The 115343-nt window shown below is 37.7% G+C and carries 108 protein-coding genes and 1 other annotated feature (2 of these 109 running past the window's edge); of the genes, 98 read left to right on the top strand and 10 right to left on the bottom strand.

The annotated features are described in order from the left end of the window. On the bottom strand, window positions 1–708 hold the 5' portion of the coding sequence (ytvI, locus tag ACE1TG_RS06535; protein WP_375051554.1) for a sporulation integral membrane protein YtvI. It extends 351 nt beyond the left edge of the window; only the first 708 of its 1059 coding nucleotides appear in the window; it begins with the start codon at window positions 706–708; its stop codon lies off the left edge, out of view. Between the two features lie 177 nt (window positions 709–885). Next, window positions 886–1251: a YugN family protein gene (locus ACE1TG_RS06530; protein ID WP_375051553.1), complete on the bottom strand. Its 366-nt coding sequence runs from the start codon at window positions 1249–1251 to the stop codon at window positions 886–888. 157 nt (window positions 1252–1408) lie between these two features. On the opposite strand from ACE1TG_RS06530, the gene ACE1TG_RS06525 reads away from it, so the two are divergent. The 8 genes from ACE1TG_RS06525 (at window position 1409) to coaD (ending at window position 6967) form a co-directional block, all read left to right on the top strand. Beyond that, window positions 1409–1837, top strand: coding sequence for a CBS domain-containing protein (locus tag ACE1TG_RS06525; protein WP_375051552.1), 429 nt, complete (start codon window positions 1409–1411; stop codon window positions 1835–1837). Window positions 1838–2100: 263 nt separating this feature from the next. Then, window positions 2101–3165, top strand: coding sequence for a CAP domain-containing protein (locus tag ACE1TG_RS06520; RefSeq protein ID WP_375051551.1), 1065 nt, complete (start codon window positions 2101–2103; stop codon window positions 3163–3165). A gap of 497 nt (window positions 3166–3662) precedes the next feature. Then, complete coding sequence (gene ylbD / locus ACE1TG_RS06515) at window positions 3663–4061, top strand: YlbD family protein (RefSeq protein WP_375051550.1); 399 nt, start codon at window positions 3663–3665, stop codon at window positions 4059–4061. Between the two features lie 10 nt (window positions 4062–4071). Next, entirely contained in the window at window positions 4072–4305 is a 234-nt protein-coding gene (locus ACE1TG_RS06510; protein WP_375051549.1) for a YlbE-like family protein, read from the top strand. Between the two features lie 57 nt (window positions 4306–4362). Then, window positions 4363–4806, top strand: a complete 444-nt coding sequence (locus tag ACE1TG_RS06505; protein ID WP_375051548.1) for a YlbF/YmcA family competence regulator — start codon at window positions 4363–4365, stop codon at window positions 4804–4806. A gap of 68 nt (window positions 4807–4874) precedes the next feature. Then, window positions 4875–5150, top strand: coding sequence for a YlbG family protein (locus ACE1TG_RS06500; RefSeq protein ID WP_375051547.1), 276 nt, complete (start codon window positions 4875–4877; stop codon window positions 5148–5150). 766 nt (window positions 5151–5916) lie between these two features. Further along, window positions 5917–6471 (top strand): 16S rRNA (guanine(966)-N(2))-methyltransferase RsmD, encoded by a 555-nt coding sequence (gene rsmD / locus ACE1TG_RS06495; protein ID WP_375051546.1) that lies wholly within the window; start codon window positions 5917–5919, stop codon window positions 6469–6471. 16 nt (window positions 6472–6487) lie between these two features. After that, window positions 6488–6967, top strand: a complete 480-nt coding sequence (gene coaD / locus ACE1TG_RS06490; protein ID WP_375051545.1) for a pantetheine-phosphate adenylyltransferase — start codon at window positions 6488–6490, stop codon at window positions 6965–6967. A gap of 304 nt (window positions 6968–7271) precedes the next feature. Here the strand turns inward: coaD and ylbJ are convergent, their stop codons facing one another. After that, a complete protein-coding gene (gene ylbJ / locus ACE1TG_RS06485) occupies window positions 7272–8477 on the bottom strand; it encodes a sporulation integral membrane protein YlbJ (protein WP_375051604.1) in 1206 nt (401 codons plus the stop codon). A 214-nt stretch (window positions 8478–8691) separates the two neighbouring features. Between ylbJ and ACE1TG_RS06480 the strand changes: the two genes are divergently transcribed. Further along, window positions 8692–9714, top strand: coding sequence for a SepM family pheromone-processing serine protease (locus tag ACE1TG_RS06480; protein WP_375051544.1), 1023 nt, complete (start codon window positions 8692–8694; stop codon window positions 9712–9714). 154 nt (window positions 9715–9868) lie between these two features. Here the strand turns inward: ACE1TG_RS06480 and ACE1TG_RS06475 are convergent, their stop codons facing one another. Continuing rightward, window positions 9869–11080, bottom strand: a complete 1212-nt coding sequence (locus ACE1TG_RS06475) for a nucleotidyltransferase (protein ID WP_375051543.1) — start codon at window positions 11078–11080, stop codon at window positions 9869–9871. Between the two features lie 297 nt (window positions 11081–11377). On the opposite strand from ACE1TG_RS06475, the gene ACE1TG_RS06470 reads away from it, so the two are divergent. The 4 genes from ACE1TG_RS06470 to ACE1TG_RS06455 all read left to right on the top strand — a co-directional run bounded on the left by ACE1TG_RS06470 (window position 11378) and on the right by ACE1TG_RS06455 (window position 13571). Beyond that, on the top strand, window positions 11378–11908 hold the full coding sequence (locus ACE1TG_RS06470; protein WP_375051542.1) for a YceD family protein: 531 nt from the start codon (window positions 11378–11380) through the stop codon (window positions 11906–11908). 47 nt (window positions 11909–11955) lie between these two features. Continuing rightward, window positions 11956–12129 carry a 50S ribosomal protein L32 gene (gene rpmF, locus ACE1TG_RS06465; RefSeq protein WP_092493049.1) on the top strand — a complete coding sequence of 58 codons (174 nt, stop codon included), beginning with the start codon at window positions 11956–11958 and terminating at the stop codon, window positions 12127–12129. 113 nt (window positions 12130–12242) lie between these two features. Beyond that, window positions 12243–13001 (top strand): enoyl-CoA hydratase/isomerase family protein, encoded by a 759-nt coding sequence (locus ACE1TG_RS06460; RefSeq protein WP_375051541.1) that lies wholly within the window; start codon window positions 12243–12245, stop codon window positions 12999–13001. Between the two features lie 87 nt (window positions 13002–13088). Further along, window positions 13089–13571, top strand: a complete 483-nt coding sequence (locus tag ACE1TG_RS06455) for an RsfA family transcriptional regulator (protein ID WP_375051540.1) — start codon at window positions 13089–13091, stop codon at window positions 13569–13571. A gap of 156 nt (window positions 13572–13727) precedes the next feature. On the opposite strand, the gene ACE1TG_RS06450 is transcribed toward ACE1TG_RS06455, so the two are convergent. After that, the gene (locus tag ACE1TG_RS06450) at window positions 13728–14201 is read right to left on the bottom strand and encodes an N-acetyltransferase (protein WP_375051539.1); all 474 of its coding nucleotides are present in this window, start codon (window positions 14199–14201) and stop codon (window positions 13728–13730) included. A 196-nt stretch (window positions 14202–14397) separates the two neighbouring features. Here ACE1TG_RS06450 and ACE1TG_RS06445 point away from each other — a divergent pair, with 196 nt between their 5' ends. From ACE1TG_RS06445 to pyrE, 39 genes are all read left to right on the top strand, one after another. Further along, window positions 14398–15276 (top strand): 2-dehydropantoate 2-reductase, encoded by an 879-nt coding sequence (locus tag ACE1TG_RS06445; protein ID WP_375051538.1) that lies wholly within the window; start codon window positions 14398–14400, stop codon window positions 15274–15276. 2 nt (window positions 15277–15278) lie between these two features. Continuing rightward, window positions 15279–15659 (top strand): DUF3397 domain-containing protein, encoded by a 381-nt coding sequence (locus ACE1TG_RS06440; protein WP_375051537.1) that lies wholly within the window; start codon window positions 15279–15281, stop codon window positions 15657–15659. 1267 nt (window positions 15660–16926) lie between these two features. Continuing rightward, window positions 16927–18552 (top strand): bacillithiol biosynthesis cysteine-adding enzyme BshC, encoded by a 1626-nt coding sequence (gene bshC / locus ACE1TG_RS06435; protein WP_375051536.1) that lies wholly within the window; start codon window positions 16927–16929, stop codon window positions 18550–18552. 266 nt (window positions 18553–18818) lie between these two features. Further along, entirely contained in the window at window positions 18819–19250 is a 432-nt protein-coding gene (gene mraZ / locus ACE1TG_RS06430) for a division/cell wall cluster transcriptional repressor MraZ (protein ID WP_209482098.1), read from the top strand. A gap of 66 nt (window positions 19251–19316) precedes the next feature. Next, window positions 19317–20297, top strand: coding sequence for a 16S rRNA (cytosine(1402)-N(4))-methyltransferase RsmH (rsmH, locus tag ACE1TG_RS06425; protein WP_375051535.1), 981 nt, complete (start codon window positions 19317–19319; stop codon window positions 20295–20297). After that, window positions 20294–20668, top strand: coding sequence for a cell division protein FtsL (gene ftsL, locus ACE1TG_RS06420; RefSeq protein WP_375051534.1), 375 nt, complete (start codon window positions 20294–20296; stop codon window positions 20666–20668). Before rsmH ends, ftsL begins: the two co-directional genes overlap by 4 nt. A gap of 16 nt (window positions 20669–20684) precedes the next feature. After that, the gene (locus tag ACE1TG_RS06415; RefSeq protein WP_375051533.1) at window positions 20685–22898 is read left to right on the top strand and encodes a penicillin-binding protein; all 2214 of its coding nucleotides are present in this window, start codon (window positions 20685–20687) and stop codon (window positions 22896–22898) included. A 135-nt stretch (window positions 22899–23033) separates the two neighbouring features. After that, on the top strand, window positions 23034–24968 hold the full coding sequence (locus ACE1TG_RS06410; RefSeq protein ID WP_375051532.1) for a stage V sporulation protein D: 1935 nt from the start codon (window positions 23034–23036) through the stop codon (window positions 24966–24968). A gap of 137 nt (window positions 24969–25105) precedes the next feature. After that, window positions 25106–26575, top strand: a complete 1470-nt coding sequence (locus ACE1TG_RS06405; RefSeq protein WP_375051531.1) for a UDP-N-acetylmuramoyl-L-alanyl-D-glutamate--2,6-diaminopimelate ligase — start codon at window positions 25106–25108, stop codon at window positions 26573–26575. Between the two features lie 2 nt (window positions 26576–26577). Beyond that, a complete protein-coding gene (locus ACE1TG_RS06400) occupies window positions 26578–27945 on the top strand; it encodes a UDP-N-acetylmuramoyl-tripeptide--D-alanyl-D-alanine ligase (RefSeq protein ID WP_375051530.1) in 1368 nt (455 codons plus the stop codon). Window positions 27946–27999: 54 nt separating this feature from the next. Next, window positions 28000–28968, top strand: coding sequence for a phospho-N-acetylmuramoyl-pentapeptide-transferase (gene mraY, locus ACE1TG_RS06395; protein WP_375051603.1), 969 nt, complete (start codon window positions 28000–28002; stop codon window positions 28966–28968). Continuing rightward, window positions 28965–30314 carry a UDP-N-acetylmuramoyl-L-alanine--D-glutamate ligase gene (gene murD, locus ACE1TG_RS06390; protein ID WP_375051529.1) on the top strand — a complete coding sequence of 450 codons (1350 nt, stop codon included), beginning with the start codon at window positions 28965–28967 and terminating at the stop codon, window positions 30312–30314. Before mraY ends, murD begins: the two co-directional genes overlap by 4 nt. 78 nt (window positions 30315–30392) lie before the next feature. Next, window positions 30393–31505 (top strand): stage V sporulation protein E, encoded by a 1113-nt coding sequence (spoVE, locus tag ACE1TG_RS06385; RefSeq protein WP_375051528.1) that lies wholly within the window; start codon window positions 30393–30395, stop codon window positions 31503–31505. Between the two features lie 465 nt (window positions 31506–31970). Continuing rightward, window positions 31971–32771: a cell division protein FtsQ/DivIB gene (locus tag ACE1TG_RS06380; RefSeq protein WP_375051527.1), complete on the top strand. Its 801-nt coding sequence runs from the start codon at window positions 31971–31973 to the stop codon at window positions 32769–32771. A 523-nt stretch (window positions 32772–33294) separates the two neighbouring features. After that, window positions 33295–34578 carry a cell division protein FtsA gene (ftsA, locus tag ACE1TG_RS06375; protein ID WP_375051526.1) on the top strand — a complete coding sequence of 428 codons (1284 nt, stop codon included), beginning with the start codon at window positions 33295–33297 and terminating at the stop codon, window positions 34576–34578. A 129-nt stretch (window positions 34579–34707) separates the two neighbouring features. After that, window positions 34708–35847, top strand: a complete 1140-nt coding sequence (gene ftsZ, locus ACE1TG_RS06370) for a cell division protein FtsZ (RefSeq protein ID WP_375051525.1) — start codon at window positions 34708–34710, stop codon at window positions 35845–35847. Window positions 35848–36701: 854 nt separating this feature from the next. Next, window positions 36702–37622 carry a sigma-E processing peptidase SpoIIGA gene (spoIIGA, locus tag ACE1TG_RS06365; RefSeq protein WP_375051524.1) on the top strand — a complete coding sequence of 307 codons (921 nt, stop codon included), beginning with the start codon at window positions 36702–36704 and terminating at the stop codon, window positions 37620–37622. A 68-nt stretch (window positions 37623–37690) separates the two neighbouring features. Beyond that, window positions 37691–38410, top strand: coding sequence for an RNA polymerase sporulation sigma factor SigE (sigE, locus tag ACE1TG_RS06360; RefSeq protein WP_209482070.1), 720 nt, complete (start codon window positions 37691–37693; stop codon window positions 38408–38410). Between the two features lie 124 nt (window positions 38411–38534). Continuing rightward, window positions 38535–39314, top strand: coding sequence for an RNA polymerase sporulation sigma factor SigG (gene sigG, locus ACE1TG_RS06355; protein WP_375051523.1), 780 nt, complete (start codon window positions 38535–38537; stop codon window positions 39312–39314). A gap of 630 nt (window positions 39315–39944) precedes the next feature. After that, window positions 39945–40220, top strand: a complete 276-nt coding sequence (locus ACE1TG_RS06350) for a YlmC/YmxH family sporulation protein (protein ID WP_375051522.1) — start codon at window positions 39945–39947, stop codon at window positions 40218–40220. Between the two features lie 53 nt (window positions 40221–40273). Further along, window positions 40274–41083: a peptidoglycan editing factor PgeF gene (gene pgeF, locus ACE1TG_RS06345; RefSeq protein ID WP_375051521.1), complete on the top strand. Its 810-nt coding sequence runs from the start codon at window positions 40274–40276 to the stop codon at window positions 41081–41083. Between the two features lie 27 nt (window positions 41084–41110). Further along, window positions 41111–41788, top strand: a complete 678-nt coding sequence (locus ACE1TG_RS06340) for a YggS family pyridoxal phosphate-dependent enzyme (protein ID WP_375051602.1) — start codon at window positions 41111–41113, stop codon at window positions 41786–41788. Between the two features lie 12 nt (window positions 41789–41800). After that, window positions 41801–42232, top strand: a complete 432-nt coding sequence (locus ACE1TG_RS06335; protein ID WP_375051520.1) for a cell division protein SepF — start codon at window positions 41801–41803, stop codon at window positions 42230–42232. Window positions 42233–42238: 6 nt separating this feature from the next. Beyond that, a complete protein-coding gene (locus ACE1TG_RS06330; protein ID WP_375051519.1) occupies window positions 42239–42514 on the top strand; it encodes a YggT family protein in 276 nt (91 codons plus the stop codon). A gap of 11 nt (window positions 42515–42525) precedes the next feature. After that, window positions 42526–43302, top strand: a complete 777-nt coding sequence (locus ACE1TG_RS06325) for a YlmH family RNA-binding protein (RefSeq protein ID WP_375051517.1) — start codon at window positions 42526–42528, stop codon at window positions 43300–43302. Window positions 43303–43409: 107 nt separating this feature from the next. After that, window positions 43410–43916, top strand: coding sequence for a DivIVA domain-containing protein (locus tag ACE1TG_RS06320; protein WP_375051516.1), 507 nt, complete (start codon window positions 43410–43412; stop codon window positions 43914–43916). Window positions 43917–43977: 61 nt separating this feature from the next. After that, window positions 43978–44202, top strand: a binding site (T-box leader). Between the two features lie 54 nt (window positions 44203–44256). Next, entirely contained in the window at window positions 44257–47013 is a 2757-nt protein-coding gene (gene ileS, locus ACE1TG_RS06315) for an isoleucine--tRNA ligase (protein ID WP_375051515.1), read from the top strand. 174 nt (window positions 47014–47187) lie between these two features. After that, the gene (gene lspA / locus ACE1TG_RS06310) at window positions 47188–47658 is read left to right on the top strand and encodes a signal peptidase II (protein WP_375051514.1); all 471 of its coding nucleotides are present in this window, start codon (window positions 47188–47190) and stop codon (window positions 47656–47658) included. After that, on the top strand, window positions 47655–48563 hold the full coding sequence (locus ACE1TG_RS06305; protein WP_375051513.1) for an RluA family pseudouridine synthase: 909 nt from the start codon (window positions 47655–47657) through the stop codon (window positions 48561–48563). The genes lspA and ACE1TG_RS06305 overlap by 4 nt, the downstream gene beginning before the upstream one ends. A gap of 230 nt (window positions 48564–48793) precedes the next feature. Continuing rightward, window positions 48794–49336: a bifunctional pyr operon transcriptional regulator/uracil phosphoribosyltransferase PyrR gene (pyrR, locus tag ACE1TG_RS06300; RefSeq protein ID WP_375051512.1), complete on the top strand. Its 543-nt coding sequence runs from the start codon at window positions 48794–48796 to the stop codon at window positions 49334–49336. A 152-nt stretch (window positions 49337–49488) separates the two neighbouring features. Continuing rightward, entirely contained in the window at window positions 49489–50871 is a 1383-nt protein-coding gene (locus ACE1TG_RS06295) for a solute carrier family 23 protein (RefSeq protein ID WP_375051601.1), read from the top strand. Between the two features lie 13 nt (window positions 50872–50884). Further along, window positions 50885–51805 carry an aspartate carbamoyltransferase catalytic subunit gene (locus tag ACE1TG_RS06290; protein ID WP_375051511.1) on the top strand — a complete coding sequence of 307 codons (921 nt, stop codon included), beginning with the start codon at window positions 50885–50887 and terminating at the stop codon, window positions 51803–51805. Next, entirely contained in the window at window positions 51768–53051 is a 1284-nt protein-coding gene (locus ACE1TG_RS06285) for a dihydroorotase (RefSeq protein WP_375051510.1), read from the top strand. The genes ACE1TG_RS06290 and ACE1TG_RS06285 overlap by 38 nt, the downstream gene beginning before the upstream one ends. After that, the gene (locus ACE1TG_RS06280) at window positions 53044–54144 is read left to right on the top strand and encodes a carbamoyl phosphate synthase small subunit (RefSeq protein WP_375051509.1); all 1101 of its coding nucleotides are present in this window, start codon (window positions 53044–53046) and stop codon (window positions 54142–54144) included. The genes ACE1TG_RS06285 and ACE1TG_RS06280 overlap by 8 nt, the downstream gene beginning before the upstream one ends. Further along, window positions 54137–57337, top strand: a complete 3201-nt coding sequence (gene carB, locus ACE1TG_RS06275) for a carbamoyl-phosphate synthase large subunit (protein WP_375051508.1) — start codon at window positions 54137–54139, stop codon at window positions 57335–57337. Before ACE1TG_RS06280 ends, carB begins: the two co-directional genes overlap by 8 nt. Next, a complete protein-coding gene (locus ACE1TG_RS06270; protein WP_375051507.1) occupies window positions 57334–58086 on the top strand; it encodes a dihydroorotate dehydrogenase electron transfer subunit in 753 nt (250 codons plus the stop codon). The genes carB and ACE1TG_RS06270 overlap by 4 nt, the downstream gene beginning before the upstream one ends. Next, on the top strand, window positions 58083–58997 hold the full coding sequence (locus ACE1TG_RS06265; RefSeq protein ID WP_375051506.1) for a dihydroorotate dehydrogenase: 915 nt from the start codon (window positions 58083–58085) through the stop codon (window positions 58995–58997). Before ACE1TG_RS06270 ends, ACE1TG_RS06265 begins: the two co-directional genes overlap by 4 nt. Continuing rightward, window positions 58994–59704 (top strand): orotidine-5'-phosphate decarboxylase, encoded by a 711-nt coding sequence (pyrF, locus tag ACE1TG_RS06260; RefSeq protein ID WP_375051505.1) that lies wholly within the window; start codon window positions 58994–58996, stop codon window positions 59702–59704. Before ACE1TG_RS06265 ends, pyrF begins: the two co-directional genes overlap by 4 nt. Further along, window positions 59691–60305, top strand: a complete 615-nt coding sequence (gene pyrE / locus ACE1TG_RS06255; protein ID WP_375051504.1) for an orotate phosphoribosyltransferase — start codon at window positions 59691–59693, stop codon at window positions 60303–60305. Before pyrF ends, pyrE begins: the two co-directional genes overlap by 14 nt. A gap of 54 nt (window positions 60306–60359) precedes the next feature. Here pyrE and ACE1TG_RS06250 read toward each other — a convergent pair whose 3' ends face one another. Beyond that, window positions 60360–61130: a class I SAM-dependent methyltransferase gene (locus tag ACE1TG_RS06250; protein WP_375051503.1), complete on the bottom strand. Its 771-nt coding sequence runs from the start codon at window positions 61128–61130 to the stop codon at window positions 60360–60362. Window positions 61131–61243: 113 nt separating this feature from the next. Here ACE1TG_RS06250 and ACE1TG_RS06245 point away from each other — a divergent pair, with 113 nt between their 5' ends. Together ACE1TG_RS06245 and ACE1TG_RS06240 are read left to right on the top strand one after the other, a co-directional pair. Further along, window positions 61244–62104 (top strand): LysR family transcriptional regulator, encoded by an 861-nt coding sequence (locus ACE1TG_RS06245; protein ID WP_375051502.1) that lies wholly within the window; start codon window positions 61244–61246, stop codon window positions 62102–62104. 787 nt (window positions 62105–62891) lie between these two features. Continuing rightward, a complete protein-coding gene (locus ACE1TG_RS06240; RefSeq protein WP_375051501.1) occupies window positions 62892–63314 on the top strand; it encodes an organic hydroperoxide resistance protein in 423 nt (140 codons plus the stop codon). A gap of 32 nt (window positions 63315–63346) precedes the next feature. On the opposite strand, the gene ACE1TG_RS06235 is transcribed toward ACE1TG_RS06240, so the two are convergent. Continuing rightward, window positions 63347–65053, bottom strand: coding sequence for an Rqc2 family fibronectin-binding protein (locus ACE1TG_RS06235; protein WP_375051500.1), 1707 nt, complete (start codon window positions 65051–65053; stop codon window positions 63347–63349). Window positions 65054–65465: 412 nt separating this feature from the next. Between ACE1TG_RS06235 and ACE1TG_RS06230 the strand changes: the two genes are divergently transcribed. From ACE1TG_RS06230 to spoVM, 15 genes are all read left to right on the top strand, one after another. Further along, window positions 65466–68120: a calcium-translocating P-type ATPase, SERCA-type gene (locus ACE1TG_RS06230; protein WP_375051499.1), complete on the top strand. Its 2655-nt coding sequence runs from the start codon at window positions 65466–65468 to the stop codon at window positions 68118–68120. Between the two features lie 819 nt (window positions 68121–68939). Next, on the top strand, window positions 68940–69860 hold the full coding sequence (locus ACE1TG_RS06225; protein ID WP_375051498.1) for a YicC/YloC family endoribonuclease: 921 nt from the start codon (window positions 68940–68942) through the stop codon (window positions 69858–69860). Between the two features lie 130 nt (window positions 69861–69990). Next, window positions 69991–70251, top strand: a complete 261-nt coding sequence (remA, locus tag ACE1TG_RS06220; RefSeq protein WP_092493004.1) for an extracellular matrix/biofilm regulator RemA — start codon at window positions 69991–69993, stop codon at window positions 70249–70251. 15 nt (window positions 70252–70266) lie between these two features. Continuing rightward, window positions 70267–70887 carry a guanylate kinase gene (gene gmk, locus ACE1TG_RS06215; RefSeq protein ID WP_375051497.1) on the top strand — a complete coding sequence of 207 codons (621 nt, stop codon included), beginning with the start codon at window positions 70267–70269 and terminating at the stop codon, window positions 70885–70887. Then, window positions 70884–71093 (top strand): DNA-directed RNA polymerase subunit omega, encoded by a 210-nt coding sequence (rpoZ, locus tag ACE1TG_RS06210; RefSeq protein ID WP_375051496.1) that lies wholly within the window; start codon window positions 70884–70886, stop codon window positions 71091–71093. Before gmk ends, rpoZ begins: the two co-directional genes overlap by 4 nt. Window positions 71094–71252: 159 nt before the next feature. After that, window positions 71253–72461, top strand: coding sequence for a bifunctional phosphopantothenoylcysteine decarboxylase/phosphopantothenate--cysteine ligase CoaBC (gene coaBC, locus ACE1TG_RS06205; RefSeq protein ID WP_375051495.1), 1209 nt, complete (start codon window positions 71253–71255; stop codon window positions 72459–72461). After that, window positions 72458–74869, top strand: a complete 2412-nt coding sequence (priA, locus tag ACE1TG_RS06200) for a primosomal protein N' (protein WP_375051494.1) — start codon at window positions 72458–72460, stop codon at window positions 74867–74869. The genes coaBC and priA overlap by 4 nt, the downstream gene beginning before the upstream one ends. Window positions 74870–74885: 16 nt before the next feature. Next, the gene (fmt, locus tag ACE1TG_RS06195; protein ID WP_375051493.1) at window positions 74886–75827 is read left to right on the top strand and encodes a methionyl-tRNA formyltransferase; all 942 of its coding nucleotides are present in this window, start codon (window positions 74886–74888) and stop codon (window positions 75825–75827) included. After that, complete coding sequence (gene rsmB, locus ACE1TG_RS06190; RefSeq protein WP_375051492.1) at window positions 75828–77183, top strand: 16S rRNA (cytosine(967)-C(5))-methyltransferase RsmB; 1356 nt, start codon at window positions 75828–75830, stop codon at window positions 77181–77183. Window positions 77184–77223: 40 nt separating this feature from the next. Next, window positions 77224–77979 (top strand): Stp1/IreP family PP2C-type Ser/Thr phosphatase, encoded by a 756-nt coding sequence (locus ACE1TG_RS06185; RefSeq protein ID WP_375051491.1) that lies wholly within the window; start codon window positions 77224–77226, stop codon window positions 77977–77979. Continuing rightward, window positions 77979–79979 carry a Stk1 family PASTA domain-containing Ser/Thr kinase gene (gene pknB / locus ACE1TG_RS06180; protein WP_375051490.1) on the top strand — a complete coding sequence of 667 codons (2001 nt, stop codon included), beginning with the start codon at window positions 77979–77981 and terminating at the stop codon, window positions 79977–79979. The genes ACE1TG_RS06185 and pknB overlap by 1 nt, the downstream gene beginning before the upstream one ends. Continuing rightward, entirely contained in the window at window positions 79980–80864 is an 885-nt protein-coding gene (gene rsgA / locus ACE1TG_RS06175) for a ribosome small subunit-dependent GTPase A (protein WP_375051489.1), read from the top strand. 2 nt (window positions 80865–80866) lie between these two features. After that, entirely contained in the window at window positions 80867–81529 is a 663-nt protein-coding gene (rpe, locus tag ACE1TG_RS06170; RefSeq protein WP_375051488.1) for a ribulose-phosphate 3-epimerase, read from the top strand. A gap of 4 nt (window positions 81530–81533) precedes the next feature. Further along, window positions 81534–82202 carry a thiamine diphosphokinase gene (locus ACE1TG_RS06165; RefSeq protein WP_375051487.1) on the top strand — a complete coding sequence of 223 codons (669 nt, stop codon included), beginning with the start codon at window positions 81534–81536 and terminating at the stop codon, window positions 82200–82202. A gap of 120 nt (window positions 82203–82322) precedes the next feature. Beyond that, a complete protein-coding gene (gene spoVM, locus ACE1TG_RS06160) occupies window positions 82323–82406 on the top strand; it encodes a stage V sporulation protein SpoVM (RefSeq protein ID WP_164670369.1) in 84 nt (27 codons plus the stop codon). Window positions 82407–83599: 1193 nt separating this feature from the next. On the opposite strand, the gene rpmB is transcribed toward spoVM, so the two are convergent. Continuing rightward, a complete protein-coding gene (rpmB, locus tag ACE1TG_RS06155; RefSeq protein WP_092492992.1) occupies window positions 83600–83788 on the bottom strand; it encodes a 50S ribosomal protein L28 in 189 nt (62 codons plus the stop codon). A 237-nt stretch (window positions 83789–84025) separates the two neighbouring features. Between rpmB and ACE1TG_RS06150 the strand changes: the two genes are divergently transcribed. Together ACE1TG_RS06150 and ACE1TG_RS06145 are read left to right on the top strand one after the other, a co-directional pair. Further along, the gene (locus tag ACE1TG_RS06150; RefSeq protein WP_375051486.1) at window positions 84026–84388 is read left to right on the top strand and encodes an Asp23/Gls24 family envelope stress response protein; all 363 of its coding nucleotides are present in this window, start codon (window positions 84026–84028) and stop codon (window positions 84386–84388) included. 312 nt (window positions 84389–84700) lie between these two features. Further along, window positions 84701–86365 (top strand): DAK2 domain-containing protein, encoded by a 1665-nt coding sequence (locus ACE1TG_RS06145; RefSeq protein WP_375051485.1) that lies wholly within the window; start codon window positions 84701–84703, stop codon window positions 86363–86365. Between the two features lie 395 nt (window positions 86366–86760). Here the strand turns inward: ACE1TG_RS06145 and ACE1TG_RS06140 are convergent, their stop codons facing one another. Further along, on the bottom strand, window positions 86761–88044 hold the full coding sequence (locus ACE1TG_RS06140; RefSeq protein ID WP_375051484.1) for an NCS2 family permease: 1284 nt from the start codon (window positions 88042–88044) through the stop codon (window positions 86761–86763). A 235-nt stretch (window positions 88045–88279) separates the two neighbouring features. Here ACE1TG_RS06140 and sdaAB point away from each other — a divergent pair, with 235 nt between their 5' ends. The 9 genes from sdaAB to rnc all read left to right on the top strand — a co-directional run bounded on the left by sdaAB (window position 88280) and on the right by rnc (window position 96752). After that, window positions 88280–88942: an L-serine ammonia-lyase, iron-sulfur-dependent subunit beta gene (gene sdaAB, locus ACE1TG_RS06135; protein WP_375051483.1), complete on the top strand. Its 663-nt coding sequence runs from the start codon at window positions 88280–88282 to the stop codon at window positions 88940–88942. A gap of 26 nt (window positions 88943–88968) precedes the next feature. Next, window positions 88969–89844, top strand: coding sequence for an L-serine ammonia-lyase, iron-sulfur-dependent, subunit alpha (gene sdaAA, locus ACE1TG_RS06130; RefSeq protein ID WP_375051482.1), 876 nt, complete (start codon window positions 88969–88971; stop codon window positions 89842–89844). A gap of 14 nt (window positions 89845–89858) precedes the next feature. Continuing rightward, entirely contained in the window at window positions 89859–91892 is a 2034-nt protein-coding gene (gene recG / locus ACE1TG_RS06125; protein WP_375051481.1) for an ATP-dependent DNA helicase RecG, read from the top strand. A 418-nt stretch (window positions 91893–92310) separates the two neighbouring features. Beyond that, complete coding sequence (gene fapR, locus ACE1TG_RS06120; RefSeq protein WP_375051480.1) at window positions 92311–92892, top strand: transcription factor FapR; 582 nt, start codon at window positions 92311–92313, stop codon at window positions 92890–92892. Further along, window positions 92889–93890 (top strand): phosphate acyltransferase PlsX, encoded by a 1002-nt coding sequence (plsX, locus tag ACE1TG_RS06115; protein WP_375051479.1) that lies wholly within the window; start codon window positions 92889–92891, stop codon window positions 93888–93890. Before fapR ends, plsX begins: the two co-directional genes overlap by 4 nt. Continuing rightward, window positions 93887–94828, top strand: a complete 942-nt coding sequence (fabD, locus tag ACE1TG_RS06110; RefSeq protein ID WP_375051478.1) for an ACP S-malonyltransferase — start codon at window positions 93887–93889, stop codon at window positions 94826–94828. The genes plsX and fabD overlap by 4 nt, the downstream gene beginning before the upstream one ends. Continuing rightward, window positions 94828–95568, top strand: a complete 741-nt coding sequence (gene fabG, locus ACE1TG_RS06105) for a 3-oxoacyl-[acyl-carrier-protein] reductase (protein WP_375051477.1) — start codon at window positions 94828–94830, stop codon at window positions 95566–95568. Before fabD ends, fabG begins: the two co-directional genes overlap by 1 nt. Before the next feature lie 163 nt (window positions 95569–95731). Further along, window positions 95732–95968, top strand: a complete 237-nt coding sequence (acpP, locus tag ACE1TG_RS06100) for an acyl carrier protein (RefSeq protein WP_092492981.1) — start codon at window positions 95732–95734, stop codon at window positions 95966–95968. A 100-nt stretch (window positions 95969–96068) separates the two neighbouring features. After that, complete coding sequence (gene rnc, locus ACE1TG_RS06095) at window positions 96069–96752, top strand: ribonuclease III (RefSeq protein ID WP_375051476.1); 684 nt, start codon at window positions 96069–96071, stop codon at window positions 96750–96752. Between the two features lie 395 nt (window positions 96753–97147). Here the strand turns inward: rnc and ACE1TG_RS06090 are convergent, their stop codons facing one another. Next, window positions 97148–97372 (bottom strand): DUF1128 domain-containing protein, encoded by a 225-nt coding sequence (locus ACE1TG_RS06090; RefSeq protein ID WP_375051475.1) that lies wholly within the window; start codon window positions 97370–97372, stop codon window positions 97148–97150. Window positions 97373–97544: 172 nt separating this feature from the next. Between ACE1TG_RS06090 and smc the strand changes: the two genes are divergently transcribed. From smc to dprA, 18 genes are all read left to right on the top strand, one after another. Continuing rightward, window positions 97545–101111 (top strand): chromosome segregation protein SMC, encoded by a 3567-nt coding sequence (gene smc, locus ACE1TG_RS06085; RefSeq protein WP_375051474.1) that lies wholly within the window; start codon window positions 97545–97547, stop codon window positions 101109–101111. A gap of 16 nt (window positions 101112–101127) precedes the next feature. Then, a complete protein-coding gene (gene ftsY, locus ACE1TG_RS06080) occupies window positions 101128–102126 on the top strand; it encodes a signal recognition particle-docking protein FtsY (protein ID WP_375051473.1) in 999 nt (332 codons plus the stop codon). A gap of 50 nt (window positions 102127–102176) precedes the next feature. Then, window positions 102177–102497, top strand: a complete 321-nt coding sequence (locus tag ACE1TG_RS06075) for a putative DNA-binding protein (protein ID WP_375051472.1) — start codon at window positions 102177–102179, stop codon at window positions 102495–102497. A 13-nt stretch (window positions 102498–102510) separates the two neighbouring features. Then, window positions 102511–103854, top strand: coding sequence for a signal recognition particle protein (gene ffh, locus ACE1TG_RS06070; RefSeq protein ID WP_375051471.1), 1344 nt, complete (start codon window positions 102511–102513; stop codon window positions 103852–103854). Between the two features lie 260 nt (window positions 103855–104114). Then, window positions 104115–104387, top strand: a complete 273-nt coding sequence (rpsP, locus tag ACE1TG_RS06065; protein WP_092492974.1) for a 30S ribosomal protein S16 — start codon at window positions 104115–104117, stop codon at window positions 104385–104387. Between the two features lie 14 nt (window positions 104388–104401). Further along, window positions 104402–104629, top strand: coding sequence for a KH domain-containing protein (locus tag ACE1TG_RS06060; RefSeq protein ID WP_375051470.1), 228 nt, complete (start codon window positions 104402–104404; stop codon window positions 104627–104629). 83 nt (window positions 104630–104712) lie between these two features. Further along, on the top strand, window positions 104713–105102 hold the full coding sequence (locus ACE1TG_RS06055) for a YlqD family protein (RefSeq protein WP_375051469.1): 390 nt from the start codon (window positions 104713–104715) through the stop codon (window positions 105100–105102). Between the two features lie 11 nt (window positions 105103–105113). Beyond that, window positions 105114–105629, top strand: a complete 516-nt coding sequence (rimM, locus tag ACE1TG_RS06050; protein ID WP_375051468.1) for a ribosome maturation factor RimM — start codon at window positions 105114–105116, stop codon at window positions 105627–105629. Then, a complete protein-coding gene (trmD, locus tag ACE1TG_RS06045) occupies window positions 105629–106360 on the top strand; it encodes a tRNA (guanosine(37)-N1)-methyltransferase TrmD (protein WP_375051467.1) in 732 nt (243 codons plus the stop codon). The genes rimM and trmD overlap by 1 nt, the downstream gene beginning before the upstream one ends. Before the next feature lie 135 nt (window positions 106361–106495). Next, window positions 106496–106840: a 50S ribosomal protein L19 gene (gene rplS / locus ACE1TG_RS06040; RefSeq protein ID WP_375051466.1), complete on the top strand. Its 345-nt coding sequence runs from the start codon at window positions 106496–106498 to the stop codon at window positions 106838–106840. Window positions 106841–107379: 539 nt separating this feature from the next. Beyond that, on the top strand, window positions 107380–107940 hold the full coding sequence (gene lepB / locus ACE1TG_RS06035) for a signal peptidase I (protein WP_375051465.1): 561 nt from the start codon (window positions 107380–107382) through the stop codon (window positions 107938–107940). A gap of 12 nt (window positions 107941–107952) precedes the next feature. Beyond that, complete coding sequence (gene ylqF, locus ACE1TG_RS06030) at window positions 107953–108801, top strand: ribosome biogenesis GTPase YlqF (protein WP_375051464.1); 849 nt, start codon at window positions 107953–107955, stop codon at window positions 108799–108801. 81 nt (window positions 108802–108882) lie between these two features. After that, complete coding sequence (locus tag ACE1TG_RS06025) at window positions 108883–109653, top strand: ribonuclease HII (protein WP_375051463.1); 771 nt, start codon at window positions 108883–108885, stop codon at window positions 109651–109653. Window positions 109654–110201: 548 nt separating this feature from the next. Beyond that, the gene (locus ACE1TG_RS06020) at window positions 110202–111989 is read left to right on the top strand and encodes a hypothetical protein (RefSeq protein ID WP_375051462.1); all 1788 of its coding nucleotides are present in this window, start codon (window positions 110202–110204) and stop codon (window positions 111987–111989) included. Beyond that, on the top strand, window positions 111986–112267 hold the full coding sequence (locus ACE1TG_RS06015; protein WP_375051461.1) for an EscU/YscU/HrcU family type III secretion system export apparatus switch protein: 282 nt from the start codon (window positions 111986–111988) through the stop codon (window positions 112265–112267). The genes ACE1TG_RS06020 and ACE1TG_RS06015 overlap by 4 nt, the downstream gene beginning before the upstream one ends. A gap of 214 nt (window positions 112268–112481) precedes the next feature. Continuing rightward, on the top strand, window positions 112482–113642 hold the full coding sequence (gene sucC, locus ACE1TG_RS06010) for an ADP-forming succinate--CoA ligase subunit beta (RefSeq protein WP_375051460.1): 1161 nt from the start codon (window positions 112482–112484) through the stop codon (window positions 113640–113642). A gap of 64 nt (window positions 113643–113706) precedes the next feature. Continuing rightward, window positions 113707–114609: a succinate--CoA ligase subunit alpha gene (gene sucD, locus ACE1TG_RS06005; RefSeq protein ID WP_375051459.1), complete on the top strand. Its 903-nt coding sequence runs from the start codon at window positions 113707–113709 to the stop codon at window positions 114607–114609. A 68-nt stretch (window positions 114610–114677) separates the two neighbouring features. After that, window positions 114678–115343 carry the 5' portion of a DNA-processing protein DprA gene (gene dprA, locus ACE1TG_RS06000; RefSeq protein ID WP_375051458.1) on the top strand. The gene runs 228 nt beyond the window's last position, so the window shows 666 of its 894 coding nt (coding positions 1–666); it begins with the start codon at window positions 114678–114680; its stop codon lies beyond the right edge, outside the window.

The following is a 115343-nucleotide window of genomic DNA, read 5'->3' as shown; positions in this document are numbered from 1 at the left end:
TGCTATTAAAAATAAGCCTAATAAAGTAGCAATAAAAATAATGATGCTGACAAGAAATTGTGCTTTGAGAAATCCGAGTACAACACTTGCAAGTCTGTTATTCATAAAGGAAACCTTTTCAGCTGTTTCTTTTGTCATTAAATTATACAATTTCGCTTTAAGCAGCGGTAATTCGAGCATGAATAAAAACAGTGCAATTATGTACACAAGGAAACTGATAAGATACTGCGGTACTTGTGCAAAGATTTGTGCTATATTCTCAATAGTTATTTTTTCTTTTGCTGCATTACTTAAATTAGTGAGGTGTGATTCTATGCTCCCGGAAATCTGGTTTATAAATTCAGGTGGTAAACTTTGTGTGTAACTTTCAAGACCTGCTTCCCATTCTCCATAAACAGTATTAAGTTCATTAAAGTGTGAAGGGATATCTTCTACGAATGTAACAACTTGTGTAACGGCTTTTGTTACGACAAATGACCCCGAAATCCCCATGAATATTAAAAACAATAGGAACACGACAATTACTGATGATTTCCGGCTGATTTTAACTTTTCGTTGTAGAATCCTAACTAAAGGGTTAAGAATTAAGGCTGTAACTAATGCGACAATTAAAGGTATAGAGACTGGTAGTATAAAGTAAAAGACTAGTATTAGAAATATCGTTAAAAAAATTAATGTCCATTGGCGTTTAGATATAGATCGAAACAATTTGAATTGATGTCTCCTTTCTTTAATTAGGATAATTATGTATATAAAAAATATAGCACTAATTACGTGGTTTGAACAGATAAATATAGCGATATAAGTGATAAAAAAACCAACTGCTCTTATTATTTTTAGCAGTTGGTTTGGTTTAATAGTACTTGTGTATTGTCTGTTACCTGTTTATTTTTTGTATTTGTCAATTTCTTCTTTGACTTTTGATACCAGGTTAGTTGCACGTTCCACTAGGTTTTCAGGGAAATTTTCCTGTTCACCATATTCTACTCCATGTGGGTAATAATGTTTACCGATTAATGGTGTTGTAAGTTTAATAACAGCGTTTCCACGGTCGACGTCACCTTCGACTGCATAGCCAAAAATACGAATATAATATGTAATGTTTTTTTCTTTCGAACCGATTTTATAGTCATAAGTGACACGTTCGTAATCCCACTGGCCACCACGAATAAAAGCGTGTTTTGCCATTAGGTGATCTAATGGTTTCACATCAACAATAGAATCTTCAATGCCTGTATTTTCTAATCTCATTTTATCCACCTCACATCTTTTTCCTCACATAACAATAATAATACGAAATAGCTCAAGTTGCAATCGAAAAGAAAATTCAAAGAATGGATGAAAGTTATTTAGGAAATTGGGAATGAATAATAGGTGATACGATAAAATCAACTAAGGAGGAAGCGTTATGAAAGCTACTAAAGAAATAATGAGTACGGACATAGTTGTTTGTCGAAAAGATGATACGTTACATGATGCAGCTATGAAGATGAAAGAGAGAAATGTTGGTGTGATACCTGTTTGTTCTGATGAAAAGGAACTTCTAGGTGTAATAACCGACCGTGACTTAGTTTTAAGAGGGTATGCTGATAAGAAACCAGATACAACAAAGATACAGGAAGTTATGAGTGATAAACTGCATTTCACTTCACCAGATACTTCAGTAGAGGAAGCGAGTAATTTAATGGCTGAAAAGCAAATCCGACGTTTACCCATTGTCGATAATGGTAAACTAGTAGGTATTGTTTCACTGGGTGATCTTTCACTTGAGGATAAATCAAATGATGCAGCAGGTCATGCCCTTGAAGAAATTTCGGAGCGGCCAGAACTTCATTAATGTAGTATAATGAGAACAGCCGTATAAGTTTATACGGTTGTTTTCAATTGGAAGCTATAAAGTAAAAATCCTATCTTACTCCATAAAAGCAGCTAGTTTTTCACACCAGAATGTGAGGATTCTTAGCAATCTAAATACGTTTTAATACTAGTCACATAACGAGAAGCTAAGTAAGTTTTCTAAAAAAATAGAGAAAAGAGAATGTACTCGGAAACTCTCACATACAGTTAATAATAAAAGGTTGAATAGAAGGGGAAGCATATATGCGGTTTATTCGAGTAATTGCACTGCTAGTTTTAATTATAATCGGTGGTTATTATCTTTATGAAAAAAATCATCTGCCTTCCCAAAAGGCAATAGATGATTTTAGCAGTACTTTGGAAACTAAGGGAAATATGCAAAAAACCAAGCAAATACCTGAGGAGAGATCAACTATTCCGTTGGAGGGGGATATTTTTAAGTGGATAGATAAGTCAACGGATGAGTTAACTGAAACTCTCGGAGAACCAGTGAGAAGAGACAGAAGTGGATATGGATATGAATGGTGGGTATACAAAGATCAGCATAAACAATACATTCAATTTGGAATAGATGATAATGAAATTAGAACAATATATGCTGTTGGAAAGGATTTATCACTTGAACCTATTGAAATAGGGCAGGACTATGAATCAATAAAACAGGAGTTCTCTATTACAAATGAAGTTTCATATCATAAAGGGCTTGCTTCCTATACATTTCGTTTAAAGGATGAAGAATTACAGGCACGACCATTAGTAAAGCTAACGGACGATATATTTATGCAGCTCTATTTCGATACATTTACAGAAAAGTTGTCATCCATCCGGATATTATCTGCCGATTTACTCTTACAGCATCGTCCTTATGAGATGGAGTATCGAGGTGATTTGCCTGAAAAACCTAACCTCACTGATAAACAATGGGAAAAAGTGGAAACAGGAATGGAACAGCAGGTTTTTGATATAACAAACGTTATCCGGAATCAATATGATGAACCCTCATTAAAATGGGATAAAACCGTTAGTACTGTTGCTTATCTTCACAGTAAGGATATGGCTGTGAATAATTACTTTTCCCACTATGGCCTGGATGGGGATGGTTTAAAGGAGCGATTAGCAACAAAAGAAGTGTTTTATCAGGCAGCTGGTGAGAACATAGCTGCACAGTATCCGGACGTACCATCAGCTATGCATGGTTGGCTAAACAGTGAAGGACACCGGCAGGCATTACTGAAAGAGGATTATACACATTTAGGGGTAGGCGTTTATCGATTTTATTACACACAAAACTTCTTAAAAAAACAATAGGTAAGAATTGAAAAAACGCATAAGACGATGCGTTTTTTTATTTCTTTAGGAACTATAAAATTCAAGTGCTGTGTATAACTGGAATGCCGAATCAGTCACGTCCAGCTACGACGTACAGGACGTGGCGTTCTCAACGGCCAGCGCCGTATGGACTTCCCTCCCCGTGTCTACGATAAAGAAATAAAGGATGTTCGACTAAAACCACCACATCCTGTTGCAACGTCGACCCACCCGCAGCGATGAGCACAGTTCATACGGCGCTGAACAGGCGCTTGCGCTTTTGTGCTTGACAGTTAAGAAAGTCTCTTTATTAGATCATCAAAGCTATTTGCCATTAAGTCCTAACTCTAAGAATTTATGCATGAAAAAAATTCCCTTTTACAATTAGCCAAGTTATCTGAGGTAGAATATAATTGTGCTTCTTTGTTCTACGCACAGTGTTTGATTAAACTACATAAAATAATTAGTAACAGATAACTATGATGAGGTGAAAAGTAGTGAGTGATGATAAGCTCCACCCTAGTGTTAGGGAGTTTAAAGTATTTATGAATAAGCATCCATTGCTTATTGAAGAAGTCCGTAAAAGCGGAAGAAGCTGGCAAGAATATTACGAGAAGTGGGCATTACTTGGTGAAGATGATCCGTTTTGGGATAGCTATAGGAATAATCAGAAAGAAGAGGTTGGAGGCAAGTCAAAAGAAGGAAAAGCTGAATTGTTTGGTCAGTTGATGAAACTATCGGAAAATGTCGATTTAGATAAAGTGCAAAAGCAGGTACACCAATTAAGTAGTACCATTACAACAATTCAAGATGTATTAGGCCAATTTCAGACAAAAAAAACCCCTCCGCAGCAATTCAGGAAACCAGATAATCCGTTTAACTGGGGTCGGGATTAGAGGTGAAACAATGCAGACATCAACATATCAATACTTGCAACAAAATCCCAAACTAGCTAATTTTGTGCGCTATAATCCGGTGTGGTATCGATATCTTTCAAGAGATCCTTATAGGGTTAGTGAGCTCCACAAGGAATCAAAGAAATTCTATGGAAAAACAATTCCTCAACAAGTTGAGAAAATAGGTAATCAAGTACAAATGGTCAATATGCTTATTCAATTTGCAGGGGCAATGAAAGATTAACCGAATAACGTTTTCATTAAGGGAATTACATGGTAAAATTAAGTAGGAGGTGAAAAAATGATTGGTACAATGGAATATGTAGATATACTTGACCATTCTGATATAGTCAGTGATATGATTCAAAAGTCAGATGTTATGGAAGCCTACGAAGATTCCCTTAATAATGTAAGAAAAGATGATGAAGCACAACGGCTTATAAAAGCGTTTAAAGATACAAAAGGTCATTATGAAGACGTTCAACGTTTTGGAAGGTATCATCCTGACTATAACCAAATTATGAAAGAAGTCCGTTCTACAAAGCGTGAAATGGATATGAATGACAAGGTTGCAGCGTTTAAGATTGCTGAACGTAACTTACAAAAGCTGCTTGATGAAGTAAGTGAGTATATTGCTTTTAGTGTAAGCGATGATATTAAAGCACCGAAAGACGGAGCAGCATTAAGTGATGGCGGCTGTGGTCACGGTCACGGAAGCGGCGGTTGCGGTTGTAAGGCTTCTTAATAATTATTGATGTATACGTTATTATCTGATACACTTATTTGCAAACATAATGTTAGCGGGGATATCCGATGATAACGAAACGTCAAGGGTTAATTGTTTGGTTTCAGCATATGAAAAACTTAAAACAGATAAAGCGTTATGGACACCTAATATACTCTTCCAGAAAGTTAAAGTATGCAGTAATTTATGTGGATCAGGAAGAATTGGAAATGATAGAGACTAAATTACTGAAGCTTTCTTTTGTATCCAAGATTGATCGGTCATATAAACCTTTTATACGAACCAACTATGAAAATGCTAAACCTGATAAGGCTAAACAATATGACTATAAAATGGGAATTTAAACCTTTGCGGTGATACATAAGGTGACCGCAAAGGTTTTGTTTTGGTATATAGGAAATTATAAAAATTAAGTTCTGTGGATACTGGACATCAGAATCAGCGACATCCAGCTCCGACGTACAGGACGTGGCGTTCTCACCGGCCAGCGCCTAGCGCCTAGTGGGCTTCCCTCCCCGTGTCTACGATAAGAAATAAAGGATGTTCGACTAAAACCACCAGATCCTGTGGCAACGTTGACCTACCCCCACGTCCTGTGGGGCAGCTTACGCTCTTCGTGTATCCTTTATCTCACACGGGAAAAGGAAGATCGACTAACACCGCCGCTTTGCGCGGCAACGTCGACCCACACGCAGCGCTGAGCGCAGTCCATTCGGCGCTGAACAGGCGCTTGTGCTTTTGTTCTGTTTAGGGGTTAGTTAGAAAATTGGGCATATCGCCAAGCCTATATTGCACTTATACAGTAAGATAGTATTTATACTTTCTTATCTATCAAAAGAAAAACCTGCAGATATTTTCTGCAGGTCCCTTTGTTTTCTTGTTAGAAAACAAAAAGGCAAAGGGAGAGGAGAAACCGGAGGAAGAACTTATGGGGAAGTGTAAGTCTTCTCCGTGTTTTGAAACAACCAAGCTAATCTTAGCTGTCTCACTATGCTATTATGTACATGGTAATAAATTATATACACGCTTGCTTATATTTTTTAAATTTATTAGTTTATAAACTTGCTCTTTTGTTTTGTTAGGATTAATATGGTTTATTGAGGTGGTCATATGCGAGTAGTAGCAGGGATGCATAAGGGCAGACAATTGAAAGCGGTGCCAGGTAAAACCACACGGCCAACTACAGATAAAGTAAAAGAAGCTGTATTCCAAGTTTTAGGGCCACTGTTTAAAGATGGTATGTTTCTTGATTTGTTTGCTGGCAGCGGATCATTAGGGATTGAAGCTTTAAGCAGAGGGATGGAAAGAGGAATTTTTGTTGATAAACACCCAAGAGCGATACATACTATTCATGAAAATGTTAGATCATTAAATTTGGATGATAGGGTTGAAGTTTATAGAACAGAAGCTTTTCGTGCCATTAATGCAGCATCAAAAAGGGAGTTACAATTTGATTTGATTTTACTGGATCCACCCTATAAAAAGATAAACTATGGAACGTTATTAGATGAAATTGATAAGCTTCAGCTGCTGAAAGAAAATGGCATGATTTATTGCGAACATGATACAGCAGAAGAATTGCCAGGTGATAGTGAACGTTTTTCCGTAGTAAAACAAGATCATTATGGTGGAACAATCGGCATTACAATCTATAAAAAGAACTAGAAGGGAGAGCTTTTCTTTGAGCAGATTAGCAATTTGTCCAGGCAGTTTCGATCCGGTTACATATGGGCATCTGGATATAATAGAACGAGGTGCCAGTGTTTTTGATAACGTCATAGTTGTCGTATTTAATAACCAATCAAAAGCTCCTTTATTTACAGTAGAGGAAAGGGTAGCTCTTTTAGAGGAATCCACAAAGCATTTACCTAATGTTACAGTTGATGAATCAAATGAATTATTAATCGATTATGCTATGCAGCAAAAGGCACAAGTGGTATTACGCGGGTTGAGGGCTGTTAGTGACTTTGAATATGAGATGCAAATCACATCTATGAACAGAAAGCTTAATGAAAAAGTAGAAACATTATTTATGATGACAAATAATCAATATTCATTTTTAAGTTCAAGTATTGTAAAAGAAGTAGCCAAATACAAGGCTAATGTATCTGACCTCGTACCTGAGCCAGTAGAAAGAGCATTAAAGAAAAAGTATAGCTAGCATAAAAAGATGTTGTTCAGTGAGATGATACAACATCTATTTTATTTTTGTCTAGAACCTAAAAATTAAGTGCTCTGGATAACTGGACTCCCGAATTAGCCACGTCCAGCTCCGACGTACAGGACGTACTAGTGCCGTCACAGGACGTGGCATCACCGGCCGAAGTCTAGTGGACTTCCCTCCTCGTGTCTACGATAAGAAATAAATAATGTTAGCGTAAAACCACCACATCCTTTGGCAACGTAGACCCATTCGCAGTCTTAGCACAGTCCATACGGCACTGAACAGGCGCCTGCGCTTTTGTTTATGTTCTAAGCCTATTGCTTAGAATAATGAAAGCAATTAGTAAAAATGTAATGGTTATTATTGGTCCAAACTCCTTTAGGTTGTATAGTATTGCCAGCCATGAATCTTGTGGAACCCCATTCGAAACAGGGACCCCCTTAAAGTCGAAAGATGTTCGATTCAAATATAGTGGCTTATATAGAAGGATTGTTAGAATACTAGCAAAAAAACCGTGCAGGATGCGAGCGAAAAAATAAGGCGAAAATCGGATATCCGTAGGAGCAATAATACTTGCAACCTGTGCCTGAATAGAAAATCCATTAAAACCTAATATAAAACTTACGACAATAATTTTTGCCAATAAACTGCCGGTCTCTGTTTGCGATATTGCTCTTGCCCCTTGTGTTATCTCGAATAACCCTGAAAACAACGGTAGTGCTAAATCAATTGGCAGTGTGAATAATTGTAAAATATACTCAAAAATGGTGGAGATTGCTGGTGAAAATCCGATGATAAACATTAGCTTTGTTAAAACGGAAAAAAAGATAATAAAGCCACCAACCATTACTAATGTTTGAATTGAATTTAAAACTGCATCTCCAACTACTTTTCCAAATGGACGTGGGTCATTCATTCGAGCGCGGTGCATTTCTCTGAATGCCTGGACGATAGAAACTTTTTGTTGCTTAGGTTTCTTGACATTCTTTTCTTTCTCCCTGCCGTAATACCGCATGCATATACCTACTAGCGCATTACCAATATAATGGGCAGAAGCTAACAAAATGCCAAGTTTTACGTCGTAAAAAAATCCAACTGATACAGCTCCAAATATAAATAGGGGACTTGAAGCGTTTGTGAATGAAACAAGACGTTCTGCCTCGATTTGTGTGAGCTGACCTTCTTCTCGAAGTCGTGTAGATATTTTAGCACCGGTAGGATACCCACTAGCCATTCCCATGGCCCATGCGAAGCTCCCCGCACCAGGAACATTAAATAACGGTCGCATAATCGGTTCACATAATATTCCTATGAACTTTACTACTCCGAATCCGATTAATAATTCAGCAGTTATGAAAAAAGGTAATAGTGATGGAAACACGATTTCCCACCACATCTTTAACCCTCTTATACTAGCTTCAAATGATTGGTCTGGATATTTTATTAGACAAAAAGCAATAAAGACAGTAATACTGGAAAATAGGATTGTTTTGACTTTTTGTGTCAACATAAAGCCCCCTAGTGAATAGCTAGCCCTGTACTTCTTTTTTTGATAGTAGTAGAATGATTCTAGCTTGATTTATAAATTTTATTAGTAACATAATAATTAAATTTGTACGAGTCTATATCAATATACGCACATACATCATGTTTTTATGCCATACACTTTTTATCATATTTGGAATAATGGTGTTAATAGGAAAGGCGAAAGGGGATTAACGGTGAAATTCACAAAAAAGCATATAATTTATTTGCTAATTGTAATCGCAATAGCATTTTTCATTTCAACATATCAACTCCCATATTATGTATATAAACCAGGTAGCGCTGATGCACTTAATCCAATTGTCAATGTAGAGGGAGGATACGAAAGTAAAGGAGATATGCATCTTGTAACGGTTCGAGGAGGACAAGCGACACCAGTTCAATATTTATGGGCAAAAGTATTGCCCAATCATGAGATTTATCCTCTTAACGAAGTCAGACCTGAAGGTGTGTCAGAAGATGAGTACTTCCATGCACAGCTCCAGATGATGGAAAGCTCGCAGGAGGCATCTAAGGTAGTTGCATATAAGGCGGCTGGTGAGGATATTACAATTAATTATGATGGTGTTTATGTAGTTGCGGTCGTAGATGGTATGCCCGCTGATGGAAAATTAAAATCGGGCGACCGTATCACTGGTATAGACGGGAAAGAAATAAAGGAATCCAAGGATTTAATTAATTACGTGGAAAATAAACAGGCAGGAGATTCCATCTCATTAGAAGTTGTGCGTGATGAGAAACAATTAACAAAAGAAGTGAAACTTGAGAAATTTAAAGAGGCTGATAAAAAAGTTGGTATTGGAATCCGACTTGTTACCGATCGAAGCGTGAAAGTTAATCCAAAGGTTAATTTCTCGAGCGGGAGTATCGGCGGTCCGAGTGCAGGGTTAATGTTTTCATTGGAAATTTATGATCAATTAAACAAAAATGACTTAACAAGTGGTTATCAGATAGCTGGAACTGGTGAAGTGGACTACAACGGAAATGTCTTACCGATTGGCGGAATTGACAAAAAAATAATTGCTGCTGATCAGGCAGGCTGTAATATCTTTTTTGCCCCTAATGAGGATGGAGCGAAAGGGTCTAATTATGAGGTTGCAAAGAAAACAGCTGAAGAAATAGACACCGACATGAAAATTGTGCCGGTAGATACATTCGAAGATGCATTGAAGTATTTAAAAAAAATAGAATCGAAATAGTAAAAAACCTGTCTTGTGCTTACCGAGCATAAAACAGGTTTTTTCTACGAGTTTTTTAGTGAAGGGTTGATGTTGATAAAAAGCCTTAGATTTACCATTTAATATCATAGCTGCACTTATGCAGTATGAAGGAGATATATTTTCTAAAAGAGATTTACTTTAAGATTGGCGGTTGAAGTTCCTGCCTATGAAAGGCTCGTTTCTTTTTGGCTGGAAGTATACTATAATAGGCCCTTGAGGCTTTCTCTTCTATTGATAGCATAGAATCTGTATTACGACTTAAATTTGCTACAAGGGGTACCTTCATATTCTTTTTTTGCTTATTTAAATAAGTTTGTCCAGTTTCTGTCATACCTAAAATACGGACATATGGAACAGATGATGAATTTTTTGCAACTTCCATATCTGCTTTTGTTGTATTTGTTAATATATGAGCAAATATTCGTTGTAATCGTGTCCATGTATATCGTTTTGTCTTAATCTTCTCAACCCATTCGTTAAACGAAGTGACATCATTAGCAGTCCTTTTAATACGATATTCCAGTCCCTCATCAACACCGTGAATTCCAGCAAGCTCATTTGGTGACATTGTTAGCACACGATAATGAACAAGGTGAAAATAATGTTCCCATTTATGCCAGGTAGTTGCTTCATGTTTATATAATTGGAGCTGATTTACGGTCTCTGACGGCAAAGTGTCCCTAATTTCTGTTGAGATAGCCTTGTCGATAAATAGTTTGTTTCGAATACTTGTGGCGGATGCAATTGCTCCTGTTATCGCTTGGTCGTGATAACCGCTTTGTGTTCGTGTTATTGTTAAAGGATCAATAGTTAAATTATTATCAAAAATTGCCTTAATATAGCTGAAGCCAAGTATATTGTTTGGTTTTGACAAATCCATTTCCGTAGTGGTTAAGCCTATCATCTCATATGCTTTTCTGCTTGCCTCGGGAAAAGACAGACCTTGGTTTAGATTGCTTTTAAGTGTTTCCTTATAAGTGGACTTATGCTCTTCATAGGTTACATAGCCTTTAGTGAAATGGGATATATCACCAGATTCACTTCCAAAACAGATACTTGATACGCCAATCTCATTTAATGTATGTACAGAACCTTTAGCAAACATATCACTGCTTTGGACAGCGTATGGATAGGGTAATTCCAATACAATATCAATTCCAGCTGACAACGCAGCTTTTGTCCGGTGAAATTTATCAATAATAGCCGGTTCTCCACGTTGCAAGAATGATCCACTCATAACAGCAATTATACAATCGGCATTAGAGACTTTTTTCGCTTCTTGTATATGATATGCATGTCCATTATGAAACGGGTTATATTCGACGATTAAACCACAAGCTTCCATACGCTCATCCCCTATATGTTGAGTTGGTATTAATTGTATCAAAAAACGTAAGCAGACGCATTATACATAAATATGATTATCAGAAATAGGAAAGGGAACACTAAATATATATAAGTTTTATAAGCAGGTAAGAAAATATAACTGCTTTTTTATTGCATAATTTTAACTAATTCTTATCTAAATTAAAGGTTGGCGAAAAGCAAAGTTTTCTAAACAATTATTAATCTGTAAAGAAAATATGTTGACAAAAGTTCATTTTCCTTTTAAAATAACTCTTGTTGCCTTGAGGTGATAGAAATGAAATTTACATTAGGTCAAATTAAAAATAATGCCTATAGTGAGCCCTTTGCGTTCGATAATTGGGTTAATGTTTCCGAGTTGGAAACAATGAATAATGATATACGCGAAATTGATTCAGCTCATGTATATGGTATAGCATTCGATCAGGGGAACGAAATTGTTTTTTCATTTACAATTAGTGGAAAGATGATTTTACCATGTGCCCGTACATTAGTCGATGTCCCATATCCCTTTGAAATAAAGGCAACTGAGATTTTTTCTGAATCAACCTATTTTAGCGGAGAAGAATCAGAAGATGAAATTCATCCTATAGATGGGGAAGTACTTGACTTAACCCCATATATCAAGGAAAATATCTTACTAGAGGTTCCTTATCGTGTTTTTTCGGATGATGAAGTAGCCAAAAGACATGCTCCTGTAAAAGGAAATGATTGGGAATTTATTTCAGAGGAAAAAACCGAAAAGAAGATTGATCCACGTTTGAAAAAACTGGAATCATTACTTGAAGATAACGAGAAAGAGAAATAGGAATATTAATTCTGATTTTGCTTTCGTATTTGAAGGAGGTGTAAGTCATGGCAGTACCAAAAAGAAAAACATCTAAAAAGGTTAAAAATCAACGTCGTACTCATAAAAAGTTACACGTAACTGGCATGGTAGAATGTTCAAATTGTGGTGAACTAACCAAGTCACATCATGTATGTAAATCATGTGGACATTATGATGGAAAAGAAGTAGTTAACAATTAAATTGTTCTAATAGCCTATAATTAACAGATCACTGCTTAGTGATCTGTTTTTATATGTAAAACAACAAATTATGCTACTATGGATAGGAATAAGTGATAAAAGGGGATTCCATAATGGAAACAATTCAATATAATACATATGAAGATGGTTACGGTGTAATACAGTTACATCGTCCTGAAAAACTCAATGCTGTTTCAAATGAGATGGTTAGTGAACTTAAGACGGTATTGGAAACTGCGAAGCAAACGCCGATAAAATTTCTGGTAATCACAGGAGATGGAACTCGGATGTTTTGTGCGGGCGGGGACCTGGAGAATCTGCATGGAGAGTTAAGTACAGATGAAGCTTTCTCAATGTTGTATGCAATGAAAGAAGTTCTTTATGAGATTGCCTCGTTTCCGGTTCCAACTATTTGTATGCTAAATGGAGACGCGTTAGGCGGGGGATGTGAAATCGCAACCGCTTGTGATTTCAGAATCGCAAGAGAGAACACCCAGTTTGGATTTGTGCAAACGAAATTAGGAATAACCCCTGGCTGGGGTGGAGGAGCACTTTTATATGAAAAAGTTCATCCAAGCTTTGCTTATCAATGGCTGATGGAAGGTGAAGTATATAACGCATCCTTTTTACAAAAACAAGGCTGGCTGCATAAAATTGCTTCAGAAGAATTATGGCATGATCACCAAAAACTATTAAAACCTTATATATCAAAGTCATTGGATCAAATGACTATATTAAAAATGCAATATAGAAAGAAGCTATCCATATTAGGTTTTTCTGCGTTGATGGATGATGAAGTTAGAAATTGCGCTAAATTATGGGAATCAGAGGAACATAAAGAAGCTGTACAACAATTCAAGTACCGGAAATAATGCAAACTATTCACAAAAATAGTGAAATTTATTCTATCACCCCTACTTTTTGCATACATTTATAGCAAATGTGTAAGGAGGGATGTTATGAATGCAACACGTCAAGATGCATGGACCCAAGATGAAGATATAATATTAGCAGAAACTGTACTTCGCTATATTAGAGAAGGTAAAACACAGCTTGAAGCGTTTAAAGAAGTTGCGAAACAACTATCACGAACATCAGCGGCATGCGGTTTTCGCTGGAATGCTTCAATTCGGAGGCAGTACCAGGAAGCTATTGATTCTGCCAAGGAAGAACGCAAACAAGGCGGAAGGCAGAAATCATGGAATTATACAGATTCAAGATCCATGCAAGAGGATGATCCACTCAATACTGCGATTTTGCTGTTAGAAAGAATGAAGACTAATTTTGCTAGCGAAAATCAATTGTTTCAGCAAGAAGAGGAAGAGGCAGTAAATAAATTAAAGAAGGAAAATGAATTACTTAAAGCACAACTGAAGCGTTATGAAGAGGCATGGAGAGAAATGGGGAACCTCTGGAGTTGGGTGAAGGAAAATAAAATGTAACAGCCAAAAATGCGAAAGAGTTTGATTTATTTAAACTGGACGTGGCTTATTCTGAAGAGGAGTTATTCATTATAATATGCCAATTCTACTTTTCCAAAGTGTAACAAAAGACATGAATGATTATATATTACATTCATGTCTTTATCTTTGTATTGTTTATTCTTTTTCCTGAACACCTTCAGGCATCCAAATTAGCGGATTTGCACCAAGGTCCCGTTCCATATCATATTTTGCTTTTTGAAAGCCCATCTTCTCCCAGAAACCATGCGAATTGATTCGCGGGTTAGTTTTTATAGGCAGCTGATAACTCTTCGCAAAATCGACCAGCGCTTTTCCATATTCCTGTCCTCTATAGTCTGGTAATACCTCAAGTTTCCATAGCTCCAAGTAATCCTGGGGTGGCTCAAAATATGCATCATATTTAGCGGTAACCTTGTAAAGACTCATTCTTGCGATTAAGTTATTGCCAATGTAAATTCCATAAAATGGTGATTCGCTGTCGTTCTCAACAATATTACTTTGCAAGTCCTCCAGCATTGATAATTCCTGGTTGCCATACTCCTTAAAACGCTTGAACTTTTCGAGTGTCTTATAATTGATTAAAAGTTTTTCAACTTTAATTTGGTTCATGCTATCTCCCCTTAAAATCAGAAGTGTTTTTCTATATAATTTATTATAATACAAAAAAATTAAGATTGAAATGACAGATACAATTAATCTTGGTTTTATTATACTGTATATTATATAGAATTTATACTTTAAATACATATTGTGTTTATTCTGCTACAATTAGTTAAAGGAAAATTATAGAAGGGCGAATGCAAGTATGGATATCGGAATAATAGGCGGAGGCTCAACAGGACTGTTACTTGGGAGTTATTTAGCAAAAGAACATAACGTAACTATTTATGTTAAAAGAGAACAACAAAAGAGAGTTTTGAATAAAAATGGGATTTCCACACCGGAATTAAATGAATCAATATCAGTTAAGTCATTTCTTATCAGTGAGATGCGAGGAGAGGATTATTTAATTGTCTGTGTAAAACAACACCATGTTTCACAAGTTGTTCCATTTATTAACCTGAAAAATAAAGAAGCTACAGTTATCTTTTTGCAAAATGGCATGGGGCATATTCCATTATTACAGGAAATGTCCCAGCCGGTCTTGGTTGGAGTAGTTGAACACGGGGCTTTGCGAATAAATGACCATATTGTTGAACATACAGGAAGAGGTGTTATTAAGCTTGCAAGTTTCTCAGGAAATCAAGATAAACTTGAATCTGTTGCTTATGATTTGGATCAGCAGCAGTTCTCTTTTAAAGGTTTCTCTGACTGGAAGGATTTACTTAAGGAGAAGTTGATTATTAATGCTGTAATAAATCCAATAACTGCGCTATTTCATATTAAAAATGGAGACATATTTAAGAACCTGTATATTCAAAGTATAGCTTGTGAGTTATGTCGTGAGGCTGCGGTAGTTTTAGAATTAGACTATGAGCAACAATGGGAACGGGTACAGGAAGTCGCCGAAAAAACAGGAAATAATATATCTTCAATGCTAAAAGATTTACAAGAAAACAGAAAAACTGAAATTGAAGCAATATGTGGCTACTTAATTAAAAAGAGCAACCATTCCATTCCATATACGACATTTCTTTATACTAGTATAAAGGGTTTGGAAGAACAGAAGGGGATTAAAGAATAGGCATGTTGGACTTTATTATTTACTTTATCGGACTTATTGTGACAGCACCTATCCTAGCAACATGGGTTGTTTATTTAATCTCCGTTAAGATGTACAGGCATAAATGGAAAGCAATACATAATACTGTGAATTGGACAACTTTACTTTACATAATTGCCGTTGGGACATTAGTAAAAGAAATTTTTGGGATTTCATTCTTTGGTATAATTCTGGTTATATTAATTAGCATATATACCATTATCGTAGTTGCTCATTGGAAAATTTATACTGAAGTTATTTTCACTAAAGCATTTAAAATGTTTTGGCGGATTTGTTTTCTACTGTTTTTTATACTTTATATCTGTCTGGTTTTAATTGGTATTTATCTGCGTATCTATTACTAATTATTCAACTTTCGCAGCGTTAAATGAATGCCTATATCTTGAAGGAATAAGAAAGGCTGAAGATACACTACATGAGTTGGATTTAAATCAACGGTATGTATTTGATGTAAAATACGAAGTAGTGAGCAATTTTTAGCCTTTCCTAAGTTCTAAAAATGGTAGAGTGCTTAGAATCGTTCCGGCAGAATACTTCGCTTTCACCGCTCCGGATACCAATGCGACATCTGCTCAAGCTAACGCTTTTGCAGTGTCTTATTAGCCATGGGCACGACCTCAGCCTCCTTGCCCCGGCAAGGGGTATGCCGACGTTGTCCGCAAAGGACGGTTTTAGTCGGCCTTCATTTAGTTGCTTCTTCCGGGGTCTTCGGAACGTGCTGTTCCCATAGGAGTCTACGTATTCTGCCTTCACTGATGGAGATTACCTGCTTAGAGAATGATGTGTTCCCTATGGATAAGAAGCACTGTTACAATAGGCATTGATTAATTTCTGGGATAAAGTGAGCAAACCCAGCGGAGGTAATACATGGAGACTCCCGCGGAAACAGCAACAGCTGAAGGTCCCGCAGGAAGCGGTTTTGGCTTCCGAGGAAGCTGAAGCGTTGCCCTAGGTGCGCGTAATGTATTTCCATAGCGGTGTCATAGCACTCAGCTAGTTTTTCCATGTTACTTCGCAGTTTATATCTTATGTGGACAAAAAACTTTTATCAATGTTGTTTAGAAAACTTGGCATTCACCAAGCCTTAATATAGATAAGCCTTAGTTGCACTTATGCAGTAAGAAAGGATTTAATACTTTGTATGAAAATACCGTTCTACTTGATTTTAGCGGACACAGGAGACGCTATTTCAATGCAAAAGTAACCTTCTCGAAGTTATCCGAACACAGAAGCCCTTATTTCACATATATCATGGTTATTTGACTGTATTTGTGTGAAATAAGGTCCCTGGTGTCCGCGAACACCACCATTTTCGTGGATTTCTGTCAAATAAGGTCTCTGGTGTCCGCAAAACCTCAAATTTGCTATATGGAAAATAATTTTCATGATAGAAGATGGCTGCGTAATCAGCAGCCATGGTGGTTTCTTAACTGTCAAGGCAATATTAAAAACGTTCTAGGATTATCAGTATAGCTGTTTGAACTTATCCTATAGATGCGAAAGTTTAGTAATTTTGTGACTGGGTTAAAACAGATTAAATGAAATTAACACCAGTTTTATGTACAATACGTATTGGATATATTTCATTACGTTAAAAGGAGCATGTGATCTATGCGGATCGATCCAATTAAACTACAGAACCAAAATGCACTAATAGATGATTATAGGAATAATAGGGAAAGCATTATGCAATATTTTGAATATAACCCTTATACAGACGCTACCTATCAAAGTAGATTTCAAGCGTTGCAAAATAGAAAATTTGATCGTGAGCAGCTTACAGATACACTATTCGAAATTAACCGGCAATGGGATGCTCCTGAATCTACATACTTAAACATTGAACGTCTGAAAAAAGATGATAGTGTTGTGGTTATTGGGGGCCAGCAAGCGGGATTATTGACGGGCCCCATGTACACAATTAATAAAATTATTTCTATTATACAATTTGCCAGACAACAGGAATTAAAGCTTCAAAAACCAGTGATTCCTGTCTTTTGGATTGCAGGTGAAGATCATGATTTTGATGAAATCAATCATATCTATTTACCGGAACCGGCATCCATGAAAAAATACAAACTGCTGCAGCGAGTTGTGGAGAAAAGGTCCGTTTCCGACATTCCAATTGACGAAACATATGCAAATCAATGGGTGAATCGGTTATTTGAACAAATGGAAGAAACACAATACACAAAAAATCTTCATCAAACAATTAAAGGGTGTTTAAAGAATTCTGGTACATATGTGGATTTTTTTGCACGCGTCATTTATCAATTATTTGATGATGAAGGTATTGTGCTGGCTGACTCTGGCAGTCCAAAAATGCGTAATCTGGAGAAGGATCATTTCTTAACATTAATTGAAAATCAGACTGAAATTAGTACAGGTGTACACGAGGCATTACAGCAAATTAAGCAAAAAGGCTATTCTGTGTCTTTGGATGTGGAACTTACTGATGCACATCTTTTTTATCATAAGGATAATGAGCGAATTCTGCTTGTTCGAAATGACAAAGGGGAGTGGGAAGGGAAACAGAACGAAATCTTGCTGACGAACCAAGAACTTTTGAATGTTGCCAGCAACAATCCAGAGTTATTAAGCAATAATGTCGTGACTAGACCAGTCATGCAGGAGTTATTGTTTCCGACACTGGCATTTATTGGCGGACCGGGTGAAGTAGGCTATTGGTCACTATTAAAACCTGCATTTAAAGCAGTAGGGATTAATATGCCACCAGTACTGCCACGGTTATCGTTTACATTCCTCGATCGCAATGTGGAAAAACTGCTAAGTAAATACGCAATAGATGAAGAAAATGCTGTTAATTATGGAGTAGCAGATAAGAAGGCAAATTGGCTCGCATCACAAAGTGATCCGCCAGTACAACAGGTTGCTGCAGAAATTAAGCAAGCGGTTGATAAAGCTCACAGCCCTCTTCGAGAAATAGCTAAAGATACACGTGCAGACCTTGGTGAATTAGCTGATAAAAATCTTTATTATTTACAGTGTGATATTGAGTACCTTGAAGGAAGAATTATTAAAGCGTTAGAAGAGAAATATAAAAAAGAACTGTCTGAATTTGATTTGATCGAAATCGCTATACGGCCAAATAAGGGACTTCAGGAACGGACATGGAATCCGTTGCCGTTACTGAATGAAAATGGGCCATATTTTATAAAACAGCTAGCTAAGGAATCCTGTTCATTTGAAGAAGATCACCACTTAATTCATATATAACTAAATTTCAACCACTATCCCCCACATTTTTATTAAATGTGGGGGATAGCTATATTATTATAGAATAAACCACTGTAAAAAGTTGATGTACCAGTATACATCAACTTTTTTTGTATGTCCCCTTTCTTTGGATATCCTATAATTTCAGGAGATTTCATCTAAAGCAAAAGACCTATTTTAATAATATGAACAAAAATATTGAAAATCGAGTGGTGAAAAGTGGAGGAATGTGGTAATATATGAAATATGAAAGTGGGGATAGCTTTATGTTCATGGGTGAATTTCAACACAACATTGATACAAAAGGTCGAATAATTGTCCCTGCTAAGTTCCGTGAAGGGCTTGGCGACAATTTTGTTGTTACTCGTGGACTCGATAAGTGTCTGTTTGCCTACCCAATGGACGAATGGAAATTACTCGAAGAAAAATTGAAGAAGCTCCCTTTAACTAAAAAAGATGCACGGGCTTTTACGAGGTTCTTTTTCTCCGGAGCAGTTGAATGTGAAGTGGATAAACAGGGAAGGATAAATATTCCCCAGCCACTGCGGAATTATGCTGTGTTGGATAAAGAGTGTGTTGTAATTGGTGTATCTAATCGAATTGAGTTCTGGTCAAATGAGAACTGGGAAGATTATTTTAATGACTCCGAAGAATCATTCGGTGAAATTGCCGAAAATCTTATGGATTTTGATATTTAATTTAGCAATTTTTAAAGAAATTTCAAATTTGGCGTTAAGACAAGCTTTCTCGAAGTAGGTGTGACAATGTTTGATCATTACAGTGTACTAAAAGAAGAAGCCTTGGATGGTATAGCTATTAAGCCTGATGGTACATATATTGACTGTACTGTTGGTGGTGGTGGTCATTCAGAACAGATTGCGTCCCGTCTTGGGGAAAATGGATTATTGGTTGCCTTTGATCAGGATTTAGATGCACTTGAAGCAGCTAAATCAAGACTGCGCGACTATCATGATCGCATAACATTTATTCATGCCAACTTTAGAAAACTAGAAGAAGAATTATCCAATCATCATATTGAAACTATTGATGGAATTCTTTTTGATCTTGGTGTTTCATCCCCGCAGTTAGATCGTGGTGACAGAGGTTTCAGTTATCAGCACGATGCAAAACTGGACATGCGAATGAACCAGGACCAGGATCTTGACGCACATGTAATTGTTAATTCATGGCCGTACAACGACCTGGTAAAGATCTTTTATAAATATGGTGAAGAGAAATTTTCCAAACAAATTGCGAGGAAAATCGAAGCGTTCAGAAAAGAACAATCAATTGAAACAACGCATCAGCTGGTAGAAATAATTAAAGACGGTATTCCCGCACCTGCACGAAGAAAGGGAGGGCATCCGGCGAAACGTATTTTTCAGGCTTTGCGAATAGCAGTGAATGATGAGTTAGAAGCATTTAACGACGCATTACACCAAGCCGCAAGAGTCGTTAAAGTTAACGGAAGAGTGGCTGTTATTACATTTCACTCACTTGAAGATAGGCTTTGCAAACAAGCATTTAAGAAATGGAGTACAGCGAAGGAAGTGCCGAGGAATCTGCCAATAATACCTAAAGATCATCAGGCACCATTTAAGCTGATTAACAAGAAACCAATTTTACCAAGTATTGGTGAATTGGACGTAAATCGCAGGTCAAAATCTGCTAAGTTACGGATTGCTGAGAAAATAAATGAGTGGAATGAAGATTTCACATTTGAAGAAGGGTGGAAAAAATCATGAGTGCAAGCCATGCGCGCAGTTGGGAACAAACTTACACATCACATGCACCACAAAAAGATAAACAAATTTCTGTTAAAGTACATAAAAAAGGCTGGATAACAAAAGGCGAAAAAGTTTTGTATTCAGTAATTGGATTTTGTTTGATTATAGCTTGTGTTTATATTGTTTCTTTTTCTTCTTCAACGGACACTTTAAACAGAAAATTACAATCTTTAGAGCAAACTGTACAGAAACAGCAAGTAGAAAATGAAGGGTTAGTATACGAGAAAAAACAATTAAGCAGACCTGAACGCATTACAAGGATTGCTAAAGAAAATGGCTTGAAAATTCAGGATGCAGAAGTGAAACAAGCAACAGCTTTTAACAACTAAGTAAGGTGGATATGCTATGAAAAAAAATAAAACGACCCATTTCATGTCTAGCATTCTAATTCTTATTTTTGTTGGCATATTTTTACTTATAGCAGGCAGGTTTCTATACATTCAGGCTACCGCAGAAATTAATAACGTTTCACTAGAAAAATGGGCAAAAGAGAAACGGACTGCATCCTACACGCTTGATGCAGAGCGGGGTAAAATTTTTGACAAAAATGGGATGACGCTAGCTTATGATCGTCCCACATTCCGTCTTCAGGCAATTGTTGAAGAATCATATACGCAAGATTCAGAGGAGCCACTGCATGTTAAAGATCCGGAAAAAACTGCGGAAATGCTGGCTCCTTTATTAAATACTGATCAAGGGTATCTATTGGAACGACTGAAAAAAGGTATTAAAAATGATCAATTTCAAGTAGAGTTCGGGAATGCTGGTAAGGAATTATCTCAGCAAACCAAAGAGAAAATAGAGAATCTCGATCTACCAGGTATTACTTTTGAAAAAGAAGCTGTGCGATTTTATCCAAATGGTATGTTTGCGTCAAACATTATAGGATTTGCTCGTAAAGGTGAAGATGGGAAGATTAATGGCGTAACCGGTATCGAAAATGAAATGAATGATTTACTGAGTGGAAAGGCCGGCCATATTTCCTACCAACGTGATAATTATAATAAGAAATTATTGGATCCAAATGAAGTTATTAAGAAGCCTGAAGATGGCGAAAATGTATATTTAACCATTGATCAAAAAGTTCAAACATTGCTTGAAGACGTTATGTCCCAAGTCAATAAAGAATATAAACCAGAACGAATATCAGCTGTTGTCATGGACCCTAAAACAGGTGAAGTATTGGCTATGGGTAACCGTCCAAGTTATAATCCAAATAATCCGGATGTTGAAAACTGGTATAATGATGTGATTTCTTCACCGTTTGAACCAGGATCGACTATGAAGATCTTTACATGGGCTTCTGCTATAAACGCAGGTGTGTATAACGGCAATGAGTGGTTAGAATCAGGAAGCTATCGTATAAGTGAAAATATAGCTCCTATTCATGATTGGAGCAACAACTGGGATTCAATAACTTATGATGAAGGATTTGCACGATCATCGAACGTCGCTGCAGCAAAATTAGTCTGGGAGAAAATTGGTACAGAAAAGTATTTGGATTACCTAAATGCATTTGATTTTGATCAGAAGACTGGTATTGATTTGCCCGGTGAGAATGCAGGTAACCTTGTTTACAACTACCCGCGTGACAAAATGGCTACGGGTTTTGGTCAGGCTAGTACTGTGACTCCAATTCAGCAAATGAAAGCCGCAACCGCCATTGCCAATGATGGCAAGATGCTAAAACCATATGTTATCTCAAAAATAGTAGACTCAACTACAGGACAAACAATCAAGGAAAAGTCACCTGAAGTAGTAGGTAAACCAATTTCAGAAGAAACATCAGAGCAAGTCCTAGATTTGATGGAGTCTGTAGTTTCTTCAGACTATGGAACAGGAAAGCCATACAAACTTGAGGATTATTCAGTCGCCGGTAAAACAGGAACAGCTCAGGTGTATGAAGCAGAGAAAGGTGGTTACCTAACTGGGCATGGTAACTATATTTTCTCATTTTTAGGTATGGCACCAAAAAATGACCCGCAGCTAATGATGTATGTATCGGTTGAAAAACCAGAATTAGAGGGTAATACTCCTGGTTCAACACCTGTTTCATTTATATTTAAAAATGTCATGCAAAACAGTTTGCATTACATGAATATTAATCCTGACAAAGACAGTTCCAAACCAGTTGAAGCTATTGAAATACCGGAGTTAAAAGGTAAGAGTAAAACAACAGTTAAGAAGTCCCTGGAAGCGAAGGGTTTAAACGTCTCTGTAATTGGATCTGGTAATACGATAACAAAAGCAAGTGCTGCAGAAGGTGACGAATTGCTTCCGAATGACCGTCTTCTACTTGTCACTGATAAGCCAACGATGCCAAGTATTATTGGATGGTCGACAAGAGATGTATTGCAATTAGCGGACTTACTTCAGTTAGATATAGAAATACTCGGTAATGGATATGTTAAAAGTCAAAGTATTAAAAAAGGTTCTACTCTTAAAAAGAATGATTACTTGGCAGTCGAATTACAGCCACCTGATACTAAAAATAACAATAATGAATCGGATGAAGGGCAAACAGGTGAACAGACTGATGAACCAAGTGAAGCGCAATAGATAGCCCTTCCGGTATCAATTCAAGTCAGACTTCGCTAAACAGGAACATAAGCTTTTCTGCCATAAACAGTGTTCTATTCATTTTTTTTCATTCATATAGTGGATACAAGCCTACCTATGAAAAGGGGATGGAGAATGAAACGTGTATCTGCCGTGACTGTAAGAAAAAGAATAGTTACTGTTTTTCTTTTTGGACTGTTATTTTTTGCTATAATTGATGTTCGCTTGGGATATGTTCAATTTGTAATTGGTGACGAACTGATGGAACTTGCGAGTGAATCCTGGAGCAGGGATATTACTTTTGAGCCTGAACGGGGTAACATATTGGACAGGAATGGTGACGTGCTGGCTGAGAATGTCTCGGCACCCTCTGTTATCGTCGTTCCTCAGCAGGTGAAAAATCCTCAGGAAACTGCAGCCAAGATAGCTGATATATTAAATATATCAGAGAAAAAAGCGTATGAATATGTGACCAGAAAAGCCGTATATACACGTGTACATCCTGAGGGAAGAAAAATTTCAGAAGAACAGGAGAAGAAATTTCGTACGCTTAACCTGGATGGTGTCTACCTTGCTAAGGATTCAAAACGCCATTATCCGTATGGTAATTACTTATCACACGTATTAGGATTTGCTGGTATTGATAATCAGGGACTAATGGGCTTAGAAAGGTACTATAATGATAAACTCGAGGGTGAAGAAGGCAGTTTATCATTTTACTCGGATGCCAAGGGGAAAAAAATGGAGCAGATTGCCGATGAATATAAGGCACCTGAAGATGGGTTGAGCTTAAAAACAACGATTAATTCAAAAGTTCAAACAATCATTGAACGTGAACTTGATTTGGTAGTATCCAAATATAACCCAGACGGTGCTCTGGCGATTGCAGTTAATCCGAATACTGGCGGAGTGCTTGGGATGTCTTCACGTCCTAATTTCAATCCAGAGAAATATCAGAAAGTAGACCCGGACATATACAATCGTAATTTACCAATTTGGAGCACATATGAGCCTGGTTCAACATTCAAAATTATTACACTTGCTGCAGCCCTTGAAGAAGGGGCTGTAGATCTTGAAAAAGACCATTATAATGATGATGGTGATATCTCTGTAAGTGGAACAAAGCTGCATTGCTGGAAGAGCGGTGGCCATGGTAAGCAAACATATCTGGAAGTTGTCCAAAATTCGTGCAACCCGGGCTTTGTTAATCTGGGGATGAATTTAGGGGAAGAAAAATTGTTTAATTATATTAAAGATTTCGGCTTTGGAAAGAAAACCGGGATTGATTTAGAAGGTGAAGGGAATGGGATATTATTTAAACCCGAAAATGTAGGTCCTGTTGAACTTGCAACCACTTCATTTGGACAAGGTGTTTCAGTAACTCCTATTCAGCAAGTAATGGCGGTTGCAGCGGCTGTAAATGGGGGTGAATTATATGAACCTCATATTGCAAAAGAATGGATAGATCCTCAAACTAATAATGTCGTCGAAAAGATTGAGCCCAATTTGAAAGAAAATATTATTTCAGAGTCAACATCTAAAAAAATTCGTCAGGCATTGGAAAGTGTTGTAGCTAAAGGAACAGGGCGTCCAGCTTATGTTGACGGGTATCGTGTTGGTGGTAAAACCGGTACTGCCCAAAAAGTTGGACCTGGAGGAAGTTACTTAAAGAACAATTATATACTCTCATTTATTGGATTTGCTCCTGCTGATGATCCTGAAATTGTAGTATATGTTGCAGTAGATAATCCAAAAGACACTGTTCAGTTTGGGGGAGTAGTTACTGCCCCGGTTGTAGGTACCATTATTGGAGACAGTTTACGTGCAATGGGAGTAGAGCCAAGAGATGGAGGACTTGATAAAGAGTACCTCTGGCCAGATCAGCCGAAAGTCGAAGTGCCAGACTTGATAGGTCTGAAAAAAGGCAAGTTAAATCAGTACATGACGAATTTATCTATCGAGACAAGTGGATCTGGAGACTATATTATCGACCAGGCACCAAGCCCAGGAACAAAGGTTGAACAGGGTGAAAAAATAAGAATTTACCTGTCTGATAAAAATTCATCGTGAATACGGTAAATATTTGCTATAATGAACAAGAAATAATAAAAGTGAAATTTTTAATAAGAGGGTCATTGTACCCTCTTAAAAATTGAGCTTATCTAGAATACATATGTGAGACATTACTAAAACGAGGATGTATTTAAATGAAATTATCAGAAATTCTTTCCGTTTTACCATTTTACGAAACAACTTCAGCAACTGAAAATGTAGAAATCAGTAATATAGAAGTAGATTCCCGAAAGGTTACTGAAGGTAGTCTATTTGTATGTATTAATGGTTTTACAGTTGATGGTCATGATTATGTAAATCAGGCGATTGATAATGGTGCTATTGCTATTTTAGCTGAAAGAAGTATAGATGTATTTGTTCCGACGATACTTGTTGCAGATTCGTCCAGAGCAATAGCAGTGATAGCTGAAAAGTTTTATGATTTTCCTACTAAAAAGTTACCGTTAATAGGTGTTACAGGTACAAATGGTAAAACAACAGTAACTTATTTACTTGAATCCATTTTCAATCAATACAAGATGAAGACAGGTGTAATAGGAACAATCCAGATGAAAATAGGATCAGATTCCTATCCGGTAACCAATACAACACCAGATGCATTATTTTTACAGAAAACATTCAGACAGATGAGTGATGAAAATGTTGATAAAGCAATAATGGAAGTCTCGTCACATGCGCTGGATCTTGGACGTGTATATGGCTGTGACTTTGACATTGCAGTATTTACCAACCTGTCACAAGATCATCTGGATTATCATAAAAGCATGGATGACTACATGCATGCCAAAAGTCTTTTGTTTGCACAATTAGGGAATAGCTATAGTAATGAACAGAAGAAGTATGCAGTAATTAATCAGGATGATCCAAACAATGATCTGCTAAAAAGAAGTACGGCTCAGCACGTTGTTACATATGGCTGTCATAATGAGGCACAAGTAATGGCAGCTGATATAAACCTTGAAGTTACTAAAACATCCTTTACAATGAATACTCCAGTAGGATCTATACAAATTGAAAGTCAATTGATAGGTATGTTTAATGTTTACAACATGCTTGCAGCAAGTGCAGCCGCAATTTCTGCAAATGTTCCACTTCAGATCATTAAAGATGCGCTTTTTGAAATCAAAGGTGTCAGCGGACGTTTTGAACCAGTAGATGGTGGTCAGGACTTTGCAGCAATAGTAGATTACGCACATACACCAGATTCTCTGGAAAATGTGCTGCAAACAATTAAAGGCTTTGCGAAACAAAATGTATATGTTGTTGTTGGCTGTGGTGGAGATCGTGATAAGACCAAACGTCCATTGATGGCAGCTATTGCATTGAAATATGCTGACCAAGTAATCATCACTTCAGATAATCCACGTACAGAGGACCCTAAGTCTATTTTGGATGATATGACAGAGGGTCTTGAAGAAAATCATTACAAGGTAATAGAGGATAGGCATGATGCTATTTTTCATGCAGTTAGTCTAGCGAAGGCAGATGATATTATTTTGATCGCCGGAAAAGGTCATGAAACCTATCAGGAAATTGGCAATGTAAGATATAACTTTGATGATCGGGAAGTTGCAAGAGAAGCAATTCAAGCAAAGGAGAAATGATAATGTTATTTACGACAGAATGGCTTACATCCATTTTTGGTGATTACAAAGGTGCTGCAACCGACCCAATTGGAATTGGTGAGGTTGCAACAGATAGTCGTAAAAAAACGCAGAAATCATTATTTATTCCTATAATCGGCGAAAACTTCGACGGTCACGACTATATAAAACAGGCATTCGATCAAGGTGCAGTAGCGACAATTTGGCAAAAAGAGAGACAGCTTCCTGGCTTTTTACCGAATGATTTCCCTGTGTTTTTTGTGGAAGATACATTAGAAGCATTACAGGAGCTGGCTGGATTCTACCGAGAAAAAATCAACCCTATTGTAATTGGGATAACGGGCTCCAACGGAAAGACAACAACAAAAGATATTGTGGCATCCGTCGTAAAAACGGCATTCATTACACAGCAAACAAAAGGTAATCTGAATAATCATATTGGATTGCCATTAACTGTTCTGTCAATGTCTCCTGAGACGGAAGTACTTATCGTTGAAATGGGTATGAACCAATATGGTGAAATAGAAACACTATCGAATATAGCCAAACCGGATATTGCTATTATCACAAATATTGGCGAGTCACATATTGAGTACTTGGGATCAAGAGAAGGTATTGCCAAAGCCAAGCTTGAGATCATTAGTGGTATGAAAGAAAACAGTCTTCTTATTATCGATGGTGATGAACCTCTACTAGGGGAGATGCATAAACGGGATAATGTAATAACGTGTGGATTTAATGCTGACAATGAAGTAGTAGTGGAGAAAGTAAAACTATCCCAGAGCAACACACAATTTCAGCTCTCGGATGGATATGAGTATGAGCTCCCTTTACTGGGGAAACATCATGCACTGAACGCGGCATTTGCTATCACAGTTGCTGATCGTCTTCAAATACCAAAATTCAATGTGGTTAAGGCATTAACGGAATTGGAACGCACATCTATGCGATTTGAACTGATTAAAGGTAAAAATGGTGTCTCAGTAATAAACGATGCATACAATGCTTCGCCTACTTCCATGAAAGCATCAATAAGCGTTGTAAAACAAATGGAAGGGTTCAAACACAAAGTACTTGTGCTGGGGGATATTTTTGAGCTTGGTAACGAATCGAGATTGTTCCATCAATCCATTGCAGAAAGTATCGATGATTCTATAAGTGCTTTATTTACATTCGGTGATGATTCAAAAGAAATTTCATCTACTGTTAATAAAAGAAATTCAGATATAAATTGCAGCCATTTTACATCGAATGAAGATTTATTGAATGCCTTGGAGGACTATCTAGCAAAGGATACACTTATTTTGTTTAAAGCTTCACGGGGTATGCAGTTTGAACAGTTCGTTGAAAAATTAACAAATCCATCATAACTAGCATGGACGGTCGTTGCAAGAGGAGGAGAAGCAGTGAATATATATATATTAATGATGACAATAGCAATAGCATTCCTAATAACCGTCCTTCTATCACCATTTTTTATTCCGTTTCTGCGGCGTCTGAAGTTTGGTCAGAGTATTAGGGATGAAGGTCCGCAGTCACACATTAAAAAAACAGGAACACCTACTATGGGCGGTATAATGATCGTCATTAGTGTGACTATTACTTCAATAATTATGGTAAGTAAATTCAGCTCAGGATCAATTGGGTATGAATTGTGGCTACTTATTTTTGTATTAGTGGGCTACGGGTTTTTAGGATTTTTGGATGACTTTATTAAAGTAGCAATGAAGCGAAACCTGGGATTGACGTCCAAACAAAAGATGCTTGGACAACTTATTATCGCACTTGTATTTTATTTTATTATACAATATAACGGTTTTGCGACATATATCCATATACCAGGAACAGCCATTCAATGGGAACTTGGCTGGGGATATGCATTACTCATTATCTTTATGCTCGTAGGTGCGTCTAATGCTGTTAATTTGACTGATGGGCTGGACGGTTTACTGGCAGGAACAGCTGCAATAGCGTTCGGTGCATTTGGAGTATTGGCATGGTATGGGTTCCCTCAAACCGAAGTGACTATCTTTTCATTGGCTGTAGTTGGAGCCTTATTAGGGTTTTTAGTGTTTAATGCTCACCCTGCTAAAGTATTTATGGGTGATACCGGATCTCTGGCGTTAGGCGGTTCCATTGCGGCCATCGCCATTCTAACTAAACTTGAAATAATTCTAGTGATTATTGGTGGCGTATTCGTAATCGAAACACTCTCGGTGATCATTCAGGTCATATCGTTTAAGACAACAGGCAAAAGAGTATTTAAAATGAGTCCACTGCACCATCACTATGAATTACTTGGATGGTCAGAATGGCGTGTTGTAACAACATTCTGGTTAGTAGGACTTATTTTTGCAGCTCTAGGCATATATATTGAGGTGTGGATAGTTTGAAGACATTAGATAATTTTCCTTATTCTCATGTCCTTGTTTTAGGTTTGGCAAAGAGCGGAACTGCCGCAGCCAGACTTCTATTACAAAGTGGGAAAAGTGTCCGTGTAAATGACAAAAAGGCAAGTGATGACGGTAATGCTGTGTATGAGTTAAAATCGATGGGGGCAGAAGTGATTACAGGTTCCCATCCTCTTTCTGTTTTAGACGGCATTGAAATTGTTATTAAGAACCCGGGGATACCATATGATAATCCGGTATTAGTTGAGGCAGTAAATAGAGACATCCCAATTATTACCGAAATTGAAATTGCTGGTAATCTGGTGGAAAGTTCAATTATCGGGATAACCGGTTCTAATGGGAAAACGACAACAACAACATTAACAAAAGAAATGCTGAACAAGAGTAACCAGTCAGCTAAAATTGCTGGAAATATCGGCTATGTAGCAACAGAGGTAGCCAAAACGTTGGAAAAAGATGAAAAAATGGTATTGGAACTCTCATCGTTTCAGTTAATGGGTGTAAAAACATTCAAGCCGAAGATAGCTGTATTATTGAATATCTTTGAGGCACATCTTGATTATCACAAAACGTTCGAAAATTATAAAAGAGCAAAATGCAATGTTTTCGCGAATCAGTCTGATGATGACTACTTAATTTATAATGCTGATGATCCAGTAGTAATTGAAGCAGTTGTCCAAGCGAAGTCAGTAAAGGTGCCATTCTCATTGAAAAAGCAGCATGATGATGGTGCATGGGTTGATGCAACAAGTATCTATTTCAAGCATGAAAAAATTATTGATAGAAGTAATATTGCTTTGGTTGGTGCTCACAACCTGGAAAATATTCTGGCTGCAATATGTGCTGCTAAGTTAAGTGGTGCAAGTAATGTAGGAATACAGGAAGTTCTAACTAATTTTTCAAGTGTCAAGCATCGATTGCAATTCGTCGAAAACATAGATGGCCGGTTATTTTATAATGATTCAAAAGCGACAAATATACTTGCTTCACAGAAGGCACTTTCCTCATTTAAGCAACCGACAATCCTGTTAGCTGGCGGACTTGATCGAGGCAATGAATTTGATGATTTACTGCCATATTTGAATAATGTTAAAGGCGTAATTCTGTTTGGTGAAACAAAAGAAAAACTTAAAAGAACTGCCACTGATGCCGGAATAGAATTTATTTTAACAGCTGATGATATGGACCAAGCTGTTAAACGAGCTTATAGTATATCTGAACGTGATGATGTCATATTATTGTCCCCCGCTTGTGCGAGCTGGGACCAATATCGTACTTTTGAAGAAAGAGGAGACATGTTTATACAAGCTGTGCATACATTAATGTAGGGGCTTGTTTCTATTCAATAAAATAATTTAGTTCAGTAAAAACGCCCCTTCTGATTAAACTGGAAACGGGGTGTTTTTTTGTTCCGGAAGATTTTTAAAAACCAGAATGCACCAGATTATACCTTACTGGCTGTTATATTATCGTTACTCTTAATAGGAATCGTTATGGTTTATAGTTCTTCGTATGTATGGGCTGAATATAAATATGCAGATTCATTTTTTTACGTAAAAAGGCAACTTCTCTTTTGTGGTGTAGGCGTTATTGCCATGTTTTTTATTATGGGAGTTCCCTATGGTACCTGGAAGAAGTACAGCAATCTCATATTGCTGTCATGTTTTTTGTTATTGCTGGCAGTTTTAATTCCAGGAGTTGGTATGGAGCGTGGCGGAGCACAAAGCTGGATTGGCATTGGCGCATTTAGTATTCAACCTTCTGAGTTTATGAAGTTAGGTTTAATCATATATTTGTCGGTATACCTGTCCGTTCAGCAGAAGTACATTACCTCGTTTAGAAAGGGGTTCTTTCCATCGCTTTTGTTGGTTTTTACAGCGTTTGGATTAATCATGCTGCAGCCGGATCTTGGTACAGGCGTTGTGCTTGTACTTACATCTATGGTGATGATTTACACTGCCGGTGCCAAATTGTCCCATTTTTTAGGGTTAGCTGTTCTTGGAATTGCGGGGTTCTTGCTGTTGATTATATCTGCTCCATACCGAATAGACCGAATTACTGCCTTTTTAAATCCGTGGGAAGATCCATCTGATACAGGTTTTCAAATTATCCAATCATTATATGCTATTGGTCCAGGTGGTTTGACAGGGGTTGGGCTTGGCAATAGTTTACAAAAACATTTCTATTTACCCGAACCGCAGAATGATTTTATCTTTGCAATATTAGGTGAGGAACTAGGCTTCTTAGGTGGCACATTCGTCATTGCCTTATTTATGTTATTATTTTGGCGGGGGATAAAAGTTGCTCTAGAAGCCCCGGATTCTTACGGAAGGTTCCTGGCACTTGGAATTGTCTCCATGCTGACAATACAGGTAATGATCAACATTAGTGTTGTTATTGGGTTAATCCCGGTCACTGGAATAACGCTGCCATTTCTTAGCTATGGTGGATCATCATTAACGTTAACGCTTTGTTCTGTCGGGATCTTATTAAATATTAGCAAATACTCTAAACTATAATATACGTTGCAGTTAAAAAGGCGTAAATACAAACTTACTGCATAAGGGAAACTAAGGCTCTTACTCAGAACAGAAGAGGTGCTAAGAATGGTTAATACTCTTTCTTAGCACCTTTTTAACGATAAACTGCGTATTTGAAGTCAAAAATACTTCAATCTAGGTAATGTTTACTACATATTTAAATCTATTATGTGATATAATTCAAGTAACAAAAGAGAAACGGCATTGTATAGTGCCGTTTTGTACTTGTTTAAGAAATTATAAAATTTAAGTGCTGTGGATAATTGGACATCAGAATCAGCGACGTCCAGCTCCGACGTATAGGGACTAACACTGCCGCTTTGCGCGGCAACGTCGACCCACCCGCAGCGCTGAGCGCAGTCCATACGGCGCTGAACAGGCGCTTGCGCTTTTGTTCTTTTCTTTTTATTACACTAAAATTTTCTGATAAAGGAAGAAATAGAAATGGGGAAAAAGAATGTAGTTTCGATTGAGGATCGTATCCCAATGTTGAAACAAGAACGTAAAAAGAAGGCAAATCGCCGTCTCATATTTTATCTTTCTATTTTTTTCTTTTTAATCTCTATTATCGTATACCTTCAATCACCATTAAGCCATGTGAAAACAATTGAAGTGTCAGGGAATTCATTTGCTAAAGATCAGGAAGTAATTCAGCAGAGCAAAATATCCAACGATACGAATATATGGATGATCGATGAATCAAAAGTAGTACAGGCAATTAGTGAAAATCCGGTAGTTAAATCCGTAGAGGTAAATCGACAGTTACCCTGGACAATTAAAATTCGACTCAAAGAGTATGATCAGGTCGGTTATATCAAAAGAGAGAACAGTTTTTTTCCGATTTTGGGTAATGGTAAGGTTTTAACTGAAATGAAGCAGAAATTAGCTAATGGGAATGCTCCTTTGATTCTAGGCTTTAGTGATGAGGCTTACTTGGATAAAATGACAGCTGAATTAAAAAAGCTTCCAGAGAGTATATTGAATCTAATCTCGGAAATTCACTGGAAACCAAGTGATGATAATAAGAATAAAATCCTACTTTATATGAATGATGGCTATATGGTTGACGGGACGATTAGGAATTTTGCAGATAAGATGGATGTATACCCATCAATTGTTGCACAGCTAAAACCAGAAAGTAAGGGAATTATTCATATTGGTGTTGGTGCATATTTTGAATCGTTTAATACGGAAACAAAAGAAACTTCCAATGAAGAAGAAATTCAGAATGAAACAGAAGGATAATCGAATGAGTGATATAAACTTTTTATTGTAAAAGAAAGTCACATTTACAATGTACTTAACGAAAGTTATGTAGTGGGTTCCTAAACCTTTAAACAGAGTAAGTACGTAACATTTAAGGGTTTCTTGTGATTGCGTATGTTGCTTTCCTGGAATCCCTTATGATTAATTGCTAAAAAATAGTAAGAAAACTTGCTAAAATAGAAGGAATTAGTAGCTTTTTTGTTGAATTAACTAATATATATTTTCTTTTTAGTTATATTCCTTTAAAATAGTAGATTATAGTATAATTAGAAAGTTTGGCTTAATCATGTCAAGGGGATTTCTTATGAATGCGAATTTGGTTCCATGAATTCCCTTAATACTTTACAGTGCAAGCCTAATGGAAAGCCTTAATCGCATTAATGCAGTAAGAAAGTGGTTGTACTATGCTAACTGCAAATAATAGAAAATGGAATAAGAGAAATCATCTGATGAAAACAATTAATTAATGGTCAGATGCTTCTGAAACAGGAGGTGCCTTTCTTTGAACAACAGTGAAGTACTAGTGAGTCTTGACATAGGTACATCAAAAATCAAAGTAATAATTGGAGAAGTATTAAATGACTCCCTTAATATTATTGGGGTTGGAACAGCAAAATCGAATGGCATGAAAAAAGGTGCGATAGTTGATATCGATCAAACAGTAACTTCCATTCGAAATGCCGTAGAACAAGCGGAACGAATGGTTGGCATGCATATTGATAGTGTAGTAGTTGGTATTAACGGGAATCACATACAATTACAGCCATGTCATGGAGTTGTGGCAGTTCAAAGTGAAAACCGGGAAATTGGCGATGAGGATATCTCACGCGTAATTGATGGTGCTCAAGTTATATCAATTCCACCAGAACGCGAGATTATCGATGTGATTCCCAAACAATTCGTTGTTGATGGTTTAGATGAGATAACCGATCCAAGAGGAATGATTGGTGTAAGACTAGAAATGGAAGGAACAATCATTACTTGTTCCAAAACAGTTTTACATAATATATTGAAATGTGTGGAACGTGCAAACTTACAGGTTTCAGATATTTGTTTACAACCACTTTCAGCTGGAACGGTAGCTCTATCTAAAGACGAGAAAAACCTTGGCGTAACACTTATTGATGTTGGCGGGGGTTGTTCTACAGTTTCGATATTTGAAAATGAACACTTGGTATCTACCAGTGTAGTTCCACTTGGCGGCGACAACATTACTAAAGATTTATCAATTGGCTTAAGAACATCAACGGAAGAAGCAGAAGATATTAAATTAAATTACGGGCATGCTTTCTTTGATGATGCAAAAGAAGAAGAAACGTTTGAAGCATCTATTATAGGCAGTAATAATACACAAACGCATAACCAATTACAAATTGCTGACATAATAGAAGCAAGACTGGCGGAAATATATGCTTATGCTGAACGGGAAATCAGACGTATGGGATACCAACAATTACCTGGTGGATATGTGCTGACAGGTGGTACAATGAAGATGCCGGGTGTTCTTGAACTTGCACAGGATATTTTTCAGTCTAATGTACGCATGGCTATCCCTGATTACATAGGTGTAAGAGAACCACAGTTTACTGCTGGAGTAGGAATCTTGCAATTTGCCTATCGGAATGCGAAAATACAAGGAAAAGAACTGTATCCATCTGTAGTAGTAAATCAGGATGAGCCGAAACCAAAACGTACAAAAAAATCAACAAATTCAGATGAAACAACAACAAAAACAAAGAAAAAAGAATCTGGAATGGCTAATTTGTTTAAGTATTTTTTTGACTAAACATTAAGCGGGGCAGTTTGGCCCTAAGCTATGTTTTTCAATTATGAATATATTAATACATCTAGTTCCCTAGAACATAAATTAGCTTCTAGAACTCTTGTAATTTTGCATATTAGGAGGAACGGAAATATGTTAGAGTTTGATACGAATATGGATCAGCTAGCAACAATTAAAGTAATCGGTGTCGGTGGTGGTGGAAGCAATGCTGTTAACCGTATGATTGAACACGGTGTTGAGGGTGTTGAGTTCATTGCCGTTAATACAGATGCACAAGCTTTAAATCTATCAATGGCAGAAACAAAATTACAAATCGGCGGGAAATTGACTCGTGGGCTTGGTGCAGGTGCTAACCCTGAGGTTGGTAAAAAAGCCGCTGAAGAAAATAAAGAACAGTTGGAAGAAGTATTGCAAGGTGCGGATATGATATTTGTTACAGCCGGTATGGGTGGAGGAACTGGAACCGGTGCTGCACCTGTAATCGCACAAATTGCTAAAGAACTTGGCGCATTAACGGTTGGCGTTGTGACACGTCCTTTCACTTTTGAAGGGAAAAGGAGATCTACTCAGGCTGTAACTGGAATTGATTCTCTTAAAAGCAGTGTAGATACTTTAATCGTTATACCGAATGATCGTTTGCTGGAGATTGTTGATAAGAATACACCGATGCTAGAAGCATTCCGTGAGGCTGATAATGTATTGCGTCAAGGTGTACAGGGTATCTCTGACCTAATAGCAAAACCAGGCCTGATTAATGTTGACTTTGCTGATGTGAAAACAATCATGTTTGATAAAGGGTCTGCGTTAATGGGGATTGGTGTTGCTACTGGAGAAAACCGTGCTACTGAAGCAGCGAAAAAAGCAATCTCTTCACCATTACTGGAAACTTCTATTGATGGAGCACATGGTATTCTAATGAATATAACAGGTGGCTCAAATTTAAGTTTATATGAAGTGCAGGAAGCTGCGGACTTGGTAACTTCTGCTGCAGATGATGAAGTAAATGTTATCTTTGGCTCCGTTATTAATGAAAATCTGAAAGATGAGATTATCGTAACAGTAATTGCTACTGGTTTCGATGAAAGCCAAAAAGCAGGTAAACAGCCTAAAGAACGTCCGGTTATTAATCATAATCAGCACGCTGCATCGAAATCTAATGATGAAATGCCTAGAGAAAGAGAAAGAGGACAAAATCAGCAAAGCCGTCCTACTACACAGGATGACGAACTAGATATTCCTACGTTCTTAAGAAATCGTAATCGCAACAGATAATTAATAATAGTAATATTTCAGAAAGAGACTGGAACAAAGTGTTCTAGTCAAAGAAAAATCCGAACTATGGTTCAAAATTCTTGGAATAGAATTTGAATTAGTTCGGATTTTTTGTTGATGAATAGATATAAACTGCGACGTAACATAAAAAATTAGCTAAGTGCTATGACGCCGCTTCGGAAATACATTCCGCGCACCTAGGGCAACGCTTCAGCTTCCTCGGAAGCAAAAATCGCTTCCTGCGGGATCTTCAGCTGTTGCTATTCCCGCAGGAGTCTTCATGTATTCCCTCCGCTCGGTTTTGCTCACTAAATTTATAAACGCATATGTGATGAATAAGAAAAGTTTTAAACAATTAAAACCAGCAGTTGGAATATGCGAGACTCCTGTGGGACAGCAATCCTAAGAGACCCCACAGGGAGCGATACTCGCGATTGAGGCAGACTAAGTACGCCACGTCCTGTGGCAACGTCTGCACTAGCACGTCCTATGCGTCGGAGGCTCGTGGTGAGCCCTAGGTGCGCGAGTATATTCCAGCTGAGTCGTTAGGAAGACTCACTAAATGCTTCCAATAGGACTCCCATAGTTAGTTCGCATTTTATATCAACTACGTATTAGATCCAACCATTGAAAATGAACTTCTAAACTATCCTATACTGTTATTATTCCTCTTTAAAGTGAAAAGTTGTATCTGTGTCGCAGCTCGTTTTTTATGGCACTCATTTAAGCCGACAAAGTCTCCGATAAGTAGTTAAAATTAGCACATTTTTGCATACAAGAAGTGACAGACTTCGCTAGCTAAACAAACTATACTTCTAAATAAGGTATTCCAGTAAGGTGAAAGGAAGAAGGACGTGACCATTTATCTTGATGCTGTCTGGTTGTTAAATTTCTTCTTGGACTTGATGCTTTTAATGCTAACTCAAGCTCTGGCAAAAGACAGCACACAAAAGGTTCGGATTTTTTTTGGTGCGTTTATCGCTTCGCTATTAGTTCCGCTATCTATTTTTTATCCGAATTCGTTTTTTACTAGTGTAATAGGAAAGCTTATCTATTCGATAATTATTATATTATGCGCTTTTCAGTTTCGATCAATCTATCGGATGATAAAGTTGCTTCTTCTGTTTTACTTTACGACATTTGCCATAGGGGGTGGATTAATAGGTATTCACTTTTTGCTTCAAAATCCGATTGGTATATCTGCAAATGGTATTCTGACTTTCAATAGTGGCTACGGAGATCCAATTAGCTGGTTATTTATCGTTATAGGATTCCCATTCGTTTGGATATTCACCAAGGCTCGTATGGACAAGCATGCAGTTGAGAAAATCCGATATGATCAACTCTGTCCGGTAACTATTCAAATTGAAAATACAAGTAAATCAACTACAGGATATATAGATAGTGGCAATCAGCTTGTAGACCCATTATCAAAGAAACCTGTTGTTATATGTGATGAGTACTTTTTAAAACATTGGTTTAGTTCAGATGAATGGGAAATGTTGAAGGCCGCTCATGATGAGTTGGATTTTGAGAAGCTGCCGAAGGATTGGGAAAAACGGATTAATATTATTCCTTTTCAAGGGGTTGAAGGTAACCGGACCTTTATGATAGCTATTAAGCCTGATAATGTCGTTATTTTTTATAATGACAAAAAGATAGTTACTCGTAAAATTTTGATAGGAATTCAATTTGGTAATCTGACAAAAGACCAATCGTACCATTGTTTATTACATCCTCAGATTGTAAAAATGGCAACTGTTAATTCTGCGTAAAAAACTCTGAGAAGATGGCTATTTCCGCCAATTATTGTGAAATAAATGCTAAAAAGGAGCGTCTTAATTTGAAATTATGGAAACTGCGAATGCGTTTATGGTGGTATAAATTTTTATTTAAGCTTGGATATAAAACTGATGAAATCTATTATATTGGCGGAAGTGAAGCTTTACCGCCACCACTATCAAAAGATGAAGAACGGGAATTACTTGAATTACTGCCAAAAGGTGATAAATCTGCAAGAGCAGTACTGATCGAACGAAATTTGCGTTTGGTTGTCTATATCGCACGTAAATTTGAGAATACTGGTATAAATATTGAGGACTTGATAAGTATAGGAACAATTGGCTTAATAAAAGCTGTAAATACATTTAATCCAGAGAAGAAAATTAAGCTAGCAACATATGCATCCAGGTGTATTGAGAATGAAATACTAATGTACCTGCGAAGAAATAATAAATTAAAATCTGAAATCTCGTTCGATGAACCACTTAACATAGACTGGGATGGTAATGAGTTACGATTATCAGATATTTTAGGCACAGACGAAGACATTATTACAAGAGATATCGAAACAAATGTGGATAAATCCTTATTAAAAAATGCCCTATCACAATTGAATGCGCGTGAGAAACAAATTATGGAGCTTCGCTTTGGTTTAGTAGGGCAAGAAGAAAAAACTCAAAAAGATGTCGCCGATATGTTAGGCATATCTCAGTCTTATATTTCCCGTTTAGAGAAAAAAATTATTAGACGACTACAAAAAGAATTCAATAAAATGGTCTGACTTACTGCGGCAGGAAATCAGGTGTATTAAGACCGTTTTTGAACGGAAGAACTTTGCATAAAAAATCCTCTACGGGGAGATACTGTCCATGAACAGCATCTCCAATCCGGGAGGGTAGAACAGAATGACTAGACATAAAGTTGAGATTTGTGGTGTTGATACATCTAAGTTACCTGTACTAAAGAATGATGAAATGCGCAAGTTGTTCGCAAAAATGCAAGAAGGCGACATTTCAGCTAGAGAGGAACTGGTTAATGGAAATTTACGGCTCGTACTAAGTGTGATTCAGCGATTTAATAATCGCGGTGAGTACGTTGATGATTTGTTTCAAGTAGGTTGTATTGGACTAATGAAATCAATCGATAATTTTGATTTAGGACATAATGTTAGATTTTCCACGTATGCTGTTCCGATGATTATTGGTGAAATCAGACGGTATTTGCGTGATAATAACCCGATTAGAGTTTCCAGGTCATTAAGGGATATCGCCTATAAAGCATTACAAGTGAGGGAGAAGCTAATAAGTAAATCTTCAAAAGAACCCACACCAATGGAAATCGCTGAAGAAATGGGTATCCCTCATTCAGATATTGTCTTTGCAATGGATGCCATACAGGACCCAGTCTCATTATTTGAGCCTATTTACAATGACGGCGGTGATCCTATTTACGTAGTGGATCAGATCAGCGATGATTCTGATAAGGACTCAACGTGGGTTGATAAGTTATCATTAAAAGAAGGAATGTATCGCTTAAATGAACGAGAAAAGATGATCTTAAATAAACGTTTTTTCCAAGGTAAAACACAAATGGAAGTAGCAGAGGAGATTGGAATATCACAGGCACAAGTATCTCGCCTGGAGAAAGCAGCTATATCTCAAATGAATAAACAAATGTTTGAATGATATAAGGCGGAGCTAGCCAACGAAAAGCGGAAGTGTCTTCACAGGTTAAAACGTTTCCGTTATGAGACAATTTCAGTATCTGGCACGGACGTTACCTGTTACAAGCTCCTCCTATATATACAATCGGACACCAACTATGTTTGGTGTCTTTTTTTTAGCAGTTAAGAAACCACCATGGATATAAAAGCGTAGTCACCATCTATCATGAAATTTATTTTTCATATTGCAAATTTGAGGTTTTGCAGAAACTAGAGACCTTATTTGTCTGAAATACAGGAAATTGTTGATGTTCGCGGACACCAGGGATCTTATTCAACACAAATACAGTCAAATAACCAAGATATATGTGAAATAAGAGCTCTTGTGTCCGCTGAAGTCAAGTTAGAGAGGTATTTCCACAAAAAAGTATAATTTTTTTCTTACTGCATAAGGGCAACTAAGGCGTATCTATATTAGGGATTGGCAGTAAACCAAGTTTTCTAAAATAAATATAATTTTTATTATTCTCATGTCACTTTTTCTTAACGAATATCGATTGTCTCAATAAAAGAGGAAATTTATTTTTACTCTAATATTCAAGTTTTTTTTGCTGTTTCTTTGCATATATATCATTATTAAGGCAGGTGAGTCATGATGATAAAATTAACCGACCTTCAAATCAAGGAGGTTATCGTCATTAATGATGGCAGAAGGCTTGGGCACATTTCAGATTTAGAAATAAACGGAGATAATGGTAGGATTACAGCACTAATAATTATTGTAAAAGATAAGAAATCAGGATTATTTGGGAAGCCTGGAGAACTTGTAATACCATGGTACAACATTGAAACTATCGGCTCTGACGTTATTTTAATAAGGGATGTGAATACGCCATCTCTCTATCCGGAACAAAAGCTTATCGAATAATGGAGAAATTATGATAAGATGGTGCTAACATATAATACCAAGGAGGTACTGATATGGCTGATACCTTCCAGCGTAATGAAGATACCCATATGCAAATTAATAAATGGCAGAAATTGAACAAGAATTTAAAAGTTGGCTTTACAACCCGTAAAGGCGGACAGAGCCAATCACCATTTAATACATTAAACCTCGGGTTGCACGTTCCTGATAGTCAGGAAGATGTTTTAGCGAACAGACAGACATTAGCTAAAGATATAAATATACCTCTAGAGTCGTGGGTGTCCGGGGAACAAACACATCACACGAATGTACACATTATCAAGGAAGAGGATATAGGAAAGGGTGCAACATCTTACCATTCTTCATTAAATGATGTTGATGGCCTTATAACAAATCACGCTGGTATATTATGCACCGCTTTTTTTGCTGATTGTGTTCCATTGTATTTTTTCGATCCGGAAAAGGGTTATATAGGTATAGCTCATGCTGGGTGGAAGGGAACAGTCCACGGTATTAGTGAAAAAATGGTTAATACCTTTAAATCACTAGGAGTAAACACAGGCAGCCTCCTGGTTGCAATCGGACCGTGTATATCTCAGGATGTATATGAGGTTGATGAAAAGGTTATTGGACAAATTCCGGAACAGTACAGAAGAAAAACGGTCATTCCAAAAGAAAATAATCGCTATTTATTGGATTTAAAGCAATTAAATGTCGAAATCCTTTTACAACATGGGGTTGTTCGTCATAATATAGAGGTAACAGAATATTGCACATTCAGCGATAATGATTTATTTTTCTCACATCGGCGTGATCATGGTAAAACAGGCAGAATGCTAGGGTATATTGGATATACAACATGATTATACTTGGGAGGAGCAATGGTAATAATGGAAGTAGTAACGAATCTGAATGAAATAAACAGCAATATAAGACAAGCATGCGAGAAAAGTAATCGTAATCCCAGCGAAATAACCATTATTGGCGTAACGAAATATGTTACAATAGAGCGAACAGAGGAAACAATTAATGCTGGAATTAAAAATCTTGGCGAAAATCGGCTTGAAGGTTTCCTGGAAAAATATCATTACATACAAGATCAGGCCTCATGGCACTTTATTGGTACATTACAATCAAGAAAAGTAAAAGAAATAATTGATAAAGTGGACGTGATTCATTCGTTGGATCGCAAGTCACTTGCGAAAGAAATTAACAAACGGACAACAACCCTAATGGATTGTTTTGTTCAGGTAAATGTTAGTGGTGAGGAATCAAAACATGGTCTTAGTCCTGAGAATGTTCTTTCTTTCATTTCATCGTTGGAAGCTTTTGAAAATATTAGGATAATAGGCCTAATGACGATGGCACCGCATGTAGAAAATCAAGATTATTTACGGGAGATATTTAGAAAACTTGCTTCATTGAGAGATGAAGTCAGGAATGAACAACTTGTTCATGCCCCTTGTAACTATTTATCAATGGGGATGAGCAATGATTACCAACTTGCCATTGAAGAAGGTGCAACACATATCCGAATTGGTTCAAAATTAGTTGGATCAATAAAATAGCGGGGTGAAAAGATGAGTATGATGAATAAGATTAAAACTTTTTTTACGATGGATGATGAATACGAATATTACGAGGAACAAGAAGAGAATGTACCAGACACTACCAGTAATCATAAACGAAAGAATCAGAATGTAGTTAACCTGGCTAGCATGCAGCAACCTTCATCCAAAGTAGTATTGTCTGAGCCGCGAAATTATAATGAGGCGCAGGAAATAGCGGACAATGTTGTCAACAGACGGGCGGTAGTTATTAATTTGCAGCGTGTTGATCATGAGCAGGCAAAACGCATTGTTGACTTTTTAAGTGGAACGGTGTATGCCGTTAGTGGTGACATTCAGAAATTAGGGGCACAAACATTTTTATGTACCCCTGAGAATGTTGATGTATCGGGAACAATTACAGAATCATTTATAGAGGATGACGAATTTGAAAAAGGATGGTAGGCGTTAATGCAATCACTTTATACGGTATTATATTATGCACTTGAAATTTATAGTTTTGCTTTAATTATTTATATTTTTATGTCATGGTTTCCGGGAGCACGGGAATCTGCATTTGGCAGTTTTCTGACAAAGATTTGTGAACCGTATCTGGAACCATTTCGGAAGATTATTCCACCACTTGGAATGATTGACTTATCACCAATTGTTGGGATTTTCGTGTTGTTCTTCGCACGTGCCTATGGGTTACCTGTATTATTCAATATGCTGATGGGCTGGTTTTAAGGTAGATAAACGTGGATATTTATCAGCATTTCAGAAAGGAAGAACACCCATTTATTGATAATGTATTGTCCTGGATAGATCAAGTTGAGAAAACATTTCAGCACAAGGTAACCGATTTTCTTGATCCGCGGGAACAACAGATTGTTGCTATGCTAATAGGGACGAGCCATGAAGAATTGAAGCTTTATCAAAATGGCGGGAGTGAATTCGCAGAGAGAAAACGGGCAATTATTGCTCCATTTTATGAAGAAGTCACCGATGAGTCATTCCAGCTCACGCTAATGCAAGCGTCTTATCATGAAAAGTTTATCACCATAACCCACGGAGATGTCATGGGGGCATTTTTATCTTTAGGCATTAAGCGAAAAAAACTCGGCGATATACTCGTTGAAAATGGGACAATTCAAATTGTAGTGGCAAATGAGATTGCGGCATATGTATTTGCGAATCTTACAGCGATTAAGAAAGCAACTATCAAACTTGCAGAAGAACCTTTAACGTCAATTATAAAAAAGAAAGCAGATTGGATTGAATCAGATCATACAGTTTCATCATTACGATTAGATGCAGTTTTAAAAGCAATTTACAATATTTCCAGAAAAGATGCATCTGAATATATTGCAAAAAGGTATGTGAAAGTTAATTTCAGAGTTGTTGATGATGGAAAGTTTTTGCTTACTGAAGGAGACATGCTTTCTTTAAGAGGTAAAGGCAGAAGTAAGCTAATTAGCATGAACGGGCTTACTAAAAAAGATAGATACAGAATTACTACTGCTATTTTAAAATAATTTCGGATTATTTAAAGGATAATTGTAGTTTATGTCGAATAAAGACGTAATATAGGAATTTATTTATTATTAATAATTGGGTTAAAAATTTTGAGGAGGTGGCCTTTGTGTCATTAACACCATTAGATATTCACAATAAAGAGTTTACTAGAAGTTTTCGTGGATATGATGAAGATGAGGTCAATGAATTTCTGGATCAGGTAATAAAAGACTATGAGATGGCAATTCGTGAAAAAAAAGAGTTAACAGAGAAAGTGGAACAGTTGAATGAAAAACTGGGTCATTTTACCAACATTGAGACAACATTAAATAAATCTATTCTGGTTGCTCAGGAAACAGCAGAAGAAGTTAAAGGGAACGCGACTAAAGAATCAAAATTAATCATTAAAGAGGCGGAGAAAAATGCTGACCGCATAATTAATGAAGCGTTAAATAAATCCCGCCGTATTTCAATGGATGTTGAAGAGTTGAAAAAGCAGGCTAAAGTATTCCGTACCCGTTTGAAGATGCTTGTTGAAGCTCAATTAGAAATGATTGGTACAGATGACTGGGAAGAATTGTTTAATGCAGAATTTAGCGGGGAGCTTGAGGCGGCTGCTGATAACGAATCATAAGCCTTGACGTTTTACGGAATTTTACATATAATTCATTATACACAAATATTATATGCAAATGAAAATTACGATGATAGAGACAGTATGAATGTAATTACTGTTAAGCGAGTCGGGAGCTGGTGGAAGCCTGATACAGTAGTACTTCAGAAAATCACTCTTGAGTACCCATTTTGAAATGAAAACAGTAGAGATGGGCGTCTGTTCACGTTACGAATATCGAGTGAATTTAAAATACGAATTATTTTAAATTTATAAGGGTGGTACCGCGAGTCTTCTCGTCCCTTTTTGGGATGTTTGAAGGCTTTTTTTATTTAAACTGAATGTATAGGAGGATGAACAAGTGGAGTATAAAGATACATTGCTAATGCCAAAAACTGAATTCCCAATGCGCGGAAATTTGCCGAATAAAGAACCACAGCGCCAACAAACGTGGGATGATAAGAAACTTTATGAAAAAGTACAAAAAAGAACAGAAGGACGCCCATCATTTATTTTGCATGATGGTCCTCCATACGCAAATGGTGATTTGCATATTGGTCACGCATTAAATAAAATTTTAAAGGATTTTATTACACGCTATAAATCAATGACTGGATATCATGCTCCATATGTGCCTGGCTGGGACACACATGGACTTCCTATTGAGACTGCACTGACAAAAAAGAAAAAAATTAAGCGTAAGGAAATGAGTATTGCTGATTTCAGACAAAAATGTGCGGAATACGCAATGGGGCAGCTCGATAGTCAACGTACACAGTTCAAACAATTAGGTGTACGGGGTGATTGGGATAACCCGTATATCACGCTTACCAAAGATTATGAGGCAGCACAAATTAGAGTTTTCGGTGATATGGCTAAAAAAGGGTATATTTATAAAGGACTTAAACCTGTGTATTGGTCACCATCATCAGAATCAGCATTAGCTGAAGCAGAGATTGAATATCATGATAAACGTTCACCATCCATTTATGTCTCGTTTGATGTAACAGATGGAAAAGGCGTACTTGATGCTGGAGATAAATTCATCATTTGGACTACTACACCCTGGACTATTCCGGCCAATCTTGGAATTAGTTTACATCCAGATCTTGAGTATTCCGTTGTTGCTGTAAATAATGAAAAATATATTGTTGCTTCCGATTTAGTAGAAACGGTTGCCGAAGAATTGGAATGGGAAAATCCTGATGTAGTTAACACATTTAAAGGTGAGAAAGCAGATAAAGTTGTTACAAAGCATCCATTTTATGAACGTAATTCACTTGTTATGCTTGGTGACCATGTTACGACAGATGCAGGAACTGGTTGTGTCCACACAGCTCCAGGTCATGGTGAAGATGACTTTTATGTATCGAGGTCTTATGGATTGGATGCTCTGTCTCCAGTTGATGATAAAGGTGTTTTCACTAGTGAAGCTCCAGGGTTTGAAGGATTATTCTATGATCAGGCGAACAAGCCGATCACAGAAAAGCTTGAGGAAGCTGGCGCACTATTGAAGCTGACATTTATTACGCATTCGTACCCACATGACTGGCGTACGAAAAAGCCAACAATCTTCCGTGCTACTTCACAATGGTTTGCATCTATAAAAGATTTCCGGCAAAATATTTTGGAAGAAATCAATCGAATTAATTGGTATCCGTCATGGGGTGAAACACGGCTTCATAACATGGTTCGTGACCGTGAAGACTGGTGTATTTCACGTCAACGTACATGGGGTGTACCAATTCCGGTGTTTTACGGGGAGGATAACACACCAATTATTACGGATGAAACGATTGAACATGTTTCAAACGTATTTGCTGAACATGGATCTAACGTTTGGTTTGAGTGGGAAGCAAAAGACCTATTGCCTGAAGGCTACACCTCAGAACACAGTCCTAATGGTAAGTTCACCAAGGAAACCGATATCATGGATGTATGGTTTGATTCAGGTTCATCCCATGAGGCGGTTCTTGTGGGACGGGAAGATCACCGTCGTCCGGCAGATGTTTATCTGGAGGGAAGTGACCAATATCGTGGCTGGTTCAACTCGTCACTATCAACTTCTGTCGCGGTAACAGGTAAAGCGCCATACGAAAATATTATCAGTCATGGATTTGTGCTTGATGGAAATGGACGAAAGATGAGTAAATCATTAGGCAATGTTATGGTTCCCTCTAAGGTTCAAAAACAATTAGGTGCTGATATCTTGCGGTTATGGGTATCATCAGTTGATTATCAAGCAGATGTTCGAATTTCACAGGAAATTTTAAAACAAATTTCTGAAGCCTATCGTAAAATCAGAAATACGATTCGTTTTATGCTGGCTAATTTGTCAGACTTTGATCCATCAAAGGACACTGTTCCAGAAAGTGAAATGGAGGAAGTGGATCGCTATATGGTTCATCGCTTGCAAAATTTAGTGTCAACTGTTCGTGATAGCTATGAAAAATTTGAGTATTCACCGATTTTTTCACAAATTCATAATTTCTGTGCAGTTGATTTAAGCTCGTTCTATTTGGATTTCGCAAAAGATGTTCTTTATATTGAGGCACAAGACAATAAGCGTCGAAGAAGTATTCAAACAGGATACTATGAAATCTTAACAACACTTGTTAAATTACTGACGCCAATAATTCCACATACAACAGATGAAGTATGGGAATATATTCCTGGAGTAGAAGAAGAAAGTGTTCAACTTACGGATATTCCAGAACCAAGAAAGATCACTAACTTTGAAAATTCCCAGGATAAATGGGATCACTTCATGAAAGTCCGTGATGATGTCCTTAAAGCATTAGAAGAAGCCCGGAACGAAAAGGTTATTGGTAAGTCGCTGGAGGCTAAAATTACCTTAGTTCCAAAAGATGCAGAAACAAAAGAAGTTTTAGAGGAAATCTCTAATGTTCATCAACTGTTTATCGTTTCCGAAGCTGTTGTTGCAGAAAATTCAGCTGATGCTTCTGAATACCGTTACGTTGATATAGCAGTTGAAAAGCATCCTGGAGAGAAATGCGAACGCTGCTGGACTGCTTCTGAAACTGTTGGTGAAGATAAAGAACACCCAGAATTATGTACACGATGTGCAGATATTGTGAAAGAACATTATAGTGCATAATTTAGTTTTAAGAGCGCCTGTTCCTTTTGAATTTTTTCAAGGAAGAGGCGCTTTTGCTTTATCTATGGTAAAATGCAAAAGGAATAGTTTGTTTGTAGTTTAGCATCGTTTAAAGATTTGTCATTAAGGCTTGGTGATAAGCCAAGTTTTCTAATTGAAATTGGGGGAAATGAAATGTTTTTATATTACATAATTGCGCTTGTTATTATAGCCGTTGATCAACTATCAAAGTGGGCCATTATAAAAACAATGGAAGTTGGGGAACAAATAACTGTGATTGAGAATTTTTTCTACCTTACTTCACATCGAAATAGTGGTGCAGCATGGGGAATATTGCAAGGGCAAATGATGTTTTTCTATATCGTCACTGTAATTGTAATAATTGGCGTCGTATATTATATGCAAAAATATGCAAAGGAAAGTAAGTTATTGGCTATATCCTTAAGTCTTATTTTAGGTGGTGCAATTGGAAATTTTATCGATCGCCTTTTTCGAAAAGAAGTTGTCGACTTTTTTGACTTCAACTTAATTGGATATGACTATCCGATCTTTAATATAGCAGATTCGGCCTTAGTAGTCGGTGTAATCCTTGTACTTATTGCAACATTCATCGATGAAAAGAAGAAAGGAAAAACTCAAAAATGACATTAAAACAGCACGTAGTTATAGAATCTGAAAACAAAACCAGAATAGATAAGCTCTTATCAAATTTGGTTAGCGAGTCCCGTTCACAGGTCCAATCATGGATCGCGAATGAACATGTCTTAGTTAACGGTGAGGTTATTAAACCTAACTATAAATGCCAAACCGCTGATGAAATTTCTTGGCAGATTCCTGAACCGGAACCATTAAATATCGAACCTGAAAATATTCCATTACAGGTTGTTTATGAGGATAGTGACTTGCTTGTTGTAAATAAACCTAAAGGAATGGTAGTGCACCCATCTGCTGGTCACCAAAATGGCACATTGGTAAATGCATTATTATATCACTGTGAAGATTTATCGGGAATTAATGGTGTGGAACGGCCTGGTATTGTCCACCGGATTGATAAAGACACTAGTGGATTGCTTGTAGTTGCTAAAAATGATCTCGCACATACTAACCTTTCAGAGCAGATGGCTTCTAAAGATATTGAAAGAAAGTATGAAGCAGTTGTTCATGGTGTTATTGAACATGAAACCGGGTTAATTGATGCACCGATTGGCAGAGACAAAAATGACCGGCAGAAAATGGGAATTGTTGATAGTGGTAAGCCTGCAGTTACGCATTTTCGGGTTATACGACGGTATGAGAAGTTCACCCATGTAGAATGTCAGCTGGAAACAGGACGTACCCATCAAATACGTGTACACATGAAGTATATTGATTTTCCGATAGTTGGTGATCCCAAGTATGGTCGGCGAAAAACGTTGGATACGGATGGGCAGGTACTGCATGCGAAATCACTTGGCTTTAATCATCCGAGAACAAACGAATGGCTATTTTTTGAGGAGAAAGCACCGGCATATTTCGAGGAACTATTGTCACAAATTGAGAGAATGTATTGACAAATGGAAACCGTTTTGTAATAATAGAGCAAATGAATAAATGATCCTTTAACACAGTCCAGTGAGGCGAAGAAGGAAGCGGAACGTATTAAGTAAACAGAGATACGTATGTCTAAATCCCTTTTTTCCTTATGGAGAAAAGGGATTTTTTAGCAGTTAGGAAATGGCGAATTTCTTTCTTACTCATAAGCAACTATAAGCCAATTTTTTGAACGAAGTGAGGTGCAACAGTGAACAAAAAAACGGTAGTACTGGACCATTCAGCAATGAATCGAGCGCTTACGAGAATTGCTCATGAAATTGTTGAAAAAAATAAAGGTGGGGAAAATATTCTTTTAGTTGGTATAAAAACAAGAGGAGTCCCCATTGCTAAACGATTACAAGAAAAAATCAAGAAAATCGAAGGTAATACTGTTCCAATCGGTGAGTTGGATATAACGTTGTATCGTGATGATTTAGAAAAAGCAACAACGAATCATGATCCTGAATTAAAGGAAACCAATATTGACGTTGATTTTAATGGAAAAAAAGTGATATTGATTGATGATGTGTTATTTACAGGTAGAACAGTAAGAGCAGCAATGGATGCCATAATGGATATTGGCAGACCGACACAGATACAGCTAGGTGTATTAATTGACCGCGGACACAGAGAATTACCGATACGAGCTGATTATGTTGGTAAGAACATACCAACATCAGATAAAGAAATTATCGTAGTAAACTTACATGAAGAAGACAACCATGACGAAGTAAGTATCTACGAAAAATAAAAAACCTTTAACTAAATCCAGTGAGATTTAAAAGGTTGCCCTGAGAACACGTGTATCTAATCGTTACTACACGTATACCTCTTTGCGACCTTACGCAAAGAGGTTTTTTAGTGGCAGTTTTTAACCAAAAACCACAAATGGAGGAATGGAAAATGAAACAACAGGAAGTAGCTTTGAATGTTAATGAAGTACCTAAACCACAAAAATGGCTCATTTTAAGTCTGCAGCATTTATTCGCAATGTTCGGAGCGACCATACTCGTTCCATTTCTTACAGGGTTATCTCCTGCAGTAGCATTAGTTTCAAGTGGTCTTGGAACACTGGCATATCTGTTGATTACAAAAGGGAAAATCCCAGCATATCTTGGGTCAAGCTTTGCATTTATCGCACCTATTATTGGAGCTTCTGCTTCTGGTGGAGTCGAAGGTGCAATGGTTGGCAGTTTTCTTGCTGGAATTGTATACGGTTTGGTTGCGCTATTCATTCGGTTGCTGGGACTGAATTGGCTGATGCGGATTTTACCACCAATTGTCGTTGGACCAGTCATCATTGTGATTGGGCTAGGACTTGCTTCAACTGCTATTGATATGGCGATGTATGTTCCAGGAATAGATGAGCAAGTATATAGCGGCACACACTTTTTAGTAGCACTGGTAACACTTACTGTGACAATTATTGCTTCCATCTTTCTTAGAGGATTTTTCGGACTTATTCCAATTTTGATTGGGATTGTCTGTGGATATATTTTTTCTATCTTCCAAGGAATTGTTGATACTTCAGAAATCAAGGCTGAGTGGACAGAAATCTCTTCTGCTGGTTCAATTGGTGAATTTTTTACTGCAATTTTTCAAAAACCGGATTTTATCGTTCCATTTGTTAATTATTCACCATTTGAAGTACTAAGTGGCGAGATTGTACTGTTAATGGTTCCAGTTGCACTTGTCACGATTGCAGAGCATATTGGCGATCAAATGGTGTTATCGAAAGTTGTCGGCAATAATTTTATCAAAAAGCCTGGTCTTCACCGTTCCATTCTTGGTGATGGTGTGGCAACGATAATTGCTTCATTCCTTGGGGGCCCACCGAATACAACATACGGTGAAAATATTGGAGTTTTGTCAATTACTCGTGTGTTCAGTGTTTTTGTCATAGGCGGGGCAGCAGTCCTTGCACTATTGTTTGGGTTTACTGGGATTATAACTGCAACAATCAGTTCCATCCCTTCAGCTGTAATGGGCGGCGTATCGATTCTCTTGTTTGGAATTATTGCATCAAATGGATTGCGTATGCTTATTGACAACCAAATTGATTTAAGTGATAAGCGTAACCTGATTATCTCATCAGTGATTCTCGTAATTGGAATTGGTGGTGCTTTTATACAGGTTACAGAAAATCTGCAGATTGCAGGTATGGCATTATCAGCATTAATTGGTGTTACGTTAAATCTGCTTTTACCAAATAAGGAAAGCGGCTATGGTAATGGAGCCATGTTTGAAGATGCTGATGTATCCGAAAAGAAAGAAAATGTGGCTTAGAATGGGAGGAGCTATGAGACACTTTGTATCGACTAGAAATTTGTCTGGTGAGTGTATTTTTCGCATTCTGAATAAGGCGGAAGGATTACGACTGCAACAGGAAAAGATACCAGAACAGATTTTCGCGGCTAATCTATTTTTTGAACCAAGTACCAGAACGAAAATGAGCTTTCGTGTTGCACAAAAAAAGTTAGGTATGGAAACGCTGGACTTTCAGCTGGAGACATCGAGTGTTACAAAAGGTGAATCGTTGTACGATACAGCAAAGACTTGTGAGGCAATTGGAGCAAATCTGTTGGTTGTTCGTCATCAAGAGGATAATTGGTATGATGAACTCACTCCAAATCTATCTCTTCCAGTGATAAATGCTGGCGCTGGTAAAGGTGAACATCCAACACAGTGTATGCTTGATCTATTAACTATTTATCAGGAGTTTGGATTCTTCACTAATTTAAATGTAGTAATAGTCGGTGACATTAAACACAGCAGGGTTGCCAGGTCTAATGCATATGCTTTAACTACACTTGGGGCAAACGTGTACTTTGCTGCGGCTCCTGGATTTGAAGATGACAATTTGAATTTTCCGTATATATCTATTGATGAAGCTGTTGAAATGTGTGATATTATGATGTTACTCCGAATACAACATGAACGGCATACAGCACAGCAATATGATTCCACTTCTTATTTCGTGCAATTTGGCCTCACCAAGGAACGGGAAAGCAGAATGAAGGACCATGCCATTATTCTTCATCCTGCCCCTGTGAATCGAGGGGTTGAGATTGACACTGAACTAGTAGAATGTCAGCGGTCACGTATATTTAAACAAATGGAAAATGGTGTTTATACACGAATGGCTATAATGATCATCTTATTAAAGGAATGGGGCTATTATAATGAAGCTGAAGCTAACAAATGCCAAAAGATTACTTAGTAAAAATGTCGTCGAGAAATGTGAAATTTTTATCGAAGAAGGAAAAATTAAGCAAATAGCACCTAAAATATTACAAGGCGCAGATGAAACCATAGATTGTGAGAATAATTTTGTTTTCCCGGGTTTCATTGATGTACATATCCATCTTCGTGAGCCAGGTGGCGAGCATAAGGAAACGATTGAAACTGGTACAAAAGCAGCTGCACGTGGCGGATTTACAACGGTATGCGCAATGCCGAATACTTCGCCTGTTCTTGATGATGTCAAAACAGTAAAAGAGTTATTGGAAAAAATTAAAACAGACGCTCATGTTCGTGTACTTCCATATGGGGCAATTACACGTAATTTAAAGGGTGAGGGGTTAACGGATATTACGGAACTCTCCAAATCAGGTGTATTTGCTTTCACCGATGATGGGGTAGGTGTTCAAACCGCTGATTTTATGCTTCAGGCAATGACAGAAGCAGCCACCTCCGGGAAGCCAATCGTTGCCCATTGTGAAGATAAATCAATCGTATATGGTGGTGTAGTACATCAAGGTAATGTAAGTAAACGATTAGATCTTCCAGGGATTCCCTCTATAAGCGAATCAGTTCAAATTGCCCGTGATGTTCTTTTAGCAGAAGAGACTGGATGTCATTATCATGTTTGCCACGTTAGCACAAAAGAATCAGTACGCGTCATACGTGATGCAAAAAAGGCAGGCATACATGTGACTGCCGAAGTAACCCCACATCATTTACTGCTAAATGAACAAGCAGTTAAAACAGACGATGCTAATTATAAAATGAATCCTCCACTTCGGAGTGAAGAAGATCAGAGAGCTTTATTGGACGGGTTGTTGGATGGGACAATTGATTTTATTGCAACAGACCACGCACCACATGCAGATGAAGAAAAAGAACAGGGATTTCGTAAGGCTCCTTTCGGGATTGTTGGTCTGGAGACTGCATTTTCACTTTTATATACCAATCTAGTTTTATCGGATAAAATCACCTTACAACAATTAGTAGATTGGTTAACCATAAAGCCTGCTGAAGTTTTTAATTTACCATTTGGGGAATTAATAGAGAATACTACAGCGGACCTTGCCATCTTCAATTTAACGAAAGAAGCTCACATAGACAAATACGCTTTTTTTTCAAAAGGAAAAAACACGCCATTTCATAATTGGAAGGTACAAGGAATTCCATTTGCAACAATAGCTTCAGGAAAAATCGTATACAAGGAGGATTCACATGACTAATCGTCGGCTTATTCTGGAAGATGGAACTGTATTTAACGGTGAAGGATTTGGCAGTGATGCTAGCACAACAGGAGAAGTTGTATTTAATACAGGTATGACAGGGTATCAGGAAGTCATTTCTGATCCATCATACTGTGGCCAAATCGTTACCATGACATATCCTTTAGTAGGCAATTATGGTATAAATCGGGATGATTTTGAAACTGTTACACCTTTCATTCATGGATTTATTGTTAAAGAATTATGTGAATACCCATCAAATTTTCGCAACGACGAAACATTACATGATTATTTGAAAGCGAACAATATTCCCGGCATTTCCGGTATTGATACAAGAAAATTAACGAAAATTATTCGCAAACATGGAACAATGAAAGCAATCATCACGGACAGCGACGATTCTGTTGATGAAATGGTCGCAAAAGTAAAGAATCTGCCATACCAGACAGATCAGGTAAAACAAACATCTACCATCAAACCCTATGTAGTACCAGGACGGGGCACGCGAATTATTTTAGTCGATTTCGGTATGAAGCATGGTATTTTACGTGAATTAACAAAAAGAGATTGTCATATTACGGTTGTTCCATATAATTATGGGGCCGAAAATATTTTACGACTAAAACCTGAAGGGATCATGCTGACGAATGGCCCAGGTGATCCAAAAGATGTTCCTGAATCAATTGAAATGATAAAAACTGTGGTGGAACAGGTACCATTATTTGGTGTTTGTCTAGGGCATCAGCTTCTTGCATTAGCATGTGGTGCGGATACGGAGAAAATGAAGTTTGGGCATCGCGGGGCAAATCATCCGGTTAAAGATCTGGAAAAAAATAAGACATATATGACATCACAGAATCACAGTTATGCAGTTACACACGAATCATTAAAACAAACAGACTTAGTACTTACGCAAACTGCTCTTAATGATAATACAGTTGAAGGAATAAGGCACACTGTCTTTCCGGCGTATTCGGTTCAGTATCACCCAGAAAGTTCACCAGGACCAGAGGATACAAATCAATTGTTTGATGTATTTTTACAACTGATTAATAATTCGAAAGCTAAAAGTGAGGAGGAATCATATGCCTAAGAATTCGAATTTGAATAAGATACTTGTCATTGGGTCAGGCCCAATTGTGATCGGACAGGCAGCTGAATTTGATTACTCGGGTACGCAAGCATGCCAAGCTTTGACAGAAGAAGGATATACTGTGATTCTTGCTAATTCCAATCCAGCAACAATAATGACTGATCATACAGTGGCAGATAAAGTTTATATGGAGCCTTTAACGGCTGAATTCTTAATCAAGATTATCCGAAAAGAACAACCTGATGCTATATTGCCAACACTTGGCGGGCAAACAGGTTTGAATCTGGCAGTCGAATTAGAAAGTACAGGTATTTTGGGAGAATATGGTGTTGAATTGCTTGGAACTTCACTCGATGCAATCGAAAAAGCAGAAGATCGTGAAAAATTCCGTTCTTTAATGCATGAGCTTCATGAGCCAGTACCTGATAGCCAGATTGTGAATTCTGTCGATCAGGCATGTGATTTTGCCAATAAAATTGGCTATCCTGTCATTGTACGCCCTGCTTACACCCTCGGTGGGACCGGCGGGGGAATGTGCTATGACGAACGAGAACTTAAGGAAATTGCCCGTAATGGATTATCGTTATCGCCGGTTAATCAATGTTTAATCGAAAAGAACATCGCGGGATTTAAAGAAATTGAATATGAAGTAATGCGTGATAAAAACGATCAGGCTATTGTCGTCTGTAACATGGAAAATGTTGATCCAGTTGGCATCCACACAGGTGATTCTATCGTCGTTGCACCCTCTCAAACCCTAAGTGATCGCGAGTATCAGTTGTTGCGCAATGCTTCGTTAAAAATAATTCGTGCTTTGGAGATTGAAGGTGGATGCAATGTACAGTTAGCACTTGATCCTAATAGCTTTAATTATTATATTATTGAAGTTAATCCGCGTGTCAGCAGGTCATCCGCTCTAGCGTCGAAAGCTACAGGATATCCGATTGCAAAAATGGCAGCGAAAATTGCAGTAGGATTAACACTTGATGAGATTATTAATCCTATTACAGGCACAACATATGCATGTTTTGAACCAGCACTTGATTATGTTGTGACCAAGCTCCCAAGATTTCCATTCGATAAATTTGTAACAGGGGATCGTTATCTTGGCACCCAAATGAAGGCAACAGGCGAGATTATGTCAATCGGACGCAATTTTGAAGAGTCATTGTTAAAAGGAGTTCGTTCTCTTGATATAGGTACAGAGGAATTATGGCTGCCAAGTTTAGCAGATAAAACTGTTGAAGATTTAAAATCACGATTGCACAAAGCGGATGATGAAAGATTATTCGTTCTAGCAGAAGTTATTCGAAAAGGGATGTCAGTTGAAGAAGTATTCCAATTAACAAAAATTGATCGGTTTTTCCTAATAAAAATTAAGCAGTTAATTGATTGGGAATCAATATTAACTTTTAATAAGCGATCACAGGATATTTTACAAAAAGCAAAAGTACTAGGGTTCTCTGATACGCATATTGCAAGATTATGGAATGTAACAATTGATGATGTGTATGAATTTCGTATAGAAAACTCAATAAAGCCTGTTTACAAAATGGTAGATACATGTGCAGCAGAATTTGAATCTGAAACACCTTATTTTTATAGTACCTTTGAAGACGAAAATGAATCCGTTCAGTCAGACCGCAAAAAAATTCTAGTACTTGGGTCAGGACCAATTCGAATAGGGCAGGGTATAGAATTTGACTATGCTACGGTTCACTCTGTACTGGCAATTAAAGAAATGGGTTATGAAGCTATCATTATGAATAATAATCCTGAGACAGTCTCAACTGATTTCAGTATTTCAGATAAACTTTATTTCGAACCTCTGACACTTGAAGATGTCATGCATGTCATTAATTTAGAAAATCCTGAAGGTGTGATTGTCCAATTTGGCGGGCAGACAGCGATTAACTTGGCTGACGGGTTGGAGCGTCGAGGTGTACAAATATTAGGTACAGATTTAGAAGCAATCGACAAAGCAGAAGACCGTGATAAATTTGAGCATTTGTTAAATGATCTCTCCATAAAAAGGCCAGAGGGAAGATCGGTAACGAAATTGGATCAAGCAGTGGAAGTTGCAAAAGATATCGGTTATCCAGTTTTAGTTAGACCATCCTATGTGATCGGTGGAAGTCGGATGGAAATTGTTTACAATGATGAAGAGCTTAATGCCTATCTGGCAAAATCGAATGGAGCAGATAGCGCACATCCAATACTAATCGATAACTATATAACTGGAATTGAAGTTGAAGTAGATGCAATCAGTGATGGAGAAACGGTTATTGTACCAGGAGTTATGGAGCATATTGAACGGTCTGGTGTTCACTCTGGAGACTCGATTGCAGTATATCCGCCACAGCGGATTAGTGAATCTGTTAGGAATAATTGTTTAGATGCTACTGTTAAAATTGCTCGAGCATTAAAAGTAAAAGGGTTAATCAATATCCAGTTTATAGTTTGTGAGGAAGATGTTTACGTTCTCGAGGTAAACCCACGTGCAAGCAGAACAATTCCCTTCCTTAGTAAAATAACAGGTGTAACCATGGCAAACATTGCTACAAGATGCATTTTAGGGGAAACATTAGAAGGTATGGGGTATGAGTCAGGTATTTTGCCAGAGCAGGATGCTGTATCCGTTAAAGTTCCAGTATTCTCATTTGAAAAACTGCGTAGTGTTGATACTATTCTTGGGCCAGAGATGAAATCAACAGGAGAAGCAATTGGCCATGATAAAACGCTGGAAAAAGCATTGTATAAAGGACTGATAGCAGCCGGTTTATCTGTACCACAGGAAGGTGCAGTACTGCTGACGATTGCGGATAAAGATAAGAGAGAAACGATTGAGATTGCTGATCGCTTTCACCAATTAGGATTTCAGCTGTATGCAACATCCGGAACAGCTTCATTTATAAAACGGTACAATATTCCAGTTACCGAAGTTGCAAAAATAGGCTCTAGTAAACCAAATGTATTATCTATTATTGAAAATGGGGATGTCCAATTTGTTATTAATACACTAACTTCAGGAATTAAGCCTAGATCTGACGGGTTCATGATTAGACGTGAAGCGGTTGAACATGGTATTGCTTGTTTAACTAATCTGGATACAGCAAATGCCATTTTAAATGTAATAGATTCAACTACCTTTAGTGCAAGAGCTATAACAGGTAAGAAAGTAGTTTCCTCATGAAGAGAAAAGTAGAGCTGGTTGTTAAATCGGTACATGATATTGCGCTAGAAACGATTGAAATGACACTTATGAATGAATATGTGGCGAAGACAGCCATTCCAGGACAGTTCCTGCATTTATCGATTGACGGTCATACATTGCGTCGACCAATTTCAATCGCAAATACAGATGATAAAAATAATGAAATTACAATTTTATTTAAAAAAGTTGGAGATGGAACTAAACAACTGGCAGCACATAAACCAGGTATGTCTATTGACGCGTTAGGACCAAGCGGGAATGGGTTTTCATATGATGGAAATTCGAATTCAGTATTGTTGGTTGGCGGGGGTATTGGAATCCCGCCACTATACAATCTGGGGAAGACACTTCGTAATGAAGGAATCAATGTTACAGCTGTTCTTGGATTCCAATCGAAAGAATATGTTTTTTATGAATCGAAATTTAGAGAACTAGGAAAATCGTATGTCGTGACGAATGATGGAACTTACGGACACCAAGGATTTGTAACAAGTGTAATGGATCAGATTGAAGACTTTGATACGTATTACTCCTGCGGTCCTATTCAGATGCTAAAGGCCGTTACAAAGCTATTGCATGATCATAGTGGATACATTTCACTTGAAGAGCGGATGGGGTGTGGGGTTGGCGCATGTTTTGCATGTGTTATTCCTACAAATAATAATGGCGGTTATAAAAAGATTTGCAAGGATGGACCTGTATTCACAGCGGATGAGGTGATATTATGACAGACCTAACCGTATTTTTACCCGGTTTAAATCTAAAAAACCCAGTTATGCCTGCTTCCGGATGTTTTGGATTTGGCAGGGAATATAGTGAATATTATGATTTGAAAAAGCTGGGAGCAATCATTATGAAAGCTGCAACAGGTGAAGTACGTTACGGTAATAACACACCCCGTGTTGCAGAAACGTCATCAGGAATGTTGAATGCGATAGGTCTGCAAAATCCTGGTGTAGAAAAAATTATTGAAACCGAGGTACCCTTTTTAGCAACGTATGCTGTTCCAATCATTGCGAATGTAGCCGGAAGTTCCATCGAGGAATATGAGAGGGTAGCGATTGCTTTTAATCATGATGAATCGGTTAACGCATTAGAACTTAACATTTCCTGTCCTAATGTAAAAGAAGGAGGGATTCAGTTTGGTACTAATCCAAATATGGCAGCTGAGGTAACAAAAAAAGTTAAAGAAGCTAGTAATCTGCCAGTCTATGTCAAACTTTCCCCTAATGTGTCTGACATTACAGCAATGGCAAAGGCGGTTGAAAAGGCAGGAGCAGATGGATTATCGATGATAAACACGGTAACAGGAATGCAAATTGAATTAGCTAGTAAGAAGCCGCTATTGGCAAATAAGACTGGTGGTCTTTCAGGTCAGGCAATCAAACCAATCGCGATTAGGATGATTCATGAAGTGAAGCAGCATGTCACAATTCCAATTATCGGCATGGGCGGAATTTCTTCAGCTGAAGATGTACTGGAATTCTTGCTTGCTGGAGCAAGTGCTGTAGCCGTGGGCACAGCTAATTTCCAAAACCCTTTTGCATGTCCTGAGATAATTGATGAATTACCAGTTGTATTACAAAAATATGGATTCGATTCAGTTGAGGATGCCATCGGAAAGGGGCATGAAGTATGAGGAATAACATGTATCTGGCATTGGATTTTTCCACCTGGAAAGAAGCCAAAACGTTTATTGATGTTCATCAGTTTCAAGGAATACCTGTAAAAGTTGGTATGGAGTTATTTTACAGGGAAGGCCCTCAGTTAATAGAAAATCTAAAGCAGGATAATCATGACGTATTTCTTGATTTAAAGCTTCATGATATTCCCACCACTGTGATGAAAGCGATGAAAAACATTGCGAATCTAAAAGTTGATATGGTTAATGTACATGCGTTAGGTGGCGGTGAGATGATTAAACGGGCGAAAGAAGGCTTGAATTCTGGATCATCCACTCATGAAACAAAATTAATTGCCGTAACAATTCTTACGTCGATGGATGATACTACGTTAAATAAAGAGTTAAATCTTGGCGGTAGTATGAAGGATAATGTTGTCAGGCTTGCTGATACAGCAAATAAAAATGGGGCAGATGGTGTTGTTTGTTCTGTTCAGGAAGCAAAGGAAATTAAAGATGTATGTGGCTCATCATTTTTAACTGTTACACCCGGAATTCGGTTGCAAGATTCTAACGGGAACGATCAAAAGCGAATTGCAACACCAGCACTTGCCAGGAAAAATGACGCTGACTTTCTCGTGGTTGGCCGGACGGTAACAAATGCACTGGATCCAAAATCGGCATATGAGAAAGTGCAGGAGGAGTGGCGAAATGGTATTAAGTAATGATATAGCAAGAGATCTCTTAGAAATAAAAGCTGTTCAAATAAGAACAGACCGTTATTTTACATGGACATCTGGTATTAAATCCCCTATTTATTGCGATAATCGGCTGACAATGTCCTATCCAACAATTCGTGCAAAAATTGCTGAAGCATTTGTTGAATTAATCGAGCAAATGGATGAAAAACCCGATGTTATTGCTGGATGTGCAACAGCAGGAATTCCACATGCAGCATGGATTGCAGAAAAGCTGGATCTTCCCATGATTTATGTTCGATCTAAACCAAAAGGACATGGCAAAGGAAACCAGATTGAGGGAAAGGTTGAAGATGGACAAAAGGCAGTAGTTATTGAAGACTTGATTTCTACTGGTGGGTCATCAATCGATTCAGCCAAAGCACTTCAGTTAAATGGTCTTAATGTACTGGGTGTTCTCGCTATTTTTACATATGGATTATCGAAAGCTAAAAAGCAATTTGCAGAAGCTAAATTATCATATCAGACGATAACGAACTATGATGAAGTACTAAAATTACTTGTATCAGACGGCATTATTGATGAAAATGAGAATGAAAAGTTGCAGGATTGGCGAAATGAACTTTAAAAACCATTATTAATAGGCTGTCTAAAAGTTAAAATCTTTTTAGACAGCCATCTACTAATCTGTTCTTTTAGCGCACATTACCATCCATTCGTCAATGGCGAAGGAATGGATGATATTATCCTCACAATCCACCTGAAAATAGTTCTTTGTTTCCTTATCTGATTCAAGAATGAACTGACCAACATGTTGAATTATTTCATCATTATCCAATGTGCGGTGAACCCATTCGTGATATGGTAACACTTTCTTACGGGTTCGTTCTTTAATAATAGATAAATTATAATCAGCGAACATTGATTTCCACTCTATTAAAGAGCGTGACCGTATATGACTGTGGTCCCGCATTTTTTCGAATGAATTAATGAATTGGTCGAATTTATGATTTTCCGGCGCTATATTATCTATCAACAAAAACTGTCCTCCAGGCTTTAATACTCGATTAACTTCTGCAATAAACCTTTCCGGATCAGGGAAATGATGTGCGGCTATTCTGCATGAAACAATATCAAAACTTTCACCTTCGAATGGCAAGTCTTCCGCATCAGCTACAGCATAAAATATATTTTTATACGATTTCAGATACAGAGCTGTATTCTCCAGCATCTCTTCGGTAATGTCAGTAGCAACTACTTGTTTAACATGGGTAGCAAGATGTTTGGCAACATGTCCTCCGCCAGTTGCAATATCAAGAACCTTCATCGTTGATTTAGGCTGCAACCAGTTAATCATTAATGATAAATCCTTACCAAATGCATGTGTTGAACTCGTCACATAGGCTTCTTTATTTTTAGAAAAAATGCGTTTCACATCATCTTTCTCACGCATAGCAACACCTTCTTTTCGCTTTATACTTTAATCATATGCTTTGTTATGCAATAAGTACAATATTAGTTTATAATATAAAGTAATAACAAATACTTATCATACGAGGGGCCATTATGAAAATAGAAGATTATGAACTACTGTTAAAATTAGATGAAGTGGGTACAATTCGAGGAACCGCCAAAGCGATATTAATTTCACAGCCAGCGGTTACCCAGCGACTTAAGTACATAGAAGAATATTTTGAAGAAAACATTTTTATTCGAACACCAAAAAAATTAGTTTTGACTCCGGCTGGTGAAATGATATTAAGCCATGCGAGAAAAGTGGTTGATCAGGAAGAAGTAATTAAAAATTCGCTTGCACAATCAAGCGAAGAAGTACAGGGAACACTATCTATTGCCTGTTCGTCACTAGTGAGTCAACGTTTTTTACCATCAATTCTGGCAGATTATACCAAAAAATTTCCCAAGGTTGCTATTGATTTAGTGACTGGTATTAGTGAAGATATCAAAAGAGGTCATAAAAATTACCATGTATGCATTATTCGTGGTGAGAAGCTAAAAGATAGTGTTTGTAGGAATCTTTTCGATGATCCGTTATTTATTTTTGATACGGAACCTTTTCCAAAAAATAAGTTAAAAGAGCGACCGCTAATATCATTTAAGAGTGATGACAGCATGCATGAATTAGTAGATAATTGGCTTTATCATCATCAGGATGAGATAAAACCCGTGAAAACGATCCGAGTTGATCAAATTGAAACATGTAAGCAATTTATGAAGCAAGGGCTTGGGATGGCTGTTCTGCCGAAAAGTGTTTCCGATTCGATGATGGATGAATATCCACACATCTCTATGAAATTAAATGGTGAACTTGTTACCAGAGATACCTATGTTTGTTATCAGGAAGGTGTTCGCAAATTACCACAGGTTGATCATTTCATTTCTGCATTAATGGGTAAAAATTTTCTTTAGTCGTTAAATAACTCAACTTGTGTATCGATAGAATAAGCTCAAACAGCCACTTTGATAATCTTAGAACGGTCTAATTGTTGCCTTTACAACATTGATAATAGTTTTTGTACGCATAAGATATATAATGCTAATTAAAATCTTTTGTAGAAAGTATTAAATGCTATGAAGCCGCTGCGGAAATACACTTCGCTCACCTAGGGCAACGCTTCAGCTTCCTCGGAAGCAAAAACCGCTTCCTGCGGGATCTTCAGCTGTTGCTTTTCCCGCAGGAGTCTCCGTGTATTTCCTACGCTGGGACTGTTTTTACCTTGATTTTCTTATCCATAGGGTACACTTCATCCTCTAATCAAGAAAGCCTCTTCCAGTGGAGGCAGAATACGCAGACTCCTATGGGAACAGCACGTTCCGAAGACCCCGGAAGAAGCAACTAAACGAAGGCCGACTAAAACCGTCCTTTGCGGACAACGTCGGCATACCCCTTGCCGGGGCAAGGAGGCTGAGGTCGTGCCCATGGAAAGCGAAGTATTCTGCCGGAACGAATCGAAGCACTCAGCCTTCATTAAAAATAGGGAAAGCAGCAAAAAGCTACGTCACATTATATATCAATTACGTACCGTTGATCCAAAGTAAACTCTAGGAGTGTATCTTCAGGTTTTCTTATTTCTTCATGGTTTATGAGCTTATTTTAAGCTGTGAAAGTTTAATAAGTAAATATAAACAATTAAAATGTTTAATAAGAAGAAAAAACAGGAACATACTAACTATAAATAAAGGAGTGTGTTCTAATATGAGTGAAGTTATATTTACATCAAAGGCTACGGCAAAAAATGGACGCGATGGCCATGTTAAGTCTGAAGACGGTTTAATAGATTTAAATTTGGTAAACCCAGCAAATAATAAAGATGAAAAAGGATCAAACCCGGAACAGCTTTTTGCAGCAACATACTCAGCATGTTTTGACGGTGCGCTTAACTTAGTAGCCTCAAAACAAAAAAAGAAAATTGACTCGGAAACTACTGCTGAAGTCAGCTTCTGCAAGGATCCCGAGGATGATGGTTTTAAGATTGAGGTAACACTTAATATTAATATTGAAGGTGTGAGTCCTGAAGAGGCAGAGGAATTAGCTGAAGATGCTCATCAAGTGTGCCCATATTCCAAAGCAACTCGTGGTAATGTCGAGGTAACATTAAATCCCAAAGCAGTTTCCTAAACTATAAAATTAAACGGATAATTCATCTAGGATTATCCGTTTTTTAGTTTTTCTACAATTGCTTTATCAGGTGTTACAAATAACGTTTTCTGATTATCATACGTTACATAGCCAGGTTTGGCACCATTAGGCTTTTTTACATGACGGATTTTCGTGTAATCGACGGGTACCGAAGATGAGTTCTGTGATTTACTGAAGAATGCTGCAAGCAGTGCCGCTTCAATTAGTGTATCCTCGCTTGGCTCCTTGTCACGAATAATGACGTGAGATCCCGGAATATCTTTTGTGTGCAGCCAAATATCATCACGATGGGCAAGTTTCATTGACACATACTCATTTTGTTTATTATTTTTTCCTACAAGAATTGGTGTACCATCTGTTGAGGTATACTTTTCCGGTTCAGGTTTAACTTGTTTCTTTTTCTTTTTTTCTTGTCTTTGTCTTTTTAAATAACCCTCGTCACGAAGTTCATCCCGAATTTCTTCTATGTCAGCCTCACGTGCCGAATCTATTTGCTGGAGTAATTGTTCCAGATAGGCAATCTCGTTATTAGCTTTTTTAATTTCCTGCTTTACTTTTTTCATGGAAGTTTTTAGTTTTTGATACGTTTTGAAAAAGCTTTGCGCATTTTCACTAGGTGTCTTATTTGGATTTAATTCGATTATCATTTCATTTTGATCAGGATCATAATAGTCGATTACTGTGGCTGTTTGATCACCTTGTTTAACTTGGTGCATATTAGCTGTTAATAGCTCACCTAACCGCTGATAACGATCGGCACCTTCAGCTTTCTTAATGGTTTTTTCATGTTTCTTGAGCTTACGTTGATTCTTATCTTTTTCATTTTTTATAAACTGATACAGGTCTTTTGCTTGCTGTTTTACACGGTCTCTCTCAGCTTTCCCGGAATAAAAATTGTCTAGCATCTGGTTCGTGTCAGGAAAGATTTCCTCTTGTCCATCAAGAAAAGATATAGGGATTACATGAAAATCTTCTTTTTTGTCCCGGTAAATAGTGGGTGTATAGTTATTATTCTGAATCAATTCCTGCATAGCTTCAAACCTTGCTTTATAGGTCTCAGATGATCCAAGTTTTGCCTGATGGACAATCTCTTTTGCAATTAAAGGAGAAACCCCTAGTAAGGTATGGACGATTTGGGTATCCATTTTTCCGGCATTAAAATCAAGTTTTCGAATAAATGTTTCTTTGTCGATATCCAATAAATTCAGCTTATCCTGACTTGGAGGAAGTTTATAATCATGACCGGGCTGTATTGTACGATAACGGTTTTGTGAGACAGATATGTGTTTAAGACTATCAAGGATGTGTCCTTTTTCTCCATCCACAAGCATGACGTTACTATGTTTCCCCATTAGCTCGATCACCAGTTTTTTCGTCGTCATGTCGCCAATTTCATTTCGTGCCTGAATGGAAAAGGTAACAATTCGTTCCATTCCATATTGATCAATGGATTCAATTACTGCCCCAGATAGGTGTTTACGAAGCAACATGCAAAACATGGAAGGTTCTTTCGGATTCTTATAGGAATCTCCAGTTAAGTGTAATCGTGCATATACCGGATGAATTGATAATAGCAACGTATGATTTTCGCCGTTACTTCGTATAGTGAAAACTAACTCTGTCGAAGTTGGCTGATAAATTTTTGTGATTTTTCCTGGAGTTATTGTTGAATTTAGTTCGCTCGTTACTGCTCGTGTAACGATTCCATCAAATGGCATGCAATCACCTCTTGCTTTCTAAAAGTAAGACTATTTTCTAAAGTATTGTTGCTTTTGACGTCTAAAGACTTCGGCGCATAGTATGGGTAACTGATTTGTAGTATTTAGGGTAGCTCTATGATTACACAGCAGGAATATAGTTGCTTTTTATACAATATAAATTTGTTGATTTTCCACTTTTGCAGTAAGAAAGCATTTTTTTGTGAGCAAAATCCAGCAATGTGTATTTCCAAAGCGGTGTCATAGCAAAGCGAAACAAATTTTATAAAAAAACCAAATGTAACATACATTTTCAAACGGGCACTTTCGCTTTTGATTCAATTATAGCATTTTTTGGGACGAGTCTGCATAGATATCGTATAAAGATTACGTTTAACTATAGTGCATGTAGATGAATTTGGAGGAATGCAGTGTGAAATGGTATCAATTAGATGTAGACCATGTAGAGCAAAAATTACATGTTACGACAAATCGTGGACTTGCAGAAAAACAAGTAGAACAACGCAGAAAAGAATTCGGTGCAAATAATCTAGAAACTGAAAAAAACACATCTAAGTGGCTGATCTTTTTCAAACAATTCCAGGATTTCATGGTTCTGGTTCTTCTTGCTGCAACCTTAATTGCTGGTTTACTTGGTGAATATGTTGATGCAATAGCGATTATGGTGATCGTTTTAGTGAATAGTTTTCTTGGTTTTTTTCAAGAACAAAAAGCAGAAAAATCACTCGCTAAATTAAAAGAGATGTCTGCTCCTGTAGCGAATGTCCTCCGTGATGGGAAGTGGGAAAAGATACCATCCCAAGATGTGGTTGTTGGTGACGTATTGCGTATGAAAAGTGGAGATCGGATTCCTGCTGATATACGTATAACGAAATCAAACAGCATGGAGACTGAAGAATCGGCACTTACCGGTGAATCTCTCCCAGTAATGAAGCATGCTACTGCAATAAGTAAAGACCATCTCGACGCCCAGGATCAGGTTAACATGGGTTTCATGGGGACGTTGGTTACAAGAGGTTCCGGATTAGGTATCGTTGTTGGAACTGGAATGAATACAGTGATGGGTCAAATTGCATCATTAATGGTTAAAACAAAGAAGACTGTTACACCATTAGAACATAAACTGGCAGAACTAGGTAAAATTCTGATTGTCGTAGCACTTTTCTTAACGGCATTAGTCGTCTTTGTTGGTGTTTATCAGGGCCATCCTTTATATAATATGTTTCTTGCAGGTGTATCCTTAGCGGTTGCCGCCATACCAGAAGGACTACCTGCAATCGTAACTGTTGCATTATCTTTAGGTGTTCAGAGGATGATTAAAAAGAAAGCGATTGTTCGAAAACTTTCTGCAGTGGAAACTTTAGGGTGTGCTTCAGTTATTTGTTCTGATAAGACTGGTACGATGACTGAGAATCAAATGACGGTGAAAGAAGTCTATGTAAGTGGGAAAAATTTATATGTTACAGGCGATGGCTACGATATACAGGGCGATTTTTTTGCAAATAAAGAAAAAGTTGATCGCGATTATCCCAATCTGGAATCGATGCTCTTATATGGTCTGTTATGTAATAATGCGTCACTACAAGTAAAAAAAGGAAAATATTTTGTTGACGGAGATCCAACTGACGGAGCGTTGCTTGTAGCTGCAAGAAAGCTTGGGTTATCCCCTAAAGTGAATGATAACTTCCAAATTATTAAAGAAATACCATTTGATTCTGATCGCAAAAGAATGAGTATGATTATTGAAGATGAAAATCATATGCGGTTTCTAATTACCAAAGGTGCGCCTGACGTGTTGCTTCCACGTTCTGCTTTCTTTTTAGATGAAGGTGGTCGCAAGTTATTGCGTTCTAAAGACAAGCAAACGATTGATGATGAAATTAACAACATGGCCCAAAAGGCGTTACGAACGATAGCGATAGGCATGAAGCCAATTTCAAAGGATGATCCTCTAAATGCAGCAACATTGGAAAAGGATTTAACGTTTGTTGGATTATGCGGAATGATGGATCCACCAAGAAAAGAAGTAAAAACAGCTATTATGGAATGTCGGGATGCTGGCATTAAGACAGTAATGATTACTGGCGACCATGAAAAGACAGCTCGTGCAATTGCGATTAACCTGAACCTGCTGCCTGAAAATGGAATGGTTTTGGAGGGATACCAACTAAACCAAATGTCTGTCACAGAACTTCGTGATGTCATTGATCAGGTTTACGTATTTGCTCGTGTTACTCCAGAGCATAAATTAAAGATCGTCCAAGCTTTTCAGGAAAAAGGTCATATCGTCGCAATGACTGGCGATGGTGTAAATGATGCGCCAGCTATAAAAGCAAGTGACATCGGAATAAGTATGGGGAGAAGCGGAACAGATGTAACAAAAGAGGCTTCTTCGTTAGTTCTAATGGATGATAACTTTGCGACAATAAAATCAGCAATTAGTGAAGGAAGGAATATATACGAAAATATCCGGAAATTTATCCGTTATCTTTTAGCATCAAATGTTGGTGAAATTCTTGTTATGCTTTTTGCCATGCTGCTAGCACTCCCTTTACCATTGGTTCCAGTACAAATATTATGGGTGAACCTTGTAACAGATGGGCTCCCAGCGATGGCCCTTGGACTGGATCAATCAGAAGGTGATGTGATGCGAAGGGGGCCCAGAAATCCAAGGGAAGGGATATTTGCCAGGGGATTAGGCTTCAAAATAATCAGCAGAGGCATATTAATAGGTGTTATTACATTGATTGCGTTTATGATGTCGTACCAGGATAACCCGGATAATTTGATTTATGGACAAACTATTGCATTTACAACATTGGTAATGGCTCAATTAATTCATGTGTTCGACTGCCGAAGTGAAAATTCCGTTTTTGCCCGCAATCCTTTTGAAAATAAATACCTGGTTTTAGCAGTACTTTCATCACTTCTATTGTTGCTTGTTGTTATCTATTGGGAGCCATTGCAGCCAATCTTCCATACGACATTTCTAAATGTTAGAGACTGGATGTTAATTCTTGTTTTAAGCTCGCTTCCAACCGTTTTATTTGGGTTTACAAAAAAATAATTGTCAGAAACCCTAATTTGAGAGTGGTTCAGTTACGGCGTACAAATCCGCAATTTGTAGCCTTAATTGAACCGCTTTTTTTAGCGGCTGGGATGATTAACCATTCATTTTCAATGGCTGGGTCTATTACGTAGTTGATATAAAATGCGACATAGTTAAAATCTTTTGTAGAAAGGATTAAACACTATGAAGCCGCTGCGGAAATACACTTCGCTTTCCGCGGGCAACGCTTCAGCTTCCTCGGAAGCAAAAACCGCTTCCTGCGGGATCTTCAGCAGTTGCTATTCCCGCAGGAGTCTCCGTGTATTTCCTACGCTGGGACTGTTTTTACCTTGATTTTCTTATCTATAGGGTACACTTCAGCCTCTAATCAAGAAAGCCTCTTCCAGTGGAGGCAGAATACGCAGACTCCTATGGGAACAGCACGTTCTGAAGACCCTGGAAGAAGCGTTCTTTGCTTCTGAGGAGGCTGAGGTCGTGCCCATGGAAAGCGAAGTATTCTGCTGGAACGTATCGAAGCACTCAGCCTTTATTAAAAATAGGGAAAACAGCAAAAATCTACGTCGCATTTTATATCTAATCAGCAACAAAAATAAATCCAAACTAATTGGAATTCTATTTCAAGAATTTTGAATCTAGTTCAGATTTTATTATGACTATACTGAAGAGAGGGATAAAAGAGGTGTCCCCAGAAGGCGGGCATATTCCCATACAATCATCAATATCAATTTTATTCCAACTAGTTTGATACTTCAAAACTGATTCATTCAGCAATTTAATAGAAGGCTTTTTATTTTTTAGTAAAGGACTGTTATAATTATGAAATATAGTGTTTCTAATTTAATGGATGTGATAAATATGGTTATGAGTATGACGGGGTACGGTCAGGATGTATTTCACCTTGGTAATACGACTGTGACGGTTGAGATACGGAGTGTGAATCACCGTTTTTTGGATTTCACTGCGAAAATTCCCCGTTCTTTATTGTTTCTGGAGGATAAAATTAAGCGAACACTTCAATCGTATTTTCAACGAGGCAGAATGGAAGTATATATAAATGTTCAGGGAGATGGACTTGTTCAAAAAGAACTTTATACTGACTGGGATTTGATGGATAAGTACATAGAACAAATTAAAAGTGCCAAGGCACGATATAACTTAGCTGGAGAAATTCCAGCTACTATCATACCGGAAATTCCAGATCTATTTTCTGTTCAGGAGTCGGAGGATTACTCCGATGAACTAAAAAATTTAATTACAACAAGTACGGAGCATGCATGCGAACAATTACTGTTGATGCGAAAAGAAGAGGGGGCTTTCCTGCTAAAGGATATACGTAGTAGAATGCTTAGTATTCAAGAAACAGTTTCCCATCTGCAAACTCGTCGTGAAAGTGTGATTGAGGAATATCGTGACCGTATCCGGTCTCGAATTTACAACTATCTTGGTGAAAATGATGTAATTGATCAGACGCGTATGCATCAGGAAATTGCGCTTCTGGCCGAAAAGGGTGATATAACGGAAGAAATTACAAGGCTTCAGAGTCATATTGATCATTTTTTTGAGACAATAGAACTAGATGATGCGATTGGACGTAAACTGGATTTTATTATGCAGGAAATGCACAGGGAAGCAAATACTGTCGGATCGAAATCCACCGATGCTAAAATCGGCGTATGGATTGTTTCATTGAAGAGTGAAATAGAGAAAATTAAAGAACAAATTCAAAATATAGAGTAAACATTTGAATTTTGCATTCCATTTTCCTTATAATAGTCGTATTATATAGAGAGAAACGAACTATATCATAGAAAAAATATTTTTATAATTAGCATGCTACTAATGATAGTATACTTAAGGGGGAGCAATTTTGAGCTTACGATTAATTAATATAGGATTCGGGAATGTCGTTTCTGCCAATCGGATTATTTCGATTGTCTCACCGGAATCGGCACCGATAAAACGCATTATAACAGTTGCACGTGATAATAATAAACTGGTAGATGCGACTTATGGACGACGTACAAGAGCAGTAATCATTACAGATAGTGATTATGTTGTTTTATCTGCTGTTCAGCCTGAAACTGTTGGACAACGTGTTTTAAGTCATGAAGAAATTTCAGATGAATGACTAGGAGGAACTATTTTGATTGATGAAAAGGGTATATTATTTATTCTATCCGGTCCATCAGGTGTAGGAAAAGGAACGGTTAGACGAGAGCTTTTTGCAAAAGCAAATGACTTAAAATATTCTATTTCCATGACAACAAGGGAAAAGCGGGCTGGTGAAACAGAGGGCGTTGATTACTTTTATAAGTCAAAAGAGGCGTTTGAAACGCTGATTGAAAAGAACCAGCTGTTAGAATATGCTCAATTTGTTAATAATTATTATGGGACTCCTAGAAAATATGTTGAAGACACACTAGCGGCTGGTCACGACGTTTTTCTAGAAATTGAAGTCCAAGGGGCTTTGCAGGTGAAAGAGAACTTTCCTGAGGGTGTGTTTATTTTTCTTTTTCCTCCTAGTTTGGAAGAATTGAAGAACCGAATTGTCAGTCGTGGAACAGAGTCTAAGGAATTAGTTTTGCAGCGATTACGTGAAGCACGGAAAGAAATTGAATTGATGGACGCGTATAACTATGTTGTTGTAAATGATCATGTCGAATCAGCAGTTTCAAAAATACAGTCAATCATTCAAAGTGAGCACTGTAAACGAGATCGTATTGCAAAGCAATATAAACAGTTATTGGAGGATGAAATGAAATGATGTTAGAGCCATCAATTGATGAACTGCAGGAGAAGATTAAGTCTAAGTATACCCTGGTAACGTTATCTGCAAGGCGGGCAAGAGAAATGCGTCATGCGAAAAATATGTTAATTGAAAACCCAAAATCACATAAGCTTGTTGGGGTTGCACTTGAAGAAATTCTCGCAGAAAAGTTATTTGTAAAAGAAGAAGAAGATAGTAAGTAATCACAACGACCCTCGCTAATCAGCCAATTGCGGGGGTTTTGTTTGGCATATAAGAGAATTGTATAAATTATCTAAGACTGATAGGGAATATCAATTCATGGTAGGCAGTTATTATTTATAACCGGGGATATTTCTTTGGTTAAGGTAAGGGGGGCAAGTATGGTAAAAAATAAAAATATACTTTTAGGAGTTTCAGGAGGTATTGCAGTATATAAAGCGTGTGCATTAACGAGTAAACTAACACAGCAAGGTGCAAATGTTAAAGTGATGATGACAGAAAGCGCGACAAAGTTCGTATCACCATTAACATTTCAGGCATTATCTAGAAACCCTGTTTATACAGATACATTTGATGAGAAAGATCCTGCTAAAATAGCTCATATTGATGTAGCTGATTGGGCGGACATTGCGATAATGGCTCCGGCAACAGCTAATATGATTGGCAAAATGGCTAATGGTATGGCTGATGATATGCTTTCAACTACTTTACTTGCGACTCAGGCAAGCGTTTATATAGCTCCAGCTATGAACGTTCATATGTACGCGCATCCTGCAGTAATCAAAAATATGAAACAGTTGGACGAATGGGGATACCATTTTATCGAACCTGGTGCAGGCTATCTTGCATGTGGGTATGTTGGTAAAGGGCGTTTGGAAGAACCGGAAAGTATTATCGATGCTGTCGCAGAACACCAGAAAAGTAATGGATTATTTTCAGGTAAAAAAGTATTGGTTTCAGCTGGTCCTACTCAAGAAAAGGTTGATCCTGTTCGTTTTTTTACCAACAGATCATCTGGAAAGATGGGTTTTGCCATTGCTGAAGCTGCTGCGAATATGGGGGCAGAAGTTACACTTGTCGCGGGTGCTGTAAATCTTGAGACCTCCAATAGAAATATTACTAGAATCGACGTAACAACTGCTCAAGAAATGTTTGAGACAATGCATCAGCAATTTCAAGCTAATGATATTGTGATTAAAGCGGCAGCAGTAGCTGATTATCGTCCAAAACAAATTTATGATGAAAAAATGAAAAAGCAGTCTAGTGACTGGGAGGTTGAAATGGTACGGACAAAAGACATCCTTCAATCCCTCGGTGATGCTAAACAGAATCAATTTCTAGTTGGATTTGCAGCCGAAACATCTAATCCGCTCCAGCATGGTATAAAAAAGTTACAGAAAAAACACCTGGATGCTATTGTCATAAATGATGTTTCGGTTGATGGAGCAGGATTTGGAGGGGATACAAATATCGTCACGTATGTAAACAATTCACGGCAACCAGAGGAGATTTCTTTAACATCAAAATATGAAGTCGCCAATCAGTTATTGGCTTTTATTGATCGTGATATGAAGGATGAAGTGAAGTGAATATAGCTAAGGTGATTGTAGATGTTCCTGCCAGTTCCATAAATCAAACGTTTGATTATAAGATTCCAGAGCAATTTCAGGAAATTCTTAAGGTAGGAATGCGTGTTATTGTACCATTTGGACCAAGGAAGATCATGGGGTTTGTAGTTGAACGAACAAGTGAATCATCTTTTGATAAATTAAAGAATATTAGTGATGTGCTCGATCTAACGCCGGTTCTTACAGACGAGTTATTAGGCTTGGGTAAGTGGCTTGCAAACCAGACATTAAGCTTATATATTACTGCATTTCAGGCCATGCTGCCGCAGGTTATGAAAGCACAATATAAAAAAGAGTTAGAGCGGGTGACAGACGGTCCTTTGTCGGATGAACTGGAATCCTTTTTCGCAGGACGTGACTTCGTGGCTTATGAAGAGCTAGCAGGCTCCGTAGTTAGCTATTCACAAATTCAAAAGGCGGTACAGGATGGAGATGTTGTTGTTAATTATCTGGTTAAGTCAAAAGTAACCAAAAAACATGTCACGATGATTGCACCTAATCGTGAACCACACCTTTTGGAAGAAGCAATTCAGGATTTATCCAAAAATGCCAAAAAACAAAAAGAGCTGCTTGCCTTTTTTATCGATAACCAACAGGAAATAGAACAACGTGTGTTAACCAAGAAGTTTAATACAACTAGTTCTACCGTTAAGACTTTGCTGGATAAAGACCTCCTAACTTCAACAAAGAAAGAGATTTACCGTAACCCGTATGACGATAAATCGTTCGAACAGACAACTGCATTGACATTAACAGATCAGCAGCAAGAGACAATAACCCCAATAAAACAACATATTAAAGAGGAGATGCATAATGTTTTTCTTGTACATGGTGTAACAGGAAGCGGCAAGACTGAAATCTATTTGCAGGCGATTCAGGATGTAATTGAAAAAGGACAGGAAGCCATTGTACTTGTACCGGAAATTTCACTAACCCCCCAGATGGTGAAACGATTCAAAGGAAGATTTGGATCAAACGTAGCAGTATTACATAGTGCGCTATCAAGCGGAGAAAAATATGACGAGTGGCGTCGTATTCATCGAAAAGAAGTACAAGTTGTTGTTGGTGCAAGATCAGCTATATTTGCTCCTTTTGAAAATCTGGGAATTATAATTATTGATGAAGAGCATGAGAATAGCTATAAACAGGAGGACCAGCCACGCTATCATGCACGCGATGTTGCTATTTACCGCGGTGAGAATCACCGGTGTCCGGTTATATTGGGCAGTGCAACACCAACGCTAGAATCATATGCTCGTGCACTAAAGGGTGTATATAAGCTAGCTACATTATCGAAACGGACGAATGAAAAAGAAATGCCTAAGGTTAATATTGTTGATATGCGAAATGAACTCCACGAAGGAAATCGGTCTATGTTTTCGAGAAGTTTAAAAGAAAATATAGAGCAACGCATACAACGCGGGGAACAAATTGTACTATTATTAAACAGAAGAGGGTATTCCACGTTTGTTATGTGTCGAGACTGTGGTCATGTGAATGAATGCCCGCATTGTGATATTGCCCTTACATACCATAAAAACAGCAGACAATTAAAGTGCCATTATTGTTCATATGAAGAGCCGATGCCTACAAGCTGTCCTTCGTGCAAAAGTGACTTAATCCGTTTTTTTGGAACCGGAACGCAACGGATTGAAGAGTCATTAACACAGTTGATTCCAGAGGCACGAGTAGTCAGGATGGATGTCGATACAACCAGAAGAAAAGGATCACACGAAAAAATACTAAATCAGTTTGCCAGTAAAGAAGCGGATATATTGTTAGGTACACAGATGATTGCCAAAGGCCTTGATTTTGAAAATGTAACGTTAGTTGGCGTGTTAACAGCTGATTCCATGTTGCATCTACCGGACTTTCGTTCCGCTGAAAAGACGTTTCAACTGTTGACTCAAGTGAGTGGCCGGGCAGGCAGGCACGATTTGCCGGGTGAAGTAATAATCCAAACCTATACACCTGAGCATTATAGTATTGAACTTGCAAGTAATTATGATTTCATGGAATTTTATAAAAATGAAATGAGTACGCGAAAGACATTTCAATATCCGCCTTATGTATTTCTTGCATTAATAACTGTCTCACATCAGAATCATGTCACAGTTGTTCAGACAGCACAGAAAATTGTTCAGTTGCTTCTAAGCAAAATCAGTAATGAGGAGACAGTTGTCTTAGGTCCAACGCCATCTCCAATCGCACGTATGAAAGATAGATATCGCTATCAATGCATGATAAAATACAAGAGTGAACCGAATTTGCGAACATTAATAAGAAAAATTATTCGTCAATTTGATGATGAAGTCCGAAAAAATGATCTTTTGATAACAGTAGATATGCAACCATATCAATTGATGTAGAAAGGAGTACTGGCTGATGAAAAAAATAGTTTTTATGGGTACACCTGATTTTTCAGTACCAATTCTACAGTCACTAGTACAGGCGGAGTATGAAATCGTATTAGTTGTGACACAACCAGACCGTCCTAAAGGAAGAAAGAAAGTAATAACACCAACACCAGTTAAAGCAGAAGCTAAAAAACATGAAATCCCCGTATTTCAACCTGAAAAATTAAGAAATGAGTATATGAAAATACTTGCCTATGAGCCTGATTTAATTGTAACTGCAGCATATGGACAACTCTTACCGAATCAATTGCTGGAAGCACCTGAATTTGGCTGTATAAATGTACATGCCTCATTATTACCTGAATTAAGAGGTGGTGCTCCTATCCACCACGCTATTTTACAAGGTAAAGAAGAGACTGGTATCACAATTATGTACATGGCTGAGAAGCTTGATGCAGGTGACATCCTAACACAGCGAACGGAACCAATTACAACAGTTGACAATGTTGGAACAATGCATGAAAAGTTGTCCAGAACAGGGGCAAGATTATTAATTGATACATTGCCGCGATTATTCGATCAAAGCTTAATTCCAGCCAAACAGAACGAAGCAGAAGCAACATTTGCGACAAACATTAAGCGAGAACAGGAAAAAATTGATTGGAATAATAGTAATGATGTTGTTTATAACCAGATTCGAGGCTTGAATCCATGGCCAGTTGCTTTTACGACATACCAGGGTGATGTAATGAAAATTTGGTGGGGAGAACCGGATAATAAAGAATATAAAGGATCCCCGGGAGAAATTGTTTGTATTATCGAAAATGAAGCTTTTGTTGTAGTGTGTGGTAATCAAAAAGGAATTCGAATAACTGAAATTCAGCCGGCAGGAAAAAAACGGATGACCGTCAAACAATACCTTCAGGGATCAGCTGATCGTATAAAGACAGGCATTAAAATGGGTGGTTAAATGAGCGATTATCAAGTAAGAACAGCTATCGTTGACTTGCTGTTACGAATTGAGCAGGACAGTGGATATAGTCATTTATTAATTAATAATGAAATAAAATCCCGAAAGATTGCACCTAAAGATGAGGCGCTTTTAACGGAAGTCGTCTATGGTACCATTCAACGCAAGCTAACATTGGATTACTATTTAGAAGCGTTTATTGACAAAAAGAAGAAAATTCAGCCTTGGGTCCGAATGGTCCTCCGAATGTCTGTATATCAGATGACATTTTTAAATAAAGTACCGGATCATGCAGTTATTCATGAAGCCGTTGAAATCGCCAAAGCAAGAGGGCATAAAGGGATTGCTTCATTTGTTAATGGTGTTCTTAGAAGTATTCAGCGAAAGGGAGTACCTGATACGTCTACAATAGAAAGTACTGCTAAGCGTATTTCAATTGAAACAAGTCATCCCGAATGGCTTGTAGAACGTTGGATTTCGATGTATGGAAATGAAATTACAAGGGATATGTGCTACGCTAACCTTGAGAGAAAGGCATTATCTGTACGTGTACAGCCTCTAAAAATAACGCGGCAAAAGGCAATGAACGAACTTGCTGAGCTTGGGTTTGAAGTACGAGAATCCGAATTTTCCAGTCAGGGAATTATAATCGATAAAGGGAATGTATTAAAGACAACGTTATTTTCAGAAGGTTATTTAACAATCCAGGATCAAACCTCCATGCTTATTGCAGAAATGCTCCAAGCGAAGCCTGGAATGGAAGTATTGGATGCTTGCAGTGCACCAGGCGGGAAAGTGACACATATTGCAGAAAAAATGAAAAACCAAGGATCAATTGATGCGTATGACTTGCATGCTAAAAAGACAAAACTAATTGAAGACAGAGCTGATCTGTTGGATTTGACGATAATTGATGCCAAGCAAGGTGATGCAAGAAAATTACAGGAGCAACATGGAAATGAAAGTTTTGACAGGATCCTTGTTGACGCACCGTGTTCTGGGCTAGGTGTTATCCGAGGTAAACCTGACATAAAATATAATAAAAAAGAAGAAGATATTTATCATTTATCGAAAATACAACATGATATACTGGAACATATAGCACCACTGTTAAAAAAGGGTGGTCTGTTAATCTACAGCACCTGTACAGTAGATAAAAAAGAAAATGAAGATGTTGTCAAGACCTTTTTAGAGAAAAATTCCGGTTTCATCTTAGATACATCCTTGTTTGATGAGTTACCAAAAATGATAACAGGATCACCAGGGCATACAGAAATTGGCTTGCAGATATATCCACAAACATTTAACACAGATGGCTTTTTTCTAACTAGACTTAAGAAGGTTGAATCAAATTAACTTGCTATTACATAATAGCACTGCTTTATGGGGTGATAGGATGAAAGGACAATTTCTTACTGATAAGGGTCAGATCAGAAACCACAATGAGGATTCCGGGGGAGTCTTTTATAATCAAGAGAATCAAATGCTGGCAATTGTGGCTGACGGCATGGGGGGGCATCAAGCTGGTGACGTTGCAAGTCAAATAGCAGCATCGGTTATTCAGAAAAAATGGCAGGAATGTAAGCTGTTAAGTTCTCCTGAAGAGGCCGAAATATGGCTATCAGCTACAGTAAAGGAAATAAACAATACCATTTTTGAACAGGCAAATACCAAGGAAGAGTGTCAGGGTATGGGGACAACTGCAGTTATAGCAATTTGTACAGATGATTTTGCAACTGTATCACATGTCGGAGATAGCCGCTGCTACATATTAAACGAAGGTGGATTTAAGCAATTAACGGATGATCATTCATTGGTTAATGAGCTAGTGCGTTCAGGTCAAATCAGTAAAGATGATGCCGATCAGCACCCACGTAAAAATGTGTTATTAAAAGCATTGGGAACTGAAACAAATATCACAGCTGACACAATATCGATTGGCTGGGAATATGGGAATAAACTATTGCTATGTTCTGACGGATTAACGAATAAGGTGACAGATGATGAACTTTCGCAGTACACTCAAATGGAACAGGATATCAAAACATCAGGCGAAGAAATGATTCAACTTGCAAATGAACGGGGTGGAGAGGATAATATCTCCCTTGTAATTATACACCATGATTTAACAGAGAAAGAAGGTGAGTCATAGTGTTAAAAGGTCACCTGTTAAATGATCGTTACCAGATTGGTGAAACTATTGGCGGCGGTGGGATGGCCAACGTTTATCTAGCAAATGATGTTATTTTGAATCGTGATGTGGCCGTTAAAGTATTACGCCTGGATTACGCAAATGATGAAGAGTTTATTGCCCGTTTTGACCGTGAGGCCCAGTCAGCGACAAGCCTTTCACATCCAAATGTCGTAAATATATATGATGTAGGTGAAGAAGATCATATTTTATATATGGTTATGGAATATGTGGACGGGATGACACTCAAAGAATACATACAACGCTATGGTCCGATAGACGTACAAGAAGCATTGGATATTATGAAACAAGTAACCGCAGCAATTTCACATGCACATGCTAATGATATTGTTCACCGGGATATTAAGCCCCAAAACATACTGATCGATTCTTATGGACGGGTAAAAGTAACTGACTTTGGCATTGCCGTGGCATTAAGTGCAACATCATTGACACAGACGAATTCAATTCTTGGATCTGTTCATTATCTGTCGCCAGAACAGGCACGTGGAGGTATGGCAACTAAGAAATCCGATGTATATTCACTAGGTATTGTATTATTTGAACTATTAACAGGACGCTTACCATTTTCTGGGCAGTCACCAGTTTCAATAGCATTGAAGCATTTGCAAAACGATACACCATCTGTAAAAAGGTTTAACCCCGATGTACCGCAAAGCGTTGAAAATATTGTACTTAAAGCAACTGCTAAGGATCCTTTTCATCGATATGATACGGTATATGAACTAGAAGATGGACTAGAAACTGCACTAGATCCGGATAGAATTGATGAGGAAAAGTATGTCCCGCCTAATGAAGCAGGAGAAGAAACAAAGGCAATTCCTATCATAACTGATAATCAGCTTCAGGATAATGTGCATGATGATACAATGGTCCATTCAGCAAACGAGAGTACGAAAAATTTTAAAAAAAATGATAATAAACCTGATTCAAAAAAAGGCAATCGGAAACGAAAGAAAAAATGGCTTATTTTTTCCATCATTTTATTTGTCTTACTTGGACTTGGTATAGCAGCCTTTTTCATTTTTTCTAATTTGCTGCAGCCGAAAGATGTTGTCATTCCTGATGTAAAAAACATGGAATATGCTGAAGCATTGACAGAGCTTAGAGATCTTAACTTGGATACAAAGCGAGAATTAATGTACTCAGAGGATGTTGAAGAGGATAATGTCATCAAAACAAATCCAGAGTCCGGAAGTACAGTGAAGGAAGAGTCGTCCGTAACAATATTTGTTAGTCAAGGAAAGGAAAAAGTTGCATTTGGTGATCATGTTGGAGATGACTATAACCAGGTTAAATCTCTCCTGGAAAATAAAGGCTATACTATTGAAAAACGTGAAAAATTTACTGAAAATGATTCTGGAGAGATTATTGGTCAACAACCATCACAAGGCACAGAAGTTGTGCCAAGTGAAACAAAAGTAGTCTTTGAAGTAAGTAAAGGGCCGAGACCAATTTCTTTGAATAACTTTGAAGGATTGACAGAGCAACAAGCAATAGCTGCAATAGAAGACCAAGGTCTGTCGGCTGATATAAAAGAAGAGTATTCAGAAACAGTATCTGAGGGCGAAGTTATTCGACAGGACCCTGCGACCGGTACCGAAATGGAGAAAGGTGAAACTGTTAAGTTGTTTATTTCGAAAGGTGCTAAGGAAAAACCGCCTAAAAACCATTCTATAACATTTACTGTTCCTTATAATCCCGAAAGTCAGGGGTCAGAAAACCAGGAGGAACCAGTAAAACAGAGTGTAAAAATTTACATCGGTGATGCTAATCGTAATATATCAGATGTGGAAATAGATGAATTGATAACGGAAGATAAGGAATATAATATAACACTTACAATAAGCCCGGATAATATTGCACAATATAAGGTTTACCGTGATGGAACGCTCTTTAAAGACAAATCAATTCGATATGAAGATGTAGAAGGTGAGTAAATGGCAGAAGGCAGAATTATAAAAGCAATAAGCGGATTTTATTATGTGAAGTCTGAAGGTGAAGTGCACCAATGCAGGGGAAGAGGTGTTTTTCGTAAAAAAAATATTACACCTCTTGTTGGCGATTTTGTCGTCTTTGATAAAAACAACCCCGATGAGGGCTATGTGCTGGAGATAAAACCAAGAAAGAATGAGCTCGTTCGACCCCCGGTAGCAAACATAGATCAAGCGATTCTTGTAAGTTCTGCCACTATGCCGGATTTTAATCCATTGTTACTAGATCGGTTTCTGGTCTTAATTGAATCAAAGCGGATTAAGCCAATTTTATTTATTACCAAGAAGGATATTATCCCTGAAAAACAAAAGCAAGTTATTGATAGCTATGTTAGTGAATACAGACAAATAGGTTATCAGGTAGAACTGCTTTCTTCAAAAGAAAATTTAAGTGAATTAAGCAATTTTGAAAGCTACTTTTATAAGAATGTATCTGTTATTGCCGGTCAGTCAGGCGTAGGAAAATCTTCCTTTTTAAATGCGATTAATCCATTACTGCAATTAAAGACAGACGATATCTCTAAAAGTCTTGGAAGAGGAAAGCATACGACAAGACATGTTGAATTGGTAGAAGTTTTTGATGGGCTTGTAGCTGATACACCGGGATTTAGTACACTGGATTTTAATGAAGTTGAAGCGAATGAATTAGATGAATGTTTTCCAGAAATAAGTGAGCAAAAACCTTATTGTAAATTTCGTGGTTGTTTGCATAATAAAGAACCAAAATGTGCTGTGAAACAAGCTGTAGAAAATGGTGAGATTTCAGCTATGCGCTATGAGCATTATATAAGTTTTTTAAATGAAATTATTTCAAGAAAGCCGAGGTATTAAATATGGTAAAAATAGCACCTTCAATCTTATCAGCAGACTTTTCAAAATTGGGGAACGAAGTACAAGATGTTGAACAAGGCGGGGCGGATTATATCCATGTTGATGTAATGGACGGTCATTTTGTTCCAAACATTACAATTGGTCCATTAATAGTTGAAGCTATAAAACCAAAAACAAAATTACCACTAGATGTTCACTTAATGATCGAAAACCCTGATACCTATATTCCGATGTTTGCCGAAGCTGGAGCTTCAATAATAACAGTTCATCAGGAGGCAAGCAGACATTTGCACAGTACAATTCAGTTAATTAAAGACAACGGCGTGAAAGCAGGTGTAGTATTGAATCCTGCTACTCCAGTGGAGATGCTGAAGGATATTTTACATGAAGTTGACATGGTTTTGATCATGACCGTGAATCCTGGATTTGGTGGACAATCATTTATTCATCACGCTGTACAAAAAATTGAGCAAGTTGCTGAATGGAGAAATAAATTTAAACTTTCTTTTGAAATAGAAGTTGATGGTGGTGTTAACCGTAACACTGCAAAACTATGTACTGATGCAGGTGCGGATGTTTTAGTCGCTGGCAGTGCAATCTTTAAACAAGCTAATAGACAGCAGGCAATAGATCAGATTACCAATTCAATTGAGAAGGCGAAATAATGTTATGGTATATGTTGCAATAATGGGGAACGGTCCAACAGAATTACTTCCTGATCTTTCGGAATATAAGGATGTGGTTGATGTATGGATTGGAGCTGATCGAGGCGCATTAACCCTAGCAGAAAATAAATTGCCGCTTGATTATGCTGTAGGTGACTTTGATTCTATAAATGATAAAGAAAAAGCCACTGTTCAGGAATATGCTAATTCTTATGAAGTGCATCCATCCGAAAAGGATCAAACTGATTTGGAAATAGCGCTCACTAAGGCGTATGAATTACTACCAGAAAAAATTTATCTATTCGGTGTAACCGGTGGCCGTCTTGATCATGCTTTAATTAATATTCAATTACTTTACTCCATAGTGGATCGGGATATTCAAGGAGTTATTGCTGATAATCAAAATCAGCTTGAGTTAACCTTTCCAGGCAATTATAAAATTACTCAAAATAAAAATTACCCAAACATCTCTTTTATTCCGTATACTCAGTATGTAGAAGGGTTGACACTGACTGGGTTTTATTACCCATTGGAAAATCAGTCGATCAAGTGGGGGTCGACTCTCTGTATATCAAACAAGCTTCTTTCAAATTATGGTACTTTTTCGTATAAGGAAGGCATACTATTAATAATAAAGAGTCGTGATGCTTTGTCAGATACGATTCCAATGTAAGCTTTGTTTGTCAGGAAGAGAAGAATGAAACTTTGCTTCCTGCATAAATGCACCTAAGGCTTTCTCCATAAAGCTTGGCGAAAGTCAAGTTTTCTAATATACAGAGGAGGCGGAGAACTCATGAAATTTTATACTATTAAACTCCCAAGGTTTATCGGCGGATTTGTTCGAGTTGTCATTGGTACTTTTAAAAAAGATAAGTAGGGGATACTAGCTTTTGTCAATACTATTGACAGAAGCTTATTTTTTTGTGGACAAGGTTAAGAAACAAAAGCGCTAGGTCTGTTCTGAAAAAATTTTATCAAAGTAATGAAATCATAACGTAATTGATACAAACTCCGAAGTAAACCAAGGATAACTTGCTAAGCATTGCCCTAAGGTATGCGTAATATAGCACTTAAATTGTTTTTTAACTTTACATTGGGGTTTGTTCAACTTTCGCAGCGTAAAATGAACGCATAAACCTTGAAGGATTAAGAAAGGCTGAAGATACATTACTTGAGTTGACCTTAGATCGACGGTACGTATTTGATGTATGATGCGACGTAACCTAGAAAAAAAGCTGAGTGCTATGACACTGCTTCGGAAATACATTCCGCTTTCCGCGGGCAACGCTTCAGCTTCCTCGGAAGCAAGAACCGCTTCCTGCGGGATCTTCAGCTGTTGCTGTTGCCGCAGGAGTCTCCATGTATTTCCTACGCTGGGTGTTGCTCTCTCTATATCCTGTAAATTAATCAATCCTTATCGTGACATTGCCTCTTAGCCATAGGGAACACAGTACGTACATAAAGACCCCGGAAGAAGCGCTCTTAGCGTCACGAGGGTGCCCGTGCTGTAAAAACGTCAGATTGAGCAGATGCCACCTTGGTATCGGGGTCAGTGAAAGTGAGTATTTTCCTGCAGTTGAATTTATAAAGAACTGCCGTTTCTTGGAGTTGTAATTTAAATAATTTAAAGGTTTTTTACCCATCACAACAACATTTGTTTATTTTAAGAATTGTAATACACAATCCAGCGGAGGAAATACACGGAGACTCCTGTGGGAGCTTGCGCCTAGATGAGACTACGCAGCGACGTAGGAGCAAGGAGGCTCATCAGCCGCCCACGGAAAGCGTAGTGTATTTCCGGAGCGATGTCATCGCACATAAATTATTTTAATAATGTGTCGCATTATATATCTTATGTGTACAAAAAACTTTTATCAATATTGTTAAAAATGCTCTGAGTTTATCAAAGATAGCTGTTTGAGCTTATTTAGATGCGAAGTTGCGAATTTAAAGTACTATGAAAAAAAAAGCAACAAAACTTACGGAAAGAGCCAAAGTAAAAAAGCATCCAAATTAATGGATGCTTTTAAGCTATTAACTAATGTTCGGTTGTTCTAATCTCAGGTATATTTATACGCGCTCTACTTTACCGGATTTAAGGGCACGAGTAGATACGTAAACACGTTTAGGTTTGCCATCTACCATAATACGAACTTTTTGCACATTAGCCTTCCAATTACGTTTGTTGGAATTCATAGCGTGAGAGCGTTGGTTTCCACTGCGAGTTTTACGTCCAGTAACAACACATTTTCTAGCCATGGTAATCCCTCCTACTCTGACATGTGTCATATAATTACTTAATTAATTTATCACATGTAGCGCTAGAATGCAATTGTTATTGAAAATTATATAAAGAAAAATATCTTGACAGAACAGAATAATTCATCCATTGTTATAGGGGATAATATTTTACACAAGTGTGTCTGAAGCTTTTAAAATATATGTGGTTGTAGTAAAATATCCTTATAAAGATTGGGTATTAAAGGAGGATAATTAATGTCCATTGAACTTAATACAAATGATGGTCAAGTGACGATTACGAATGATGTTATATCAACGATTGCAGGTGGGGCAGCTGTAGAGTGTTATGGAATTGTTGGTATGGCATCGAAAAGCCAGATCAGAGATGGAATAGCTGAAATTCTGAGAAAAGAAAATTTTTCAAAAGGTGTTATTGTGAGACAGGAAGAAAATCATCTCCATATTGATATGTATATTATTGTTAGTTATGGTACAAAGATTTCGGAAGTAGCACATAATGTTCAATCACAAGTTAAATATACGTTAAATAAATCATTAGGACTGGCAATTGACTCGGTAAATATTTATATACAAGGTGTCCGGGTGGCAAAAGATTAAACTCTAGACTCTGATATATTAAAAAACAATAAATTTGGAAAACAAAACAACAGCGTGTATGGTATCACCAGTATAATCAATTATACTTACTTTTTTAGTGTTGTCTCTATTTGGTTGAGCAAATAGGGGGGATGAAAAATGGCGAGTCGGCGATGTTAGCAATGACCTGCACTTTTAAAGTTTGGCTAACAACGAATTTCGATGCGTCATTTTCACCCGATTTTATTGAACTGCGTCTATAAACTTGAAAAGATCAGTTACAAGACTATCTAGAAACGTTTTACGCTTTTGTTTTTTGGAGGAGGAAGAATTGTGAAGGTACAAACGTTGAATGGCCTAACGTTTACGCAAATGGTTCTCTCTGGAGCACACCATTTATCGAATAATGCCCAGAAAATAGATGCATTAAATGTTTTCCCGGTTCCTGATGGAGATACTGGGACTAACATGAATTTGTCTATGACGTCGGGGGCAAGTGAAGTAAAGAAAATTAATAGTGAAAATGTGTCGGAAATTGCTAATGCATTTGCAAAAGGATTGCTTATGGGTGCTAGAGGTAACTCTGGTGTTATTTTATCCCAGTTATTCCGAGGATTTGCAAGAGGACTGGAAAATAAAGAAACCGTGACATCCAAAGATTTAGCTAATGCATTTGATAGTGGAGTAGATACTGCCTACAAAGCTGTCATGAAACCTGTTGAAGGAACAATTTTAACAGTTGCTAAAGATGCTGCAAAAGTAGCAATTAATGAAGCTAAAACAGAAACTGATGTAATCGCTTTAATGGAAAAAGTGATTAAAGAAGCAAAGGCGTCATTGAAACGTACACCTGATCTCTTACCTGTACTTAAAGAAGTCGGCGTTGTAGATTCTGGTGGACAGGGTCTTTTGACAATTTACGAGGGATTTCTTGCTGCTTTAAAAGGTGAAGAATTGCCGGAACAGGAAACAGATGAAGCTGAAATGGAGAAAATGGTAAATGCCGAGCATCATAAAATCGCACAGGATTTCATGGATACATCTGAAATTGAATTTGGTTACTGTACGGAGTTTATGGTCAAGTTTGAAGAAGAAAAATTAAGTGAAAACCCGTTTGATGAGGAAACATTCCGTAATGAGCTAAGTGAGCATGGTGATTCACTTCTTGTTGTAGCCGATGATGAAATTGCAAAAGTTCATGTTCATGCAGAATACCCAGGAACAGTAATGACACTTGGTCAACGTTTCGGCAGCTTAATTAATATGAAAATCGAAAACATGCGTGAGCAGCATACGGCAATTGTGGGTGCCCAAGATACAGAACCTGCTGCAAAAGCACAAGCTGACTATGCAATTGTAACCGTTGCGATGGGATCTGGATTAACCTCATTATTCGAAAGTCTTGGAGCGTCTATTGTAATTGAAGGTGGGCAGACGATGAATCCAAGTACACAGGATATTACAAATGCAATTGAAAAAGCAAATGCTAAAAATGTACTTATATTGCCAAATAATAAGAATATTGTAATGGCTGCTGAGCAGGCAGCGGAATTAGCAGAAGTCAATGCGGAAGTTGTCCCTACCAAGACAATTCCACAAGGGATAAGTGCATTGCTTACCTTTCACCCAGATAGTGCCATAAAGAAAAACAAAGAGGCAATGGAAGATGCAAGTACCCAGGTTAAAACGGGTCAAGTTACATATGCTGTACGTGATACGCAAATTGATGGTATTACAATTGAAAAGGATCATTTTATGGGGATAGCAGATGGTAAGATTAAAGGATCGAATCAGGATAAAATAGAAACGGTTAAACTATTGCTGAATGAAATGATTACAGAAGATGATGAGATCCTCACAATTCTACAAGGTGAAGATGCTAGTGATGAAGAAGTAGAATTAATTGAGAAGTATATAGAAGAGACATATGAAGATGTGGAAATTGAAATACACAATGGAAACCAGCCGATTTATTCGTTTATTTTTTCAGTAGAATAGATAAGTTACGTTTCTTGTGGATTACAAATAGAAACCTTTAGCATAAGGGCATTGAATTGTATAACAATTTAATGCTCTTTTATGGTGTTTAAATTTATTCCATAGTACTCTTTCAGGTTTTGTGGACACCAGAGCCTTTATTTGGCACAAATCCACGAAAATGACTGTCTTTGCGGACACCAGGGACCTTATTTAGCACAAATGGCCCCTATTAACCATGATATATGTAAAATAAGGGCTTCTGTGTCCGGGTAAGTTCGAAAAGGTCACCTTTTAATCGAAATAGCGTCTCCTGTGTCCGCTAATAAATAAAATGCGATTAAGTTCCATAAAAAATAGCAGTTCAATTAAGGGGTACAAGTTGTGTTTTGTACTGCAAAATTGAACTGCATATTTTAGATTCCTGAAATTTTTATAATAAAGTCAAACAGGAACAAGGTTGAGATAACAATTAACGTAACAGATAGTTCTTTTTGTTTACCTAATGCAAGCTTAACAATCGGATATGCAATAAAACCGAATGCCATCCCATCCGCTATACTATAAGTAAAGGGGATTAGTGCGATGATTAGAAATGCTGGCAAAGCTTCTGATAAATCATCTAATGGAACGTGTCTGATATTCTGCGCCATTAACACGCCTACAATAATTAAAATTGGGCTAATTGCTGCATTTGGAATCATGGATATCCATGGAATAATAAAGATTGTTGCTAAAAATAGTAATCCTGCTGTCACAGCAGCTTTTCTCGACCTGCCATTTGATGCTATCACAGCCGCATTCTCCGCTGCTGATACAGTTGGTGAAGTACCAAAAAATGCGCAAGTAAGCGATGAGAATGCAGTTACCTGATATGCTTTTTTATAACTGTTATCTCGCTTCAACATGTGAAGCTGCCCATACAAGAGTCCCATGTTTTCGAAAATGAGTATCATTGCTAGTGGGAAGATCGACAGCCAAAAGGCAAGCTCATCAACTGCAGTAAATGAAGGTATAAACAACATTTCATTCATATTAACATTTACCGTACTTTTCCCAGTGTCGAGAATACCAAAGAAATACGCTAAACCGGTACCGCTGATCATCGTAATTAAAAAATTTGCTGGGACATTCTTAATAAATAAAAATATCGCAATAAATAATGTTAATAAACTTACGATGACAGTAGGTGAAGTGAAATCACCGATAGCAACAATGGTGTTTGTACCACTGACGACCAGTTCACTCTTTTCTAATCCTATTAAGATTAGGAAAAAGCCAAGCCCTCCAGTAATTGCATGCTTTAGTGATCCGGGAATTGCCTCTTTTAACAAGATACCCAAGCGACTAAACGCAGTGATGATAAACAGGACAGATGCAATGAATACAACTGCTAATCCTTCCTGAAATGTTAGCCCCGCACCTTCGACAATGGAATATGCAAACAAAGCATTAATCCCCATTCCAGGAATCAGAATTAATGGAAGTTTTGCAAAAAGTCCCATAAGAACTGTTCCAACAAAACTTGCCAATATGGTTGCAAGCATTCCAGCCTCAAGTGAAATTCCTGCCTCACTTAGTATTGAACCGTTAACAGCAACAATATATACTGTAGTAAGATAGCCAACTAAGCCGGCAATAATTTCGGTTCGCCATTTTGCATTAGTAGCTTCTAAACCAGTGATGTTATTATAAGGCATTTAATCTCCTCAAATTTTTCTAACTGTCCCTCTCCCACCCGACTATATATAGTGTGTTCAATAGTTATCTGAATACACGTATCATGTATAATCCACAAATAATTATTATATGTTCCACTGCAATAAAAGTCAATCAAGTGTATGAGAAGGTTTGATTTAAGGGCCTGGATGATTATTAGATGGGTTTTTGTTATAATTAACAGTGGAACGAAATTTACTTGGGGCGGTGTTGATCGTGAAGTATAATTCAGTCTTTGATATTATCGGACCAGTTATGATTGGTCCTTCCAGTTCACATACAGCAGGTGCAGCAAGAATCGGGAAAGCTGCACGTAACTTATTCGGTGAAGAGCCAAAATGGGCAAGAATTCATTTATATGAATCATTTGCTAAAACATATAAAGGACACGGAACAGATTTTGCTTTAGTTGGTGGATTATTAGGGTACGAAACAGATGATACGCGAATGAATCAAGCATTGGATACTGCAAAAGAGAAAAATATTGATGTTCAGTTTATTGAGGATAGTGCTGGTGTTGACCATCCCAATACCGCACGGCTTATTATTGGAAATGATACAGAACAGATTGAACTTGTAGGTATATCTATTGGTGGTGGAAAAGTAGAAATCACTGAATTAAATGGTTTTGAATTACGTTTATCAGGTAATCACCCGGCAATTCTAATCATGCATAATGATCGCTATGGTGCTATTGCATCTGTAACGAAAATTTTAGCTAAACATGAGATTAATATTGGACATATGGAAGTGAATCGCAAAGATGTTGGAAAGGAAGCTTTGATGGTTATTGAAGTCGACCAAAATGTGGAAGATACTATTTTAAAAGAATTAGAGAGTGCTGATCATATTATTCAGATTTCCAAAATAGTCAGCTAAACGCCTAAGAGAGGAGTTTTTATCATATGTTTCGTAATGCTGCAGAATTAGTAGAAATGGCAGAAAAGGAAAATACATTAATATCAGAAATTATGATCCGTCAAGAGATGGAAGTTAAAGATAAATCACGAGAAGAAGTTTTTTCCGAAATGGAAAGGAACTTGGAAGTGATGGAAAAGGCTGTTGAAGACAGCCTGAAAGGTGTTGAATCGGTTACTGGGTTAACTGGCGGAGATGCAGTTTTAATCCAAAATTATATGAAGGAAAAAACACCACTGTCAGGAAATCTATTAATGGATGCTGTCAGTAAGGCTATGGGCACCAATGAAGTGAATGCTGCAATGGGAACAATTTGTGCAACACCTACTGCGGGAAGTGCTGGATGTGTGCCGGGGACATTGTTTGCTGTTAAAAATCAGTTAAATCCGACGCGTGAACAAATGATACGTTATCTTTTTACATCTGGAGCATTTGGATTTGTAGTAGCGAATAATTCATTTATTTCAGGAGCTGCCGGCGGATGTCAGGCAGAAGTAGGTTCAGCTGGAGCAATGGCTTCTGCTGCTATTGTTGAGATGGCCGGTGGGACCCCGCAGCAATCGGCTGAAGCATTCGCCATGACACTGAAAAATATGCTTGGTCTTGTTTGTGATCCAGTAGCGGGACTAGTTGAAGTGCCTTGTGTGAAACGAAATGCAGGAGGATCTTCTCTTGCAATTGTATCAGCGGATATGGCCTTAGCTGGTGTTACGAGCAGAATCCCGTGCGACGAAGTGATTGGTGCCATGTACCGTATTGGTAAGCAAATGCCATCAAGCCTGCGTGAGACGGGTGAAGGCGGACTTGCAGATACCCCTACAGGACGCCTGTTAAAAGAGAAAATATTCGGCATGTCCGTTTAGAAAGAGTGATTAACGTGCTAAGCGAACCAACAATGCAATTAAAAGGGGTGGGTGATAATTTTGCAGCAAGTCTGGCAGAGATGAATATTCATACTGTGGAAGATTTGCTGTATTATTTTCCCAACCGATATGATGTATTTGAAATAAAACCTCTTAGCGAATTAATTCATGAAGATAAAGTGACAATTGAGGGAATGGCAGTCAACGAGCCTTCTCTTACTTTTTATGGAAAGAAAAAATCCCGGTTAACTTTTAATGTTGAAGTAGAGAATGTAGCTATAAAAGCTGTTATGTTTAATCGTGCATTTGCTAAAAAACAAATTAATGCAGGGGTCACAATCACTTTAACTGGTAAGTGGGATGCACATCGATTGCAAATCACTGTCAATAATTATAAAAAAGGTCCTGCATCTGAGCAGACAGCGATTCAGCCCATGTACTCGCTAAAAGGTGACGTTACTAATTATAAAATAAAGAAAACGATACAGACTGCAATCAATGATTATGCAGCGGAAGTTACTGAAATTTTACCTGCTTATTATTTGGACACTTATAAACTTCCAGACCGACAAAGTGCGATAAGGACAATGCATTTTCCTGAAAATAGAATTGATTTAAAACATGCAAGACGGCGATTTACATATGAAGAATTTCTTTTATTTCAGCTAAGAATGCAGTTATTAAGAAAAGTTAAGCGAGAAGCAACAAAAGGTAATGCGCAGCACTATGATGCGACGCAACTTCAGGAATTTATCGGTACCTTTCCATTTTCACTAACCAATGCGCAGCAAAAATCATTGAACCAAATACTGGCAGATATGAAGTCCCCCTATCGAATGAATCGTCTTTTACAAGGTGATGTTGGTTCTGGGAAAACAGCAGTAGCTGCAATTTGCCTATATGCTGCAATAACTGCAGGTAAACAAGGAGCATTAATGGTACCAACAGAAATATTGGCTGAGCAGCACTATCAATCACTTACAGCATTATTCGGTGATAGAGCGTCAATCGTACTACTAACCGGGTCTGTAAAAGGGAAAAAAAGAAAAGAGATGGCAGCTGCTATTGAAAGACATGAGGTAAATATTGTTATCGGGACTCATGCATTAATTCAGGATGATGTTTTCTTCGATGATCTTGGTTTTGCCATTGTTGATGAGCAGCATCGGTTTGGGGTTAAGCAACGTCGTACACTACGTGATAAGGGGTTAAATCCTGATGTTTTATTTATGACAGCTACCCCAATCCCACGCACATTAGCAATTACTGCCTTTGGGGACATGGATGTCTCTGTAATTGATGAAATGCCATCAGGCAGAAAAGAAATTGAAACATACTGGACAAAAGAAAATACACTTGACCGAGTACTAGGGTTCATTGAAAAACGTGTTAATCAAGGTGAACAAGCCTATGTTATTTGTCCGTTAATTGAAGAGTCGGACAAGATGGATATTCAAAATGCCGTTGACCTTTTTCATCAATTACAGGGATTTTATGCAAATTCTTTAAAAGTTGGGCTTATGCATGGACGACTTACAGCCGATGAAAAAGATGAGGTCATGAAACAATTTGCAGCAAATGAAATTCAAGTATTGGTCTCGACAACGGTTGTTGAAGTGGGAGTGAATGTCCAAAATGCAACAATAATGGTTATTTATGATGCAGAGCGCTTTGGTTTATCTCAGTTACATCAGCTTAGAGGACGCGTAGGTCGTGGAGATAAACAAAGCTACTGTATATTAATTGCTGATCCAAAAGGAGAAGTCGGAAAAGAACGGATGCGTATAATGACTGAAACCAATAACGGGTTTGAGTTATCCGAGCAGGACTTAAAGCTCCGGGGTCCGGGTGACTTCTTTGGCAAAAAACAAAGTGGTCTGCCAGACTTCAAAGTAGCAGATATGATTCATGATTATCGTGCTTTGGAAACGGCTAGGCAGGACGCGCAGGAAATAATTGAGAAGAATTTACTGGATGAAAATAGTGAATTTTATCAACTAAGAGTTAACTTGGAAAACGATGCATTTCTTCATGATAAACTCGATTAATTGTTAACTTGCATATTTAGACTTGGTATTATATATTACTATTAGTACCAAGTCATAGTATTAGCAGTAATACCACATTTTTTTTAAGGAAATTATAAAATGGAAGCGTTGTGCACAACTGAACTAAAAGATAGGCCACGTTCAGCTTCAGTGACCAGTGACTAGTGAAATTCCTACTCCTCCTTACGATAAGTTAACATCGAATCGAATGACGAAGGAAGGCCGACTAAAAACGGGCTTTGCGCCCAACGTCGGCACACCCCTATGAAGGGGCGTGTTGCCTTTATCTCAGGTAAAGGAAGATCGAATAAGACCGCCGCGATACGCGGCAACGTCCGATCCACCCGCGATGCGCGGGCGCAGTCCATACGTCACTAAACGGTCACTTACGCTTTTGTTATTTGGATGGTGCCAGTAAATGAAGATAAGTAAAGTGGAACGGCAGCGATTATTAAAAGAAACGATTGAAAACACTCCGTTTATAACAGATGATGATTTATCAAAAAAATTTAACGTTAGTATCCAGACAATTCGTTTAGACCGAATGGAACTATCGATTCCGGAGCTTCGCGAGCGAATAAAGTCGGTTGCTACATATCAATGGAACGAAACGGTAAAAGCACTTACCCCCGATGAAGTAATCGGAGAAATTATTGATTTGGAATTGGATAACCGGGCCATTTCAATATTAGTAATTAATAAAGAACATGTTTTTTCAAGGAATAAGATAGCAAGGGGACATCACTTGTTTGCTCAAGCAAACTCACTTGCTGTTGCCGTTATAAATGATGAACTTGCATTAACTGTAAAATCTGAACTTAAGTTTACGCGTCAGGTTAATGAGGGAGAACGAGTGATTGCAAAAGCCTTTGTAGAAGATGTGAGCGATAAAGGTTTAACGGTTGTCAGAGTAAACAGCTTCGTTGAAAACGAAAAAGTGTTTACCGGGTTATTTCATATGTATCGCTCAAATGATCAAAAAGGGGATAATCCAAAATGAAAATAGCAATTGATGCAATGGGAGGCGACCATGCACCTAAAGAAATTGTTTTGGGAGCGATGGATGCCGTTTCCCAAATAGAAAATTTAACGATAACCTTAATTGGTGATGAAAAGAAAATAAATTCATATTTATCAAATTCTAAAAATATCAATATTATTCATACGGATGAAGTAATTACTGCAGCCGATGAACCTGTTCGTGCGGTACGTCGTAAAAAAAATTCCTCGCTTGTATTAATGGGAAAAGAAGTGAAGGAAAATCGGGCTGATGCGTGCATATCTGCTGGGAATACTGGTGCCCTTATGAGCGCTGGACTATTTGTAGTTGGAAGAATCTCAGGTGTTGACCGTCCTGCACTAAGTCCGACATTGCCAACGATAGACGGAAAGGGTTTTTTACTACTCGATGTAGGAGCTAATGTCGATGCAAAGGCACATCACCTTGTCCAATACGCAATTATGGGTTCCATATATACAGAAAAAGTACGGGCGATTGCCAGCCCAACAGTAGGTTTATTAAATGTTGGAACTGAAGATGGAAAAGGGAATGAGCTAACTAAAAAAGCATTTATGCAACTAAAGAAAGCCCCAGTTAATTTTATTGGGAATGTTGAAGCACGAGATATATTATCAGGAGCTGCAGACGTTGTTGTAACAGATGGATTTAGCGGAAATATTGCACTAAAGACGATTGAAGGTACCGCAATGACAATGTTTTCAATGCTTAAAGAAACATTTATGTCATCTGTTAAGACAAAAATTGCCGCTGGAATGGTGAAAAGCGACTTAAAGGGGCTGCAAGGTAAGCTGGATTACTCAGAGTATGGTGGTGCTGGATTATTTGGTCTTTCTGCACCTGTAATAAAGGCACACGGGTCGTCAAACCGTCGTGCAGTATACAATGCAATTAAACAGGCGGCGCATATGGTTGAATTTGATGTCACAAATACAATGAAAACGACAATGGAAACAATTGAATGGGGGGAGAACGAATGAAACGAGTAGCCTTTATGTTCCCTGGACAAGGATCACAAACAGTGGGTATGGGGAAAACATTTTATGATGAATATCCCGAGGTACAGGAACTATTTCGTGAAGCTGATCAGCTTTTAGACGTAGATATATCAACTATTATGTTTGATGGATCTAAGGAAAAATTAACAGAAACAGAAAACGCTCAGCCCGCATTATTACTTTCTAGTTTTGCTGTACATACGTTGCTTGCAAAACAAGGAATAAAGCCTGATATGGCTGTTGGACATAGTCTTGGAGAATATAGTTCACTGGTCGCAGCCGAAGCAATTTCTTTTCAGGAAGCACTTCCACTTGTTGCTTCGCGAGGCAAATTGATGGAAGAAGCGTTTCCAAAGGGAAAAGGAGCAATGGCAGCGGTTCTGGGTATGTCTGAGGAGGATATTAAACAATCTCTTCAACATTTGGACGAAGATGAAGTTGTTGATATTGCCAACTTGAACTGCCCTGGTCAGATTGTTATTTCCGGGTCTAAAGAAGGAATTGAGACAGCAAGCACGCTTTTAAAAGAAAATGGTGCAAAACGTGTTTTACCACTGAATGTTAGTGGTCCATTCCACTCCAGACTTATGAAGACAGCTAATGAGCAGTTTTCAAAAAAGCTAAATGATGTAGGATTTAATGATGCACGTATTCCGGTTTATGCAAATGTTTCTGCTCAACCTGTAACCGATAAAGAAGAAATAAAAGATTTACTAATCAGGCAGCTTTATTCCCCTGTTAGATTTGAAGAATCCATCCGTAATATGATTGACGGTGGTGTAGATGCCTTTGTTGAGGTAGGTAATGGTAAAGTGTTAAGTGGTTTAGTAAAGAAAATTGACCGTAAAGTTAAAACATTTGCAGTACAGGATCCAGAATCGTTAAATGATTTTATTTCATGGTATAAGGAGGACTTGTAATGTTACAAGGAAAAAGCGCACTGGTAACTGGAGCTTCACGCGGTATCGGTCGCTCCATCGCCCTGGAATTGGCAAAACAAGGTGCAAATGTGGCAGTGAATTATGCTGGCAGTGAAGAAAAAGCGCAATCTGTTGTTGAAGAAATCGAGCAATTGGGTGTAAAATCATTTAAAGTACAGGCAGATGTTGCGAATCAAGAGAATGCCAAAGCAATGGTTAAAGAAGTTGTAGGCCAATTTGGAAGCTTGGATATCTTGGTTAATAATGCTGGGATAACAAGGGACAATTTGTTAATGCGGATGAAGGAAGATGAATTCGATCAAGTGATTAATACTAACCTCAAAGGTGTTTTTCAATGTACCAAGGCAGTTTCAAGACAGATGATGAAACAAAAAAGCGGTAGAATTGTAAATGTTGCTTCAATCGTAGGTGTAAGTGGTAACCCAGGGCAAGCAAATTATGTTGCAGCTAAAGCTGGTGTTATCGGTTTAACGAAGTCCACCGCAAAAGAATTTGCATCACGTAATATCCTGGTTAACGCAGTCGCACCTGGTTTTATTTCAACAGATATGACGAATGAACTTACTGAAGAGCAAAAAGAAGGCATGCTTTCGATGGTCCCATTAGCGAAACTTGGTGAACCGGAAGATGTGGCAAAAGTTGTCCGTTTCCTTGCTTCAGATGACGCAAATTATATTACTGGACAAACAATTCACATAGATGGTGGAATGGTAATGTAGGTATAAAAGCGAATGGGACTTGCTTAGCGACGTAAGCAAAGTCCGTAGAGCACGGGTTTTGTGCTCAAGTGACAATTACTTACGTCACGAGTCGCTAGCCCGATGAACTGAATCAGGATCACGGAGCATGAAAATTATAATCCTCGAAGGGGGGTGAAGTATTATGGCAGATGTATTTGATCGTGTAAAAAACATCATTGTTGATCGTCTTGATGTGGAAGAATCTAAAGTGAAAATGGAAGCCTCTTTCAAAGATGACTTAGAAGCAGACTCATTGGACGTGGTTGAGCTTGTTATGGAGCTTGAAGATGAATTTGATATGGAAATAGCAGATGAAGAAGCAGAGAAAATTAATACAGTGGGTGATGCTGTTAACTACATAAACAGTATTCAATCATAAATATAGTCGAAAGTCTCGCAAATGCGGGACTTTCCGTATATTTAGTATTTTAGATTAATTTTTGCTTGTAAAATAAATAGTACAGAGTGGTGATAATGATATGAATATTTCATCGTTGCAAGAACAACTTGATATTGCATTTAATGACCATGACTTAATCAGACAGGCTTTTACACATTCATCTTATGTGAATGAGCATCGTGAAGAATCGTTTTCGGATAATGAACGTCTGGAATTTTTAGGAGACGCCGTTTTGGAATTAGGTGTTTCTCAATATTTATATCGAAATCAGGATAGTATGGCTGAAGGGGATCTAACTAAATTACGTGCATCGATTGTTTGTGAACCATCATTAGTAAATTTTGCCCGTGAATTGAACTTCGGGGAATTTATACGATTAGGCAAAGGTGAGGAACAAACGGGTGGCCGTGATCGCCCCGCATTACTAGCAGACGTTTTTGAAGCGTTCCTTGGGGCATTGTATCTTGATAAAGGATATGATGTTGCTATTCATTTTTTAGAGAAATACGTTTTTCCGAAAATAAAAACAGGTGCTTTTTCGCATGCGATGGATTATAAGAGCCAGCTGCAAGAGCTTGTGCAGCAAGATAAAATTCACAATATAGAATATAGTATCGTGGAAGAAAAAGGCCCTTCCCATGACAAGGAGTTTGTTACACAGGTATTAATAAAAGGTGACGTTGCAGGAGTTGGTGTCGGTCGTACAAAAAAAGAAGCCGAGCAACGTGCAGCAAAGAATGGATTGGACAGCTATAACGAGTAAGAAATTATTAGCAAACTTGGTTTTACACCGAGCCTGAATATTGATAAGCCTTAGTTGCACTTATGCAGTAAGAGAAAATTTATACTTTTGTATGTAAATACCTCTCTGACTTGATTTCAACGGACACAGGAGAGGCTATTTCTATATAAAAGTAACCATCTCGAAGTTATCCGGACACAGAAGCCCTTATTTCACTTATATCATGGTTATTTGACTGTATTTATGTGAAATTAGGTCTTTGGTGTCCGCAAAACATCAAACCTGCTATATGCAAAATAGTTTTCATGATAGGTGATGGCTGCGCATTTTAGTAGCCATGGTGGTTTCTTAACTGCTGCTTAAGGAATAAACCAGAGAATCATTTGATTCTCTGGCCTTTTTGAAATACATTTATGTTATGATTTCCTTACAGATCGTAATTCATCAATAAAAGCTTGTGTTTCCGAAGCACTTAATTGCCCCTTCTGCTTAATCATGTCATACATAAATTTAATGTCCTCGTATTTATCTAAATCATAATCTTCCGGGTCCATAATGGTGCGGTTAACAACATTTAACATCTCAGCAAGTTCATCAAGGATAAATGTTAAGTTTTCTTTTGATGGATTCTCCAAATTCATGTAAACACCTCATTTAATAGTTTGGCAACAACTTAAGCAATAAATTACGTATGTATGTGGGTAAGCCTTCTTTTGTGCCTACGTTTATGATAAAATAAATGCGGTAAAAAGCCAAATTTATTATGGTACATAAAATTTTACTTTACCTCTGCAAGAAATAGGAGAATGTATAATGTATTTAAAACGATTGGAAAGTGTAGGATTCAAGTCATTTGCTGAACGGGTCAGTGTTGATTTTGTGCCTGGTGTTACAGCGGTAGTAGGTCCAAATGGAAGTGGAAAAAGTAATATAACAGATGCAATAAGATGGGTACTTGGGGAGCAATCAGCCAGGTCCTTACGTGGTTCCAAAATGGAAGATATTATCTTCCAGGGCAGTGACTCAAGAAAGCCCTTAAATGTTGCTGAGGTTACGCTAGTGTTGGATAACAATGATAAAGAACTTCCGCTTGACTACGAAGAAGTAAGTGTTACACGCCGTGTATACCGTTCAGGAGAGAGTGAGTTTTATATAAATAAACAAGCTTGTCGATTGAAAGATATTGTGGAGCTATTTATGGATTCTGGCCTTGGTCGTGAAGCATTCTCAATTATCAGTCAGGGGAAAGTAGAGGAAATTCTAAGTTCCAAAGCGGAAGAACGGCGTACAATTTTTGAAGAGGCTGCAGGTGTGCTTAAATATAAACAGCGTAAGAAAAAGGCAGAATATAAACTTGCTGAAACACAGGAGAATTTAAATCGTGTAGAAGATATTATCTATGAAATCGAGCAGCAAATTGATCCGTTAGAGGAACAAGCTGCAACTGCTAAGAAATATTTGGATAAAAAAGACGAATTGAAACAACAGGAAATCTCGCTTCTTGTTACGGAAATTGAACAACTTCATGAACAATGGCAATCATTACTTGATGAATTAGAAAAAGTAAAAATGAATGAGATTAATTTGAAAACATCAATCCAGCAAAAAGAAGCAAAACTGGAAAATGAGCGTCAGGAAATTCAGGAACTGGATGAAGAAGTTGAGCAACTGCAAGCAAACCTCTTAACTACTACACAACAACTTGAGCAGCTTGAGGGTAAAAAGCAGTTACATAATGAACGTACTAAACATTTTGCCGAAAACAAAGAAAAGCTGGAGCTGCAAAAAAAGGAAGCAGCTACTCGCATTGAAAAGCTACATGATGAACTTAATGATGAAAGTGAACAGCTTTCAACATTACAGGTGAAACGAGATGATACAAAAGAGCAGGTAGAACAATTAGAGGAAAAACTGGCAACAGGAAAAGAAAATATTGCTGAGCAAATAGAAGAACTTAAATCGGAGTATATCGAATTTCTAAATAAGCAGGCTGCAAAGCGAAATGAAAAACAATCGATTGAACAGCAGCAACAACAGATTACAGGTAAAAAAGAAAAGCAAGCAGAGAAATTTGAGGATTTACTCATACAGAGAGACGAAATAACCACTAAAAAAGATCAACTGGAATCTGATTATCATAATCAAGAAAAGAAATATAATGCCAAGGCTTCAGCTATTCAGCAATTAAAAGAAAAGTTGAACAGCGATCGTCATACATTTCAAGAAGCACAGACGAAACTATATCAAGGCTATCAATATATGGAGAAGCTAAAATCTAAACAGGAGATGCTTGAAGATATGAAGGAAGATTTTCAAGGGTTCTTCTATGGTGTTAAGGCTGTTCTGAAGGCTCGTGAGGAAAGGAAACTTGATGGTATCTCAGGTGCTGTGATTGAACTTGTTGATGTACCTAAAACGTATATTACTGCAATTGAAACAGTACTCGGTGCTCAGGCCCAGCATGTTGTTGTTAGTGATGATACGGCTGCCCGTGATGCGATTAGCTGGCTTAAAAAAACTAGCAATGGACGAGCAACGTTTTTACCATTATCCTCCATTAAAGCCCGTTTTGTGCCGAAAGAGGTACTGTCAAAAGTTGAGAATCATGCTGGTTTTATTGGTGTCGCTGCTGACTTAGTATCTGCACAAAATGAATTTCAAAGAGCAGTCAACCACCTAATGGGGCATGTTATAATTGCCAAGACCTTGCGAGATGCCAACGAAATTGCCAAAACGGTTATGCGCAAGTTTAGGATTGTTACACTTGATGGGGACGTTGTTAATCCAGGTGGCTCAATGTCTGGTGGAGCACAGAAGAAATCGAATCAGTCCCTGTTCACAAGGGAGAAGGATTTACAGGAGGTAACAGATAAGTTAACTGAATTTCAGGAGAAGGCAAGTGCTTTTGAACAGAAAGTTGATAAGCAGAAGCAGCAAATTAATGAGACAGAAAAACAATTAGCAAGCGAAGAACAAGCAATTACAAATGAACATCAGATACTCCAGGAAATTCGGTCTGCATACAAAGAAGCAGAAATGAAACTGGTTTCACTTAATGATAATTTAACGTTATATGATCAGGATAAACAGCAATTTGACCAGGATAATAATGAATTAGTAACCCGTGATAAGCAACTTACAAATGATCTGGATGATATCTCTAATCAGCTTGAGAAAGTGCAGAAACAGATTGATGAACTCACGGAACAGGAAGCAGATTTCAAAGAAAACCAGGAACAATTACAACAGGACTTGCAGAAAGAACAGGTGAACTTAGCTGAGCAGGAAGAACGTCTAAAGAACCAACGTGAAAAAACGAATACGGTTAAAGAACAATTAACCGAATTTCAAGCGCAATATGATAACTACACTAATGATCTAAATGACTTGCTGGAAATGCATAATTCCGAAGAAACCGAAGCAGAAATTGATCAGAACATTCAATCGGCAAAGGATGATAAGGAAGCTTTAACGAGTAAAATCCAGCATATGCGTTCCGAAAGATCAGAACGGACACAGCTGATGCAGGATCAGGAAAGAGAATTAAAAGAAGAGAACAAGAAGCATCAATCGTTTATGCAAGAAATTCAGCAAAAAGAAGTTAAAGCGAATCGCTTGGATGTTGAACTGGAAAATAGGCTGTCAAAACTGCAAACAGAATATACGATTACTTTTGAAAAAGCTAAACAGACCTACGATAAAACAGAGAATATTGAAGAGACAAAATCAATAGTGAGTCAAATCAAACAAGCGATTGATCAGCTTGGAACGGTTAATCTGGGTGCAATTGATGAATATGACCGTATTTCTGAGCGCTTTGAATTTTTATCTGAGCAAAAGAATGACTTAGTGGAAGCAAAACAAACGTTATATACCGTGATTTCAGAAATGGATGAGGAGATGCAAAAGCGATTTGGTGAAACGTTCAGTCAGATTAAGGACGAGTTCGCTATTGTTTTTGAGCAATTGTTTGGAGGCGGTCGTGCAGAGTTGAAGTTAACCGACCCAAGCAATCTTCTGGATACAGGTGTAGAGATTATTGCACAACCACCAGGCAAAAGGCTTCAGCATTTAGGTCTGCTTTCTGGTGGTGAACGGGCATTGACAGCAATTGCGCTATTATTTGCGATATTACGTGTTCGCCCTGTGCCGTTTTGTGTACTAGACGAAGTAGAGGCGGCACTTGATGAAGCGAATGTTACAAGGTTTGCAAAATATGTGAATGCATATAGTAAGGATACGCAATTTATTGTAATTACACACCGTAAGGGTACAATGGAAGAAGCAAATGTATTATATGGTGTGACAATGCAAGAGTCTGGAGTATCTCGTTTAGTATCTGTTCGGTTAGAGGATACAAAAGAATTAGTTAACTCGTAAGGAGGATGTCACACAGATGAGCTTCATGGAAAAATTAAAAAGTAAATTCAAGCAAAACGAAGAAGCAGAAGAAGTTTCAGCAAAATATAAAGATGGTATGGCAAAGACGCGAAATTCCTTTTCAGGAAAGATTAATGATTTAATCGCCCGCTATCGTAAAGTTGATGAGGATTTTTTTGAAGAACTGGAAGAAGTGCTTATATCAGCGGATGTTGGGGTTATGACTGTAATGGATCTTGTTGAAGAACTAAAGATGGAAGTAAAACGTCAAAATATAAAAGATACGAAAGAAGTAAAGGATGTTATTTCTGAAAAGCTTGTAGAAATTTACTATGGCGACGACGATGAGGAAATTGAAGAATTACATATTGAAGGAAACCAGCTTTCTGTAATCCTTGTTGTTGGTGTGAATGGGGTTGGCAAAACAACTTCTATTGGTAAACTCGCACACAAATTAAAGCAAGATGGTAAAAATGTGGTTTTAGCAGCGGGTGATACTTTCCGTGCTGGTGCTATCGAACAGTTGGATGTTTGGGGAGAACGTGCTGATGTTGACGTGGTCAAGCAAAGTGCTGGGAGTGATCCTGCAGCAGTTATATTTGATGGTATTAAGGCTGCTAAATCCCGCAATGCCGATGTATTAATCTGTGATACAGCAGGTAGGTTACAAAATAAAGTAAATTTAATGAATGAGCTTTCCAAAGTAAAGCGAGTTATTGAGCGTGAAGTTCCTGGAGCCCCCCATGAAGTGCTGTTAGTGTTAGATGCGACGACAGGTCAAAATGCAATGAGCCAGGCTAAAACATTTTCCGATGCAACAAATGTGTCTGGTATTGTGTTAACGAAGCTTGATGGAACCGCAAAAGGCGGGATTGTGTTGGCAATCCGAAATGAATTGAATATCCCTGTTAAATATGTAGGACTTGGAGAAAAAGTAGAGGATCTTCAGGAGTTTAACGCACATGCTTTTGTCTATGGTTTATTTGCTGATCTTCTTGAAGATAGCTCTGAATAATGTTACTATGTTTTATGTAAAGGGATTTCACTTAACAAGGGGTGTTTTAATTGCTGGAAAAAACTACGCGAGTTAATTATTTATTCGATTTTTATCAAGAACTACTAACCCCTAAACAGCGTAACTACATGGAAATGTATTATTTGGAGGACTATTCACTGGGTGAAATTTCCGATCTGTTTGAGGTTTCCAGGCAAGCTGTTTATGATAACATTAGACGTACAGAAAAAATGCTTGAATCCTATGAAAAAAAGCTAAAACTGTATGATAAATTTCAGCAGCGCTCAAGCATTTTAGCTCAGCTGGATGAAGTGACCGAAAATGATAGCAAGATGCAACAGTTTATAAATAACTTAAAAGAATTAGATTAGGGGGACACCTTCTATGGCATTTGAAGGATTGGCCGACCGTTTACAAAATACGATGAAAAAAATAAAAGGCAAAGGTAAGGTTTCAGAACAAGACGTTAAAGAAATGACGCGTGAAGTTCGACTTGCCTTACTTGAAGCCGATGTAAACTTTAAAGTTGTAAAAGACTTAATTAAACGGATTAAAGAGCGTGCTGTCGGACAGGAAGTTATGGAGAGCTTAACACCTGGTCAGCAGGTTATTAAAGTTGTGAAAGAAGAATTAACAGAATTAATGGGTGGCGAGCAGAGTAAAATTGCTGTTGCTGATCGTTCGCCAACTGTCATCATGATGGTAGGCCTGCAGGGTGCTGGTAAGACAACGACAACTGGTAAGCTGGCAAACCATTTACGAAAACAGCATAATCGGTCCCCGCTATTAGTAGCATGTGACATATACCGCCCAGCGGCGATTGACCAGCTTGAAACACTTGGTAAGCAATTGGAAATGCCTGTATTTTCTAAAGGAACAGAGGCAAACCCGGTTGATATTGCTTCTGAGGCCATAGAACAAGCTAAAGCAGAGCACAATGATTATGTGATCATCGATACAGCAGGGCGTTTGCATGTTGATACTGATTTAATGGATGAGTTACAGCAAATTAAGTCGTCCGTTAAGCCGGATGAAATATTCTTAGTCGTTGATGCTATGACAGGTCAGGATGCTGTGAATGTTGCTGAGAGTTTTAATGAACAACTGGATTTGTCCGGTGTTGTCCTAACTAAACTTGATGGTGATACACGTGGTGGTGCAGCACTTTCTATCAAAGCCGTTACCGATAAACCGATTAAATTTGCCGGTACAGGTGAAAAACTGGATGGATTTGAGGCATTTCATCCAGAACGAATGGCATCGCGAATTCTTGGGATGGGTGATGTACTATCCCTTATTGAAAAAGCACAAACAAATGTTGATGAGAAACAAGCGAAGGAACTCGAACAAAAAATGCGTACTGCATCATTTACCTTTGATGACTTTTTGGAACAGATGGGCCAAGTAAAGAACATGGGTCCGTTAGAGGATCTGATGGGTATGATCCCTGGTGCCAACAAAATGAAGGGGCTAAAAAATGCGCAATTTGATGAGAAACAGCTTGTTTATGTGGAAGCAATTATCAAATCGATGACAAAGAAAGAACGGCAAGAGCCAAGCATTATGAACGCTAGCAGGAAAAAGCGAATTGCGAAAGGTTCCGGAACATCTGTTTCACAAGTAAATCGTTTATTGAAACAATTTGAGGAAATGAAAAAAATGATGAAGCAAATGACAGGTGCCCAAAAAGGGAAAAAAGGTAAAGGAATGAAATTTCCATTCATGTAATTAGAAAAGAAGAAGTGATTTTACAGGCTATTATCACCCCGTTCTAAGTCAACACCTGTACGAACACGACTTATTGCGTCACTGGCGTTAGCATGTCCTGTACGGCGGAGCTGGACAAGACAAAATCACTATACTGACAAAGTTTTAAACTTACGTTTAGTAATTTCCTTTTTGTTGTAATGGAAAAACACTTTACAGACATTGAACTTTCTGTTAGAATCTAAAATTGTGTAAAACATATTTATTGGAGGTGCAATAACATGGCAGTTAAAATTCGTTTGAAACGTATGGGATCTAAAAGAAATCCATTTTATCGTTTAGTTGTAGCAGATTCACGTTCTCCACGTGACGGTCGCTTAATTGAGCAAATTGGAACATACAATCCTGTAGTTAATCCAGTTGAAGTTAAAATAGATGAAGAAAAAGCATTGGATTGGATGACTAAAGGTGCTAAACCAAGTGATACAGTTCGTAACCTATTCTCAAAAGAAGGCATCATGAAAAAATTCCACGACCAGAAAAATCAAAAGTAAAGTAGTGTGATATCATGAAAGCCCTAATTGAATCAATTGTTACACCATTAGTCGATCAGCCGGAGGACATTGTTGTAACAGAGACAGAAGAGGATGCAAAAATTGTTTATCATCTTTCTGTAAATCAAGACGATGTTGGTAAGGTTATTGGCAAAAATGGACGTATTGCTAAAGCAATCCGGACCGTTGTGTATGCAGCGAAATCGGATTCAAACAAACGTATTTATTTGGATATTATGTAAAGGGAGAGGGGATACCTTTCCCTTTTTCCACATCTAATTCATTATTTCTGTACCAGGACTGTTTAAGAGAGTGAGGAACAGTAGTGCAAATAATAAAGAAAGTTCTCATAAAGCAAGTCATTACAGACAAAAGCAAGGCAAAATTGCATAAAAACTTTTATAATCATAAAATGCGGCTTGAACAAGAGTGTCAACAACTCCTGTTTGAACAACGTAAGTTACAAAATAAAACAGGTGTATCAAAGCAAGAGCTATCTCAGCGTTTTCAGCAGGAAGTTAAAAATCGCAAAGAAAAAATTAAGCTGCTTGATTTTAAGATTGAACAGATGGATATGCTGGAAATAGGCAGTGAAATCACAGAAAAAGAAGTTGAATCTCTTGTTGAGGTGAAAGTTGGATCGCATTGGAAAGAGATTATGGAAGAAACAGCGATTGTTATTGAAGATGACATCGTTATTCGAATTGATGAGTAGCAGGTGAAACTATGACTGATAAAATGTTTAATGTAGGTAAAATAGTAAATACACATGGTATAAAAGGCGAAGTAAAAGTACTTCGTATCAGTGATTTTGATGAACGGTTTGAAGCTGGAGGAACATTATTTATAGTGAAAGAAAACAAAACTCCTATTGAATTGGAAATTGATTCACATCGCGTACATAAGGGTTTTGACCTTCTTCAATTTAAAGGGTTCGACAACATTAGCGATGTTGAACATTATAAAGGTGCATACTTAAAAATAACGGAAGATCAATTAACCGACCTGGATGAAGATGAATACTATTACCACGAAATTATTGGCTGTGATGTCTATTTGAATAGTGGAGAAAAGCTCGGAGTAATTAAAGAAATATTGTCACCGGGAGCAAATGATGTGTGGGTCATGAAACAGGATAAGGGTAAAGACGTGCTCATTCCCTATATTGAAGAAGTTGTGAAGCAGGTGGATGTGGAAGCTAGTAAAGTGATCATCGAACCAATGGAAGGACTGCTTGACTAATGCATATTGATGTATTGACGTTATTTCCTGAGATGTTGTCAGGAGTATTAAATTCTTCGATTCTTAAAAAAGCATATGAAAAGGAAAAGTTTAGCTACAGCTTAATTAATTTTCGAGATTATACTGAAAACAGACATTATAAAGTCGATGACTACCCGTATGGTGGTGGAGCAGGTATGGTGTTAACTCCCCAACCTGTATTTGATGCAGTCGATGCAGTTGTTAGAGATAGGCCAACAAAGCCACGAGTTGTACTTATGTGTCCACAAGGTGAACCTTATAATCAGAAAAAAGCCGAGGAGCTAGCAAAAGAAGAGCATCTCGTATTTATTTGTGGTCATTACGAGGGATATGATGAACGAATCAGAGAACAGCTCGTCACCGATGAAATTTCTATTGGTGATTATGTGCTTACCGGTGGAGAGCTTGGCGCTATGGTTGTTATTGACAGCGTTGTTCGCTTATTACCGGATGTGCTGGGTAACAAAGAATCTGCACCTGAAGATTCCTTTTCAACAGGATTATTGGAGCACCCGCAATACACACGTCCAGCTAACTTTCGCGGCATGAAAGTCCCGGATATACTGCTGTCAGGTGACCATGCTAAAATAAAAGCATGGCGCAGGAAAGAATCATTGAAACGGACATATGAAAGACGACCTGAATTAATCGATAAACACTCTTTATCCGATGAAGACGCTAAAATATGGAATAAATTTAATAGAAATTAAACAAATACAGTTGAACTCATTATATCAATATGGTATATTTACTGTTGTGCTTAAGTAGGATACTTAAGTCGTATAAACGGTGTTCCGCTGTCCCTTAGCGAGATATGAGCATTGGTTTGGAAGGAGTGAAGCAGTATGCAACAATTAATCGCAGACATTACAAAAGATCAGCTTCGTACTGATCGTCCTGAGTTTCGCCCAGGAGACACTGTTAAAGTACACGTTAAAGTTGTCGAAGGAACTCGTGAACGTATTCAGGTTTTCGAAGGTGTTGTAATTAAACGCCAAAATGGTGGAATTAGTGAAACATTTACAGTAAGAAAGCTTTCTTACGGTGTTGGTGTTGAACGTACATTCCCAGTACATTCACCTCGCGTTGCGAAAATTGAAGTTACTCGTCGTGGTATTGTTCGACGTGCTAAACTATACTATCTTCGTAATTTACGTGGAAAAGCAGCACGTATTAAAGAACGCAGATAATAATCAATATTATTGGAAAGGAGCTTTGCCCATTTGTGCAAACTCCTTTCCTTTTTACTTTCAAAACTTACGTATTATAAAATTTGAGTTCTGAGTGTAACTGGACTTCAAAATCAGCCACTTCCAGCGTATGTGCTAAGCGCCTAGTGCCACTTCTTTGTCCGTGTTAAAACGATAAGAAATAATGGATGTTCGACTTAAAACTAACACATCTTGTGGCAACGTCGAACTACCACATGTCCTGTTTAGGCAGTTTACGCTTTTCGTGTATCCTTTTCGCTTTCCAAGCATAAGATTCATCTTGACTTTCGCCATCATTGGCGATAAGTCAAGTTCATCTAATCTCAGGTATAAGGAAGATCGACTAAGACAGCTTCTTATCGGGCAACGTCGACCCATTCACAGCGCTGAGCACAGTCCATACGGCGCTAAATCAGGCGCTTACGCTTTTGAACATACATATTTTCATGTGAAATGATATAATACAGATAAAATAGAATCATACTATAATATATACTGTTGTAGCCGGAGGGGAATATATGTCTAAACAGAAAAGTGAATGGTTTGACTGGATAAAAGCTTTACTGATCGCCTTTGCATTAGCTTTTATCGTTCGAACGTTCTTTTTTGCCCCCATTGTTGTTGATGGTCCATCCATGATGCCCACACTACATGATGGGGACCAAATGATTGTTAATAAATTTTTATATGATATAACAGAGCCAGAACGATTTGATATAGTTGTTTTTCATGCTTCAGATCAAAAGGATTTCATCAAACGAATTATCGGGTTACCTGGAGAACATGTTGCTGTTGACGATGATGTCTTATACATTAATGGTGAAGAGGTTAAAGAACCATTTTTGGCATCACAAAAGAAAAAGAGGATGTCCACTAACCCTTTAACGAGTGATTTTAAGCTTGAAGATCTTCCAGGCGAATATGAAAAGATTCCAGAAAATCACGTGCTTGTGTTGGGGGACAATCGTAACAATTCAACAGACAGCCGAATGCTAGGTCTAGTATCAATGGATCAAATTGTTGGAAAAACAGGTCTAATATACTGGCCATTTGACAGGGTTCAGACTATAGGTGAATAAGGTGATAAAACAATGACAATACAATGGTTTCCAGGGCATATGGCAAAAGCAAAACGTGAGGTAGAGGAAAAATTAAAGCTGGTTGATTTTGTAATGGAGCTAGTTGATGCGAGAGCCCCGATGTCTTCACAAAATCCAATGCTTCAGCAAGTATTACAGAACAAGCCTAAAATGATTGTCCTGATGAAAAGAGATTTAGCAGATAGCCGTGAAACAGATAGATGGATTTCTTATTTTAAGGATAAAAACATCCATGTAATAGCAATTAATGTGAATGATAAAACTGACTTGAAACGAGTAATTCAGTTAGGTAAAGAGCTTGGTCAGGAAAAATTGGAAAAACTAAGGAAAAAAGGAATCCAACCACGCCCGGCCAGAGCAATGATAATCGGTATTCCAAATGTTGGTAAATCAACATTAATTAACCGTCTCGCCAATAAAAAGATTGCTAAAACTGGTGATAAACCAGGTGTAACGAAACAACAGTTATGGATTAAAGTAAAAAAAGATTTTGAGTTGCTTGATACACCAGGAATTTTATGGCCAAAATTTGAAGATGAAATAGTTGGCTATCGATTAGCAGCTATTGGCACTATCAAGGACCAACTGCTATCGTTACAGGATATTGTAGCGTTTGTTATTACGTATATGCTAGAACATTATCCTAAACAGCTCAAAGAACGCTATGCAATTGAATCAGATATGGAAGATATGTGGGAAATATTCGTGTCTATTGGAAAACAGCGTGGTGCATTGGAGAGTGGCGGAAACGTAAATTTCGAAAAGGTGTCGGATCTGGTTATAGGTGATCTGAGGACAGGAAAGCTTGGTAATATCACACTTGAAACACCTGAAAACTAAGTGGCATACATCTATGGATGATGTCACTTTTCAATTTTTCCCGAAAACAGCCGATATAAAGAAATAGAAAAAGGTGATGAAATGAAACAAAAATCAATTGCAGTAATAAAGCATCTATTCGAAGCAGAAAAGATTGATGAATCATTTGTGAGTGAATTGAAATTGGACGAGCGTAAAGGCGTTCAGAAACTTATTAAACAGTATGAACGCCAAAAACAAAAAGAACAGAAATTAAAACAGAATTTTGTGCAAATGTCCCGTTATGAAAAAAACTGCTATGCAAATGGTTGTCAGTATATAGCTGGCGTTGATGAAGCTGGTCGTGGTCCACTTGCAGGTCCTGTTGTAGCAGCTTCCGTTATTTTACCAAGAGAATTTATATTGCTTGGATTAAACGATTCTAAACAGCTAAATGAAACTACAAGAAATGAATTTTTCAGTATTATTAAGGAACAGGCGGTAAGTTATGGAATATCCATTATAGGCAACCAAAAAATTGATCAAGTCAATATCTATGAGGCTACGAAACTTGCAATGCATGATGCTATAAATCAATTAAATCCAAAACCGGATCATATCTTACTTGATGCGGTAACTCTCGATAACTTATCATGTACGTCTGAACCTATTATAAAAGGGGATCAGGAAAGCATAACTATTGCTGCAGCTAGTATTTTGGCAAAAGTTACCCGTGACAATTTAATGAAGGAATTACATACGAAATATCCTGTCTATGAATTCAAGTCTAATATGGGGTACGGTACAAAGCGTCATATGGAGATGTTAACAGAACATGGGATATCTCCATATCATCGAAAGTCGTATGCACCTGTAAGAAATGCTATTAACTAATAGCCGTTATCTAAAAGATTCTTGCATTATCAAAATAACGAAATCAAAGCGTAGTTGATATAAACTGTGACATAGACCAAGGATAATCGATTGTAGTATTTAGTGTGGCTCCCTGACCCTCGCAGATGGAATATACTCGCTTTCCGTGGGCTCACCACGAGCCTCCTCGCTCGCAAAGAACGCTCCCTGTGGGGTCTCTTAGGATCGCTGTCCCACAGGAGTCTCGCATATTCCAACTGCTGGTTTAAATGGTTTAAAATCTAGTTTTTTCTATCACGATATGCATTTGTTTTTTAGAATAAAGTGAGCCACACCCAGCGTAGGAAATACATGGAGACTCCTGCGGGAATAGCAACAGCTGAAGATCCCGCAGGAAGCGGTTTTGGCTTCCGAGGAAGCTGAAACGTTGCCCTAAGGTGCGCGGAATGTATTTCCGAAGCGATGTTAAGCACTCAAATATTCTTCCGCACTATGTCACAGTTTAAATCAACAGCGACCGTAGAGTCTATGATTTACGAAATGAGCTTAATTGATAGAGGGGGCTTTCTATGAGTATTCAACAGTTAGCAGGACAGCGAATAACTTCATCTCAGGTTTCTAATTCCACGCAAACCTTAAGATCAGGGCAAATTGTTCAAGGAAAAATTGTTAAATTGTTCCCGAACAATAAAGCACAAATTCAGCTTGGAACTCAAAAAATGATTGCTCAATTAGAAGCTTCCTTGACAGTTGGTGGAAAATACCATTTTCAGGTGCAGGCATCAGACAGTGTTGTCCATTTAAAAGTAATTGGAGACCAATTAAAAAATCGAGCTAATGTAAATATGATGAGTTTGATGCGGCAACTCGGACTTAATGCAACTAAGTCAAATATTGCACTTATGCAGTCTTTAATAAGTGAAAAGATACCATTCTCAAAAGAACAACTACAAAAGGCATTCCAGCTATTGGATAGCGCTAAAAACAAATTTCAGGCTCACCAAATACTGAAGGAAATGATCGCTTCAAGATTACCAATAACAGATTCGGTTTATCAGGCATTAGCTGCTAAAAACACGAACGGAATAACAGACCAAATGAAATCATTATTGCAGCAGTTAAGACAAGATACCAACCAAACGAAACTCCATCAGCATATGATAAATCGATTAAGCCAACTAACGGAGCGGCCATCTAATCAATTGGTTAAGCAAATTATCAGTCAAGCTAGTAATAATAATCAACAACTTTTTAATGTGTTAAAGAGTTCTGGGATTGTTGATGCAAGTGTAGATTTTTCCACTTGGAAGTCTGAGTGGGCAACTTTTGCCAAGCAAGACAATCTTGTATCAGGGAGCAATACGAAGCTTCCGTTTCAACTAAACAGTATGGAAGCAACTCGGGTACTTGAACAAATGAGTAATAACGGTACCAGTATAAGATCCAATTCAAAGGCGGTTATTCAAAGCTTTGGACATTCTGTTGAAACGGCAGTTGCAAACAATACTGCATTGCCTGGTCATGAATTTTCCCAATTGAAACAGCAGTTGACCAAGACAATAATGCCTCTTCTTTCAGATACACAGCAGCAGCAGCTAACTAAGATCATATCGAATAGTCCAACTCAAATGCGTCAGCTTCTTTCTGTATTACAAACTATGGCAAGAAGTGATACTTACGCAGACATTGATAATGTTTTGACAACGATGAAACTTGGTGAATCATTTCTTAATTCTTCTCCAAAAGAACAATTTTTAAGTCAAATACAACAGGTATTACGGTTTACCGGATTGAACTATGAGAATCAGCTCGCCAATAACATGGCGAAACAGCAATCAGCTACAATTAAATCAATGCTAATGCAAATACTTCAGCAATCGGATGGAACGGTTCATGATCGCTCACAGCAATTGTTGAATTTTATAAACGGGATGCAAATACAGTCTGTAAACGACACAAACAACTTCCTTCAGGCAAGTTTGCAAGTTCCAGCTGAGAAGTTGGGATTGCCAAATGATATGCAATTGGATTTCGAAGGTAAAAGGACAGAAGATGGAGAAATTAACCCTGACTTTTGTCGAATAATATTTTATTTGGAACTAGCAAATTTGAATGAAACGATTATTGACATGAATATTCAAAAACGTGCTGTAGCAATAACCATATATAATGATCTAAGTGAGATGGCTGATTACTCTAATTCTCTTAAACCGATGGTAAAAGAGGGGCTTGAGTCATTAAATTACCAGCTTTCAACTATTACTATAAAACCAATTCATGAAAATTACCTTTCAGATAGTGATAAGCTTAAAACGGCGTACCAGAATTCTTATCAAGGAGTGGATTATCGGGTATGACAGAAAAAAGGAACAAGGCCGTAGCATTAAGGTACGACCAGGATATTGAACATGCACCAAAGGTTACTGCAACTGGGAAAGGGTTAGTAGCAGAAAGTATTATAGATAAGGCAAAGGAAAATAATGTTCCTGTTCAGGAAGACTCTTCTTTAGTCGAGCTTTTGGCAGAACTTAACATAAATGAAACAATTCCTGATGAGTTGTATCAGGCTGTTGCTGAAGTGTTTGCTTTTGTCTACAGAACAGATCAAAATTTGGCGAAATCTGGAAAAAATTAATTCAACATATTTCTCATAACAATAATCGTTTGCAGTTCAGCAAAAGTGTCATTAATTTTTTAAATAAATATGACACTTTTTTCTATTTATGTTCGATTGTAATAATGAAGAAGGTACAAACAACATTTATTTCGACAATACTCGCTTATTGTTGTGAAATTTGTTGTTTTTTTATACAATGGGAATGCAGTGAATTTTGATGGGAGGATGAAAGATGAACATTCATGAGTATCAAGGCAAAGAAATTTTGCGAAGCTATGGTGTAAATGTTCCGAACGGACATGTTGCATATACGGTAGACGAAGCAGTAAAAGCAGCAGAAAAACTAGATAGTTCCGTAAAAGTAGTAAAAGCTCAAATCCACGCAGGCGGCCGGGGTAAAGCTGGTGGCGTGAAGATTGCAAAAAACTTGGATGAAGTGCGTACATACGCAAATGAAATTTTAGGTAAAACACTAGTGACGCACCAGACTGGACCAGAAGGTAAGGAAGTTAAACGTCTTCTTATCGAAGAAGGCTGTGATATTCAAAAAGAATATTATGTAGGACTAGTAATGGATCGTGCTACTTCACGTGTCGTTATGATGGCATCAGAAGAAGGTGGTACAGAAATTGAAGAAGTTGCAGCGGAGTCCCCTGAGAAAATCTTCAAAGAAGTTATTGACCCGGTAGTGGGACTTTCAGGTTACCAAGCTCGTAGACTAGCATTCAATATAAATATTCCTGATGAACTAATTGGTAAAGCAGCGAAATTTATGATGAGTCTTTATACTGCATTTGTAGAAAAGGATTGTTCTATCGCTGAAATCAACCCGCTTGTTACAACTGGCGATGGACAAGTTCTTGCATTAGATTCAAAATTAAACTTTGATGATAATGCAATGTTCCGTCAAAAAGATGTTCTTGAGTTGCGTGATTTGGATGAGGAAGATGAAAAAGAAATCGATGCATCCAAATATGACCTAAGTTATGTTTCCTTAGATGGTAATATTGGCTGTATGGTTAATGGTGCAGGTCTTGCAATGTCTACTATGGACATTATTAAACATTACGGCGGCGACCCCGCTAACTTCCTTGACGTTGGGGGCGGTGCAACGGCTGAAAAGGTTACAGAAGCATTCAAAATCATTTTGTCCGATTCCAATGTAAAAGGTATTTTTGTTAACATCTTTGGTGGTATTATGAAGTGTGATGTTATTGCTGAAGGTGTTGTAGAAGCGACAAAGCAAGTAGGACTTGAAATGCCGCTTGTAGTACGTTTAGAAGGAACAAACGTTAAGTTAGGCAAGCAGATTCTCGATGAATCTGGCTTAAACATTACGTCAGCAGGGTCAATGGCTGACGGCGCTGAAAAAATCGTCTCCATGGTAAAGTAAGGTTAAAGCGGAGGCAACTGGTATAAAAAAATGAGTGTATTTTGTGCAGAAAGGACGGACGAAAATGAGTGTATATGTCAATAAAGATACTAAAGTAATTGTCCAAGGTATTACTGGTGGTACAGCAAAATTTCATACAAAACAAATGCTTGAATATGGTACAAAAATCGTTGGCGGTGTGACACCGAAAAAAGGTGGTACAGAAGTAGAAGGGGTTCCTGTATTTAATACAGTACAGGATGCAGTTAAAGAAACAGGAGCAACTGCTTCTGTCATTTATGTCCCGGCACCATTTGCTGCAGATGCAATCCTGGAAGCGGTAGATGCTGAGTTAGACCTTGCTATCTGTATTACAGAGCATATTCCTGTTATGGATATGGTCAAAGTGAAACGGTATATGGAAGGTAAGAAGACACGTCTTGTAGGTCCTAACTGTCCAGGTGTTATTACACCTGAAGAGTGTAAAATTGGTATTATGCCAGGTTACATTCATAAGAAAGGACATATCGGTGTTGTTTCACGTTCTGGAACATTAACATATGAAGCAGTACATCAGTTATCAGAAAACGGATATGGACAATCTTCTGCTGTCGGTATTGGTGGAGACCCTGTGAATGGTACTGATTTCATTGATGTATTAAAGGCATTTAATGAAGATCCAGATACAGAAGCAGTAGTTATGATAGGCGAAATCGGTGGAACAGCAGAAGAAGAAGCTGCTGAATGGGTTAAGGCAAACATGACAAAGCCTGTAGTAGGCTTCATCGGTGGTGCTACAGCGCCTCCAGGGAAACGTATGGGTCATGCTGGTGCGATTATATCTGGAGGTAAAGGTACAGCAGATGAGAAGATACGTGTCATGAATGATTGTGGTATTAAAGTAGCTGAGACTCCAGCAGTAATGGGCGAAACCATGATTAGTGTATTAAAAGAAAAAAATCTTCAAGACAAATGTAAAACACATTAAGTAAATGTACGGAACCCTGAAGTGAAAGTGCTTCTGGGTTCCTACTATATAAATAAGGAAGTGATCTATTGGAATTAGTTCGTAAACGTTTAATTCATTTGCATCGATGCCGAGGTGTTACAAGAAAGACAATTCGAAAATTTATCCGCTATGATCCTACATTAAAAAGCATCTACAAACTAACCTCAACGCAAGTTAGCCAATTCTTTTCATTACCCCATAAGAATGCAGTGTTATTTCATTCAGACCTTCGTAGCCAAGAACTAAAGAACCAGCTTAAAAGAGACTTAACATCATATAAAGTGATAACAGTAGTTGACGAAAACTATCCTTTTGTGTTAAAAACTATTAAAGATGCGCCACTGGTCCTATATGCCATTGGTGATACAAGTTTATTGAACCTGGACCCCATATTGAGTGTAATTGGGACAAGAAAACCTTCCAGGGAAGCTAAACTTAAAATGGAGAAGTATGTTCTGCCATTAATTCAACAAAATTGGATAATTGTTAGCGGTATGGCTACAGGTATTGATAGTTTTGCACACCAGATGGCGTTGGAACACAAGGGAAAGACCATTGCAGTACTTGGCAGTGGATTTAGACACATATACCCTAAACAGAATTCAGCTCTTTTTAAACAAATTGCCATAAATGGCTTGCTACTTTCAGAGTACACTCCAAATTCGCCGCCAGAGCGGTTTTATTTTCCTGAAAGAAATAGGATTATAAGCGGT

The organism is Virgibacillus sp. JSM 102003 (assembly GCF_041949995.1).
Taxonomy (GTDB): domain Bacteria; phylum Bacillota; class Bacilli; order Bacillales; family Amphibacillaceae; genus Lentibacillus.
Note: the sequence above shows the minus strand (reverse complement) of the source record. Positions and strands in the feature narration are given on the sequence as shown.

What these genes read in the sequence shown, in the direction of transcription:
- trmD (WP_375051467.1), top strand. Translation starts at nt 105,629, where the DNA reads ATGCATATTGATGTATTGACGTTATTTCCTGAGATGTTGTCAGGAGTA.
- ACE1TG_RS06525 (WP_375051552.1), top strand. Translation starts at nt 1,409, where the DNA reads ATGAAAGCTACTAAAGAAATAATGAGTACGGACATAGTTGTTTGTCGA.
- rsmH (WP_375051535.1), top strand. Translation starts at nt 19,317, where the DNA reads ATGTTTGATCATTACAGTGTACTAAAAGAAGAAGCCTTGGATGGTATA.
- ACE1TG_RS06350 (WP_375051522.1), top strand. Translation starts at nt 39,945, where the DNA reads ATGATGATAAAATTAACCGACCTTCAAATCAAGGAGGTTATCGTCATT.
- rpmB (WP_092492992.1), bottom strand. Translation starts at nt 83,788, where the DNA reads ATGGCTAGAAAATGTGTTGTTACTGGACGTAAAACTCGCAGTGGAAAC.
- carB (WP_375051508.1), top strand. Translation starts at nt 54,137, where the DNA reads ATGCCTAAGAATTCGAATTTGAATAAGATACTTGTCATTGGGTCAGGC.
- sucC (WP_375051460.1), top strand. Translation starts at nt 112,482, where the DNA reads ATGAACATTCATGAGTATCAAGGCAAAGAAATTTTGCGAAGCTATGGT.
- ACE1TG_RS06510 (WP_375051549.1), top strand. Translation starts at nt 4,072, where the DNA reads ATGCAGACATCAACATATCAATACTTGCAACAAAATCCCAAACTAGCT.
- ffh (WP_375051471.1), top strand. Translation starts at nt 102,511, where the DNA reads ATGGCATTTGAAGGATTGGCCGACCGTTTACAAAATACGATGAAAAAA.
- ACE1TG_RS06270 (WP_375051507.1), top strand. Translation starts at nt 57,334, where the DNA reads ATGAAGAGAAAAGTAGAGCTGGTTGTTAAATCGGTACATGATATTGCG.
- plsX (WP_375051479.1), top strand. Translation starts at nt 92,889, where the DNA reads ATGAAAATAGCAATTGATGCAATGGGAGGCGACCATGCACCTAAAGAA.
- ACE1TG_RS06530 (WP_375051553.1), bottom strand. Translation starts at nt 1,251, where the DNA reads ATGAGATTAGAAAATACAGGCATTGAAGATTCTATTGTTGATGTGAAA.
- sucD (WP_375051459.1), top strand. Translation starts at nt 113,707, where the DNA reads ATGAGTGTATATGTCAATAAAGATACTAAAGTAATTGTCCAAGGTATT.
- ACE1TG_RS06440 (WP_375051537.1), top strand. Translation starts at nt 15,279, where the DNA reads ATGTTGGACTTTATTATTTACTTTATCGGACTTATTGTGACAGCACCT.
- rimM (WP_375051468.1), top strand. Translation starts at nt 105,114, where the DNA reads ATGACTGATAAAATGTTTAATGTAGGTAAAATAGTAAATACACATGGT.
- pgeF (WP_375051521.1), top strand. Translation starts at nt 40,274, where the DNA reads ATGGCTGATACCTTCCAGCGTAATGAAGATACCCATATGCAAATTAAT.
- ACE1TG_RS06020 (WP_375051462.1), top strand. Translation starts at nt 110,202, where the DNA reads ATGAGTATTCAACAGTTAGCAGGACAGCGAATAACTTCATCTCAGGTT.
- ACE1TG_RS06405 (WP_375051531.1), top strand. Translation starts at nt 25,106, where the DNA reads ATGAAATTATCAGAAATTCTTTCCGTTTTACCATTTTACGAAACAACT.
- ACE1TG_RS06150 (WP_375051486.1), top strand. Translation starts at nt 84,026, where the DNA reads ATGTCCATTGAACTTAATACAAATGATGGTCAAGTGACGATTACGAAT.
- ACE1TG_RS06025 (WP_375051463.1), top strand. Translation starts at nt 108,883, where the DNA reads ATGAAACAAAAATCAATTGCAGTAATAAAGCATCTATTCGAAGCAGAA.
- ACE1TG_RS06410 (WP_375051532.1), top strand. Translation starts at nt 23,034, where the DNA reads ATGAAACGTGTATCTGCCGTGACTGTAAGAAAAAGAATAGTTACTGTT.
- coaBC (WP_375051495.1), top strand. Translation starts at nt 71,253, where the DNA reads ATGGTAAAAAATAAAAATATACTTTTAGGAGTTTCAGGAGGTATTGCA.
- ACE1TG_RS06295 (WP_375051601.1), top strand. Translation starts at nt 49,489, where the DNA reads ATGAAACAACAGGAAGTAGCTTTGAATGTTAATGAAGTACCTAAACCA.
- lspA (WP_375051514.1), top strand. Translation starts at nt 47,188, where the DNA reads ATGTTTTTATATTACATAATTGCGCTTGTTATTATAGCCGTTGATCAA.
- sdaAA (WP_375051482.1), top strand. Translation starts at nt 88,969, where the DNA reads ATGTTTCGTAATGCTGCAGAATTAGTAGAAATGGCAGAAAAGGAAAAT.
- ACE1TG_RS06445 (WP_375051538.1), top strand. Translation starts at nt 14,398, where the DNA reads ATGGATATCGGAATAATAGGCGGAGGCTCAACAGGACTGTTACTTGGG.
- spoVM (WP_164670369.1), top strand. Translation starts at nt 82,323, where the DNA reads ATGAAATTTTATACTATTAAACTCCCAAGGTTTATCGGCGGATTTGTT.
- ACE1TG_RS06520 (WP_375051551.1), top strand. Translation starts at nt 2,101, where the DNA reads ATGCGGTTTATTCGAGTAATTGCACTGCTAGTTTTAATTATAATCGGT.
- ACE1TG_RS06240 (WP_375051501.1), top strand. Translation starts at nt 62,892, where the DNA reads ATGAGTGAAGTTATATTTACATCAAAGGCTACGGCAAAAAATGGACGC.
- rsmB (WP_375051492.1), top strand. Translation starts at nt 75,828, where the DNA reads ATGAGCGATTATCAAGTAAGAACAGCTATCGTTGACTTGCTGTTACGA.
- ACE1TG_RS06280 (WP_375051509.1), top strand. Translation starts at nt 53,044, where the DNA reads ATGACTAATCGTCGGCTTATTCTGGAAGATGGAACTGTATTTAACGGT.
- sigG (WP_375051523.1), top strand. Translation starts at nt 38,535, where the DNA reads ATGACTAGACATAAAGTTGAGATTTGTGGTGTTGATACATCTAAGTTA.
- ACE1TG_RS06330 (WP_375051519.1), top strand. Translation starts at nt 42,239, where the DNA reads ATGCAATCACTTTATACGGTATTATATTATGCACTTGAAATTTATAGT.
- lepB (WP_375051465.1), top strand. Translation starts at nt 107,380, where the DNA reads ATGTCTAAACAGAAAAGTGAATGGTTTGACTGGATAAAAGCTTTACTG.
- ACE1TG_RS06235 (WP_375051500.1), bottom strand. Translation starts at nt 65,053, where the DNA reads ATGCCATTTGATGGAATCGTTACACGAGCAGTAACGAGCGAACTAAAT.
- ACE1TG_RS06455 (WP_375051540.1), top strand. Translation starts at nt 13,089, where the DNA reads ATGAATGCAACACGTCAAGATGCATGGACCCAAGATGAAGATATAATA.
- ACE1TG_RS06400 (WP_375051530.1), top strand. Translation starts at nt 26,578, where the DNA reads ATGTTATTTACGACAGAATGGCTTACATCCATTTTTGGTGATTACAAA.
- ACE1TG_RS06015 (WP_375051461.1), top strand. Translation starts at nt 111,986, where the DNA reads ATGACAGAAAAAAGGAACAAGGCCGTAGCATTAAGGTACGACCAGGAT.
- rpsP (WP_092492974.1), top strand. Translation starts at nt 104,115, where the DNA reads ATGGCAGTTAAAATTCGTTTGAAACGTATGGGATCTAAAAGAAATCCA.
- ACE1TG_RS06165 (WP_375051487.1), top strand. Translation starts at nt 81,534, where the DNA reads ATGGTATATGTTGCAATAATGGGGAACGGTCCAACAGAATTACTTCCT.
- ACE1TG_RS06250 (WP_375051503.1), bottom strand. Translation starts at nt 61,130, where the DNA reads ATGCGTGAGAAAGATGATGTGAAACGCATTTTTTCTAAAAATAAAGAA.
- ACE1TG_RS06290 (WP_375051511.1), top strand. Translation starts at nt 50,885, where the DNA reads ATGAGACACTTTGTATCGACTAGAAATTTGTCTGGTGAGTGTATTTTT.
- bshC (WP_375051536.1), top strand. Translation starts at nt 16,927, where the DNA reads ATGCGGATCGATCCAATTAAACTACAGAACCAAAATGCACTAATAGAT.
- ACE1TG_RS06500 (WP_375051547.1), top strand. Translation starts at nt 4,875, where the DNA reads ATGATAACGAAACGTCAAGGGTTAATTGTTTGGTTTCAGCATATGAAA.
- mraY (WP_375051603.1), top strand. Translation starts at nt 28,000, where the DNA reads ATGATGACAATAGCAATAGCATTCCTAATAACCGTCCTTCTATCACCA.
- ACE1TG_RS06060 (WP_375051470.1), top strand. Translation starts at nt 104,402, where the DNA reads ATGAAAGCCCTAATTGAATCAATTGTTACACCATTAGTCGATCAGCCG.
- ACE1TG_RS06185 (WP_375051491.1), top strand. Translation starts at nt 77,224, where the DNA reads ATGAAAGGACAATTTCTTACTGATAAGGGTCAGATCAGAAACCACAAT.
- ftsL (WP_375051534.1), top strand. Translation starts at nt 20,294, where the DNA reads ATGAGTGCAAGCCATGCGCGCAGTTGGGAACAAACTTACACATCACAT.
- ACE1TG_RS06335 (WP_375051520.1), top strand. Translation starts at nt 41,801, where the DNA reads ATGAGTATGATGAATAAGATTAAAACTTTTTTTACGATGGATGATGAA.
- mraZ (WP_209482098.1), top strand. Translation starts at nt 18,819, where the DNA reads ATGTTCATGGGTGAATTTCAACACAACATTGATACAAAAGGTCGAATA.
- rsgA (WP_375051489.1), top strand. Translation starts at nt 79,980, where the DNA reads ATGGCAGAAGGCAGAATTATAAAAGCAATAAGCGGATTTTATTATGTG.
- ACE1TG_RS06505 (WP_375051548.1), top strand. Translation starts at nt 4,363, where the DNA reads ATGATTGGTACAATGGAATATGTAGATATACTTGACCATTCTGATATA.
- ftsY (WP_375051473.1), top strand. Translation starts at nt 101,128, where the DNA reads ATGAGCTTCATGGAAAAATTAAAAAGTAAATTCAAGCAAAACGAAGAA.
- ACE1TG_RS06460 (WP_375051541.1), top strand. Translation starts at nt 12,243, where the DNA reads ATGGAAACAATTCAATATAATACATATGAAGATGGTTACGGTGTAATA.
- pyrF (WP_375051505.1), top strand. Translation starts at nt 58,994, where the DNA reads ATGAGGAATAACATGTATCTGGCATTGGATTTTTCCACCTGGAAAGAA.
- ACE1TG_RS06340 (WP_375051602.1), top strand. Translation starts at nt 41,111, where the DNA reads ATGGAAGTAGTAACGAATCTGAATGAAATAAACAGCAATATAAGACAA.
- ACE1TG_RS06415 (WP_375051533.1), top strand. Translation starts at nt 20,685, where the DNA reads ATGAAAAAAAATAAAACGACCCATTTCATGTCTAGCATTCTAATTCTT.
- ACE1TG_RS06305 (WP_375051513.1), top strand. Translation starts at nt 47,655, where the DNA reads ATGACATTAAAACAGCACGTAGTTATAGAATCTGAAAACAAAACCAGA.
- fmt (WP_375051493.1), top strand. Translation starts at nt 74,886, where the DNA reads ATGAAAAAAATAGTTTTTATGGGTACACCTGATTTTTCAGTACCAATT.
- ACE1TG_RS06285 (WP_375051510.1), top strand. Translation starts at nt 51,768, where the DNA reads ATGAAGCTGAAGCTAACAAATGCCAAAAGATTACTTAGTAAAAATGTC.
- rpmF (WP_092493049.1), top strand. Translation starts at nt 11,956, where the DNA reads ATGGCAGTACCAAAAAGAAAAACATCTAAAAAGGTTAAAAATCAACGT.
- ACE1TG_RS06475 (WP_375051543.1), bottom strand. Translation starts at nt 11,080, where the DNA reads ATGGAAGCTTGTGGTTTAATCGTCGAATATAACCCGTTTCATAATGGA.
- ACE1TG_RS06470 (WP_375051542.1), top strand. Translation starts at nt 11,378, where the DNA reads ATGAAATTTACATTAGGTCAAATTAAAAATAATGCCTATAGTGAGCCC.
- ACE1TG_RS06140 (WP_375051484.1), bottom strand. Translation starts at nt 88,044, where the DNA reads ATGCCTTATAATAACATCACTGGTTTAGAAGCTACTAATGCAAAATGG.
- rpoZ (WP_375051496.1), top strand. Translation starts at nt 70,884, where the DNA reads ATGATGTTAGAGCCATCAATTGATGAACTGCAGGAGAAGATTAAGTCT.
- pyrE (WP_375051504.1), top strand. Translation starts at nt 59,691, where the DNA reads ATGGTATTAAGTAATGATATAGCAAGAGATCTCTTAGAAATAAAAGCT.
- ylqF (WP_375051464.1), top strand. Translation starts at nt 107,953, where the DNA reads ATGACAATACAATGGTTTCCAGGGCATATGGCAAAAGCAAAACGTGAG.
- ACE1TG_RS06265 (WP_375051506.1), top strand. Translation starts at nt 58,083, where the DNA reads ATGACAGACCTAACCGTATTTTTACCCGGTTTAAATCTAAAAAACCCA.
- rplS (WP_375051466.1), top strand. Translation starts at nt 106,496, where the DNA reads ATGCAACAATTAATCGCAGACATTACAAAAGATCAGCTTCGTACTGAT.
- rpe (WP_375051488.1), top strand. Translation starts at nt 80,867, where the DNA reads ATGGTAAAAATAGCACCTTCAATCTTATCAGCAGACTTTTCAAAATTG.
- fabD (WP_375051478.1), top strand. Translation starts at nt 93,887, where the DNA reads ATGAAACGAGTAGCCTTTATGTTCCCTGGACAAGGATCACAAACAGTG.
- ACE1TG_RS06450 (WP_375051539.1), bottom strand. Translation starts at nt 14,201, where the DNA reads ATGAACCAAATTAAAGTTGAAAAACTTTTAATCAATTATAAGACACTC.
- rnc (WP_375051476.1), top strand. Translation starts at nt 96,069, where the DNA reads ATGAATATTTCATCGTTGCAAGAACAACTTGATATTGCATTTAATGAC.
- fabG (WP_375051477.1), top strand. Translation starts at nt 94,828, where the DNA reads ATGTTACAAGGAAAAAGCGCACTGGTAACTGGAGCTTCACGCGGTATC.
- rsmD (WP_375051546.1), top strand. Translation starts at nt 5,917, where the DNA reads ATGCGAGTAGTAGCAGGGATGCATAAGGGCAGACAATTGAAAGCGGTG.
- smc (WP_375051474.1), top strand. Translation starts at nt 97,545, where the DNA reads ATGTATTTAAAACGATTGGAAAGTGTAGGATTCAAGTCATTTGCTGAA.
- ACE1TG_RS06380 (WP_375051527.1), top strand. Translation starts at nt 31,971, where the DNA reads ATGGGGAAAAAGAATGTAGTTTCGATTGAGGATCGTATCCCAATGTTG.
- acpP (WP_092492981.1), top strand. Translation starts at nt 95,732, where the DNA reads ATGGCAGATGTATTTGATCGTGTAAAAAACATCATTGTTGATCGTCTT.
- ACE1TG_RS06245 (WP_375051502.1), top strand. Translation starts at nt 61,244, where the DNA reads ATGAAAATAGAAGATTATGAACTACTGTTAAAATTAGATGAAGTGGGT.
- ACE1TG_RS06090 (WP_375051475.1), bottom strand. Translation starts at nt 97,372, where the DNA reads ATGAATTTGGAGAATCCATCAAAAGAAAACTTAACATTTATCCTTGAT.
- fapR (WP_375051480.1), top strand. Translation starts at nt 92,311, where the DNA reads ATGAAGATAAGTAAAGTGGAACGGCAGCGATTATTAAAAGAAACGATT.
- ftsZ (WP_375051525.1), top strand. Translation starts at nt 34,708, where the DNA reads ATGTTAGAGTTTGATACGAATATGGATCAGCTAGCAACAATTAAAGTA.
- ACE1TG_RS06225 (WP_375051498.1), top strand. Translation starts at nt 68,940, where the DNA reads ATGAAATATAGTGTTTCTAATTTAATGGATGTGATAAATATGGTTATG.